Raw genomic sequence first — 115343 nt, forward strand, 5'->3', positions numbered from 1 at the left:
CCTCAGCTCCTCCACCTGTAATGTAGATGACCTCACTCTTATCCCATTTCCGAGCAATGGCCCTGGCTGCGATCTGTCGGCCGAATGATCTTGCATTCAGCTTACTCTTACTCTCCATGCCCTCAGGCAGCGTAAAACTGCTCTTATTGATAAACTGCCGGTCCGTGATCGTGGCAAAGTTAACACTTCCGCTGCCGATATCAATGATCCGGATGGTACCTGCTGCTGGCGCGATCAATAGCCCCGATGCTGCTCCTTCTGGTCCGACTTCGCAACTTTTTATGTGGATGATCTTCCTGCGACCGTTAACTGTTAGATCATGAGTGCCAATGTACATTTTCTTGATGGACTGTTTTTCAGCTTCGGTGTGCGTCTCAATCGGCTGCCCAACCAATATTTGATGATCATTACCGGATCCGTACTGATGTAAAGCAATGAGTGTTCTCAGCTTTGCGTCAAAATGTGCCTTACTGTCGTCCTTCCGACTTTCCACGTATTCCGATTCCCTTAACGCCAGGCTGCCAGCGAATCCTGTGAGCCCTTCAAACTCCCATTCAAAATCAAATTCCCCTGTACTCTTGAGATTTCTGTCTAGGTCATTAATGCCGATCGCTGAGGGGAACATTACAGGCTTTGGTAATCGGGCATCTAAATACTTTGTGTTGCATCCTCCTGGGTCAATCGCACTTATCATGTACACCACGCTCCTGCTGTCTGGTTATATAACTAGATACGTAACCAGGCGCTCAAAACCGATTTGGTTATGTATCTAGTTCTATAACTATGGAAAGTGCTTGGTCATGTTTCACGATTCTTTCACGATTTCACGAATAAATTTTTCATAGATTGTCCATCCTTTTGATAAGAAAGGATGATGAGTAATGTTTAAAAATTTTTTAGGTAAAGATAGATCTCCCTTGGGATCTTTTATTGATCGTAATCATAGATTGAGTCAGGAGTTACTTGCGAAGGAAACAAAATTAAGTCGGAATACGATTTCTGATCTTTGTAAAGGGGACTCTAGAAGACCTCAAATACAGACGCAACAAAAAATTGTATCCGCTCTAAGGAAATTAGGTTACAACGTAAGCGCGAGTGATTTTTGGTGATTTTGTTTGATACATTTTGTATCGAACACTATACTAAAGATGGAAAGCTATCATAAAGGAGAAGAGCCATGTCCAATGTTTCGTTAATTGTATCAATCTTGTTTTTAATTGTATCTCTGCTCTTTCTTGCATTATCAGTCTTATACGTATTAGGACGTAACAAAAAGGCTAAGAAGTCATTTAAGACATTCGCCATAACATTTTTTATCAGTGTGATTGGTTTTGTTATCTTCGGTATTACAGGACCCGACACAAATGTTAGTGGAGAAAATGAAGTTCAAGCATCAATCGAAGAAGTTAATGAAGAATCTGAAGTCAAAAGTGAGGAGTTTCTAGAGGAGTTAACTAATCAGTTGTCAATCAATTTTTCGGGGACTTCTTGGTATAATCACATTAATACTGTACAGATTAAGCACATCAATGAAGGTTCATATGCCGTAACCATTTACACAGAACTATTCCCTAAAGAGAGTAATAAAAAAGTTGCCGAAAATATCGCAGCTGCCATTTATGGACTGACAGAAAGACATATAGTCGAATCTGTGACCGTTTTAGGAGCTAATGACAATATAATCGAAACGGTGTTGAATCCTTTATAGATCTTTAAATTAGAAATTCATCCCCCTAACCTAAAAACCTAGGTAGGGGGAGTTTTTATTTAATCTGAATACAAAGGGGCCCATAACTCAAGACTGAACAACTTTATCTAATTCTAATTTTACCGCATCCAAAATTACCTGATCAGTTACACCGGCTTGTGTCTTTGGTATCTGATCAAGTTTAATCCATGCTTCATGAATCTTTGCCTTTACTTCGTCGGTATGCACACTGATTCCGATTTGGTTCAGTTTTTTAACAGCATAATCAAGAGCGACGGACATTTTTTCATTACCTGCCAAATCGGCAGCCGATGACTCTGCTTTAGCGTAAGCTTCCTGCGCTACACTCCAAAGTGCATTCTGAATTGATTCCATACCCTGCGCTTCAGCTGCAGCTTTTTTGGCATTGATCCATGCTCCTAATGCTCTCCATTGTCTTACGATGAATAGACCGATAGCAGCAATGACAACAGCTAATACACTCAATACGACATTAGTCACAACTGGTTGAAAATACTCAAGAATGCTATTCATATACCCTTACTCCCCTTCGCATTAATATCAGCTGCATGCTTTAAAAAGGCTTCACTTAGTAAACCAGAATTCTTAAGCATTTGTGCCATAGTAGAAAATTCATATCCCTTGTCATTTGACGTGGTGATGAGCTTACGTAACTTCATTTCAGACAGCAAGTCATCAGCCCATTCAGGCATAGCAGCTCTTTTTTTCAGAGCCTTGATATCCTCTTCCTGAGCTTTAAGTTGCGCTTCTGTCGCTTTTTTGAATTCATAAAACTTCTTTTCAAGTTCCACTGACATTCCTTGTGCCTCCTTTTCCTCTAAAGCATTCATTTTAGAAACGGCCTTTAGAATTTGAGTACTAGTCGGACGTTTGCCGGCTCTCAGATCAGCGAGAGACAGACCGAAAGTCATTTCAAAATGTGGATTGTCCTTAAATGACTTCCAGTCTCCGCCCCAAGCAAAACCGAGCGCTTTGGCTTCGGTAACAACTTCTACCCAATCCGCAATACCATCACAGTCCCCATCGTATTTCATGTCGTATCCGCCACGTATTAATACAAAATCAATCGCTAAGCTAAAGTTATGATACGACTGCCCGCCGCGGGCATTGGTTACGATCGGTCCAGTAAAAATGGTCCGGCCCTGAGCATAGAGTGAATTCTGTTCCTCTATGGTTCTTAGACCTTGAGTGATACGTATCTCAACCCCTCGGTTGTAACACCGTTCTACAAGTTTCAAAGCTCCGATCCGTACCGCTTCATTTTCAATACGGCTTATGATCGGTGCAGACTTTGCCTGCACTTCTGTTAATGCCGCCATCTTCACCCTCCCAAAAGAAAAAGGACCTGATTACAGACCCTTCTCAGTTTTCTTATCGAAGATCTTAAGTTTTACAAATAAATCGAATCGCTTGGTGTATGTCAGTACGGCCAGTATGACTAGACCGACCGTTGTACCAGCTTGTGCGATAGTCCATGCGTAGGTTTCAATGGTAATCGCCGTTAGCTCATTTGCATTACCTACTCGCATCCACACTGCTGTCACCATTTTCACGGTATAAGCGCATAAAAAAAAGAGCATCGCCAGCATAAACAAACTGACAGCTCCTTTTGCAAATCGTTCTCTAAAATACGATGCATGAGCAATGATGATGTATAAGGAACATGCGATGGATATCATGTATTCCGTAATAAGTACAATATCAATGACTCTCATAGTCATTGCTCCCCCTTTTCGACCACTAGATAAGGAAAAAAGTGATTATTCTTTATTTCTGCCTGTAATTCACGCGAAGCATTCCGATACCTGGTTATAGTAACTCGCTCGCGTTTGGTTCTTTCGTCCAACTGTTTACTGATCTCGCGCTGCTTTTTAAAAAGTTTGCTCCACACGGCTTATCCTCCTCTGCTCATGTCTTCATCTTTTTTGAGACGACCGAGCAACTCTTTGATGTCCGATAAGCTTTCTTTGCGTTCTTCTTCCATAATTGCTTGCATTCGGTCACGATCTTCTTCTGATCGGTCTAAGTAAAGCTTAGGGACAATCTTACCCGTCATTAACCAGTACAAGAAAGTCAAAACGATGATCAATAAGACTATAGACAAAATCAGCGAAAATCCGTATTTGTCTACAAGTTGCGCCCATTCAGCGACTTCCTGTGAGGTAACTCCCCCAGTTGTTTGCTGCAACAAAATGGACCCTCCCCTTTCTCTATGTCTAAATATTTAATAGCTCTCGGTACCGCTCCCGAAGTGCTATAACGTAATCATTTAGGGATCACCTTCTTTCGAATTAATAAATCCCTTGCATATCGGATTAGCTTTAATTTTCAAGATCATCCTCAGCTTCTTTAAATTCTTCTAAGGATTTCGCATATTCATACCACTGTCTGTGATAATTTGGAGAATTAGCTGCAATGGACGGTTGGAAGTGATATGTTTTCACTTGAATGTATGGCTTTTCCTCCATTCGAGCAGCTTTGTTGGCGTAGAATAAAACCTGTACTTCCAAATTAGAAATATTACCTTTGATGTAATTAGCCCGAATATAATACCAAACCTATTTATCCCGTCAGTCTGTAGATAAATCCCTCTTGCTGTGCCTGAATTGCCGGATATATTTAATTGAGATACTACGGAATCCACGATTCTTCTCCACTGGTAACCACCTTCACGTTTAAGACAAATATAAGGTATTGATTCAGATGAGTTGGTTAATAGTACTGTTTTTCCTTCGAATTGTTCAGATGGATTGGGTAAAGAAGCGAATTTTAAGATATCAGTCGTTGCTCTTGATGGGTAGACAGTAGTTAATCCGGTCAAGGTCGGCAGCTGAGATTCAGAAATGAGTTGTCTGGAAGGGTCATCATTGTCGTTATTCTCTGCGCTCCCTTTTCGATTATATAGCCATGAATTTAATCGGTATTGCGTGTTTGGATTCTGGAATATACCTTCTTCGGTTGCCCAATTGTCAATGTAAGAAAAATAATATTGATTGTCGTTAAGTGCAGTGTAAAGCACTTTGATGCGGTATGTTGATAGGGGCAAAGGATATCTCAGATATAGTTTGAGATTGTAGCTGTGGTCACCATTATCGGTAACGTAAAGTCTCAGCAAATCATTGTAACCGTAACCGCCGTTATTCCCCGTAACCAGAGGTACGATATCCAATGCAAAAAGATTGTTCCCTGAATATATGTTGGCCCTCAATGTAACAAAAGCACTTAGAAATCCAGAATCTGAATTTGCGCTATGAAGCAAGAAATTAGTAATAAATTTCTTCACAACTGGACCTCTCAGCGTGTTCTTCGGATGCTCAGCTAAGTAAGTGTCGAAATAAAGAGTCCGATCGATCAGCAATGTCCACTCGTTAGGGCTTTTAACTTCTTGATTCCTCGTTGTCCGAATATAAAAATCTTCATATTGTAGGTGTGTACCAAACTGCTCGTTGTGATTTCCCTCGTTATAGGTTTCCAACATATCAAATCAACCCTCTCTGGGTGTATTCAATGATCACGGCCTCTCCTGGATACACGGTTTCACCTTCATAATCAAAGTATTGAAATGGTGCATAAACATGCCATATTGCAAATCCTTGAACAAAATGTATCGGCATTATGGTGTCAAAGAAAGCCTGAAATAGCAATGCATGAACATCATAATTTGTAGGACCGGTTGCATGCAGACGAATCAAACCATCTTTTTTACTCATACAACCAAACTCAGTAATGATTACAGGCTTCTTCCATACTTGAAAAGTATCACTAAGCATGCGAACGTAGTTGTAACCTTGAGAGTCCCTATACAGAGCCTTTTCGATATCCTCGACTGGTATATTCACAGATTCCCCAACGTTCTCACATGTTTCCCAGGTGTAACTACCGTAGATATTCGCTCCAATCGCATCCACCAAATCGAAAACAGAAAAGTAATTCCTCACATCATTTCTTTTCTTGGTCATGGATTCTCGCATCTCTTGTCCAGTGCAGGCGATTGTGAGTTTTAAGTTAGGGTACCTGAGTTTTAGTGTGTTCACGATGTCAGCCCATTCTTGATAGTACGGTTCCACTGTTGTAAGTTGGTATTGCTCACAACTGATACATAACCATTCAATTTTGTTGCTTACTGCAATATCAGCAATGAAGAGCAATTCTTCTTTCCATTTGGAAAAGAATGTTGAAGGGTTGGCAGGCTGATAAGTAGCCCGATTAAATCCGTCTCCCCACTCCAGCATAATATGAGGCTTTATCATCTGTAGGGGCACTCCTTTTGATTTAGCGATATTTAAAATTGCTTGGATCTGCTCCTTGGTATGATGAGTAAAGGAATGTCCCGTTGCACTATCAAGGTTATGTGAAGTTACGATGGTCGCACCTAATCCTTGCGCTTTAAGCCGATCAAACACTTTTCCGAACCATTGCAAGTTGTCATATCGTTGTTCCCCGGCAACGGGTACTGTATGAGCAATAGTCACGGAACTGGTTTTTATTTTAAGATTTGTTTCTCCGTACAAGCTGCTAACCGTATCGTCCACTTTCTGCATAGCTCCAGAAAAATCTTCAACGAGCCACGGGTCTGTTCTATCCCACTTAGGTAACTTTAGATTTGGTGTCCGTTCTATGTTAATCGCCCCCTATACCCGAATACGGCAATAAGAATATCTCTGATAATTCTCCACTTTTGTATGTCTCCGCTTCTTCACCGGTCAAACCGTAGTCTTCGATTTCTCCCCATGTTAACCATGTCGGTACAAATTCGTGGTCTAAATAGATAGGCAGCGCCTCATCAGCTGCTGCCTCCATTTCTGCTATGTTTTCCGGGATGCCTCTTTTACTCCATATGGTCGATGAGACTTTAAAATTTGCTCTGTCTTGTTCTACCGTGCAGTCATAAAATTGATTTACAATTCCCTCATACTCCGCTTTGGTCATAAGCTTTGGAGCCATCAATCGCTCCACAACTTTAAGACGACGAGATGATAACGACTGGTCTTTATTAGGGCTTATATGCAACTCTTGTTCCCATAACGTAATTCCTTGTTCTGATGCATTTAAGACCCAGTAGAAGTCATTTATCATCTGTGAGATTAAAGAATCAGTGCGAGACAGCTCTGTTACTTGAGACTGCTGGACCGTTTTAATAATGGTGGATTCCTGCAACATGCCAGGCAAGTAACGCGCCATCGATGCTCTAATGTCACGATCGGTGTGGTATGCATTAGATTTAACCAAGGAGGATGATTGACCATAACCATTTAAGATTTTTACTGCATCAAATACGATTGCCCCAGATCTTACACCTGCCTGTCCGACAGTAACTTTAATTAGGGTTGCTCCACTAACGATCGACTGTGAAGATAGTTCAGATTTAGCTACAGCGTAAAATGCTTTAACAGCAGCAGCACTTACTTCGAACCTACTTACAGATTCTCCGGATAAAATAGCCGACCAAACAGAGTCAGCATGTGTTTGTAACACCACCAATGAATCACCAGCATGATAACTACAACGGATCACACCGGAGGCAGCTGCCGTATAAACACTATTTGATAAACCGGTAGCATCAATTATCATCTATTCCACCTCAATCTAACGAGATTACCAATGATCCTGCTGGAAATCTTGCCTGCTGGCCTGCTCCTGTAATAGGGACATTCGGTGTTACCGTACCTTTAAATAACAATCTGCCAGAAGTTACAGCGTCAAATATACCAAAATGTGTCACTGTGCCCCATGCCGCAGTGGATACTGGTGAAACTACATCCGCAGTATTCGAGCTTGACCCTGTGGTCGCTTTTGTAAATGTCGCTTGGACTCGAGCATAACCGCCCCCACTGACTTCTGTTCCTGTTCCGGCTTCGCCCGGGTCAGTAGTAAACAAGCCGACATACCATGCTGACGGCACAGTAAATGTCTCACCTCTTAAAAGCAGGTTCAATACATTGTTCTCAAAATCATTTGTCATGCTCATTTGATTATCCTCCTATAGATAAATTAAGAACTCCAAGGATCGGAATCTGATCGCCTTGGAGCTCAACATTAGCGGTGCCATTATTTATTTTCAGATCAGTGTAGTCAAGAACATCATCTGCTGACAGAATTGCCTCTCCTGCCTTGGCATACCTCACAATTTGATCAACAAAAGCGATGTCATACAAATACTTGGATAGCGCCTCTTTAGCTTGCAGTCGAGCGTTATCGATGATTCCTCCTGACTTTAATGTCAACGTTGCCGAGACACTAATCATAACTTCAGTTACCCCAACAACAGTGATAACAGGGTCATTAATAGGTGTCATATCGTCAACTCTCTGTTGCACTTCTGCAATTATTGAAGCACTAGGCGTTCTTTTTTCTTCAGAAAGCAGAACTAACTTTGCTGTTCCTGGTCCATTCCATGCCCGAAATATTTTTACATCAGCCACGCCAGGTACTTCCAATGCTATTTTCTTATAGTGAGATGGATTTCCTGTTCCAGGTCGCTTTGGAACCTCGAGATAATAACGATTCTTTAAAGATTCATCTGATTCTTCGTCATATCCTCCACTTGTAGGCTCCGGATTAGTGACAGCTGTAAATCCACTCAGCGTAACAGGGAATAGAGAAATTGAATTAGCATCTACGTTCCCCAAACTGCCCGGGACCAAAGCTTCAATATTGACAAACCCACTGTTCTCAATCTGAACATTATTCACTGCCCTGAATTGGGTTTTATTAGAGGTCTCAAATAAATCACCTATATTTATAGAGCCTGTACCTGTCAAATGAACTCGTCCTGTGGAATAAGCTGCAAGCTTCCTGTTTATTCCATGTTCTGCTGCTCTCAGCGTCAGTTCATCACCAGTCAAGTTCCTAACAAACATTTTGTCTTTGGATTTCTCCAATTCATTGAACAATTCGCTTAGGACGACCGCAAGGGGAGCATTGACATCATAAACAAACGAACCCGCGCTTTTATCGACAGTACCATCTGGAATATTTCCCAGTAGGCGATTTAACATTTCACTAGACATTACACGTAAACCTCCTCTTCAACGCTTCCGTATATACTCTGTACATTAAAAGTGATCAGGAGCCGGGAAGCTGTTTGTTCAAAGTGGAAATTTTCTACGCTTAACAGAGCGTCATTAATAAGCAATGCTTCTTTTATCAATCGTTCGAATTCTGAATATAAATAAACCGGCTTAAGCTTGGTAGCCCCTAACAACTCCATGTGCTCACTACCATAGTCTGTATCCTTGTAAATATAGCTTTTTCCCCATGAGAGCAAAGCCTTCTTAATCCAGATCTTCACGTAATCCAACCCTGTAACTTCTACTATTTTCCCGTCTTTTAGCTTAAAATCTCCGGCATCAAAGTCCCAGTCATAAGTTTTATGGACGGCAGAGCTTGCGGAAGTTGAAGAAGTGTTAGATTCATTTAATTCTAATTGTGTTATCTCAGGCAGAGACAAATGATATACACCACCTTTAAATCACATCAAATACATACCAAATTTTTAGATACTCATCGGGAACAAGTATAAGGCGATCTCCAAGCCTGAGATCTACTTTCCATTCCAGATATTCGTCAATCATTAGACCTTCTGTATCCTGATAACGATTAGGGATTTTGTAACCCGAAGTAAATAGCTTGGGTAAAACAAGCTTGTCTGCAGTTATTACGATTTGTTCCCCCCATTTGACTTTTAAAGGGGCAACTGAAATAACCTCTCCAACTTTCGGGGAGGTGCTAGGGAGGGTTTCTATTTTGATTATGCATTTCAGCAATCTTCTTAGCCAAACGATCTATACTATCATCCATCATTTAACCTCCTCCGGGAGCACAAGTTCTAAATCCATCGTGTGGATCTGATTTGAAACTGTGTGTTTTGCTGTCATAATCATGTATCTGCCTGACATACCAGTGATCGGTTCATTAACATCCAAAAGTCTTCCTGCCTTCACAGCCGAATCACCCATAAGCCTAAGGGTATTCGTTTCCTGTAGTCGCGCAAGACGCCCCAAAAGAATACGAGCTACTTCGCGCGCTTTTGCCGCGTCTTCCGCGTCAATTTTATAGGTATCTTCGAGCAATCCGAATTTTTTGATTAATGAGTCGTTTTGGACGCTTGCTGCAATTTCATACTGAGAATCTTCGCGTTCAATAAGTATCTTTACTCGGTTTCTCATGGACTCAATAGTCCTTGTTCTGTCAGCTTCAAGTGGTACCGACATAACATCTCTATTTCCAAGGTTATCAGCTAATCGGAACGTTCCTTTTACAACAAGGTCCTTAATCTCATCGAAATAGATTTTACCTTTTCTTAGTTCAGCGTTAAAACGTTTACCCGTTCTTCGCTCATGTTTCTGAAGTATATCTTCAATAATCTCGGCCGGTGACTTCTCAAGGTATATTTCATCTATTGGAGTGTTCATTGAAGGTACTTTTCCGATCAACATGCCGAAATCTTTAAGGATTTTAGATATGGCATCCGATGCAGCAATCTTATTAAATTGATACACGCTTTTTGATTTACCCAGGTACCAGGCATAGTCATATACAGTGTAATTGATTGCTGCCCTACCTGATCGACCTTCAGTAACAATAATGCCACGGTACACTTCTTCGTCATCTTCCATTAACATTACAACGTCACCTAAGTCACATGGGTTTTTAGGGAAAAACCTTTCCATATCAACCCAAATGACTTGAAATTCCATAGCGGACATCATCGATAAGTTGGAATCCCATGTGATTGACTCTGTGATAGGTGTTATATCATAGGTTCTGCTTGCATCATTCTTGATAAGAAGGAGCTTAAACACGTAATATCAACTCCTCTTTTTAGTACTTACGAATGGAAATTCTGACATCTGCAATGTATAGTGAATATCTCCATCTTTCTTAATGCCATGAACAAAGTTGTCGATTGTCACTGCTAAATTAACGTTTTTTCTCTTGTTGCTTTCATCCACGATTACAACTCTTATCGGATAACGTCTTTCCCGCCAGCGTTCAATTGCATCCACATATTCCATTCCCCACATTTCACGGCTCTGTAAAAAGGGATAGTCATGACCTTCCGCTGGAAAAAAACTTGTGATCTCAATACTTTGCAAACCACGAGTCCCAATCAAATTTAATGTTTGAGTCAGCCCATCAATTTGTTCGTTCTTCCACGGACTAGGCACTTCATACTCCTCAGGAGGAACAGGTAACTGGATAATTTCTTCGTTATTGTTAATGCTCAAAAATACCTGCAGCATGTTTGTCACCCCAGGATAAAAGATTACGATGTAGACCAGATATGTCTTTCAATTCTCTGTAATAAGGAATCTGCGATATCCATTGCAGTGTTGTTGTTTCCTTTTAGCACAGCTTCTGTATTTTTATTTGTGGCTTTCGTGTTTTTAGTGGTCGCGCCGGTGTTGTTATTTGTCTCAGCTGTGTTTGATGCCAGTGCTGCAGTGTTATTGTTCAGTGCCGTCATTAAGTCTTTTTGCACATTGTCCATTTTTTTGTCGCGTTCTGCTTGAACTTTCCGTGTTTGAGCAGTAATAGCGTCGCTACTAAACTGAGCATTGCTAAAATCCGCTTTTGAGATTGGATTGTATCCGCTGTTCCATTTTGGCTTTTCTACTGCTGCCTTCGCTCCTGAAAAATTAACTCGGCCAAGTCCGCTGAATGACAATTCGGATATCGGACCGATCCCTAACTCTCCAGATATTTTATTCACACCACTAATTAAGCTGTTAACTCCCCCGATAGCCTTCTGGACCATGGATTCAATAAGGCCTATGAAACCGTTCACTCCTGCCTCTCCGGCAGTTAATATACCGTTCCATATGCTCTTCCCTGCAAACTCGATACTATCCCAAGCAAACATGTAAGTGCGAATCATGAAATTAGCATAATCAACGTATTTGTTCACAGCCCATTCTGCAGCACTCACGACTACATTCCAAGTGTTCATCCCAGTGAGTTTGACTTGTTCCCAGTTGTTTATGAGGTATGTCCCGGCCGCTACAGCAAGCCCTATCAGAGTGATCAACCATCCCATGGGATTGGCTCTAATCGCTGCATTGAGTCCTAAGTGTGCAAATGTAAGTAATTTCGTATATACAACATTCGCAAGTGTCCAAACTTTCGTACCTATTAAAATTAGATGATAAGCAGCAAAAGCTGCGACTACTCCGTAAACAATAGGACTGATATAATTCCAGTTGTTTACAATGAAACTTGAGACGGAGAATACCGCATTTGCAACAGACTTCGCCCCGTTATATATACTTACAAGCGCCGTAGAAAAACGGGCCCCCCATGTGGTAACGCCATCACTGGATAAAGTGGACTGAATCCCCTGCAAGTCCTTTTTTATCTCATCAAAAAGCGGCTTAGTTACTCCAGCCAATTGTTGAGTGGCCGTTTCCTTGATGTTAGCTACGGTATATTGAAATGTGTCTGACATTTCATCCATTGCACCGTCAAAACGTTCATTCAAACCTTTCATCAGAAGTGGGATGACTTGGTTGGAGAGGAGTTTCCCCTCTTCAGCAAGTTTCATCAATTGGGCTGGTGTTTTGCCCATTTCTTTAGCAAGTAACTGCCATGCCGGTACTCCTCGTTCTGCTAGTTGGTTCACTTCTTCTGCAGATAATTTCCCTTTAGCTTGAATCTGTCCGATTGCTAATGCAATACCCTTCATCTCTTCTGTACTGCCGCCAACGGCAGCGACAGCATTTCCTAAACTGTAAAGCATAGGTACAACTTGATCGCCAGCGAAACCCATACCCATCATTGTTTTTGCTGCTTCTTGTAATCCTGCAAATTCAAAAGGTGATTTCACGGCTAATTCTTTCAAATCCGCTACCATCTTAGCGGCTGCTGAAGCAGAATTTAAAAGGATACCGAACGATTTTTCAGCAGCTTCTGCGCTTGAATTCGCGCTGATCCCGACACCAATCATGGCGCTTCCTGCCGTAGCCATAACCGCAATAGCTGCTGCAGCTCCACTTTTAATCGAAGCCCATGTCTGAGCGCCTTGGGCTTGAAGTTCCCTCAGTTGATTTTTATATCTTACGGTTCCCTCACCGATTCTCCTTAGTGGGCCCGTGACTCCATCTTTTAGGGTCATTGTTTTGGATATATCTTTTACGCCCACAAATTCCACCCCCATAAAAAAGAGAACCGGCTTAGATCAACCGATTCTCTAACCTCTTGGCTTCTTCTTCATGAAATAATTCCATGGACACAAACATAAACCGTTTGGATAATGAGTCTAATTCAAGTAACTCCGATAGCGAGTGACCCCGCTGGATATAATGATGTATCATATACAGCTCACCATCGGATTTTATTAGTTTTTTAAGTCATCGTTAATTTTCGTTACTGCCTTGCCATTAAATCCGCCTAATTCCATGATGTGACCACTAATTGAAGATATCTCGCTCGGACGAAATATCATTTTCACGATATCTGTCGGCTCCGTGCATCCGAACTCTTTTTGCAAAGTCGGATCCTTAAGATTAGGTTCAATCACACAATGGTAAACAATATGAGGATCGGCCGAATCGCTTCTGGCATCATCCATTGCCATTTCCAAGGTCTCTAACGCGAGTTCTCTCTTAGGCTCTTGGATAACAATTTCAGCTCCAAGAGAATCAACTTTCAACGTTTGAGTTCTCAGTTTTCTTCCTTTTATGTTTTCTTTCTGCTTGATCAATTCCTCAATGGTTAATTTCGGCATTAAAATTCCTCCCTGCTATGCAATGGTATCAATCATTTCGTAGTCACTAAACGCAAATGGGATTTCTTCACTTCCGAGTGTTTTTTGTTCAAATTTCAACAACATAAATTCGTTTATGGTCACATCATGTAACGCAACACGTTCAGCACCAAAAGAACCCGGATCTGCAACTTTACCAACAATCTCAAGACGCGGATAGATGCCATTGCGTACGCTATTGGCCATGGTCCGCTGTACACGAGAATAGATTTTCTTGATCGTCATCGTTCCATCGCCTGTCCATCCGATCTCTTTTTTGTACGTCGCTCCTGAATTAGCGAAGTTCACATCCTCGTAGTTGACTGTAACTTTTGCTTCAAAGCTGTCTACTTCCGCCCAAAGTTCACCACCAACCCAAACACGACCATAAGTACCGTTAATAACGTTTTTAGATTTCATTTGATCACCTCACCTTACACAGAAATTTTGAAATCAAGATCCTCAATGGCATCCAAGAATTTAAGTTTTACATGCGCGAATAGCGAAGATCTGAAAGAGTTCTCTTTTACTTTTTGATCGTCCCATTCACTTGTGTCTGTGCCAATGCTTTCCCATGCGAGTCTCTGAGCTTCGACATCTACACTTGCAGCATTTTCTCCAGCTGCATCTAACACATCCCCCTGAAGGCCACGGAAATATGCATTCACTGATGTCAGAAATAACACCTGATTATCGTAGTTGTTGTTCACTTTACCGGAGTAATTGTCTTTAAATGTGCGGGTTATGTCCTCTTTTACCAGATCATGACTTTCGATGATCTTGATTTTTTTCCAATCCTCGCCTTTGCCCTGTGTAATGGTTGTCAGGCTATTGACTCCTCGAGCGATTTTGAACTTGTCATCGTCTTTAATCAGAATCAATTTACCATCATCCACATCAGAATCAGGGTCAGTGCTTTCAACTATGGCATCCACTTCTGTCAGCTCGTAATTTGTTGAGCTGCTTGTTAAAGGGATTCCTGCGAGAATCCCGGCTATGCGAGAGGTATACTGAGAAGCGCTGTAGGTGGTTTCTCCAACCTTAATCCCCTCCGTAGCGAAATTAATAACGCCTTCATGCTCTCCTGGATGGTTTGGGAGAATAACCTTAAAAGTCTTCTTATTCACATCCCGCCATGTTTTAACCTGCGTGGCTACTGCCGTCACATCTGCTGCGGTAATGCCAGGGATAGCCAGGTAGTTCCAACGTTTGTTCGCGAGTCTCGATAAGGCTGCGCTGTAATTCTCCTCCTCAGAATCAAGCCTCTCCACAATGATCTTCGAAGGCACTCCCATAAAGGCCTTCTGAATTAAATCAAAGTTGGATTCGCTCCAATCTGACTTTTGAATCTCGCTTATATTTTTGTATTCCTTTGTATCAAAAGTTCCAGTATCGTCTTTCATAATCAACGCCACGATCCCGCGCTGACTCCTCTGTATAGCTGATACAGATAACGATGAAAAGGAAATGTTCACCTCAGGCAACCCCATTCGATTCACCCTTTCATAATTTACTCAGCATTCTTTCGAACTCTTTTTCAAGTATGTCGTCCCACTCTGATTCGATTTCATGCGATGCCTTATCAAAAACATGAAACCCTTCTTGAAATCCATGCTCGTTGCCGGCTTTATCGACAATTCGATGCCCATATTCCAAAAGGTGAGCGTGCGGAGCTCGGGAGTATACACGAACTTTTACTCCATCGTCGTCCTTCCACACCTTTCCTCTTTTAATTGATTTGAAATAATTTCCTGTCTTTTTCTTGACCAGCTGCCGAGCCTTTCTGCTGACAATAGTCCTGGCCTTCGCACCAGAACGCGCCATCATTTGTTTCGCCTGTCTCGGATACAACTTCTGCAGATCGTCGATCTCACGCTTTAGCACATCTAAATTCCTTGTATCAATTTCAAAGTCAGTCATTGTAAACCAACTCCTCCATGATATCTCCGTCTTCTGCCACCGCTATAGATTCAACGCAAGAGAACTCAAAGTCATAGTGCAGCACTTTGTCATATACATCCGTTTCAGCATCATCAATTGTTATAACCTGACTTCCTGCTGCAAAATTAAGCCCGAACAATTGTTCAAGTCTGTCTTGCACGTTGTATACCTCTTCCTTGTACTGATTCTCACTCGTAGAAAAAAAACGGATCCTGCAAGTTAAGTCTCGATACAAAAAATGTTGTTCTGATTCTGTCCGGCGAGTTTCAAGGGAAACAAAAAAAGAAGGTCTCAAAAAACCTTCTTCTACATCACTGCTTTGTATGGGTATCCCGGTGAACTCTGCCTTTATCTTGTCATTTATCGCTCTGTTGATTTGAGCCCTAGTCAGCATTAGATCACCGTCCTCTCGGCGGTAATAATCAACGTCTCATGGCGGTTTAACGGATCGTCAATACGCTGAATTTCATACCTATTACCATCAATTTTCAAGAACATGTTTGTGGAGACATTTGGACGATATTTAATCGTAACTTTGATTGTTGAATTCGCTACAATTACATTCTCTACTCCATTATCAATGCTGCCTCCGCCGACATACTCAATATGAGCCGGTAAAGTAAACACTCTCTCAGGTTGTGGGGACATCTCACCCATGCTGTTTTCCACAAACACGTTTTTCCAAATTTCAATCGTATCACGAAGACTTGCCAGGTTTGTTTGGACATCTTCATAGGCTTGACATATCAGTTCAACCGTTTCGTCGTTTCTACTGTATGTTCTAATGATGTTGTAATCCAAACCATTGTGCCTAAGTTTTTGTTCATCTGAATATTCCATAGAACGAATTTCAAAAGACAACTTAGGCCTTAAATCATTCGTGAGGGCTTTATAATATTCGTCCCTATTCACTGTTTTTTTGTTGGTGAAAACGGTCCGACTTGTTTCTGTCAGTTGAAATACATTATCTCCGGAATGGGTTTCCGTAACTGAAATGAGTTCAACAATATCTCTCCACATCATAACAATTCACCCACTGTATATTCTGCTGAGAGTGTAAGGTGGTTTTTAATCATGCCATATGCCGACAGCAAACGCTCATGATCACTGTTGTCATATCCGAAGTGTGCTTTCACGTATACGGTCACAGCTCGTTTAATCAGTGGATCATTGTCATCCTCGGCCTTAATTGGCAGCAGTCCGGAAAGAACTAAGTCCTTCCGAGCTGCTTCAATAAGTCCGTTAATCTCATCGTCAAAATGAGCACTGCTAATTCTTAACGACAGTTTAACTTGATCAATCAGTGGCATTAGCTTCACCGCGTTGCCGCTTGCGTGTAGATATCTGAGCAGTATCTGGCTTTTTATCTTCTGTAATTTCGATCAACTCATGATTCAACAAGTATTTCGCGTGCTCTTTATCCGAACAAGGAAACACTGCTCCTTGTTGCTGCAGTGCTCCCGTCAGAGGATCAACAAATGATTTGATCACTTTATAATCCATGCAAATCACACCCTTTATGATTTCTTCACTCGTAGGAATCCGTTTTTGCGAATAACGTTACCACCTGCATAAACTGAGCCACGGTAAGCAATCTGACCAGACTTGAATTTGAAATCTTCACTGCGTCTAGTATCAATATCAGAGAAAATTGCCAATCCGTAACCGGACAGATTTCCATACGCCATGCTGTAATCACCAGCTGCTGATCCTGCTGCTGACAGTGGTTTACATGCGCTGTTAATAATGAACGGAATACCGTCAATTGTCCCTGTGTTGCCGCTAGTCACGATTTTGTGGATTCGATTGCCGTTACCATCACGAAGTTTTACAAATGCCATTAGATCAATCTTATTAAGAATGAGCACCGCTTCGTCTTCAACATCCTCAGCACCACCGTAACTGAACACAATTTCATCCAAAGTATCTGCCGTTATTGCTGCAAATGACTTGTCGGTAGCTGGATCAATTGCTGTAGCCGCTTCATCAAAAATACCAACAAACTGTTCTGTTTCTCCGCCACCGATAAGGATTTCACGGGACATCTTTGAACGCAGCGCAATTCTAATATTTTTTTGGATTTCCGCATCGTAGTCAAGACTTGGTAATTTGAGGACTCCTTCATCTTCCTCGGTGTAAGCTGTGATTTTGGACTTGTTAATCATTGCGCTGCCAAAGGTCGGATCAGTTGTATTGTAATCAGCATTATCGGCACTGTATCCACCTAGACCATAACCCGCCACATACGGCTGACGAAAACTTTCCCCACCCATACGATTAATCACTCTCACACGATCAATCAAACTCGATACTTTGTTGAAGGTAGGCTCAATCGTGTCTGAATCAATTCTCGGTGCAATAATGCCCGTAGACGTTAGTGTCACAGCGTTTCTTGGAACAATAATATTAGCAGAGTATTTTACTTCACGATTGTTCTTTAGTGCAACAGCTCGCTCTTCAGCTGCTTTAATCGCCTCGTTTGTCGCATTGTTCATCTTCTCTAATTCACCTCCATCAATAGCAGCAACCGGTGCTCCAGCCAAATTGTTAAACCGATCTTTTAACGCGTTTGCGTTGGCCTGATTCTTAGAAGACTCCTCAAACTCATTATCCAAAGAAGTGATTTCTTTTTCTTTAGCTTCATATTCCTCATACTTACCAGCGTTGATCAGCGCTTCTGCTTCATTCAACATGGCTTGTCTTTTTGCAAGATAATCTTTTTTATTCATTCTCAACTGCCCCTCTCAATTTAAGGAAATTTAGTTTAGCTTTATATTTTTGTTCACTCGACGAGTCTTGTATCAACTTTGATGAGTTCAAATGTGTTCTCATTTTTTCCAACACTTCAGCAGGCAACAATCCATAAGTATTTAAACTAGCCGCCAGTTGCTTTTGAGTGTCGAACATAATTTCATCTGCAAAACCTTTTTCCACGGCCAGTTGTGCTGTAAACCATGTTTCTTTATCCATCATGTCAAGCACTTCTTGTTCGTCCAGCCCGGTCTTTAAACGGTATGCGTTTGCTATGGATGCGTTTATGTTTTTTAGGACATCGGACTCGTGCTGTAAATTCCGATAATCACCTGAAGCATTGGTCCATGCATTGTGTATCATCAATTGTCCTGTTGGAGCTATAGCAAGATGACTACAGCCCATCGCTGCAATGCTCGCAGAGCTTCCTGCGATGCCAAGAATTTTCCCATTGGTTTTGCCCGAATATGATTTAAGAAGGCTGTATATTTCTGAACCGGCAAATACCAAACCGCCACCGGAATTAATGTGAACATCAACATCTTCTCCATTGGCTTCTTTTAACTCATCAGCGACTGATTTAGGACTTGTTGCAGATATGTCGAACCAATCATAAATCCACTTCTCATCATCACTGACGATGACGCCCTTCACATTCACGATCTTACGCACCTTTTCCACCTCCCTCCTTAGAGTCTACTGGTGCCATATCCAGCCTCCGTACAGCAACGTCACCGCCCTCAATTGGAGGTAGGTTTAACACCCTCCGCCATTCATTGGCTGTCATTGCACCGCGATCCACCATTTGCATAAGGGCCAACTTGGTGCTCATGCTAGCAAAAGATAGATCAGTGCCGCCAAAAGCTATGCGGTTTCCAAATCCTCGCTCTCTCCTGGTGAATAATTTCCTTGTGTATTCCGAACTCATTTGTTGAGCCACCGGTTCAATTTCCGATTCGTAATATGCGTTCCAATCATCCTCACCGTATTTCGCTTGCACAATTTTATCGTTAACGCCAAAAAAGCTATACAATCGCTGTATAGCCTTCTCTTGCTGAGGTGTGCTTGGCACATATTGTTGGCCTGCTTTTACTTCTTCTACGTCATAACGTGGGTCCTGAGCAACAATTCCTCCAGAAGCATCTGCGGATAAATAGCTATCCACAAATTCCTGAACTTGTAACTCGCGATCCTCTTTTTTGAGTGACGCCTTAAATTTAAGGATCCATCTTACTACTGACGAATTCTTCACTGCATTCACAATCGATTTATCCGAAGCATTTATGATCTCCATAACTTGCTGCAATGCTTCAACTTTTGAAGTACCGAACAGATCATTGTCATTGTAGTCATCACGTAAATGAAGCACATCCACATAAGGAACCGTCATTGTCTTGCCACGTGATAGCCAAAATTTCAGTTGTAAATCATTCTGATCCGATCGGATCGCCTCGACCTGTGCAGCATTGATAGGATACAGCTGCATTGGATATCCATTTTCGTCACGGTATATCAAAGCAAAAGCATTATTGTTGAGAGCAAGTTGAGTCGCCATCTTCTCCCGAAACATCTGCCCACTGGAGTATGGGTTAGGATCTTCTAATAACAACCTCATATATGGCTCTGGATTTATCTTAAGTTCCGGTCCTTCTCTGACATGCAAAGCCGTTAATTTGCCGATCGCCTTTACTTTAGGACGAATAGCAGCGCGTACTATATCAGATTGATATAATTGACCTCCCCATGGAGAGTACCAATCACTATTGTCCGAAATGAGCTTTATACGCCATTGTCCGGAATCCTCACTTGACCCAATTACTTTTTTAAACCAATTCAATTTTTCACCACCTCTCAAGGCTGAAACATCTCAAAATCGTCCAAGCATTTTTTATAAGCAATATAAGCAATTAAAAAAGACACATATCCATCGATACGTGCCCTGCTTTTAGCCTTATCCGGTTGTATATTGTTATTCGCATCGATCTTAGCTGCCGTATTGGTTGTACACCATCTGAACAATCCGTTGTATCTGCTGAAGACAACAATTCCGTCATCAAATAACGACTTCGTTTCCCGCATCGGTCCAGATAATGATTTTGCTCCCATAGCAACTGGAAATGTTACTCCTCGCCCATCCGGGTCTTCTTTGGGGAATCCGTTTGCCTCCATATCATCAACCCAGTCTCCTCCATGCCAACGATCATAACCAATCTTCCAAAATGTCACATCATATTTCTCGGACAACTCTTTGAACCAGGCGGTCACATCCGCTTTACGCACCATGCTTCCTTCACATATCTGCAGCAACTCATTATTCAGTTCATCTTTGGCTCCTGTTCTTGTAAAGCTTTCATAGGCCATTTTATCTTGTTTGCTGTTTTGTTCAATTCTTTGCCTAGCTATAAAATATTTCTGAAACAAATACAATTTGCCTCCAAGAGGGATAATCGCTGAAGCGCAGCACAAATCCGTCGTCTCCGCCATATCCGCTCCACCAACAGCATATTTACCTCTTATCATTTCGTCTGACATGTCTGTGGCGCATTTATCAACACTTAGCAAATCAAAATAAACCACGCTCATGCTGCTTGCGCGGTTCAAGTGTTTGGTTAAGAATGAAGGCATCTGAGCCGGGTCTTCAATCGCCTTCTGATATTCGCCTTCCAGGTAACTCATTGTTGGTCTGCTGCCGAGACCTGGGTTCGCCTTAATCCAACAAGAACGATCAGCTGGATCATCGTCATCATCAATTCGAAAAATCATCGGAAAAAGACGTTCTTTGCTCTCACCTGATAATACTTTCTTACACCGACCTAGCACACTGTCGAAGATACCTTCTCGTACCGAACCGAATGTAGAGATAATGACTCCAAGCGGCTGAGCTCGCGCACCTGTAGCAGAGGAAAAAACATCATATGTGTTCCGATCTTTAACAGCGTGCAATTCATCTATGATATAAGCATGCGGGTTCAGTCCGTCCTGCGATTGGCTATTTTTACTGCCAGCCTTCAAGTAACTACCCGTTGCCGGAAATAGTAGCATTTCACTATTATCCTTATCTCGCTTTGTTCTCCAGTATTTCTTTGGATTATCAGGCGGCGTAAGGATATCACTTGATTGTAAGAATGTTTTTGCGTTCTCGTAAACGATGGAGGCTTGTACTTTTTGTGTAGCCAAGCACCACACTTGAGCAGCTGGTTCGCCATCCACCATAAGCATGTAATCCACGATTGCTCCAACAAAAAATGATTTACCAAACTTCCGCGCAACTAAGAGAACCATTTCGCGGAAGTATCTAACCTCCATTTGTAACTCATCATCGTATATCTTGAATCCAAATACACAAGCAGCAGCGTATTTTTGTTCCATTTCAAGTTCAAAATGGCTGCCCGCCCATCTTCCTTCACGGTGCTTTCCTAATCGACAAAAATCAATAAACGCTTCTACGTCTGTAGAGTCATACCAAACGTCTTCTCGCCGAAGCAAGTCCTCAACAAGTACCTTAAGTGCTTTTATATCACTGCCATGCTTCTCAGGCTCGCGTTCGATGTAATCATGCCACTCCTGTATGTATGAAGGGACATTATTTAACTCGTGCGAGTATTTTTTGGAACGCATCAGGTTCCGGTTTCCCCTTTGGCGTCTGCGGAACATTTGGTATCAAGTCCGCCAGATTACGACACACAGTTGTATAATTCCTGATAACATTGTTGTGTTGCTGAGCAGATGCCCGAACGCGAGTTATAGGCAAAGCATCAGGACCGTTCTGAAAAAGCTCTGTTGACCCATGACAGTTAATGTCTTCTTCTAAATCTTCGAGCTCTATTCGAAGGAAAGCGGCTCGATGAATTAGCCCTTCAGCAGCAGTCAACTTATCTTTCGGTACTTCCTTCAAACTCTTCTTAATTCGAGTCAACTCTTTCTTGATTCGCTTATCTCGAGCTAATTTCAGCGATTCGTCCATAAATATCCCTCCTTTTGGCCCCCTCCCCTCATGCGCGCGACCCGCGAGTAAAATTGAAGCTGGGGAGTGCGGTGATTGGATTTTTCGAACATCCTTATTTTATGGGGGGGGCTATGCAGATTCTTCAAACAGGATCCGTGAACATATGAAGACCAGTACACCTTCCATGCTTAACGTTGTGGCAGCTAGCACATAAATACTGGAGGTTGTCTGGGTTGTATGCAATGTTCCAATCATGTTTGTTGCCATCTGTTAGCTCAATGATATGATCAACCTCTTTGCCTGCTTCTATTTTCCCTTGCTTTGAGCATTCCTCGCAAAGACCATTTGCTTTAGAAATTACAAACTTCCTTACTTCTTTCCATTCCGGAGTTGCATATATATCTGGATGACGCGACACCTAACAACCCCCTTTAGATTTCAGAGGCTTACCGCCCCGACATCAGTTGATGTTTTATGGGAATTTAGTCGAATACTTCTATAAGAAATTCATCCCTGCGATCTTCTCTGACAATCCATATTGATGCATTCGTTTTCGGACGAAAGGGACCTTCACTATCATTCAGTTCATTTAACGGCTTATCGAATGGGAATTCTGAACCATCACCAATTTTAGGAACAATTATTTTCTCACCCATTATCAAATCTCCTCTAAAGAAAATTGATCGAAGTATCCTAGTGTAGCGGCAGAATAAGATTGATGACCGTAGCCGTAAATTCTTCCGTTGTTACTTTGTAAAGACGGTTCAGTATAATTAACAACTTGCGTTCCATTCAATAGAACGGTCAATGTCTGATTCCTTATATGGATAATTATCTGATCTCCATCTTTTGGAGTTGCACTCATGGTGGCTACCGCTGTCACTGTACTGTCCACCCTTTTTGCTATTGCATTGCCATTTATGAACCATTCATTGTTATCATCAACATATCGAAATATGATTCTTTGATTTACTAGATCACCTAATAACGTTGTCTGCATTCTTATATTAGGAGCACTAAACGAGATAAGGCATCGCCCTATTCCTGACATAAGTTTCAGACGGTTACCTGTTATGCCCCATACACTGCCTGATGTAACTACCCATGGTTGCGCTGTCTCAGTCCAACCAGGTGAATTTACATTATCAGCCCTATTGAATGAATCCAAAGCGATCCGCTTGTTGCGGTATGATTTAACCCATACCCCTAGACCAAGCATATCAATGCACCACCCAAATACCAGTTGCGGTTGTGTTGGTCACTCTGATTCGTTTGGCAGGCAGGGGAACGATTTGACCGATTGGCAGCATCACAGCAGGGATAGTCACGATATTGTCATCCAGTTTTACCACTGATACACTTCCTGCTGTTCCGGTTACACAGATACCGATGCACGGTTTGGAAAGATCTGTAGTGTCATTCGGAGTAACCGGTCCGTAGTCGGTCACATTAACTCCTCGCATCCGTATATTTTGGCTGCCGTCATTATTAATTCCATCAGCTTCATTTACAATTGTGCCGTCACTTTTATACATTTCTCCTGTTCTTGTTGCGTAATTCTTCACCATAACACCTCCTAAACAGAATAAAAAAAGAGTGTCCTGCAGCAGGACACTCCATTTGATGCAATATTTAATTATGTAATCAATGCAATTTGTCTCTTACCACTAGATCCGTTAAGGCTCTCCATAGAAAGGAAACAAGCAGTTCATCCTCCTCCGAGGTATATATGTGTACGTTGTCGAAGATAAGAAGCCATCCGGCACGAAAAGTGCGTATCTCAACTAGTTGATGGGTTTGCAACATATCTATAAGATTACCAGAAGTGAACAGTGGCAATGTATCTTCATAATTTATTTTCTCGCCACCGTAATAAACGAGATAGTAATTACCATCAATTAATTCAATATCCTCAATAAGATAAGCTTTGTCTGGCTTTCCCTTTACAAAGAACATGTCGCCTGGCTTCTGATCGTAATAGGTAACATCCAAAACTTTATTTAAGGTTTCCTCATCTGTAGACAATATTTCATCAATGGTTGTCATATCGCGAGCATATTGCATTTCCTCATCTCCTCTAGTTGTTTTAGAAACTCTTCGACAACAGCTAAAGGATTTCCTTTCGTGTGGGCAGCGTGAGTGCTGGAAATTAGTCTTTCTTACACTTTATAAATAGGCATGTTTGCTTTGTTCCTGTCCATTTCCCCCATACACAACCTTTGCATTTCTTTGGTTGCTCATATTTAACGTCATCTTCGTACCATTGCATGTTCAAACTCCTTTCACTCATGCTTCTAACAAAAATAAAAAAGCACCCAATCCTATATTTAAGACTGGATGCGTGCCGTATTGGATGCTTTTGTATTTTTACCGGCATTATTTACGCTGCCGGTGGCGCCCCCGATCTCACTCTTTCACCGTTAGGGTCCGGCGGAGTGTTGATTCATACACTTTCCCACTAGCAGGGAATATCCGTTGTGTAGAATCCGCAAGAGTGGAGTAACAAACAATGATCATGGACTTATTAATTCCCTCTTGGAATCGAACCAAGGCACGCCCATAGGGTACTCTACCATTGAGTTAAGGGAATACAATAAAGCGCACCGCCGTACACCATGTGGCATAGCCAGTACGCTTCTGTTTATTTGATGTGGGTAAGGATTTGCACCTTACATGGTTTGCAATGAACGCTCTCTTTTATCGTCCGAACGTCACCCTACGATACATAGCGTCTACCTATTCCGCCACCACATCATCTATCTACTGTTTAACGGTACAGTCACCGGATTGTTTGTGCCCTAACCCTCGTCAAGCACTGTGCCTCAGCCCCTCCAACAATCATAGGGTAAGGTTCCCATTTTGACCTTGACATGTTCGAAACAAGTCCGTTAACATGAAGGCCATAATAAAATTGCAGTGATCTTACCTGCATTCCCCGCGCAGCACCTTTGACGATCATAACCTAGCTTAACTACACTAGACGTCTACGGTACATTACCTTTAGCACTGCCGAGTCCTACAATGATCGGGTTAGTAGGAGCAACCCAGGCGTTAACCTTATACTCCTACTTTAAATCTGTATTTGTATCATTTTTGTCTCATGTTAGTATCAGTTTAGTATCAAAAAAAGAAGCCACCTATTTAAGATGACTTCTCCTAACAACTATTCAATTTTATTTAAAGCTGAACGGCATTCATTTAATGCGCGCTCCTCTATTTCTAATAATTCCGACCCAAATGCCGCTTTATTATTTTTATAAAACTCTATTTTTTTTTCTAAACTCTCAATGTGAAGGCGTAAAGCTACTTTAACTTGATATAATTCGGGTAGTTCTAATTCTATCGACCTCATTCTTATTCCTCCTCAAATCGTTCTTTTTTCCACAGTGGCCGCCCATCAAATAACGCATCTGGTCTCGGGAATCTCTTCTCCTTGCCGCGATAAGTAGGGTTAAGCATCGCTTTAGCCGTTTTAGTAATGTTTTGCTGAGTGGTTCCGAATAGATCAGCTAACGTTGAAGCTCCTACATATTCGATGGGCGGTGCTACTTTACCAGTGTAATGCCGATTGGATTGTTCCAGTTGCAAGCAGAGGATTCGTCCGTTGTTTCGAAGTCAATGACTTCCCAAGTGATGATGTATCCATTGTTATCTGCATCTGCAGCTGAAGCAGAGTATAAGTTTCCTTCGTCGTTTATGTATGGATTCTGAGTTGTTCTAAGTTCTTTACCTTCCCATTCGATGATTATTGAGTCATTTAGCAAGGCTGTTCCCTCCCTATTGTTTTGAGTTTTGTTATTGTCTTTTGCTGTTAATATAAAAATATCATATTTGGTTATCTCGCACAACCGAACACAACAAGAACGTAATGTAAAACTAAAAAAGAGCGGTTTTATCCGCTCCTATAATACACCTGCAATTTTAAGACTATTAGCTATGGTCTGTATACCAGCGTCTATACGCCTATTGATGGTCGGTATGCTTGTACTGCTCATATACCTTGCTACCGTGTCCTTGTGCTTACCAGCTGTCTTGTAGCGATGTGTGAGGATCTTATATACTTCATCATCCATTATGAGTTCAAATGCTGTATCTATTTCTGGAAGCAGCCTTTTGGCTTTATCCAGTAATTCTTGCTCTTTCGGGCTTAAATTTGGTTTCTGTGAATACACCTTAAGATGCCGTTGCATTAAGCGGTAATCTTCTAGGTGCTTTTTCGTTTGTTTAAAATCCTCACTAACAGCACTCGGGAATAGTTCCATTTGCATTACCGCCTCCATTTCCACCGCTCCTTTGTACTTTTTTACATTGAGTTTCCTAAAAAAGGGTCATAAGTCGATTTTCAAGGCACTTCGCTTGCACTTTTACGCCAAAATATCGAATAAATCCACTTGACCGCCCTTCTCAACCTCACTGGCATCCTGTATTAATCCATCTTCTAACCACTTTTTCGGTGCTTCTGTCCTATAATGAGGCCATATTTCTGTACCTTCTTTAGACCAGTTAGGATTTTTGGATTCAGCTAGTTTAGTCCACGTCCAATATGTTTTGGCTTTTACGGTATTATATGACATATTGACTCACTCCTTACCCTTACTTGCCTTTAACTCTGCCAGTTCAGCTTCCAATCTATCTGCAAGATCTCTATATCTGTCTGCACGTTCTCTGTGCTTGTGTAAGGCTGTACATGCTGCATCATAGGCTTCCGGTGTCGGGTACTTACGGAAAGCTTCTCTACGCCATTTCTCGGCTTCTGCTTCGGCTTTATCAGCTCGTTCTTTCTCTGCTGCATATTGTTGGAGCCAGTAATCAAGTATCAGTACATCTGGTTCAGGTTTACTGAACTCTCCATGCCAAGTTGGTTGAATGCCATTGAGCAGAGCTTGAGTGCGCTTAAAGCTCTCAACACTTTCCATGTCCTTATGCCAGTCTCTACTCATCCTTTACTACCTCCAGATCCTCAGGACTAACGCGGGTTGAGTGTGCCAAAGCTTCAAACTTCACAAAAGCATCAATCCCCTTAACTTCACCCAAACCATATGCAGAGTTGCGTTTGTATCTCACTTTATCTCCCGGATTAATGGTGGGTACTGGATCAAACAGTTCCTTGATCTTCTCAATAGCAATATCCATGCCCTCGATTCTTCCATAAAGACTGTTGATATAATCAGGCTCTGCGCCATCTTCAATTAACTCTTTATTCTCAGTGATTTTGCTTTCTAAATATTCTATTAAATCTGATATAAGCTTCTCTTGTTTAATCATTCCCTGACCCTCCTACCACATGAAATACCCTCGTTCTTTTGCTATTTCCCATTCGTTTTCCGTAACTACTGTACCTCTCGTTTCAACTACGCCGTAACAATTGACAACGACTACAACTTTTAAAAACTTTTTATCAAATTCCTTTGTCCAATCTTCCTCATACGGTTCAACACTGACAATTTCTTTGATGTAATGCTCGAGCAAGTTCATTGGTCTACCTCCCCAGGAAGGTTTATCTCTGCATAGTGGGTGACATCGGGGAGAAACGCTCTTTCACCATCGCCCCATGTGTATCCAACTTCTCTATAATTCGCGTGGATTGCCTTTAATACATAATCACCGTTAGTTACTAGGTATGGAATATGACTCACTGGTTTCCTTGGATCATACTTTTTCCACTGGATCATTGTTCTTCACTCTCCCTAGGAAGGTTTAATAGGTGAGGATGTTCAATCATGCTTCCAATCACAGTCACATAAGGTAGTTGCCTATGAAGCAGAAGACTTCCGCAACAAAGTTCCATTCGATCGTTGTATCCTACCTCGTAATTTCCGTTTATCTTCATTGGTCCTTCAAATGGATGACCTTCGATTCGAACAATATCTCCCTCATATATTTCTGTTCCGTTCTTATCCTCGATTCCCGTACCCCATTGATAAATAGGACCAACTGTTTCAAAATGTTCGCTAAACCGATACCCAAGCATATCGTCAAATTGCTCTATGTTTGCATACAGCATCTTCTCGAGCTGATCGTCCCAAGCTCTTAAACTTCTCATTCCCTTTCATCCTCCCCTTTAGCTGGTTCCTCGTTATACCATCTCAGCGCGCTAGGAAGTTGACCCATGAATTTAGGCTTTAAATCATCTATCTTCTTATTTGCTTCTTCCAGTGCCTTACGTAGTCGATCTATCTCATCCGTGTATTCTGATACATCGACCTTTTGCAAGAACTCTGGAGCAAAGGAACCGCTGAATCCATGAAGGAAAATCGAGTCTTGTTCATACACCCCTTTTCCTCGTGTGAATTGATCCGTCCGACACGTCCATAACTTCCCATGATTTTTTGGATTTCTCGCTTCAACACAAGTGTGCATGACAACAACATCGCCTTCGTTGAGCGGTTCTGTTTCTCTGTATCGCATCCCTGTTATCTCTCCCTTACTTGGATTATGGATCTAAAGGCTCTATACGGCCTCCGGCTGCGCCTAAGTATTGCGGTCGATTCGGAGGCCTTCGGCCAATCAGTCACTTTAGATCTCTACACTTACATGTCCTTGTGCTTCACAGTCCGAGCACTCATAAAAACCGTTATCATCAAAGCTGGTTCTTGATCCGCACCTTGGGCAAAAATTAGGCTGTCCTTCTTTCCACTCTTCCTCTGAGCAGATTTCCTCTACAACAAAAGGTTTTGTTTCAAAAGGCAGATGCTTCTTTGCCTCATTCTCAGACTCTTCATGAGTAGTTGCGACTTTAGGAAACATTGTTATGGTTATGGTTTCGGTTTGCGCCTTCATCCGGTACATTTTCTTTTCTATAGTGGACATATGTTTACCGCTCCTTTGGTTTTTGCGGCAAAGCCGCCTTCAATCGACTGAATAATCCGAGCGAAGCGTGGGCCGTATGATCATTTCGAGGATCTGCTCGGTATGATAGTCGCTCCTTCAGCTTGAACGACCGTCTGTTGTTCTCCCCTCCCTAATACCGTTTTACAATCTTGAAGCTGATTTCTTCTTCCTTAAATTGAGGAGTAACTACACATATCTTCCGACCATCAATGTTTATAAGGATTTCATCTCCGTCTTTTGATTTCCCATCACTAACAAAGTCAGCTAAATACTCGTATATATCAAAATTCTTCAATGTGTTCTCCCCTCCCAGGGAAAGAGGCTGATAGCCTCAATCCTCTTCTTCCTCAGAGTTGATTAATCCTAAATTAGCCAAGTCGTATTCGATTTCAACAGTGAAATTGGTATCACAGACATAACATGTTACATCTTGATCTTCCGGATCAATATCATCACTTGTACATTCCGAAGCGCATACTGGGCAGATAAGTTTGTCAGTATACCAGCAGTCATTTTCCGAGTGCCCTTGTTCCCTCGCCGCTTCAATAGCAGCGTTTTTCCGGGCTTCGTGTTCTCTTGTGTGACAGAAATTACATTGCCACCCACCATGAACTCCCCATGCTGGTTTTTCCTTCAACTCACTCCTGTGAATGCCGCATGTTTCGCAACGATTATGTTCGTCGCACACGATATATGGGAAAGGATCATCTTTCCCAAGGCATTTGGGACAGTCACATACCCAATACCATCCGTCGTCAAAACGCTCTGCATATAATCCATGTTGCGGTGGATCAAGTTTCACTTCTGGCAATCCGTTCCGATAAAAGTGACCGTTCCAGACATTCGTATGTCCTGACCGGGTACGCTGCGTCCATTCTGCAGGTATCTCTGGAATATGAATTTTAACGTCCATTAAACTCAATGTTATCTCTCCTTTAAGGCTGTATAGCCTGTTATACTTCTCAACTTTCAGCAGCAAACGAATCTACGAAACAACCGCAGCCGCCGATATCAAACAAATCTATTTGCATGTCGTCCTCAACCTCGTAATGAAGATCCCTGATCGGGTAAGGTGCTCCGCCTTTTTTCATGAAGCTGTATTGTTGAATAGTCATGTCCGTTGAGCCAGCTGCTGGATGGATATACACCTTTGGTTTCTCAGCTCGATCATAAAAGTAATCCCGGTAGGCATCGTCCAGTTCTTCATACATCATTTGCCGCTCGTCTTCGTCCATTTCCGTATCCTTGATGTAGCGATAAGCTGATACGCATATTTTTAGGTGATGCTCTTGTTCCATGATTTTCTTGAATACATCTGGCATCTGCTCTTTTAACAGCTTGTAGTGCCCCTGTCCGGCTTTTACACAGCGTCCGTTACAGTTGTTATGGCTAAATCCGTAATCGTACAAGACAGGCTGCCTGATGCCGTATTTCTTGAGGATTTCGTCCTTATAGATGTTGTGGTCGATAAGAGGCATTTCCACTTGGAATGGCTGCCAGTTCTTCACTATGGCTCCTTGACGATGCATTTCATCGAATCCAATGCCGAAGTACAATATCGCATCCGTAACGAAATCCTCATCCCTCAGATATTCCTTATTCCGCCATTCCTCATGATCTGGGCGCTTACCCTTTTTTAAGAACTCCCGAGCGACTGTGAGTTGTATTTCACTTTGGCACTAAAAGGGGCTTATTTCGGCGATCTTGTAACGTAATTTTGGCACGATTTGTAACGACTGTTAGCATAAGTCGTTGTTTTCTGTATTAATTCTTGGCATAATCCGTTCCCAAAAGAGTTGTTTACAATGATAATATCTTACCATAGTTTAGCAGGGTACTTATATATTAAACACGCCTTACAACGATACTATTTCTCTCCCCTAAATTCCGAAAGTAACCCCGCTATTCCAGGAGTATAATTAAGGTTATTATAGTGGTCGTTGCTCCCACAGTTTGAAGGATTTATCATTAAAATAGTTCCTTCTTTTAATGAATGATCTAACTCAACTCAGAATCCCAAACTTTTCATAAAAGTGCTTACTCCTTTCTACATGATCCCAATCCACTCCAGAGATCCATCCTGTTACGTATTTAATCGGTAGAGAATATCGCTGAATAATAAGTAACAATACTTTCATTAAAACTGATCCATAGCCATTGTTGATATCGTTGTCTTCCATACGAATGTCCGCTATTTCCATTATTTCAAACTTTTCTTTGTATGTTAGGAACATTTATCGTGTAAGTGAATTAACACCTTCGTTTGAGAAAATAGTACTTTTAAGAATTAATACACATAAGTCACCTTCTATTGGAGAGTGATGGATTAGGATATTCGCCCCAGTTTTAGTGTTTTCGCATAATAAAACTTCTTCTCCTAAAGCTCTGATTTCTCTCTGCCAATACGCTAATTCAAAAACTGTGTCTCCTTCTTTTTGAAGGGGCGTCTTCTTAAACAGTTCTGGAAATAGATCATCGAATATATATTTTTCTCATTGCCCATATATATTTTACTCCCTTAAGATGAATCTCGATTAAAATTACCACTAATATAATTTACAAATTTTCAATATCATCAATTAATCCATAAGACAAGTCACGAGTTCCCTTCCCGTCAAATTTCACAATGATATCTTTATCATTCACAAAATCAGGGTGCCCATTATTAATAATAATTAATTGAATATCTTCTACCAAGGCATTGTCTTTTAATGAATCAAAATATTTAATAATTGAATTAAAGATATCTTCATCTTTAAAATCATCATCAAATTCAGAATCTGCCCCTAAATTTTTTCTCGGAGAATCGATTATAATAAGTCCTAAGTGATTTTTATTTTTAAATAATAGAAGAGCAATAGCTAAGAAATAGGCCATGGTGGTCATTGTGACAGCTCCACCACTTCCTAATTCATCGTATTTCACTCCCCTGACATAAGGTAAATAATTCGACTCTTTAATAAAAGCATTATTAAGTTTAGGGAATGAAAACTCCTCAAGTATATTAAAAAATAATTCAGAAAGGTTATGGATTAAATCAGTTTTAGATACTTTATTTTTTTCAATTGATTCAATTGATATTTTTAATGAATCACGTAATGCTTCCTCTTCGATAATATTTTGAGTGATTTTTGAAAATTGATTTATAACAGATGTGCTTTTTTCTAATTGATCTAAATTACTATACACGTTTCCAATTTTATAATTTGACTGTTGAATTTGCTCAAAGAAGGGACTTAAATAATGATTCTTCAAGTGATCTAATTCGCGTTGTTTTATAAGCAACTCTTCTAGTAGTATGTTTCTTTCGTTTTGGAGATCAGTAATGCCGTTTATTTGTTGTTCAATAAAAATAAGCAAACTATTATATTTTTTTGTTAATCGTCGATTTTCGCTTTTAAAAATCAATATTTCTTGCTCTGAAAGATTTTCAAGCTCACTTCCACACAAATTACATCCTTCTTTAGTAGTTATAGGATTTAAACATGATGGACATGAACTATAATTATAACTATTTAATATTACCGCTCCTTCTACAATGAAATCGATCTTTTGCATTTCTCGTGAATACTGATTTCTAAGAAAAAACAACTTGTCCACATACTTTTCTTTATCAACGATAAGCTTATCTAACTTCGTTACATCTTCTTTTAAAATCATTATTCCGCTTTCTAAGACTAATGTTAAAGACTCATCATAGGTACCGCTTGCTTTCAAGTTTTCGAGCTTACGATTTTCTTCAGACAATATTTCTAAAAGTCGTTGTCTTTCATTCTGGTAACTCTCTTGACTTAACATATTCATTTCTTTCAGAAATTCATATACTCCAAGTCTTTTGTTATATAAAAATTCTATGTAACTTATTTTCTCTTTTAATTGCTGCTTCAAGTCTCCTAATAATTCGTTATATATATTAAATATTATTTCAAAAGTAGGCTTTCTTTTTAAATTAGATCCAGAAGTCTTTTCCATCAATAAGTTTTCAGAATCGATAGTTGACTGTTTTACGTATGAATATTTAAACAAATCCCTAAAACTAAACGCCTGATTGGCAACAGTAATTTTAGGTAGTCCTATATGATTCAACAAGAATGCAGATAATGAATTCTCATTTGCAGGCGAGTCGATCTCAAGCAAGTCGAATTTTTTATCAAATTCTCCTTTTTCCTGATCCCAATTAAATATTTTTACAGGTCTTGTAAATTCAAATAATGGTCGAATAATTCTAAACTTCTCTTCCCCAATCCAAAAATCCAATTCGATTTCCTTACAACTTTTCCCTATCTCTATATAGGCTTTATGCTTTTCGCTTCCAAAAGCATAATTAATCATTTCCGCAATAGATGATTTACCAGTCGACATAGGACCAGAAATGTAATTCAACCCTTTTTTAAAAAACACTTCATAATTTTTCCGGAATCCTACCAATGTCAATTTTTCTAATCGAATTTTTTTACTCATATTGGACACCTTCCAACTTTTCTATAATCATACTCTCAACTTTAGTGTCACTTAAATTAGACAAGGACTGTTTTATATACTTAGAAAGCTTAGCTAATTCTTTATAGTAAGAACTCTGCATTTGCCCCAGAACATCTTTACCATTTTGATTAATATAAAAACTGTATTCATTACTTATTATTCTTTTTTGAACTAGATCTTTACTCAATAAATATCTTAAATAGAGATTATATTCTTCTCTATCTGGCTGCCAATGAAAGTATGAATAACGTTCACTAAAGTCTTTTATTTCTCCTTCTGTTATTTCATTTGATGGTATCATTGTGCGAGGGAATTTCATAAAAAAGTCATAAAGCATAACACGGTTAAGACTCATACTAAAAGACTTCTTGGATTCGAACTCAGAAATAAGTGTTAGTATTCTTATTGAATTAAGAGTCAAGTCACTATTGATCAAATCTAGATCTATAATCACTTCTCCTCATTCCTTTCCGATATGTAGCTCATTAATCTAGCTTTATAGTTTTTAACCCATCCAACTTTGCATTCATCTGATAATTGATGAAGGATGCCCTTTTTAACAAGCAGTGGTATCTCAATACTTGTTTTAAGCGTTGAATTATTTAGATCTTCTACTCTTTCGTAAACCTTAGCTAAAAGTTCATTTCCATCATTCTCTTCTTTATATGGTCGATGCTGTGTTTTCCATATACTCTTTACATTCTCTTTTAACATTGAGAATTCCTTAATTTCAAATAAAAAGCCCCTGCTTGCTATCGAACTGCTTGCTATCTCAGCATTGAAAAACTCTTGTTGGCAATCCTCATGATCAAATATTCCTGCTGATTCAAGCTTCATAATGAACATGGACTCAGAAAAATCCATGCCTTCATCAATTTCATATATCTCATCCATACTGAACTCAGGAATAGGTTCTTCTATTGGAATGTTAAACTTGAGTAGAGCCTCACTAAGTCTTTGTACACTAACCGATCCAATTGAAATGACTCTACCGCTTGTTATGGATTCTGTTAAAATAACACCAACTAAATTCCCCTCCACAAACAAAGGGGCTCCAGAGAGACCGCTAAAATCCACCATATTTCCATCGTAGTTCAAATCAATATCCCAATCGTATGGTCTTGTCATATCATTTGAGACTATTCTCAATACATTATTCTTTGTAAAGTGCCCAACTCCCCATTTAGCCACAGGGTATCCATATGTTTCATATATATTTTCTTTTTGTATTTGATAATTACAAAATGTCAAATACAAATCACAATGTATAGGCTCATTCAACTCTAAAATGGAAATAGGCATTTTGGTATCTTCAAATGCCTTTAAAGGTTCCCCTTTACGTTCAATTACTTGATTATTTAAATTACAAAATTCAAGAATTATTTCTTTACCTTCCAAGTAATATTCATTTATTGCATGTCTGGCCGTCACTGCTCTAGTAGGAGAGATAAGAAACACTGTAGCTCGATCCTTTGCATCATCCCCACAGAGCAACCTTCCTACTGCTTTTTCATATGTAGTCATTCTAACTATCCTTTCTGAATTTCAATTACTTTTATCTGTTGGCCGTTGGAGAAATCAGTTGTAAAACAATAGTTTCTCTTTAAGGCTTCATCAAGTAAGATTTCATTAGATATAGGATAATTAAATACCAGCCTTCTTTTAATACTTTTTCTAGAGATAATTCTGGCAAGTGTCTCCATATTAGGGTGTTCATTTTGTCTCCCATTTGTAGAAAATAGATAGATAGGGGAGTCGATTAAAGAAAGTAATTCAACACTGGTATTTCTGTAACTTCCGTGATGAGATACTTTTATCATGTCAAAAAAAGGATTGCACTCTTGATTACTCACTAATTTTTGTATATTTTCTCGAATTATATTTGGATGAGCATCAGCTAGAAATAATAATTTGTATTGTTTATACTCCAGAATAAAGGATATAGAGGACCCATTAACAACAGAATTGTCAGAACTCAATTTCTTTTTCAAAAGATTATCGAGACTAATTTTTTCCTGTCTACCAGATATATCTTTACTCTCATTAGCCTCATTTTCATCATGTAGTGACAACAAATAATATTCATAAGCATCATCAAATATTTTACTTTCGTTTAGTTTAAAGTCATACTTGCTTTTTCGTAATTCTTTTATCCATGTTTTCTCCAACTTTTTTAATTTTTCTGAATTGGGAGATAACAGATATATATTGATTTCAGAAGTCAGCGAAATATATGCTTTCTCATCACAATTAATAGCAGAACCATCAAATAATCTATTCCAGTTATATTTCCCTCCATAGAGCAATCCAGCTAAAGTAGATCCATCTTTTGCACTAATATCTTTATTGGGCTCATTATTTCGCTCGCTTTTAATAATAGAGGATTGGCTAGTTATTCCGTTAAGGATACTTATCTCGTTTTTATCCAGCTCCTCTTCTTTTTTTTGATTCAGAAAATTCAGGTGCCTGTAGCTGTTATGCCAAACTTCTTTAATAGGAATAACCTTAGGATCATCTGCTGTCCCATTCTCATTAAACAGTTCGATAATACCTTCAATATGATCTTGGTCAACGTGTGTAACGATGACAAGACTTAATTCTTCACCGTTCTTGGCCATTTGTAACAGCCGGGGCTTCAAATAATCATGATATGTTTCAGAGAAGCCACCATCTATTAGAATATTCGTTTTTTTCTGATCGTTCATTCGTATTAAGAAACAATCCCCTTCTAGAGCTGGGTAAACCTCAATTTTAATATCCGACAAAATCATATCTCCTTTTCCTCATTTTATCATAAATCCCCTTCTAATCTTGTTATAATATAGTTCTAATCTCCCCTATTTTTAATTATTGGTTTTGTAATATTTGTCCATTGACTCACTTTAATCTCAATAGTTTTCTGTATTTAAATTAAACTACTATATACGCAATTTCTTCTTCAAGTAGTCTCCTTCAGCAAAGATAATAACCGTTTATGCATATACATTAGCTAGTGGCGCCTATTCAAGCTAAACAAAAATCGATATACTAACTACTACTTTTCTTAAGGATTCACGACAACTATCTTGATAACACCGATGGTGGCAGCCGTGCAGAACATGAAGAAGATTTCGATTAACCTGGATCGTCTCGAAGAGTAGGGTGATCCTTCCGTTTTCCAATCACTCTTTACCTGGACGCCAAAGAAACCTCAGGTCGTTTTAACGACTGAGGTTCTCAATACTCTGAAAAGAGCCACAAATGAATCATTTTTATCTTTAGTACTATGGTTTTTTCACGCCACTCCCTGAATTAGGAGGAACACTGCCGGGTTTTTCTTTCCCCGGCTGATGACCATTATCTGGCTTTGGCTTATTCATATTACACACTCCCGATTTAAGGCTTTTTAACGCTACTTCCACCAGACGGTGGATTACTACTATTGGATGGGGCTTGTCTCGGTTGAAGCCCTTTATTTATAGAGCTTGTAGGTTGTAACCCGTTTTGTTGTTGACCTATATTACTTGCTGGACGCTTTTCCATTGTTTCACCTCCCCCTAAAGGCTTCTAAATTCAATAAATTGTATTTGATCCTTTGAAATCCATATACCTTGCGATCGGTCAAGTAGAGTCCATACATCACCTTCAACACTATATTGCTCCTCTATATAAACATCTCTCTCTTCTGGAACTGACGATGCAAATGATCCTCCCGAATACTTCCCAAAAACTACCCTTCCATCTTTTAAGGTAATTATTACATATGCGCCTTTTACCATTACATAATCCCAAGCAGTAGGAACTGCATGAACTGGATTGAGTCTTAAGTATAGAAATAATTTCCTTAACCAATCTTTTGAAGTTGCAATTCCCAAGAATGCTCCCATAAGGTAAGGTAAGATTATAATCGTAGTTGCTAAAAGCAGAATCCATAATAGAGGATGATGAAGCCAGTATTTCTCCTCCACTTTCTCGTACATATACCAATATGAACATGCGAATGTTAGAAAGCTGAAGGATAAAAATCTCAAGATGGCTGTTTGCTGATCTAATATTCGTTGTGGTACAAAAGTAGAATATGCATTGTTCATAATGAAACCCGGAACTAAAAATAATGCAATATAAAAGAAAGTATCCTTAGTTAGTTGCATGTGCCCTTGCCCCCTATCACTGGATCCCTATAATTTTTTGTAACGTGAGATTCAGATGACTTCTTTCGTTCTTGGTCCCAGCTCAAGTATGGTGGACAGGATGGTGTCGCATGCCGTCAAAGTAGCTGCTTTATAGTTGTTTGACCGCTTGCTATCGTATCGCACAGAAGTGATACCTAACAGATCAGTCGGTGTATGGAAGTCAGTCAGATCTTTCGGTGCCAAAAAGAAGGTCCTTTCCTTACCCAGTTTACCGATAGCCAGACCAAGTTCAAACAAAACATTATCACGCGCCACTGACATTTGCTGGCCTTTCCATATAATCTGGTCATCGGGTGCAAGCAAGAATACGGCGAAATCACTTTTGTCCAATGCAGCAATTAATCCATCTAACGTACTGTTGTTTAATTGAAACGGATAAATATCCCATGGTGTCGGCTCCGTTTCCTCTTCCAGATTTGCATGAATAGCTGTGGTGATTTGTTTTGCTTGGCTCGATGAACCAATGAAGACAGATGGTTTTATGAGACTTATCGACACTTTACCCTCCTTTTCTGGCGGCTGATTGTCTGTTGGATTCATTTCCAAAGAATTTCCAAAAAATATCCGCAGTCGTTCCTTTACCTTTTCTTCTAATTTTCTATGGTCAGTTTCACGGATTCGAAAGTTTTTGTTTCCGTACGTCCCTTCAACGTCAATCATTCCATCTTCCGCCATGTTCCATTGGGCGACGATGAGTTCCTTCCCTCTAACCTCGACATGATAGTGAATTACATCCTCGACCGTTCCTATCTTATACAAGACCTCCTGATCGGTGTACTTATGAAAAAACCGGAGATTTGCCTGGTTAGCAAATACATCTAGATTTTTGACTCGAGGCTTGTTGTAATCCTCCGACAACAGACTACAAATTTCCTTATAAATGGACGAAGTAATCCCGATCCTGACGTAAAATCCTTGGGTATACTTAAACTCCATCTTTTCTTTCTGTTTCTCATTAAATGAGCTGTTACGGATAATTGTTTGAATCTGATGTTCCTCTCGAGCAGTAAACCATGCATACGAAGGAAAATGTCCAGTGATTGATCGTTTGTACTCCTCTAAAAGAAGAATGACCAGATGGGAAGGAAGCAATCGAATCATGGAACGAATCATATTGATTCCGTAATCGTCCCATCCCAACTGCCGGTTCTCATCCGCCTGCGACACATGTCTGTATAAAGCCTTGATATAGCTATTTTCAAGTCCATGAAGGTCATCAAAATAATTCCACAATTTGAGCAGTATTTCGGTATATTTATGATTTTCAAAGCGTTTGATTTCAACTTTCTGAGCATAAGCAATGACTCTTTCCAAAAATAGCTTTGTAAGACCAAATTTATTTAACACATTTAAAATCGTCCAGGGATCAGTCACAAGCAACAACACATTACAGATATGATTGTTTAAGTCCTTGGCAATCGTATCTCCAAGGAGAAGGATAGCTTCGGGATTCCTGTCCTTAGTTTTTCCGAAATACTGAAATAAAGGAACTACGAAATCCTCATCTCCATACTCGATAATTTTTTGTTGCCAGTTACGAACCTTCTCCACATCCTGTTCTGTGTCTTTCCCTGTAAATAAGTTGGAGGGCGGCGAACCAAGTTGCGGTCTCGAATGCAAAGGAACATCGTACAACTGACGAAGAAGCAACTCGTATCCCTCAACGAACCGATCCGAAGAAGACATATCGATATATAGGCGTGATGCAAGAAAAGAAGGCAAATAGGGATCACCCTTTTCATCCTTTTCAAAGACCACAGGTATAAACTTATCTTGTCTGGATTGCCCATGGATAGCTTCTTTCATAATGTCTGCTTCCGCTCCGATACCCCCAACGCCTGCTTCCGCCCTCAATTTGTACTCCTGGTCGCAGATAACCAGCACACTTTGAATTTCTTCTGAATCAACCATACTCCGCATAAATACATTGACATCATCCCCGGTTTTCAATTCCCATATGTCAATTTTCACCTCGATTCCGTCACGTACAAGACTACTCGCAAGTCTTCTGACGTTCTCGATATGTGTACCACTTGACCAACTATAAGATATGTATACAGCTTTATTATGTCCCACTACATAGACTCCTCTTTCTATATTTAGTCTAGTGTTCTATAGATTCCATTTTACGACAAATAATCCAAGAGTAAAAGAATAATCACTCCGTTGATACTAGATAATTACTACAGGTGGTATTTCAAAAACCTGTAGACTGCATCGTGATTTTAATAAGTACGAATTTAATGTATCCAATTTAAAATATTTTGCTTGTAAGAGAAACCGTATACAAATACACGATCAATTAAACTATACGCTTAATTAAAGGATAATTAAGAAACATACGATAAACAGAAAATAAAAATTGTTGTACTAAATCTTTTGAAGTAAAATTGAGATAGATATACATACTAGTAAATTTATTGGGAGGAAATGAAATGGCTACAAATAAAAGAATTTTTGTAAGTTTTGCTATTGAAGAGTAAGCGTCAAATAGCCCCCACACCTTTTCATCATGATGAGGGCTAAGATAGCTGGATTAAGATTTAAATACGCGGCAAGTCAGCGGTAGTGATGTTGACCAAGGCAACAGCTTGTCCAGCGCTTCCGGATTTTTCGGATCTGGAAGCTGCGGAAGTTGCTCGAACAAATACATCAGATATTTGAATGGATTCAACTCGTTTTCTTTCGCCGTTTCCATCATGCTATAGATAATACTGCTTGCCTTTGCACCTCGAGGCGTATTGGCAAACAGCCAGTTCTTTCTTCCAATCACAAAAGGCTTAATCGCTCGTTCACTGCGATTATTATCGATCTCAAGCCGCCCGTCCTCTAAGAACGCGGTTAATTTGTCCCATTGGTTCAAGCTGTAACCGATGGCTTCGCCAAGCTTGCTCCTCGGCAACGTGCGGGATCGTTGCTGACGCAGCCATGCCAAATAAGCATCCAATACAGGGCGGCTTTGCTCCTGGCGAATGGTATATCGATCCTTTGATGCCTTGTCTTTCAGCTCACGCTCAATGGTGAAGAGCCGATTGCAAAATTGCAAGCCCTGCTGGGCGACCGTTTCGGTTTTGTCTTGTCCGGACGGCAGTGCTTTTAGCGCCTCATCGAATTTTCGCCGCGCATGCGCCCAGCATCCAACCAGCTTGACGCCTTGTACCTTGTGGTAGCCGGGATAACCGTCCACATGCAGATAGCCGCTGAATCCTTTCAAAAAATGCCGAGGATGCTCGCCACCGCGCGATGGCCGGTAGTCGTACAAAACGATCGGCGGACCCATACGACCAGTACGATATAGCCACAGATAGGACTGGGATTCTGCCGACTTGCCCGGCTCGCGAAGCACTTGAAGCGTCGTTTCATCGGCATGCAGAATGTCCTGCTTCAGCAAATGCTCATGCATCCGGTCTGTCAGCAGAGATAACCACTGATCTGCCCCGTAGATCATCCAGTTTGCGAGCGTCTGCCGCGAGATCGTCAGACCCAAACGAGCAAACTGCTGCTCTTGTCGGTACAGCGGCTGGCTTTCTACATACTTCTGGCTCATGACATGCGCCATGATGGACGGGGAAGCCAAACTTCCCGGATAGACAGGCATTGGCATCGGGGCCGTTACGATCGGCGTTCGAATTTCTTCGCGCTCACAGCGGCGGCACGCATACACTTGACGCACATGTCGCGTCACCTTCACTTCTGCAGGGATGACCGAGATTTCGTTTCGCGTCTCGGTGCTCATCTCATGAAGGGCACCTCCGCAGCAGGAACAGACTTGCTCCTCCTCAGGCAATACATAAGTGATCGTTTCCACAGGGAAATGATCTAGCTTAGCCTCGCGGCCGCCAGCAGACTTCTTGCGACTGTAGGTAACCGTCTCGATGTCAGGTTCCTGCGAGGCAGGCGTCGCTAGCACTTCAGCTTCATTAAACAGATTCAGCTCCAGTTGATCCGGATTCGTCTTTTCACTCGAGGCACCGAACCGCTTCTGCTGCGCAAGACGGAACTGCTCTTCGTACCACTTAAGTTTGGTCGACAATTCCGCATTTTGTTGCTCCAGCTTGGCTGTTTTCTGTTCTAGTTCTTCTATTGTAAGGGGATTAATGTTCGTTTGTTTTTCCATACGCTATTTATTCGCATTACGAGCTCTGTATCCTGCTGCCAGAGATGGCAAAATGCAAACATTTACTTTAAATCACCGTGTTTGCCTTGACTTGCGGGTGCGCTTGCCGCTGGCTTAGCGAAAGTCCGTCGAGCAGCCAACGAAGCTCGCGGCTAGAGACGGTCACCGGATCGCCGCTGCCGATTGGCCACTGAAACGTACCGCGCTCAAGACGGCGATAAAACAGCCAGAAGCCGTTGTGCTCCCAATAAAGAATCTTAAGCTTGCTTCGTTCGCGATTACAAAACACAAACAGGTACGAAGAGAAGGGATCGAGTCCAAAACCTTCTTGAACGAGTGCAGCTAAGCCGTCGATCGACTTTCGGAGATCGGTGCTGCCGCATGCCAAATACACGCGGTCGATGTTTGACAGCGTCAGCATGGCAGCTCCAATGCCCGTACGATTTCACGAAGCAACTCGGGATGAAAGCCTGCTCTGACTTCAATTTCGGCGTGTCCGACCCGAACCACGAAGGATGATGGTGAGGATGGATCGGCTGACGGGCTGGCAATGGTAAGAGGAAGCCAAGTCGCAGATGAGGATGCAGAGGAAGAGGAATGGTTGCTTTTGCGGAGCCAGTATTTTAATTGATGAATGCTGTGTCCGTGCGCCTCGCACCAGGCAGACATGGTCAAACCGCTGGTTTTCAAGTCTTTGATTCTAGCGGTCCATTCTTGCAAGCGTTGGTGTTTGTCCATGAGATAGCCTCCTTGATTTAGATACGCTCATTTTCTCATGAATGGATTGGACGTTAAAGGTGGGCTGGGTTTGACGCTTACATTGAAGACGTCAGATATAGAGATCTATTAAAGGGGCAATCTCTTCATACTAGGTCACCCTTTGAATATACTGATATGTCCGCGAAGCAACCTTGGGACAATAGCTGGAAGACTAATTGTAGGACAAGAATTAAAGGTTGCGATGGTGTAATAGCTCTTTTAAGCAAAAATACTGCATTGGCTAGTGGGGCTTTGTGGGAAATCAAATGTGCAGTAGATGAAGGAGTTCCTATCATAGGCATGCATATTCAAAAAGACACTGTTTATGCTTTACCGAAAGAATTATCGGGAATAAAAGTCATTGAGTGGTCATGGGAAGAAATTAAAAGATTTATTGATAGACTATAATTTTTGCTGGGGGCTTTAAAATGCGCAAGGCACTTGTCATAGGAATAGATTACTACGAAAAAGTATCTCTGTTGCATGGATGTGTAAATGATGCTTATTCTGTTAAACAAGTTCTTGAGAGACACAGTGACGGCACTAGAAACTTTGCAGTCGCTATGATTGCTGCAACTGGAGAAAGTAGTCCCTTATCGCGAAAACAATTACGTGAGGGAATTGTAGAATTATTTAAAGACGATTCTGAGGTTGCACTTTTATACTATTCGGGCCATGGATTTATTGACAATTTTGGTGGATACCTCGTTACCTCTGATTGCTCAGATGGCGATGATGGACTTTCTATGAACGAAATATTAAAAATTGCAAATGATTCACCTGCTAGAAATAGAATTGTTGTTCTGGATGCATGCCATTCTGGATTATTAGGGGACTTCGATCGTTCAGTTAATGTAGCTACATTAAAAGAGGGAATTACTATCCTTACTTCTTCAAGCAAAGATCAATATTCTGTTGAAACTAACGGTTCAGGAGTGTTCACCAATCTTTTTGTAGACGCACTTAATGGTAGCGCTGCAAATTTAGTAGGTCACATCACTCCTGGTAGTGTTTACGCCCATATTGATCAATCATTAGGACCTTGGCAACAACGACCAATTTTTAAGACTAACGTTAAGAGTTTTGTTGCCTTACGAAAGACACAACCACCCATTGCCCTACAAGAACTTCATGAAATAATCGAACTTTTCCCAGATAAAGGGTACCAATTTCCATTAGACCCTAGCTTTGAACCAGACAGCGACTCACCGATAAAGGGAAACACTCAAAAATTCGCAATATTGCAAAAGTATAATAGAATTAATCTACTAATACCTGTGGACGCTCCTCATATGTATCATGCTGCAATGGAGTCAAAAGCTTGCAAACTTACTGTATTAGGTGAACATTATTGGTCTTTAGTAAAGAATGAATTGCTTTAAAGGGCGACATTATTCCATAAAAGCACCTATAAATATTACTTCTATTTATGACACCTTAAGTGGCGATCAATTCCTATTACTCTCCTGTGAAGAGATCGCCAATTAAAAAAATCCAAATTCCCTATACCAAAGTCACTTATTTAATCCTAAAAAATATTTCTCATTCTATTCAATATCATCTCAATGTCCCCCATACTCTTTATACCAGCAATATTAAAGTAATCGGAGAGAATTACACTCATGGGATTCACAAAGTCAAATAGGATCTTATTTACCATGAGATCAATATAATTCTCGTTTTCACTTTTCCTCTGCAACAAAAAATCATAAAAATTAACACCATGAATATCATAATGAAGCATATTCTTAGATCTCTGCATTCACTAGAGATAATCGTTCTATATGATTCCATAATATTGCCCAGTTCACCACTGCACTTTACTTTCAACTCCGAAAAGTAATTCGGAAGAAACCTCTTTATATTTTCTAGGTTATCCATCACCTAGTCTATTTTCATTGATAACAGTCTTAATAAAATATACCCCGTGTTGTTTAAATCAGGTACAATTACACAAATACAAGTTACTAATTCTTGCTGTATCAATATCAGCCTCGTAATAATACTATCGCTCATCCTATCACCCATATAAAGAGATGTAAGGTGAGTCTCTTTGTTAAAGTATCCACAGTCATCCAATAATATGATTGATTCTGGGATAGTAAAAGGAAGCCTTCCCTGTGAAATACTCGATATGGATCGGCTACAGTAAGTTGGACAGATACTAGTAGAATGAGCAAAACAGACAAGGAGCGAAACTACAATGCCGCAAGGAAGGCGCACGTTTACAGCTGAATTTAAGAGTCAGATGGTTCAACTTTACGAGGGCGGTAAAGCACGAGGCGACATCGTTCGGGAATACGACTTAACTGCATCTGCTCTTGACCGCTGGATTCAACAAAGCGAGCGGTCAGGTTCGTTTTCCGAGAAGCCAATCGTACCCCCGAAGATAACGAACTCCTTGCTTTGCGTAAGGAAAACCAGCGACTGAAAATGCAGAACGACATTTTAAAGCAAGCCGCGCTGATCATGGGACGAAAGTAAATGTGATTCGCAACAATGCCACAAATACTCGGTATCAGCAATGTGCAGCGTCCTACAAATCCCGAGGAGCTCTTATTATTACGAGCCGGAGCTTGCATCCGATAAAGAGGAACAACACGTAGAGGATGCCATTCTCAAGATCTTCAAGGACAGCCTAAACAACTACGGGACACGCAAAATCAAAGTGGAACTAAAGAAAGAATCCATTCAGCTCTCACTGCGAAAAATCGGCCAAGTCATGAAAAAACATGGCCTAGTCTCCACGTACATCATTGCCCAATTCAAGCCGTATAAGACTGACTCCAATGCGTCCACAACGGAAAACCATATACAGCGCCAGTTCACTCAGAACGAGCCTTATGCCGTTGTGGTCAGCGATTTAAAGTACGTGCGTGTTGCCGGCAAATGGCAGCATGTCTGCCTCTTTGTCGATCTGTTTAATCGCGAAATCATAGGCTTTAGTAGTGGCCCTAGAAAGACAGCATGACAATCCACTAGCCATAGTACAGCGTTGTCAGATTCACGATCGCATTTTAAGATCCCCTCAGAAAGATCCCATATCTACCTTGTCATAGAGATTGCTACAAAATCGAATATTCGAGTAAAACTTTCCGAATCACTGGGTTTTGTAACATTGATCTTTTTCTATAACCAAGTTCGAAAGCAATTTCTTCTAGGTTGGGACGTTTACCTTCCGCTCTTATTTCTTCAGCAATCTCAATAACTTTCCTATTTAATATCTCATTTTGGTATTCAATATAATGTTGTTGATGAACCAATCTCTGTTCAGCTAACCAATCTTTAAATTGTGGGAAGTTTAAGTTTATCCATTTTTCAGTCTTACCAAAATCTTTATAAAAAGCACCCATTTTTATTCCAGGCTTAGTCTGTTGTTTCTGAATATACAGTGCAGCATCCATACATAATTTTGGATACAATGCTTCATTTTGCTTAGATTTATAAATTTCTATGAGTCCATTAATATTATAATTACTTAACGCTGAAGGGGATATTTCTAATTCGAAAGCTATTTCTCGAAAGGTAATTGGTCGTTCTTGTTGTTGCGCAAGTGTATTTAACACTTCTTCAATTCTTAATAACCACTTATCCTTCTGATGCGTTTTTCTTTCCCTATTAAACAATAAAAAATCTTGCACATCATTCATTGCAAAATAATAGTAATATTCTTTTTGAGTCCACCCATAAGTTTTCATGGCATTATTAATCATCGTTCCATTTTGTTGGTCTAGATCCATGAATTTATTTAGAATATCTGTTTCTTGTCTACGCGGAATAAAATTCTCATTTATCTCGGCTGGTATTAATCGTTTTTGTGAAAAATACTCAATTTCCTCAACTACTTTGAGGTAATGCACATTTAATTCTTTGCTTATCCTATTTACAGTGTATCCTGACAAAAGTAATGGGAGTATTTTATTATAGCCTAATTCGATATGCCCCATAACATCTCGCCACATATCGTTTTCGTCATATCCAAAGGTGATGTGGCATCCAGAACAATTAAATAAGATTTTGAAGGAGTTTAGCTCCTTCAATTTGCGTTTCCGTGTCATTTGCACTTCATTCATACCTAGAGAAGATTGATAATGATTGCACCACGGGCTTAGGCAACTTTGAGCTAAAAATTTTTTCTTTGGAACAGGTTTTAAACTCTCCATCAAAGAGTTTTTGAACGTATTTGGCACTTCTATATTTAAAAACGTTCTAAGAGAAGTTTGGGGCCTAATTATTTCAAATGTTCTTCTAAGTGTAATAATATTAATTGAATTCCCTTTATTTTTTAAATACACATTCATTCTTGAACCTTCGAATCCATCCAGTGAATTCAAATCCTTGCTATAAATTTCAGGACAACCTTGATTAACATAGAGCAAGGCAATACAGTATTCGAAACCGCTGCCCAATAAAAGTTTTGATTTCTTAGCTTCTCCAGAAATCAGAAACATCCAATCTTCTATAATGATTTGTTGATCGTCAATAAACTTATCATCAAGAATCACCTTATTAAGAATGCATCTCCCTAGATTAATTCCGCAAAAATTGCAATACGATCGACTGATCTCACTATTTAAATAAGGTTGCTTATTACCACAATTGTTACAAGAATCTTCTAAGAGAATTTTATGTACTTCACAAATTTTGATGTCTTTTATCTGCCAAAACAAGCGATGTAAAACACCTATTTTCAAACATTCCGGACAAAACTTTCTACATTCTATAATTATTTGGTTTGAAACCGCTCTATTCATTTTAGCATTATTATCCGCGAATTTAGAAAATGCATCGAACACATTTATGTAGGTCATACACTTTATTTTATTTAAATCCAGACTTGATAATTGACCTAATTTTACTAAATCAAGCAGTTTCTCAGGATAAAGATCTAATAAATGAAATGAATTACTCTCAATATTTTTCCATAATCCTGAGACCCTTTTTATATGCTCATAGGTGAACCTATTTTTAGCAAACAGTCGTTCACAATAACCAGTAAGAGACTCATATTTCTGTATAGAAGGTCTTATCGTAAATTTACCACACATTATTTAACTTTCCTTCCGAACTATGCGTTTTCAAATTTGGATAGAATTAATTCGTAATCATCTTACTCAATTCTTGTTCAGAAACATCCCCTATAATATTTTGATAGGCTTCTTTTAAAACTTTCTTCAAGTTTAAATCTTGAGTATTTTCGTCAAAGTCAAGTTCAAATACATTTAACAAACTATATGCTTCTTGGAGCACTGGCGTTAAATACCCGAGTAAACCATAAGTACCTCGATGTAATGTATCAGCAAGTTGTTTTGCAGATCCTAGAAGTTTTTCTTCATTTGGATTTAAACTCTTAACTTGGGTTTGATTATCATCACATACTTCCATCGAATCTCTCAGTAAGATAAAACCAATTGGATCTTTCGGCTTTATTTGCTCTTCAATAGAGGCTAATAGATCATAAAATCCAAAATCACATTCCACGAACCTCTCTAATATAGTTGGAGGATGTCTTCTAAAGTGCTGAGAATCTAATTTGCGTAATCTTTCAATTTCATGAGTTCCAACGCAAATCACTGACACATTCCCTACATTAGTGATATGCTTTATAGCTCCCATGGCCTGCTCCTCTGACACGAATCTTGTTGTCAGAATGTGATCCATTTCGTCTAGGATAAGCATCTCAACTTTTTGAGCCCTTAATAATGTAAAAACTTGCTCTTTTACATCTCCTATACTTGCCCTACTAGATTGTTGAGGTGCATCTAACGCTCGTATAATACTTCTATAAAGCTCCATAATGGTAAAAGGATCTGGAAGATTAACAAAAACAACAGGCCGAATATCGATTTCGTCGCCTTCTTCATTAATATGAGTATAACCAGCATTTTTGTTCGCATATCTTTTCATCATTTGGGTCTTTCCTACTCCGGATAACCCAACTATGAAACGATGTCTTGGAGAGTTCTCACCTTTTTGAAAATTATTGTGTCTTCTGATTGATTCTAAAACCCCCAAGACTTTTTTTACTTTAGGGTGTGAAATATGTAAATTCGCTACCCTTTGAGCAAAAGAACTTTCTTCATTTATTTGTTCTCGGTTATTGTTTGGATTCATTTAAAGCACCTCTATTCGTTTAATTGATCGAACATATCATTTAGTGACAGTACGGTTCGTGGCTTACTCGGTTTAGGTGGGACTGTTACGTTTATTCCCATTTCCAACCCCATTCTTTCTGCTTGCTGTCTTGCTTTTCTTCTTGTTTTCACCAAGCCTTGGATTCTCTGGAACAGTAACGCCTTTGCTGTTTTTATCATTTCTGAATTAGGAAGTTGTTTAGAAATTAATTCTCCCTTTTCTCTCAATAATTCAATTACTTTTTTAAAGGTAAATCTATTTACACCTTCAATCTCATCAAAAATTCCCTTTTCAGCATTTAATACAATATATTCACCAGTTTCAGGTATTTGGAGATACAACTTTGAAACGTCATCCGAATCGTATTTCACGTTGTATTTGAACTCCCTTGGTCTAACTAATTTATGATGTGTTGTATTTTTATATATGACATTTTCATATCGAACACCATCACGAGTATATGGCTTTGTTATTACAGGGAGTAATTCCATTCTATAAAATTCTTCTTCTTCTCTGTCTATCCACTCCGGGAATCCAACCATTTCTAGGCCCGAATAGTAGCGTGCTGCTGGTGTTGGAAAGCTCAGCGGCAGTCCTTTATGAACTTCATAGTGATAATTCGTAATATAGTACGTTAAAAGCTCACGAATATCATCAAGGGTAAAAGTCGCTTCTTTTTCAGAATCGTAATCTCCTTTTTCTTTTACGCTACCCTTACGAGTCCCATACAAGCGATGAATTAATTCAGAGTTCAATGTGCCAACGTAACGCTCTATCGTACCACCATATCTAGGGGTCTTAACCGGTCTATATTGAACATGAGATTGGAGTGTTTCGTTTATCATTCGTTTAACCGCTGCATTTTTAAATTCAGGTCCATTATCCATGTATATAACACTTGGAATCCCATACACATCCCACTCAAAAAGAGTGTTATACCTTTTTTTTGCATCCTTAAAAAATAATCCATGCATAATAGCTCTTCTGACTTTATCTGCTGAGGGGGGTTCAAATGAAACTTCCATGCACCAAATTTTTCGACTATACACATCAATTCCTAATGTTATATATGGCCGTCCAATAACTAAACCAGTCTTTTCATCAATAACATCTAAATCAAGCTGAGTGTGATCGATTTCAACAATATGTAAAGGATATTTCGCTTCCGTGTTGGAAAACCCGCGTTCTACTTCATCGTATATTTCTGTCCCCGTTTTACCTTGTCTCATTCTTGCACGTATCTCGGGATTTATCCTATTGAGTAATTTATAGATCGTATCGTAACCTGGCGGAATAATTCCTTGAAGAAGACATTTTGCTTCAATTTCATCAAAGATTGCTTTTGCCGAGTCATTTTTCAATGTTAAATATTCATTTTCTATCACTTCTTTAATTATTGAATGACATTCTATAGGTAATCTAATTCGAATTACATCCAAAACTAACTCTTTTTTCTTTGGATGGCATATTTCAAGTAGATAGCAGTCCTTACGAGATAAATTTTGTTTTGATGTCTTTGGAATTAATGCTGTAAGACCTTGATTGGGTAGAGATGTTTCTTCTTTTCTAAAGTCGGCCAATCTTCTGTACACAGTTCTATCGGATACTTGATAAATTGCTGCTATCCGCTTTATTAGCATTTCTTGAGTGATATTTTCTAATCGTTCATTTTTCAAAATTAAATGCTTATAACGATCCAAGAATTTTAATTGAGCTTTTTGATCTCCGATTTTAATTTTTTCTAAAAGTAAGATCGGTTTTATCATTTCGCCTCTCATTGAAACAATAGCTCTTTGTTCTGGAGTTAGTGTATCAAGAGGGGAGACGTGTTTTTTACTATTTTCTTCAACCGTTTTTTTTACAACTGCGTCCAAGGAATAAAAAGTGGGATCATTTATGATCTCAAAATAATCATATTCCTCTTCTTGAGTTCCTCTTCCCTTAATCACATAAACTTTTGGAGGTTCTATTGAAATTACATGATGTCTAACACCTTGCAGATGAAACTCCATGTTCTCTTTTAATTTATTTAGCTTCATTCATTTCCCTCCTGTAAGGAATGAAATTGGTTCAGTTGGCTCATAATACTACCTCTTCTTACATATTGCCTTTCGTTGATGGGCTCATTAATGTTCACCTCAAGATAACCGTTCGCAATCAAGTGATAAACTAGAGGCAAAATAGCATGATAGTCGATATGAGACGTAAAGCTCCTAGCTAAGGTAATTATTGAACACTCTGCAGAATTCTCTACTATTGTAAGTACTTGCTGTAACCATAAGTGATATGTCTTTCTTGGCTTTAAAAATCCAACTAGAAAATTTAAATTTGATTGAACTTTTTCAGGCATCTGTTTAGGATATATAACTTTATAACTCCAGTTCTTCTTCCTAGAGTATGCTTCGCAATTCCTATTACACAAGTCGATTGTCTTTGACTGTTCCTTCGGTGATTCCTTAATTTGAAACAATTGAGGTGCATAGCCTTGTTTGTAAACCAATACATCTGGAACATGATTCCATACATGCTTCTGTCCTTCAGGGTCAAGAGTTTCCATTTCGACTTCTATTGGTTGTACATAGTAACGAATCACTTCTTTATCCAACTCAAGAAGATAATAAAATAATCTCTCATTTAAAGAATGGAACTCAATATCTCTTTTCATTTTGATACTCGGGAATACTCCTATAATGTGTGGTCGATGCCAACTATTCTTATTATCCACGCTTCGTTTAGGATAAAATAGCTCGTCCTCATTCAACCAATCATTCGTACTCCAATCCAAATCAATCCACTCCCTTATTAAATTTTATCAAAACTAAAATAATCCGTTATAAAAAATAAACACTTACGTTATATAAACACGAAAAATAATTTTCGTCAAGCAATTTTACAACATCACATTGGTTTTATATAATAAACCAATTAGTGATAAGAATTAACTAGGAGGTAAACAATATGTCAGGAACTGGATACAGAATAAAGTCTTTTAGGAAAGAACAGAAATGGACTCAGCAAGAATTGGCAAGGCGCCTAAATGTTTCAACTCAAGTGATATCTAACTGGGAGCGTGATTATAGTGTCCCAGTTCATAGTGATTTAACTAAATTAGCCCTTTTATTTCATACCACAACTGATTTTTTGTTAGGAAGAACTGATGATATTTTCAATGACCAATTGGATATGTCGGATCGAATAGATATTTTAAACTCGAATAATATCAGTGAAGACATTTTTCAATTTCCACCAAAAGAACAATTATCATTTGATTTAATAAAATTACTTCGATCATCATATTCAATCACTTTTAAAGATTATTTATTAAACCATAACGAACGTACAATAATAATTAAACAGATTGATTTATTTATGAGTAGCATGAGAGATGCGATTGATAATGTTATATATCAGGCTGAAACTGCAACTGATACTAAATTAATGTGGAGAGGTGATACACTTGAGAAGTATTAAGATTGTATCCAACTTATTTATTTGGAGAATAATATTTATAGGCTATAAGTTTTTAATTTTCAATCGACCGATTTGTCACCGTATATCTAGGCCCATTCGGGCCTTTTTGTATTTGTTCAAAACACAATCATAATCTTGAATATCCGATTAATTCAATGGAATTGATTAATAACCAGTATTTACAAAGGGATTTGACATTTCCTCTATATCATCCTTCCTTGTTCATTTCTAGATATTTTTTATTCCATTCCTTTCTAAAACTATCAATTTTGATGCATAATTGAGGATCAATTTTTTTCAATGTAACTCTACATACCCCCAATCTTACATATATATCTTCTGAGTAAGCGATCCCCTTTGGTAGAGTTACAGACAATTCATCAATAGTTTTGATAATTTTATCTTTTCGCTCTTGATTCAGGAAAATTTGTTGTTCCTTTTTATATTTTCCCACTATTGTAGAATAACCTTTATTATGAATCGAAGTTACACTCAACCCCATCGCTTTGGATACTGCAGATAAAGTAATAATCTGATCGTTACTAGATAACTTCTTACAAATTGTTACTACTTGTGCATGGAGTTCATTAGATCCTTCGTTCACTTTTGTTCCAGAATAATACATTTCACACAAGGCAACTATTGTCTCTGGATGATACCTATGTAAAATGTACTCATCATCATTTATCCAGCATTTCCAGTGTTGAATATTATGAATCGATTCCCCATGCTGAATTGCCTGAATAAATAATTTAGTTTTTCTATCATCTAACTTACAATTTAACAGTATCGTTTGCTGTATAAAGAGATTTCGGGAACTAAAATAAGCTAAAACTCTTCTTATTCTTCCTTTTTTTAAACCCATAATTTTCTCTCTTTCTGGCCAAGTCAATTTAGTGATATCCCTTTTGTTTAGAGTATCATATCCCTTAATAAAGTTAGTTCTTTCAACTACAAAATTATTACTATTTATTGCATACTCGCAACCACATGATTTACATACTAAATTTCTTTTCATTATTTCCCCTCTTACTTTATTACTCTTTGCAAGTGTTGTAATGATCGACTTGTCCTGCATATAGCTACTACACCAAGGTGCAATACAGTAATGACTAGCCTTGATTCTATTGGTATGTGTGACTGATCTAATAAATTTTTCTGGTAAAACCATTTCAAAATATTGATCAACATCCAATTTAGCGTTAAATAATATAGATAAAATGGTTCTTAGATGAACGGTTCCTTTTTTGTTAGTACCTCTTGCATAATGAAGATAATGAAGAAACGTTAATTCAGATATTTTGTCACGTATCGTTTGTTTACATAAATCGATATAAAAATTATTCAAAACATAAAGGAGCCGTAGAGCAATTTCATTAGATCGAAGTGGGTTTGCCGTCGAATAATTAATTAGATACGTCCAATTTCTGTACAACCAAGTCTGTTGATACAATAAAATTGGACATTCCAACACTAAACCTTTACTATTTTGTTTACTTAAATCTTCATTACAGTAGGGACAAATACCAACTTGTAAAATATCTTTATAATAGATATGCTTATTACAATAACAGCAGCTTGTTTGCAATTTTTTTTTATGCTTTACACATATTTCAATATCAAGTACTTCCCAGATTAATTTATTTTGCAGATCATCTTTATAACAATCTGGACAGAAATGCAAATATTCGTTAAACATATCATTTAAGAACTTACTGTTCTCTTTTTTGCTATTACCCTTCAGAGCGCTAAGAACATTATTAAAACTTGCTTGCTCAATATCAAGGAGTGTAGAACTACTTATACCTTTAATTCCTTTCAGCTCTAAAATATTACTTGGACAATAATTAAGCCGATGAACGTCACCCCTATGTAAATTATATTTTTTGTTCTTTTGAACTAGATTAATCAGATTAAAGAAGCCAATCCCATTTGCTTTGGCGCTTCGAAGCAGAAAGCTATGTAATGATTCGCCAACTCTAATTTTCTTTCTAATGGTCAATGATAAGATTGTAATCACCTCAGCAATTTTAGGTACCATATACCGCGGTTTTATCTGAATTTTTTAAAATAAAATATATTTATCGGAACTCCGATTTATGAATTCAATAAAATATTTCATTTTGATTTTTCTTTTTCTGTATTTTATTTGTTTCAAACTTCAATTCTTGTATTCTCGTGTAATACCTCACTAAATCTTCATCTGGGGTAATGTTCTTATGAATGGCCCTGCATACAACAACTTTTTCATTATTTCCAGGTAAAATCATTTCAATTTGATTCTTAATGTTGGAACAAGATACAATTGAAACCTCGGTAATGTTTAATAAATTGATTTTTTCAAACCATTTTTCTTTAATTGCAAAATCGCAAGAATAATAAAGCTCTTCATATAAAATTCCTTTACCAGTAACCTTACCAATCCCTAAAATCTCTTTTTTATTGCTCATCACCCAACCCCCATTCATTCTGATAACATTATTAATATCCGTTTTTCTATATTTTATTCAATATAGAGATTTTGAAACTAGAAACAATTTCTCTTCTATTAGCCAGATAGCTTGAGTAAAGTCGAATTCGTCGAAAAGCTGTGACCGCCTGGCCTGTTCCTCCAAAGTTTCCGCTCTGCTTTATGTACATGCCCCACTTTATCGCTTCTCAAATATCCTGTGTATCGGGTTGATCCCTTTCCTTGTATAATGACCATTATTGACATGATGAAGAGCGGAAAAACGAGCGTAAGTGATGTGTCAGCAAACGCATCCCTTACGCTCGTTACCGGTATTTCCTACTCTGATGCCGTATGTTGAGCAATCAAATAATCAGCCGTGCGAATCGCCAAAGCAACCGTTGTTAAAGTCGGATTCGCCGGGCCGGTAAGACGGACTACGCTGTTGTCCGCCACAAACAAATTGGGAATGCTATGGATTTGACCATTTAAGTTCGTATCCGACGTATCAGGATTGAGTCCCATCCGGCAAGTGCCGGTTGGTTATCTTCCCCCGGCACCAGCAGCCTCGACCCTGCTTCGAATTCAAGTCCCATAGCGGCCACAGCGCTTCGCATAGATAGACACAGAGAAAACCTCTATAATTTCAGATGTAAATTACTTACCGCCTCTATAAAAAATTGCAACATAATACTTTGAATAATCGTTTCAAAAAGGCATTACCGACTTTTTTCATAAGAGATTAACAAAGGTCATTGGGATTATTTAAATAACTAGGAGGGAAATTATTGTTAAAGAGAAAAAGGTTTTCGTACAGTTGTTTTATTTTTATTTATCACAGTGACAATTCTAATCACTAATTGTAACGTGGCGCAAAAAGAAACGGTTGTAGGTTTCGAACAAACAATTGGGGATAGAGATATTCCTGAGGACGAGAGGCTATGGGAGGCTTTCAAAGAATTAGTTGGCTCTTATACAACTGACGGCAGGGGAGCTGGTGAGAGAGCATTACAAGAATTCCCTGATACTCCACAAACAGTTGCAGAGCTATTCTCAGAAGTAGCTAAGATGTATCGAGGAGAAACTCCTTTCACTTATCCAATATTTCTTTCTTTACAGTATTATTCTGAAGAAGAGCCTTTAAAATCCGAACTAAGTACTCTGGGTTCATTACCGATTCCACCAGAATTCTATATGCCTGACAACGAGAGTACTAAATTAAAAGAGATTTCTAATTCCTATAATACATTTAACGAATATGTAGATAAATATATAAGCCTTAAATTTAAATAGCAAAAACTAATTGATTATCACAAAAAAGGAACTTGGTTCCAAACATGAGATTCTCCACCAATACGGGCTCATATTGCTGCCTCATCTCCGAGCTCATGTTATCGTCAAGAGGTTCAAAGTAGCCGCGCTTCGCAAACTCCAAGAAGAGAGAGCCATCTGGAATGAAAATATCCGGTGCTTGACCGCTGGCTACAGCCATCTCATAGGACTGCTTGAAGTTTTCGGACATGGATACCAATTCCACTTCAATGTTGTCCTTGTTTGTATTGTTGAACTCTTCAACCTTCTCCTTGATGTAATCCAAGTCATGCCGGCCGAACGTCCAGAATTTCAATTTCGTCTTCTCCACAGCGGCCGTCGGATCTTTTGTGTTTTCCGGGCTGCTTGTCTCCGTGTTGGCTCAGCCTTGCTCGTTGGCTTAAAGACAGAGGGATTGAAGCTGTGCTTGTTAACCCTCACCTGGTTAAGAAGAACAAAGAAAACCGTGACAATACACGATCCAAAAGTGACAAAAAGGATGCTCTAGTTATCGCAGACATGGTGAAGAACGGCTACTATTCTCCTGTCCGTTTCCATTCCACAGAATACGAAGAATTGCGGGTCCTTATGGCAAACCGAGAAACCGTTGTTAAACGGCTTGTAAGTGCTGTGAATCAGATCCATCGATGGGTCGACATTGTTTTCCCTGAACTTAGACAATTCTTTAAAATCTTAACTTGCAAGGGTGTACTAGCGACGCTTCGACTGTTTCCTCTTCACCCAAGTAAAGTCTTTGCATTGCAGCTTAATAACAACTCACGCAAGTTGGTTTATTCGCAGGATTACAAAGAAAGCACGGAGTATCGGTAGATGTTACGCAAACGGGCTCCGACCCGTTCCGTTAGAAAGACCGACCTCCACCCCTTAGATAGGTGTAACGAAGGAATGAAAGGGCATTTGACCCGTTGAGACATGGGAGTGAAAATCGCTAGGGGTATCGTGGAGAATACGTGCAGCAAGTGGAACAAATTGGGTGGGACTACTCCCTCCTCTATTCCCGCACGCCTTCTGACCGTACATCTTAGCAAACCTGGCTCTCTTCATTCACCAACCAAATCTCAAGGCGAGTGAAATCCTGCGAATACACGAGCTTGCGTGAGTAAATCAAATCATACCGAGGGAGCCATACATGCAGCGCAAGCGCCGCACCACAGATGATGAAAATGGAGTTAATTTTCATGGGAGCGTAATGATTAACGCCAAATCCTTTGTCCTTTTATAACGTCGTAAGTGTCTTTTATATCTTCAATTTGAAAGTGCGAAGGAATATACATGGTTTTCTCCTCCTCGTTTGCTCTTATAACAAAACTGCTTAATGACAGAAGGAGCAACTGCCGCGGCTGCAAATTGCTCCCGGGATCACTGATGAACTAACGTTCGCCAGCTTGATAATTCCAGAGAGATGTTATATGAGTGTTTTGGTCATTATAAAATCTATTTGTACTTCATCACCCATATTGAAAGAATGGGCTCCTGTTTGAACAAACCCCATTTTCTTATAAAAAGCGATAGCATTTTCATTTTTTTCCCATACGCCTAGCCAGATTATCTTTTTATCACGTTCCATCGCAATTTCCATAACTTTATTTAGCAGATATTTGCCAAGCCCATGTTTTTGAAATTTGCTTTTAATATAAATCCTCTCGATTTCAAGTGATTCATGATCCATTTCTTCAGACTGAGCATCATTGGTGTTGACCTTTAAATATCCAGCAACTTCATTATTAAAATAAACAAAAAAGAATTGCGAAAAATTATTGGATAATTCTTTTTCTAATTGTTTTAAGTTAAACGCCCTTTCCAAATAGGCATTCATATTTTCGGGTGAATTCTGATCCTTAAATGTCTCATTAAATGTTTCATAACTAATTTCTTTAAGTTTGCGTGAATCTTCAAGGGTACACTTTTGTATATTTATAGTCATTTAATTATGTCGCTCCTTTTATATAATCAATAATTTCTCTCGTTTCCCTTTTTTACAAATTCCCAGTCTCTTTCTATATTTTTTCTTATTCTTTGAAGAAGATTGAAAATGGTTTTTACTTCTCTTTCGGAAAACCCCTCTAATGCAACGCTATTGGAATAATCATTTTCTCTTTTTATAAAAGGATAAACATTTTTCCCTTTCTCTGTAGGAAAAAGTTTTTTTATTTTTTTGTTATGTGTATCGTCTTTCTTTTCAATAAATCCATTAATTTCAAGTTTTTTAATAGCACGAGCTGCTGTTGTTCTATCTACTTTTATCATCTCAGCTAACTTTTCTTGAATGATTCCTGGGTTTTCACATATTCGCACAAGGTACAAATACTGCCCTTTTGTAAGGTCATATTCTTTAAATTCTATATTACTTATTGAATCTAATGCCCTTGCTATCATTCCAATTTCACGAAGGATTTCCTTCATAATTAGCTCCTTAGTACATATTTTTGTTGCAAATTCAATAAAAGCGGTATAAATTTAATTTAGTATATCTTTGTTGCATTTGCAACAAAAAAATAATGATAAAGAGAATAAAGTGAAATATGTTTTTTATGTATTAGGAATTTTATTATTATCCCTTGGTATTTCTTTCACTATACAATCAGACCTTGGAACTTCACCTTTTGATGCAGTTTTGGTAGGACTGTCCATAAATGTGGGGCTTACTGTAGGAAGTTGGGAAATAATAATAGCTTTAATATTGATATGTTGTAATTCGTTTCTAAGCAGAAAAGGGCCGGAAATATTAGGATTGGTAAGTCACGAATTCAGGTTATTTATAACCATTACTCACAATTACCCATCTGCGTAATGGTTACAATTGAGACTGGAAAGTAATGAAAATGACAGAATATATGGCTACGGATGAGATTTATTTAGGGTTAATTTGATACTTTCCGTAATATTAATGCAAAACAGCGAAGCCTTGGATTGCGCCCCAACTACGACAAAAACACCTTTCTGTTCGCCGGAATAAATCGGGAATGTGATCAAGTTCCTGTCATCGGCTAATGACATGAAAACCGCTGCCAATTTTATTGGCAGCGGCGCTTAATTTGATCTATTATGCTCTCCTCCATCATCCCCGTCACTCGGCTTGCAAAACGGCTGGTAGCCGTTGTTTCTTAGCATCTTTAACCGATAACACGGAGGCCAACAGTGCCTTCGTGTAAGGATTCTGGGCTTCAGCGAGGAGATGCCTGCTGCTGATTATCTCTACAATGCTGCCGCGATGCATCACGGCAATCATGCCGCTGACACGCTGGACTACGGCCAAATCGTGTGAAATGAACAGCGAGGAAATTCCGTTCTCCTTCTGCAAACGGGCAAACAGCTCCAGTATTTGCTGCTGAATGGACACATCAAGCGCTGAAGTGGCCTCGTCATAGATAACGATATCCGGCTTTATTCCAATCACCCTGGCGATTGCCGCCCTTTGCAGCTCCCCGCCGCTGAGCTCATGAGCATATTTGGCCGCAAACGTCAGAGGAAGTCCGACGAGCTCCAGCAGACGCTCGGACTCTTGTACGGCTTCTCTGCGCTTCATAACCTTATAGTTGATCAACGGTTCACGGATGAATGCGCCAATCGTCATACGGGGATTGAAAACGGCAAACGGATCTTGAAAAACCATCTGAATCCGCCTGCGGTTTTGCCGAAGCGCCTCACCCTTCAAGTCGGTTATATCCTCGCCTTGATAGATAATCCGGCCGGAAGTCACCCGCTCCAAATGGGTGATACATTTGGCCAATGTGCTTTTTCCGCTGCCGCTTTGCCCGACAATGCCAAGGCACTCTCCGGCACCTAGCTTCAGACTGACCGCATCAAGCGCAGTCAGTCTGTCCCCGCCGCTCAGTTCGAACTGCTTGGTTACATTTCTCAGCTCAAGGATGGGCTGACCGGACAATGTCTTTCCCCTCCAGTTCCGGGACGTCGGTTAACAGCTTCATGGTATAGTTATGCTTCGGACTGTCGATCATACTTTCGGCATTCCCCCATTCGACGATCTTCCCGTCCTTCATGACACCGATCTTGTCTGCCATATGTGCCGCAACCGCCATATTATGCGTTACCATGATGATGCCCGTTCCAAAGGTATCTCTCAGTTGCAACAGCTGCTTCATGACCTGCGCCTGTGTAATGACATCCAGTGCGCTGGTCGGCTCGTCCGCCAGCAGAAGTTCGGGCTCCATGGCCATGGCCATCGCTATGGAGACCCTCTGCCTCATCCCTCCGCTGAGCTGGCACGGGTAGGCATTCATCACACGATCCGGATCGTCCAGCTTCATGTTTGAGAGCAGCTGGACGGCCCGATTATAAGCCGTCTTTTTCGATAGCTTGAAGTGAGTCCGTATACTCTCGATATATTGGCTGCCCACTTTCCGAATCGGGTTCAGATACGAGCCGCTGTCCTGAAAAATCATCGCCATCCGCTTTCCGCGCACGCGGCGCCATTCCTCCTGGGTGTAATGAAGCAGATGATTGCCCTGAAATACAATATCACCGCTGATATAACGTCCTCCTGCAGGCAGGAGCCCCAGTATGGTGCGAATGAGGGTCGATTTTCCGCTGCCGCTCTCCCCCACGATGCAAACAATCTCCTTTTCCTTCATAGAGAAGACTGCATGCTTCAGCACCGGCATCCCTTTATAAGCGACAGAGAGGTCATTCACGCACAGCAGCTCGGTCATCGTTTTTCAATCCTGATTTGATTGTCCAGCAGATAGAAATCAATGGGGTACATCGTTGCTCCCTTGACGAAGCTCTTGCTTACAATATTGATCGGCGTATATGTCACGAACATATACGCTGCGTCGTTAAGGATGATTTGCTGGGCTTCCGCCGCGAGCTCATACCTCTTCTGAAGATCAAACTCCGCGTTCAGGCGTTCGATTACCGCATCGAGCTTCAGATTGCTGTACCGGCCTGCGTTCCACTCCGCTCCCGTCTTAAAGTAGAAATCGAGAATGTACTGCGGATCTCCCGTAATTCCTGTGTTGATGCTGGAGAGGCACAAATCGAAATCGCCGCTCTTCTGCTTGTCCGTCAGGTCTTCATAAGAAGTGATCTTGATGCTTACGCCGATCTCCTTCAGCTGCGCCTGCATGGCTGCGGCTACAGTGGAGTCGGACTCATAGGCGGAATTCAGAATGAGCCCAAACTCAAGCTTTTTCCCGTTCTTGTCCCGAATCCCGTCTCCATTCGTATCGACATAACCCGCATCGGTCAAAAGCTGGTTGGCTTTCTCCGAATTATAATCGTACGCGGTAATTTGATCGTAGCCGAACGGCAGCGCCGACGTAAAAGGTCCCTTGGCAGCTTTCCCGCCGATTAAAGTCTTCGCGTACGTCTCTCTGTCAATTCCGTATGACAACGCTTTCCGTACCGCAACATCGCTCAGCAGCCCGTTTTTATAGTTCATCCATACGAACTGTGTGCGCAGGCTTGCAATTTCGTCAATGACATAATCCGGATTGTTGTCGAACAGGGAGAGGCTGCTTCTGCCCACATTGCTGGCCACGTCTATTTCACCGGTTTGTAAAGCCAGCGCCCGCGTATTGTCATCCTTAATATACTTGAACGTGATGCCTTCCACGTCTGCGGCGCCTCCCCAGTATCCGTCATACCTGCTCACCTCAATTTCCCTGTCAGAGGTATAAGAGGTCACCATGAATGGGCCTGTAGCAATAGGCTTGCTCACGAATTTGCCCGTATCCGCGGTGGTATCCACAATGACGAAAAGCGGTTCTGCGATGTTTCCGAGAAGAGATGCGTAAGGTTTCGTCGTTTTTATCGTAAGATTCTGTCCTTCCGCAGTCATGGATGCTACCGGCAGCGTAGTCTTGCCTCTTTCGTTAAGGGTCAGCGAACGTTCGATTGAATTTTTGACAGCTTCGGCAGTGACCGGATTTCCGTTATGAAAGGTTACTCCGTCCCGGATGTGAAAAAGCCAGGTCGTGTTATCCGCCCTTTCCCACGAATCGGCAAGCTTGGGCACGAGCTTCATGTTTGCATCAAACTGTACAAGCGTCTCCCCGATGGCAGCCCGTGCAAGGGTCCAGCCGTTCCATCCCTCCGCCGGATCGAGATTGCTGCCGAGCCAGAATAAAGCGACCGTCAAATGCTTGGGCGTTTTGCCAGCCGCGCTATTATCCGCAGCCGCCTTGCCGTTCGCATTCTGTCCGGTATCCGATGCTACGCTGCAGGCTGCCAGCATGAAGCAGAGCAGCAAAAGCGCCGCAAGAAACATTAATTTTTTATTCATCATTTTTTTCGTCCTCCTGAATGTAAGCTGATTTCTTTAGGGTCCAATACATCTCTTACGCTGTCTCCCAGCAAATTAAAGATCAGAACGGTGCAAAATATCGCGAGCCCCGGATAGATCAATAACCATGGCGCCGTTTGCAGGTATTTCCTTCCTTCGTTCAGCATCGCACCCCATTCCGGTGCAGGCGGCTGCGAGCCGAGGCCGAGGAAGGACAAGCCGGATATGGAAATCAGCATGCCGCCGACGTCCAGCATGGCCATGACAACCAACGGGGACAGCATATTGGGCAGCATATAATGAAATACGATTTTCATATACCGGGCTCCTCCGAGAGCAGCAACGGCAATATATTCTTTTTGGCGAATAGATACAATTAGGCTTCGAGTCACACGCGCATATTTCGTCCACCAGATGACGGCAAGAGCTATTACCGTATTCATCAGGCCGGGTCCCAGCGCTCCAACGACCGCAATCGCAAAGATAATACCAGGGAAAGCCATCAGCGTGTCGCACAGCCGCATCAGAACCGTATCGGAGAAACCTCCGAAAAAGCCTGAAACCATGCCGATCGCAACTCCCAGCACGAACACGATGCCGATCATCAAGAAAGTCATGGAAAGCGATGTTCTGGCTCCATACAGGATTCGCGACAGCACACATCTGCCGAGCTGATCGGTGCCAAGCGGGTACTCGGCGCTATGCAGCAGCAGTACATGGGCAAAGTCGGTTGCCAGCGGATCATGGGGCGCGATCAGCGGTGCGATGAGGATGAATGCAATCCACAGCAGGGCAAGAGCAAGCAAAGCCGAAAATAACCGGTGATGCTTCATGGCGGATTTTAGCTTGTTCATTTTATACGTCCAGACCCAATCGGATGCGGGGATCCTGAATATGCGTCCAAATATCGACTACAAGATTAATCGTCACATAAATAAAGGTCATCCAAATGACGTAGCCTTGTATAAGCGGATAGTCCCGGGTGAAAATCGCTTCCACGGCCATTTTCCCGACCCCCGGCCATACGAATATACTTTCAACAATCGCTGCCCCGCCCAGCAGCCAGCCGGCAGACAGGCCCAGCAGCGTCACGATGGGAAGCATGGAATTGGGCAGAATATGTTTGAACATAATGGCGCTTTCCTTCACTCCTCTGGCCCTCGCACCTGTGATATAATTCTGCGAAAGCTCTTCCAGAATGATGACCCTGATTTGCCTGACATATTTGGAGATCATGGGCACAGCCAATGTGCATGCGGGTAAAATAATACTTTTGAAGCCCTTGCTGCCCATGACAGGCAGAAGCTGTAGCTTCACACCGAATATATACATCAGGAGGATTCCGAGCCAGAAATTCGGCATCGATATGCCTGCAAACGAAATGAAGCGGATCAGATAATCGGCAAAACGGTTTCTATAAAGTGCAGAACCAATCCCAAGCGGAAGAGAAATAAGGACAACCATAAGCATCGTAGTTCCCGTCAGCTTAAGGGTCGCCGGAAGCCGGGACACGATTGCATCCAGCACCGGCCGGTCGTATTTATAAGAGATGCCGAAATCTCCAACAAGCACATGTCCCAGCCATTTCCCGTAACGAAGCAGAAAGGGCTGATCCAGTCCCAGTTCATGGCGCACTTGGCTTACAAGCTCGTCGGACGGAGCCACTCCCGTCGACATCAGCATAAGCCGGGCAGGGTCTCCCGGGGACAGATAAGTTAGAAGGAAGGTAAGAAACGAAATGCCAAACAAAACAACAATTAGTTGGAGGAATCTTTTATAAACATAGATTTTCATTAACTATCAGACGCCCTTTCACGGATCCTTCCCCCCAAATCAAAAAAGCGTCATTATCCATAAAAGCTGGATAAGGACGCTTTAAACAGACATGATTTAACACCGTTTCCGCTGCCCGCTCCAATGACTCCAAGTTTTAGTTTTTTGGGGTGGTTCCCTGAAAAGTAACTCATACTTTGACAAGAATATAGATTCCTAATCCAATACTGTAGACTGCAGCAAGACTGCCAAATAAACGGTAAATCGATAAGCGAACTCTCGCCTTCATAAATCCGATTACCGCAAGCAAGGCAATTAAGGAGGTCGAAAAAATTAGTCCAAGAACAAAAGAAAGCACCACTGATCCACCCAACAATATCGTCCCCATCCCCGACGCTGTGCTGAGCAATAATATTTGAGTGGGCGTTTCCGCACCGAAACCGTGTATAACCCCGACGATGAAAGCGCCTGTTTTACCGACAATTTTTTCACCCGATGCTGCGTATTTTATATCCTTCTTCAGCAATTTTGCCGAAATTGCATATTTCAATCGGCGAAGCGCTTCGAACGCGATACTCCACTTGCTTTGAAGTACAAATCCGTTCCATCGTCGAATTAATGTAACACCCATCCAACTCCCCAATAAAATAAGAGTAGCGGCAACTGCTTTTTCCATAACGGAGTCCAGCCAACCTGGAACTTCCTTGCCTATTTGAACGGCGGCAAGACCGAGAACCAAGATTACGAAGCCGTGTCCAAACGAATACATCGTTGCCAGGAACATACCTTGTTTCGCTTTTGTTTCAAAACCGACCAGATCGGTTATCGCCGCAATATGATCCCAATCCACTCCATGACGAAAACCAAGAAGCAACGAAGAAAACATAACAAGCAAAATCTCAGTTGCCATCCCTGCTTACCTCCCGAAAATGATAGTATGGAGCGAAATAATAGATCATACTGTCAAATGTTTTCGTATCACCTGATCGTTTAATTCACTTATATCGCCCTCCGAAACAATAGTCCCTTTTTCCATAACATAGAAATAGTCGCCGATGTCTTTGACGAAATCCAGACTTTGTTCCACTAATAAAATCGCCATTTGGCCATCTCTTTTAATGGTACGGATAACTTCTCGGATATCTTCAACGATCGACGGTTGAATACCTTCCGTCGGTTCGTCAAGCAGCAACAACCGGGGCTTCGAGGCCAACGCCCGAGCAAATGCAAGTTGTTGCTGCTGTCCGCCACTCAAATCTCCGCCACGCCTCTCATACATTTCTTTCAAAACAGGGAAATTGATTACCGCTTCCGGCGGAATGGATGATGGCCTGGTTTTTTCCCGGCTCGCTTCCAAGCCCAGCAAGATATTATCGTAAACGCTAAGTTGGGGAAACACTTCGCGTCCTTGCGGCACATATCCGATTCCGCTGCGAGCCCGCTCGCTCGGCAATTTACGCGTTAGGTCAACTTCATTAAACCTGATGGAGCCCTTGGCCGTCTTTAACAAACCTATAATGCTTTTCATAAGGGTGGTTTTGCCGACGCCATTTCTTCCCAACAGACAGACTACTTGTCCGGGTTGGACACGAATCGAAACATTCCGCAAGATAATGCTTTCTCCGTACCCCGCCTCAACTTGTTGCACCGACAACATCCGTATCCCACCTTTTTCCGAGATATACTTCAGCAACCCGTTCATTGCTTTGTACGTCTTCCATCGTTCCTTCGCACAGCAGCTTCCCTTCATGCATAACCGTCACCTTGCTGGCAAAACTGCGCACGAATTCCATGTCGTGCTCGACGACAATGATCGTACGCTCGCCGGCGATCTTCTTGAGCAACTGGCCCGTTTTCTCCGTTTCATTATCCGTCATGCCCGCTACCGGTTCGTCGAGCAGCAAAATTTGCGGCTCCTGTATTAGCATCATGCCGATTTCCAACCACTGCTTTTCGCCGTGAGACAAGCTTCCGGCTCGCAAACGTCGTTTATCCCACAATCCGATCAAATCCAATTGGCCGTCGATGGTCGAACGCGTTTCCTTTGTCATGGCAGCGCGTATGGTAGCGAATACGCCGCGATTTTGTCGCATGGATATTTCCAAATTTTCTTCCACTGTCAAACTATGAAAAATCGAAGGTGTCTGGAATTTCCTTCCAATACCGAGTTCGGCGATCCGATGTTCTTTCAATCGGGAAATATCGGTCTTTCCGTTTAACAGCACTTTACCTGCAGACAGCTTCACTTTGCCACAAATGACGTCCAGCATCGTCGTTTTTCCTGCCCCGTTAGGTCCGATAAGAAAGCGCAGCTCTCCATGCTCCAAATGCAGGTTCATTTCTTGTAGCGCCTTAAATCCGTCAAATTCCACAGTTAATTTCTCGCAAGAAAGAATAACATCCGCCAACCTCTCACTCATGATCACCGATCCTCCTTTTGGCGATTTTTCCTCCCCATTGCTTCAACATCCCCACTACGCCTTCAGGCATGAATATCGTAACAGATACGAAAAGGATACCGAGGAAATACAGCCAAATATCGGGATAGCTTTCGCTGAACGCAGATTTGGCGGAATTCATAAGAATGGCTCCTAACACCGCCCCGATCAATGAGCTCCTGCTTCCGACGGCTACCCAAAGCACCATTTCGATAGAAGGGATAATGCCCATCATGGAAGGGGAAATGATCCCGACATGCAATACAAACAACATACCTGCCATTCCCGCCAATGCGGCAGAAAGAGAAAAGACGAACATTTGGTACTTGGCTGTATTATATCCAATGAATCGAGCGCGGTTCTCGCCGTCGCGGATGGCGCGCAGCACTTTGCCAAACCGGCTTTTTACTAAAACCAAGCATATCAAATATGATCCTATCAAGACGCCCGCGGTAACGTAATACAATCCTTTCCTTGTTTCGGGACTAGATAAGAAATGACCGAAAATCGTAGTATAGCCCGTTACGCCGTTAGTGCCCCCAGTGTACGCTTGCTGACCGATAAACAACGTTGTGGTAATGATGACTAGCGCCTGGGTCAAGATTGTAAAATAAACGCCGCGAATCCGATTGCGGAAAGTAAAAAAACCGAGGAAAAGAGCTAGTACCGCAGGCACCAGAACACCGAGGGCGACCGCAATGCCAAAATAGCGAAACGGTTGCCAGAACACAGGAAGACTCGTCAGACCGCTCCATTCCATAAAATCAGGAAGACTGCCGTCGCTGGCCTCCAGTTTTAAATACATGCCCATCGCATAAGCTCCGAGACTGAAAAATACACCGTGTCCGAGACTGAGAATGCCAGTATATCCCCAAGTGAGACTGAGACCAAGCGCTGCTATGGAAAAGGCCAAAAATTTAGCTAACAAATTCAACCGGAAATCGCTTAATCCGAGCGGTGCCACGAGGAGTATCACGAGAGCTGCCAAATATCCAATCGACGACCAAGTGCGGTTAAAGGCCCCTTTCCGATTCAGCATATATAAATCCACCTTTCATTAGTTGGTTGCCATTCAATCAATCGACCGTGTACGCATCGCAAATAGCCCTGTCGGCTTCCATTGAAGGAATGCCACAATACATACAAATACCAGCACTTTGCCAAGAGAGGCGGTTGTCCACCATTCGAACAGTGTGTTGAAAACGCCAATGCCCAGTGCTCCGGAAACCGTACCGACCAGTTTCCCGACGCCGCCGAGAACGACGACCATAAACGCGTCAACGATGTAATTTGTCCCAATCGTCGGCCCGACCGGGCCTACAAGCGTTAAGGCGCATCCGGCAATTCCGGCGATGCCGGAGCCGATGGCGAACGTCATCGCATCGACGCGGCGTGTCGACACGCCCAGACATGCGGCCATGTCGCGATTTTGCATAACCGCCCGCATGCGCCGACCCGCATGGCTGTGGTAAATGTAAACATACATTCCTGCAAGACATACAATAACCAGTACGATAATAAATAGCCTTTTATATGGAAACGTTACGCCTTCCATCAGATTCCAGCCGCCGTTCAGCCATTCGGGGCTTATTATCGCGAGGTTCGGGGCACCAAAAATCGAACGAGCCAGTTGCTGCAAGAAGATGCCGACACCCCAAGTGGCAAGCAGACTGTCCAAAGGCCGCCCGTACAAGTATCGGATAAGAGTTACCTCCAGCAAATATCCGAACAAACACGTAATCAGGAAACTGACTGGAATTGCCATTGCAAAATACCAGCCGAACGCGGCTTTAGGCATCAGCGAGCTGAACATTTCCTGCATTATATAGGTCGAATAAGACCCGATCATTATAAACTCCCCATGCGCCATGTTAATGATCTTCATCAATCCGAAAGTGATTGACAGACCAAGCGCAATCAGGAGCAGAATCGAACTGACGCTCAGACTGTTGAACAGTTGCAACAAGAATACGTCCATGATGAACCTCTTTTCTGAACCGTTTGTATTGTAAACCATTTACGCTTGAGACTTGTTTGCATGCAGCCAGCGAACTACTTCCTCAGAATTGACTTCAGACGATGATTGCAAATACCGGATCGCAGCGATGGAAGCCCAATGGGCCTCCATACTCGAACCGCCGGCTGCGTCGGAAATAATTTTTACGAAATAGTCATGTTGATGTGCGTCTGCAGCCGTATAATGCACACATACGTCCGTAAGAAATCCGGCAATGATCAACGAATTGATTTTGAGCCCTCTTAGCAAAATATCCAAATCTGTGCCAAAAAAACTGCTGTATCTCCTTTTTTGAATCAAAAATTCGCCATCAATCGGTTTCAACGGATCTACAATTTCAATTTCATTCGTGTTCTCCAAACAATGGATCGGTTCGTTGCCGTCAAGTTCCCGGCCGAAGTCAACTATCTGCTTCCGGTGTATCTCCTGGGTATGAATGATCGCAATACCTGTAGAGCGAGCGGCGTTCAGCACAGTGTGAATATTCTTGACCACCTGCTCGCCGCCATTTACAAGCGGCGACCTGCCATTTATCGCTTCCAGGAACCCCTGTTGCGCGTCAATAATCAAAAGAGCTACATTTCCTTTAACATCCATTTTTTATATTCCTTCCTTTTTAAAACGAAATATTCCTGATATATCTTATTTTGCGTGATATTTGGTAGCCCAGTCATAACTCTGCAAATAGGGGTCCGGTTTTACAGGTTCGTCAGACGACCAGATTTCCTCAAATTGGCCTTCACTCTTAATTTTGCCAATTCTAGCAGTCTTGTAAATGTGCTGATTGTCGCCGTCGATTTTGACCTTGCCGCCCGGAGCGTCAAACTCGATACCCTTGGCCGCATTGCGCACGGCGTTTACGTCCGTCGTTCCAGCCTTTTCGACAGCTTTGGCCCACAAATATACAGCGGTATATCCTGCTTCGATCGGATCAGAAGTCGTTCGATTGCTGCCATAACGTTGCTGGTAATTTCCGATGAATTTTTTATTCTCAGGCGTATCGATAGATTGGAAGTAATTCCAGGCAGCCAAATGCCCGGCCATGTACTGGGGCCCTATGCTGCGGATTTCCTCTTCTCCGACGCTGACCGAAAGAATCGTCGTTACATCCGGAGTCACGCCTGCGTCCTTCAATTGCTTAAACAAAGCGACATTGCTGTCTCCATTCACCGTATTGAAAATAAAATCCGGTTTGAGATCCTTGATCTTGCTAATGATTGTGCTATATTCCGTATGCCCGTAAGGCGTATACTCTTCACCTAGCAGCTCCGCTCCCTCAGCTTTCAGCTGTTCTTTCACAATGCCGTTGGCTGTTCGCGCAAACACGTTGTCCGAGCCTAGCAGGTAGGCTCTCTTGCCTTTATTTTTCAGTAGCCAGTCGATTGCGGGAACGATTTGCTGGTCAGCTGTCGCTCCTATATAAAATACGTTGGGCGATTTTTCCAAACCTTCATATTGAACCGGATACCAAAGCAGTCCATTTTGAGCCTGCAGTACGGGCAGCATCGCCTTGCGCGCGGGCGATATCCAGGCGCCGAATATGGTAGCTACCTTATCGGATGCCAGCAGCTTCTGCGTCTTCTCGGCGAATACGGAAGGATCGGACGCTCCGTCTTCCAATTTCGGCTCAATTTGTTTGCCGAGAACTCCACCGGCTTTGTTGATTTCATCGATCGCCATTAGAATGGCATCTTTAACCGGCACTTCACTGGCAGCCATGGTACCGCTTAATGAATTCAGAATGCCGACCTTGATCGTATCGCCGGTCGGTTTCGCAGCGTTATTGTTTACTTTTGTAGACAGACTGGAACTTCCGGAGGAACACGCGCTCACCGTAAGAATAATTGCAACCATCAAAGCTACAAAACAACTCATTTTTCTCATTTCTCAAACCCCCATTTTATCCGTGTTGGTTAATATAATCAGCCGCCAAAGTTTGAATTCGGCTCTGAATCTCATCTTCTTTCAGCAGCTTTCGTTCTACGAGCGTCCGCTCAAAGGCGTTGAGCCAGTGCAAATAGTAGTCTTCCGAAATGTCAGCAGCCCCGGATTTGCACTCCGCTGCACCGATTTCAGCGATTAGAAGCTCGTTAAACCATTTCCATTTTATTGTTTCCTCTTTCGCCATAATCGTCGCCATGGCGAATACCCTACCCTCCCAAGGAGCCCGAAACACCTGATCTTCACTATCCATCGGGATTTGAGAAACCTCTTTGTTCACGCCGTATTGTCCGAAATCATTCAAGTTTATCACTCCCGTCAATTATGCGTATTGTATTTAAGCCAATAGCTTGGATACTCCAATCATAGAATCGCGCGTAATCAATGCCGCCAATTGCTCTTCGGACCAATTCTCCGTTCCGGCAGGACGTTCGGGAAGAATCAAATACCGTATTTCAGCGGTGCTGTCCACTACGCGTATTTCCACGGAATTGTCCAGTTCCAATCCGAATTCCTGTAGTACTTCTCTTGGATCTTTAACCATCCGAGAGCGGTAAGCCGTACTTTTATACCAAACTGGCGGCAAGCCAAGAACAGCCCAAGGATAGCATGAGCACAACGTGCATACGACAACGTGGTGAATTTCGGGAGTATTTTCCAGCACCACGATGCACTCCCCATGCAGCCCTTTAATTCCCAATTCGGAAATCGCTTCTGTACCGTTTTCCAGCAATCGTTTTTTATACTCGGGGTCCACCCAAGCTTTGGACACGACTTTGGCGCCTATCATTGGCCCGATCTTGTGCTTATAAGTGTCGACAACAGTATCAAGCGCATCTGAAGCGAGCAATCCCTTTTCGATCAACAGCGCCTCCAGCGCTTTAGTGCGGAGTTCTACTTCGCTCGGCGGTTTACGGTGAATATGGCCTGGTACATGTTTCGCATTCATGTTGGTCGCCCTCCTCAAATTCATTCAAATTTTTTCGAAATAGTCTTCCCACAACTCAATATAGAGCGTGTCCTGCGCAGGAGCCTCCTCTCCCCATAAATCCTGGGCCTCAAAAGCAACCAAATAGACTCCGCTTCGTTTCGGCGCAACTCCGTGCGTTGTATTGGAATCCGGCAGTACGAAAGTTCCGAAGTATCGATCAACCGTTCCGATTTTGTCGCGGACATAGCGAGGAACTCGCGTATGTCCTTTGGGATGCATATTCTTCACCTTGACTTTATCGCCCGGACAATGCCTCATTTCAGCATAATCCTGTTGGTATGTTGAATTTCCCCGATAGATGAGATCAACGGAACGGCGAGTGAGATCCTGGTCAAGGCGCTCAAGAGCTCCTGCAGTTTCGGAACGTTCCAATGCCGCTATCTTCTCAAGATACTCTTCCCGGTTTATATAACCTTTCTCAACCATCAAGACCTCCATTGCAAGAAGCCAATGCTCGTAGTAGCTGGAGTCCAGATAATACACCGGTTCCATGTGCTCAATGTGGTAACGAAATTCGTCAAGGTTGTAGCAATCTTGTCCCAAAAGCACCATGTACATAGCGAACACTTTTTCTTCCCAATTCTCAATGAAAACCGGCTCCTCCCGTACATAAGGGATTGGCCCAAAGCCGTCGACACCGCCCAAATCGTGTACACTATTCAACTGTCCTACTACCTCCTTTCATAAACCCCAATGCATTCATGCTAATCTCGCCAAAACCGAATGGGACAAGGTCTGTTCAACGCTTAACTGTTACAAGATTTGTTATGTTACCTCACCTCAATTTCTTTAATTGATATGATAATAAACCTTTTTGCTACACAAGAGTCAACAACATGGTATAATATTTAACATAGATCACTAGCGTTGCATAAAACGTCGGAAATCAAAAAAAAAGAATATTCAGAAAACTTTTTATTCAGGTGAAATGAAAAAGAGCGGACAGCCCTTAAAGGTAGTGTATCCATTTGGTTGATTTATATAATTCTGTTCACTTTTTCAAATATGTCGTCCTTATCTGTCAGGCTTCGGTTCGTTTCCGTTTTCGTCCTCTTGACGGTCGACTAGGCTTTTTCTTGTGCTGCATCACCCACTGACCAAACGGTTGCCATAAGAGCTTCGTCAGCCAGCACGTGAGCTGCAACAAGCTGTGTTTGACCTTCGTTTCCAGCTTAACCAGCACGAGCGAGCAGCATGCAATAAGGGCGATCCAGATCTGATTGTGTACGGCGTGGTGCTCGTACCGTAGAGATGCTTGATCTGCAAATACTGCTTCATCCACTTGAAAAAGGTCTCGATCGCCTAGCGGCTGCGGTACATCTCACTGATTTCTTCACAAGTCAGGTCGAATCGGTTCGTCACCAGAAAGAGCAGATTGCCTTGTGAATCTTCCGTCTGAATCATCCGCAAGGTAAGCTTCATTTTCTTCTGCTCGGAGCGTTTCGGACGAGGACATCAGCGGCAACAGGGCTGTTTTCCGGGATATCCAGCTCCTGCAGAGGCTCGATGTGCGTATTGCTTTTCAGACGTGTCACGAAGAAAATACCATCCAGGTAATAGCGATCAAATACGGAATAGTCGATGTAGCCGCGATCAAAGACATACGTCACGCCCGGTTCATGGACGAGTTTGTTCATCTGGGTACGGTCATTTTTCTTGGCCACGGTTATCGTCGCCTTCTCCGGAATGGCCTCTTGTTCGCCGAGAAAGGCCAGACGCAAATGTACTTTGATGCCTGCCTTCGTCTTGCAGAACTCGGCCCACTTGAATTTCTTTAGACACAATGTGACCGTTGTCGAGTCGATGATTTTGATCTTGCTACGATGAGCTTGGGAGCCTTGACGCGATAACACCCGTTTGGCCAAATGCTCGAATATGTGTCGCAGCAGTTCGGGATCAACCTGCTTGTGTTTGCGGCTGAGTTGATATCAATTCTATTTGGAAAAATAGTATTACAAGGGATGTAGTGGTATGAGAGAAAAACTCACAATTGGGGAAATGGCTAATCTGCGGCAAATGACTACGGAGACTCTTCGTCACTATGATCGTGTCGGTCTATTCAAACCGAACTATATTGACGCCAAGACCGGCTATCGATATTACTCGATTCACCAATTTGAAGTTTTAGGAACGATTAAAGAACTCCGTCAACTTGATATGAGCATTGAAGAAATCAAAAACTACTTTGAAAAACGAAATGCCAGAAATTCACTCCAGATTTTGGAGAAGAAGCACCAAGAGCTGAAGGATAAACTGCGCGAGTTGCATGATATCAAATCAGGGCTCGGCGAGAAAGTTGCATTTCTTAAGAAGTTGACCTCAATGAAATCCAAGGATGATATTGAGGTCCTTTACTTTCCAGAAAGAAAACTGCTAACCAGCCAACAGACAGTAAGCAATGCAATCGAATGGGGCTATGCTGTCATCGAGTTGGAAAATATGCTTACGTTTGAGCGGGCCCCCCATTGTGGCAACCAACAGGCTGGGTGCTCTAATTCAACAGGAAGATTTGATTCGTAAGCGGTTCGATGCGCCTGCAATCGTTTTTTCGATTGCCAAAAAGGGAGTTAAGATATCGCAAAACAGTTTGGTAACGATTTCAGAAGGAAGATTTGTTTATTGCCGATATCATGGGGATGTATGGAACCGTAGCGCGTATTTGAATAAGATGCTGCGCTTTATTGATGTGAACGGATTTGTGATCAGCGGATTCACCCTGCAAATATCACAAGTGGATCTGTCCATAACATCCGACCCAAATGAAGAAATGTGGGAGTTTCAGATTCCAATATTTGTTTAGATGAAACATACAGGGAAACAAACACTTGACCTTTATACTTAGTATCAGTAGCTTTGCATTAAAACTACTCAAAGAAGTCAAGTCCATGGTACGAAGGAGTTTTTGGATAATGTCACTTTTTTGAACCAGCTCATGATTTGACCCCCACCTGCTTTAAGGACCGCCCACGAAGGCGGTCCTGTCTTTGTTCGTCATTATATTACATTATAGGGATTTATAATAATCGTCCACATCTTTGCGCGGAATTATCCTTTGACCGCGTCGATCGCGATCCCCTTCACGAAATACTTCTAGAAGGATACGCGACAAGGATCAGAAGGATTCCCACGAACGCGATCGCCATACGTACGGTTTCGCTTGGAAGCTCCATCGCGTTGGAACTGGCTCCGTACACGCTGCTCGAAGTTTTGATCACTTCGATCTTCTGCATCATCTGATTTAACAGGTTTTGAATGCTGTATAACTGAGGATCCGTCAAATAGATGAGGCCGTTGTTCCAATCGTTCCAGTATGCAATCCCGCTAAACAAGCCGATGGTGGCCATATGATCACGAGCCCGAACATCGGCAATATTGATCACTAAATAGATTAAGCCCGGTAGCACTATTAAAAAAATGGGTAGGTAAGGTTTGAATTGATTGCTTTTGGTTTTCTTGATGGGTAATGGTCCCGTCGATAACCTAAAAATAGCTTGCTTGGTTTCCATCATTCTGCTCCTTCCGTTTGACTGAGATATTTCAGTTAATCTGTTCTTTTATCTTAATGAAACGGCTGTCGTGCCACCACCGAGCTTTCGACCTTCCAACAACATAATTTCGACTCATTTCTTCGTAGGGATTGCTGATGGGATAAAAAAAGCCCGAGCCGTAAGGCATCGGGTAGTAAGTCATTGGCTTGGTCTCTTAACTCACTCTATGGAGAATTATTTTACTCTTAAATGCTCACGTTTTCTTAAGATTTTGACCAAATTACTTCTTCGCAAAATACAAGGGTCAAGTCCATATTTATGAGTAAATTCTCATCCGCGTTATCTGAAATGATGCTAACGAGTTTTACACTATTCGTGGTATGCAGACATATCCATGAATTTGCGGTTAGACTCCTAGTGTGCTTCAATCTCTATCAGCACAGAGCCGATCATGTGCACAAAGGCTTCACGGTTCGGGAAGATACGAATGACGCGCTAATGTCGACGAATCTCGCCGTTCACACGTTCAATACCGTTGGAAGTGCGTAGTCGGACACGGTACTCCTCTGGATAGACAAGTATAGCTGTAGCATCGTCAAAGCCATTTTCGCGCGTATCCATCGCCTTTGGAGCTTTGTCCTGAAAAGCATCTAATGTGTCCTTCAAGCATTTTCTGGCGATGTCTACGTTCGGTGCTTCAAAGACGGAGCGAACCATACCTTTAACGCTCGCCTGCAGTGACTTCGGTGCAGCATCCAGTATATTTCGAATAAAATGCGTCTGGCACCGTTGCCATGTTACACCTTGAAAGTGTTGACGAATCACCTTGACCAAACCACCATGCGTGTCACTCTTGATACAATCGACGCCATGCAGGCCACGCTCCTTTAACTGGTTAAAAAAAGCTCCCCAGCTTGCTTCTAATTCCGTATCGCCTACCGCAAGCCCAAGGATCTCCCGATTGCCGTCTGTGTTCACACCATAGCCAATAAAGACACCTAGAACGTATACGGCCATCTTCGCGGACTTTCACATACATGGCATCTACCGTAACAAATGGGTAAGCAACTTCGGGCAGAGAGCGATTATTCCACCCCTGAACGATCGGATCGAGTTGTTTGCATAAATCACTAACCGTCGATTTGGAAAACTCCCTTCCGCAGAGTTCTTCCGTGACACGGGCTACTTTACGGGTAGAGACCCCATTGATCACAAGTTCCATCAGTGTGAGCACAAGTGCCTGTTCACTACGCTGGTAACATTTGAAGAGTTCTGTCGAAAACTTGCCATCCCTGAATCTTGGGATTTGTAAAGTGATACTGCCTACACGCGTCGTTAGGCCCCGAGAGTAGCTCCCATTCCTTTGTCCTTGCCTTTCGGGTGTGCGCTCATATTCCGAAGCAACTAATTGTTCAGTCGCTTGTGCCTTCAACACTTGGTTCAAGACGGTCTCGAGAAAAGCAGCTACTCCTGCGTCACGAGATTCTCCGATAAACAATTGGTTTAATAATTGGTGATCTAGTGCAACCTGATATTGAGCCACGAATAAATACTCTCCTCTGGAATGGTCTGGATAACTTTTTCCAGATGAGTATTTGCTTCATGGCTTACTTTTTATGAAGTTCATCATTTTACACAATTATATGGACTCAGCTCGGTTTCAAGAGTTTTCCCTTATACAGGAATACTAATGTTTTAATGAAGATAAAAGTAATGACAATTGTTAAAAAAACAAGAATAAGGGCAGCTATTGTTTTTAATGGCCAACCTCCGTAATAATCAGCATATTTAAGGGCCGCATTACTAAGTGCTGCCATTGGAAAACTTACTGCCCACCAGGCAACACTGAAAGGAAGCCTTTTTCTAAAAATTTGACCAGCTAAGATAATGAAAATGAACAATCCAAAATAAAATAAAATTGAAGCTACAAAATCAATATGACCGATAATTTCTGTATAGCTCAAGAACCCAACCGCAAAAGGCGCTACTAGAATCATCTTTGTAGGAGTAAGTCGTTCAGACATGGGATCGAAGTGTATTAGTCGAGAAAATATTATGGTTAAGAAAAACAAAGCAAGCACTGATCCAATTGCAAAAGTAAACAGATTGATCTCACGACCCCAAGTAAAAGGCATTGATCCTCCAGCTATAGCTACATCTAATGTTCCCACTCCTGGAATTAACCAACTGGGGGTAGCATGCATCTGATCCTGTTTCCTTATCATCAGACGTTGTACAATGATATAAGCCATAGTAATTGTCGAGAGAGAACCACCAATCCAAAGTGTATATGAAAGGAACTTACTGATTGGTTCAAGCACGATGGAAAGTAGTAAGAATGCAATGGTAATGGTCCCAAAGAAGTTTCCAGTGATCGGATGATTAAATTCCTCTGACACTTTATCAGTAAATCTATATAGTTTAATAATATATAAAATTGAAAGTGTTATAAAAATAATAGCAGAGATTATTCCAATTATTTCACCGATTATCGCAGGTGTACCGAAAACCTTACTGGCTAACTTCCAAGCCAAAGATAACCCTGCAATTCCCATAACGGATCCAAATAAATTTACAGGCAAGTACTCAACAGCGTTGCTCCATCTTTTCACCACTTTTTCATTCGTAATAATATCATCAATCCCCTTCGTTACAGTGTTCATTTTAACTATATCTTTTGATTCAGACTTCCCAATCTTATAGTTCTTTGACCATGTTCATAAACGTATTTTCTATTAATGGAAATTGCAATCGATCCGCTTCATCAATCAATTCTTGTGGAATTTGTGACCAGAAACGCCCTAATTTAATCCCCAAGCCGGATGATTTTCTTTCACAAAGTTTTTGCAATAATTCAATCGCTTTTCCTGGACAATCTTTTATGAGAAATGCGGTAGTGAACAACATCTCGCCAGGTCTAATCCAATCTGCGATATCCGGGCAATCCATCATAGTAATAGATCTCAAAATACGTGCCCCTCCCTCTACCGGTTATTAACTTGCCTTCTGAAAAAGGGTAAATTGTTAGTGCCTCAGCGACAGTAAGTTGCATCAAGGATAAATCCGACACAACGTATCCCCCTTATACTGATTTTTTGCAATACTTCGAGCGATTAAAGGCATCCCATATGCTTTGCATATCCTGTTATAATATGGAATGCACCAAAATATTTAATTACTTGAGTGTTGTGAAAAATATCGCTGTCGACTAAAGCCGGTTAAGGGCAGCAATTTAGAAGCTTCGTCGGATGAATAGACAGAAGAAGGACATCGCCCTTGGATAGAGAAATGGTCGGATACCACGCCTACAATTCCCAAGAAAAGGAGATGTCCGAAACGACTTGTGTTTCTCATCGTCGACGACACGTGCTGCAAGAAAGACAAGTCGACCAAGAAAATGGAGGGGCTCAGCTTGCAGTATTCGAATGAGGACGGCAAGTCCGTCTGGTATCACAACCTTGTCACCGCTCATGTCGTCAGCGAAGGGGGATCTTATGCATGGGATTTCAGTCCGTACTATCAGAAGGATTACTGTGCAGCACAGCAGCTCGCCTTCAAGAGCAAAAAAGATCTGGCTGTGGAAATAATTGAAGCTTTCCCAGCAATGGATGACGAGCGTGTATATGTCCTGATGGACAGTTGGTACACGAGCGAGTAACCTCAAGGGATTTCATATTATTGGTGCGGTAAGAACAAATCGTCTTATCTGTCCATCAGGTATTCCCATTGCCATTAGCGATTTCACTGAAATTTACATTCGCAAGGCTGCTCTCCACTCGGTTACCGTGACGGTCAGGGCGTATACTGGGTGAATCCTTACGAAGGACCAGTCAGCGAAATCGAGAACGTCAAGCTGTTGCTATCCTGGAAAGACGAAGACGACTGCATCGCTTCGAGCAAACTGCAAGTTTGTCTTCTGTGTACAGATGTATCGCTGAATCTCGTTACAATTCAGAGGTATTATCACGTACGCTGGAACATCGAGACGGGTTATCGGTATTTCAAGGATTTGCTAGGGTTTGTCCAATACCAATGCTATCCTTTAACGGCATTCAGCAGTTTTGGGCGATCCAATTCCTAACGCAGAACTTCCTCGAAACTCAGCGGCAGGAAGGGATGAAGATTTCAGCAGACTTGACACTTGGTGAGATGGTACGTCATATCCGAGAAGAGTTCTTCGGGCAGATCATCGTCTACGTCTATCAACAAGCCCTAGAGAGGAAGCCTCTTTTCGACAACCTAAAGCATCTCAAGCTGTCAGCCCAATCCACTTTTTTCACTGATAACGCTAGAGGTCTGCCCATTTCGGCCATCTTGGCCATGAATTCGCAACACTCAAGTAAATGAGAAACACTTCATTATACCTAGAGTGTCAAATACTTTTTAATCATATCAAGTGAGGTATCAATTGATTTTCCTGATTTTACAATTTCACCTTTTTCCATAATATAAAATCGATCGGCAATTTTGAATGCAAAATCAAGATTCTGCTCGACAATAAATAACGTTAACGCTTTCTCCCTTTGAATCCTGTTGAGAGTAGTCGCAATCTCAGCAACTATATTAGGCTGAATGCCCTCCGACGGTTCATCCAGAAAGAGAATTTTCGGTTTTGACATCAAAGCCCGACCGATAGCTAATTGCTGCTGTTGCCCACCTGACAAAACGCCACCCTTTCTTCCTAAATGCTCCTTCAACGCCGGAAAGTATTCCAGCACTTCTTCAAGCAGTTTTCCCGTCTCTTTGCGATGATGTGACAACGCACCCAACTCTATGTTTTCCCGTACAGTCAGCATAGGAATAATCTCGCGACCCTGTGGTACATATGCGAGCCCCATTCTTGATCGTTGATACGGTCTGGTATTAGTGATCTCTTTTTCTTCCCAACGAATAAAACCTTCACGGGTAGGCAATAGTCCGATTAGGCTTTTCATCAAAGTAGTTTTACCTACTCCATTTCTACCCATTAGACAGACTTTATCATTTTTTTCCACATTAAAGCTCACGTTATTGACGACACGACTTTTTCCGTAGGATACCTGTAGTTCGACTACTTTAAGCATGGGCACCCTCCTTTAAATACACTTCTTGAACCTTAGTGTTATTTTCAATTTCTTCCAAAGTGCCTTCCGCTAATAATCTCCCTTGATGCAGAACGGTTACGTATTGGGCCACTTGCCGAACAAAAGCCATATCATGTTCCACCACGATAACCGAACGATCTTTAAACAAGTTTTGGATGAGTTCTCCTGTTTGATAAGTTTCTTCCGCTGTCATTCCCGCAGTCGGCTCATCCAAAATAATCAATTCCGGATCTTGAACGAGCAACATCCCCATTTCCAACCATTGTTTCTCACCATGGGATAAGTTCCCAGCAATATCACGATATTTTATTTTAAGATTAATTTTATCTAACACATAATTAATTCTATCTTTCATTTCCGAGTTTTTTTTGAAGAACAACGCTTTAAGCACACTATGATTTCCTTTAAAAGCTACTTCAATATTCTCAATTACAGTCATATTGTCAAATATGTTTGGACCTTGAAATTTACGACCTACCCCGAGCTTTGAAATATCAAACGGTTCCATACCTGTAATATCGTTACCATTAAACATAATATTTCCTGATTTGGGTTTCGTTTTTCCTGTGATTAAATCCATTAGTGTTGTTTTACCAGCTCCGTTCGGACCTAATACAACCCGAAGTTCTCCTCGGTTCAAAGAAAAATGAAGATCCGAAATCGCACTGAATCCACTGAATTCTACCGTCAATCCATTCGTTTCCAAAATTTTACTCATCTCCTGTAACCTCCTTCATACCATCTTTTGGAAACAAATATTTCTTTATTATTGGATCCCCATCATGTTTTAATTTTTTTGTTGTAAAGCGATTCCTCCACCAATTCTCGATTGATCCATAAATACCTGCAGGTAGGAATAATACGATTACTACAATAATGATTCCGATAAACAATTGCCATAGTGCAGGGTATTGTTCGGACAAAAAATTGGACAACCAATTAATGGTTAAAACACCAAACACCCCGCCCATCAACGTTCCTCTTCCTCCTATAGCTAACCATACAATTAGTAGCGTAGACATGTTTACCCCAACATCCTGTGGTGAAAAATAACCATTAATAGGAACGTAAAGCATCCCCGCCAATCCGGACAAGAATCCGGAAACTGTAAAAATAAATATCTTATAACTAGAAGGATTGTAACTGAAAAAACGAATTCGGCTTTCGTTCTCACGAATGGATTTTAAAACTTTTCCAAAATGTGAATTTGTTAACCACCGAGTAAAAAAGTAAGCTATTACCGTAACCGTTAAAACAAGATAATAATAGGAGGTAAGCCCTAACGGCTGTCCGAATATTGGAAATCGTGGGAGACCCATCAATCCATTATAACCACCGGTATATGCTTGTAAATTAACAACTAGCATCTCAAACAATTTAGCGAGCACCAAAGTGATAATTGAAAAATAAACTCCGTTAACTTTACTTTTAAAGATAAAAAAACCGATTATAGCAGCCAACAATGATGGAAACACTAGCCCTAGAATAAAAGAAACGGGGATATTTTCGAGTGGCTTCATCAATACCGGAATCTCAGTAATATTAAATCGAGTCATAAAATCGGGAATCCCATTTTGAAACGAATAGGACAAAGCTAGCATGTAACCACCAAGACCGAAAAAAACCGCATGTCCCAAGCTCAACATCCCCGTATAACCCCAGATCAGATCAAGAGCGAAAGTAAACAAAATAAATACGACAAACTTGCCCATCAGTTCAATCCGAAAGTCAGAAGCGAATAATGGGAAAAAACTTAAAAAAACTAGAGTAATAATGCCAAATGTTCGGTTTATTCCTAATTTATTGAGCAGCAACATGGCTACCTCCTTTCCTTTTTGAACAATCCTTCAGGACGATAACGAATGATGAAAATAACAAATAGAAATAGCAGAATTTTGGCTCCGATTTCACCCATAAAGGTTGTCATCAACTGATTGGTTTCCCCTATTACAGCCGAACCAAGTGTTGTCCCAGCCAATGAACCAACTCCACCAAGAACGACAACCATAAAGGAATCTAAAAGATAATCCAGTCCCATTGTAGGAGAAACCGTTTTTAACGGGGAGAGCACCGCACCTGCCACTCCAGCCAATCCTGCTCCGAAAGCAAAAGTATAAGCATCGATTTTTGATGTATTAATCCCGAGACATTCACTCATGTCACGGTTTTGCGAAACTGTTCGCAACTGAATACCAAAATTCGTACGAAAAATCATGTAGGCAGTAGCGAGCAACATACAAGCTGTAACCAAAATGATAAATAAACGAAAATGAGGAATTATGACTTCCCCCACCGAAATAGCTCCCGATAATGGGTTTTCCACAGATTTAGCTACTGGTCCAAATATCATTCGGATTAACTGCTGCAAAAGAAGCGAAACTCCAAATGTTGCAAGTAGCGTTTCCTGTTGACGACCATATAAACGTTTAATGATCAGAAGCTCCATTACTAAACCGACAAGAGCAGAAACTATGAAAGCTACAATCATCCCTAAATAAAAGGGCAAATGTCCCAATGAACAGACAACATAAGTGGAATAGGCACCGATCATAATCAGCTCTCCATGAGCCATGTTGATGACCTTCATAACCCCAAAGGTAATACCAAGTCCAAGCGCAATAATGATCAATATTGCAGTAACGCTGAGACCATCAGCAAATTGTTGCATTATCCCCATAAATACACCTTCCATAAAACAGATTAGGAAAAAAAGAGAGGAGAAGATTACTTTCTCCTCATATTAAGTAAGAAGCCTTATTTTCCCTTCCATGGTTCATCATGATTCGGAAACAGTATCTTAGACCATGGTTCTGGATGAATCGATTCATTAGACACTTGTATGATATCAAACTGTCCGTCACTTCCAACTTTACCAATCCGGTTGTATAACCAAGTGTGATTGTTTTCTGAATCGACTTTTATTTTTCCTTGCGGAGCTTGAAGTTCCAAACCTGCAAATGCCTTTATCAATTTGTCGGCATTATATGGATCGCTTACTTTTTCAAGAGCCTGAGCTAATAAATGAGTCGAGTTGTATGCGGCCTCCATAACCTGAGTGATCACTTCATTTTGACCGTATTTCGTATGGTACGCCTTAACAAACTTCTTGTTTTCTGGGGAATCAATAGATTGGAAGTATGCAGATGAAGAAATGTGACCTTTTGCCACATCAGCCCCCATTGATATGATCTCCGTTTCTGCAGTAACTGGACTTGCAATTGGCATTTTCTCCGAGTCAAGGCCATAGCTCTTATACTGCTTATAAAACGCGGCTACACTGTCTCCGACCAGATCAGAAAAAATAAAATCCGCGCCCGAATTTTTAATCTTATTAATTACCGAGGCAAATTCCGAATGACCAAATGGCACATATTGTTCACCGACAACATCACCGCCACTCATTTGAAGAAGTGCCTTCACCTGCTTATTCGTTTCAACAGCATAAACGCTATCCGATCCGATAAAGTAAATTTTTTTACCTACATTTTTAACCAGCCAAGGAATGAAATCTTGAAGCTGTTGATTTGGTGTTGCACCGGTATAAATAATATTTTTGGAGTATTCTTCACCTTCAAAAAAGGTTGGGTAAACTAGGACTCCGTTATTTTGTTCCACTATGGGGAGCATCGCTTGACGACTTGCAGATGTAAATCCACCGATGATTGCTGTAACTTTATCTTGAAGTATAAGCTTTTTAGTTTTAATAACTGCAACGGAAGGCTCTGATGCAGGATCTTCTTGAACAGGAATTAACTTTTTACCATTCACCCCTCCTTTATTATTGATTTCATCAATAGCCAATAAAGTTGCGTTAGCCATCCCTTTCTCCGTCACTGCAAGCGAACCACTGAGTGAAAATAGCACCCCTACCTTGATCCCATCTCCGTTACTTTGAGTTGATGGTTTGGAGCTGCATCCCATTAGCAATATTGATAATGAAAGAACCATAATCGCAAATATTACAAATTGCTTTTTCAATAAAAAACACCCCTTTATATAATTGGTCTTGCAAAATTCCATAATATTAGGTTTTTCTTTTTACCAGTTATTTATCTGTAGATTTATTTATAAATAATTCCGCAACGCCGCAAATCTCTAAAAGAGTAAAAATAGTAATGCCAAAAGGAGTCTTCTAAAGAAGGCACAGCAATTGCACATAAATCTTAAAATTCTGTGTTGGCTTGCCTCCTGGAGCAACATTCCCTGTGATAGAACAAATTTTACGTACAGGTGCAGACTCAGAGCATAATGCTGCTGCTTCAACTTATCAAAAACTTAATGGGTGCCGGACTTTATTTATCCCAAATAAGAATTCGAATTGGAGTTGGGTTATAACCATTAGCGGGATTATTCAATTGCGGGCAGTTGCTGATTAATACTTCAGTGTGGCACATAGACAGCATTTCCACATAATAGCCGGGAGCGGAAATGCCATCACAATACTCCAAGCCCCCATCGGATGATACAGGGACATTCATAAAAAAGTTAACATTTGGTACCAAATCCCTTTTTGTATATTTACCGTTTTGCTTTGACATTAGCAGCATGAAAGTATCACGACAATTGTGCATAGATAGCTTATCATGTGAATAGCGTACTGTATTGCTTTGTGCAGAACAGCAACCTCCGCCTAAAGTATCGTGACGTCCGCATGTATCGGCAATGATTTTTAACAGTTCCTTGCCTGATTCAGATCGTAATATCGAACCTGTTGTAAGGTAGATGTTGCTTTGACCTGCTATGGATGCAACTGCACTGTAATGGTCTTCTGGATTTTCCGCATCATAGAATAAAGTATCAACTGCTTGATTTCCTTCTAAATCTACTATTCTAAGTACTTGTCCCGGAAACAATTCATGCATCCAACCATTTCCTGCAAGGATTACTTCGTCATATATTGCATCCTCTATCCTACGGGAACTCTCAACTCTATTAAATACAGCCATGGTGGATCCTCCTCTATAATAGATAGCCTTTCAGTACTTACCAATTCAGTTGGGATACTCTTTGCTTTTGAAACATATCCCAATCCCAATACTCCGAGAAGTTATAAATTACATTTATTTTTCAAGTAGCACATTGTATTCCCAGGTGTTTTCAAATGCCCGGCGATTCTCAGGCCAATTGTTAACACAGTTATCAAGAGAATCTACAGGTGATGCGGGAAGAACTTCGATTTTTACAGGAACTGATGGATATGATGTTCTAGGATCAAGCGGATTGGGTGTATTCGATAAAACTAAAAGGATATCCATTTCTGTACGCATCGTTATTGTTGCACCACTAACGCAATGGTCTGTAATAAAATGTAAATCACCATTTTCATCACAATCCACTTTTGAAAAAAGATTGACTACTGGTCCTAAGTCACGTATGCCTAATCCGTTTCTAAAAAGTTCCATAGCTAAGTTCTCTTGACCGCTTCGCAACCATTCATTTTTCATTTCTTGATAATTTGTTGCTCCATATTTTGCGTCTGTTGTTGAGCGAGTAGTGTAGCCACAAAATGTGTCATGCCAACCGAGACTATCACTTACTATGCTAGCTAATACACGACCGTTATCGCTCATTAGAACATTTCCTTTTGTAAGATATGACGTGTGTTGGGCTTTAAGTGTATCGGGCATGTTGTAGCGCTCCAACAAATCTCTTGCGTTATACAACAGCATTGAGATATTAGCACCCTCATTTAACGCAGTAAAACGAAGTAACTTCCCTCGACCGATAGTTCCTGACCATTTCCCACCAGAAGGAATTTTTTTGCTCCAGATGCTATTCATAATATTTGCCTCCCTCAAAAAATGAAAATCATATTCACTAGCGTAAATGTTATGTTTATTAACATTAACCCTTGAATAAATTCGATTAAAAAAGCTCAATTTCATATAAATAATTGGTTGTGTAACATTTTATTACATGAAATGAAAAAAAGTGAATTCAGTTTTTCAGAAAACAAATTAGAAAGTTTAATTTTATTAAATGTCTATTCATGAATTAGATAATGTTAGATTTATTAACGTATTAATCCTTAATAGTGAACTACCTTTAACCCATAGAATCTCTCCCCTTCCGGATACGATGGCAATTTTAAATTAAATCAATTCCAAGAATACTGACATCTTCTTCTCTCTCCCATCTTGAATTTGTTTAAATCATGATATGTAATATATCACTTAATGTGATATGTAATATATCACACTATACAAAGAGGGGTCAACTTCAACGTTATATACATGTTATATATTTTTAAATAATGTCACATCTTCTGTGAATTTTCTCTTTGTTTCCTTAAATGCTGACGGGAAAAGCTATGGTTTATAGCGAAAATAATCATAAAAAAACGGAATGATGTCCAGTTTGGTGACACGAGTCACCATTAGGTGGATAATCATACCGTTTATTAGAAGAGTAATAGTCTGTTCAAACTGGCGATTTACTGTCAATTTAGATTTGCTTTTCTCGAAGACGATCCAAGGTATTTTTCCAGTTGGCTTTTAAAGATTCTTTTGCTTTCTGGAGATCTTTATTTCGTATGGAGTTAATAATCTGATTATGCTCCGCATAAGAGGGTTGCAAGAATTCTTTCTGACTAAAGTAGTGTGATTCAATTCTTCGTATCTTTAACTTTAGGCTTACAAGTAACTTTTGCAACTCTTCATTTCTGGACATGCGAATGATTGTACCATGAAAAGCGTAATCTATTTCCAGCGCGGATTTTCGATCTCCGTTTTGCATCGAAACATTGAGGTTCTCATTGAGGTTCTCAAGCTCACGAATATCATTGTCAGAGAAACTCGTGAAAGCAAGCTCCATAGCCAAACACTCCAGCGTAGATACAATAGCATAAGTCTCTTCAGCTTTGTTTAAATCAATGGAAGACACTAAGGTCCACCTATTTGCTTTCGTTTCAACGAGTCCATCATTCTCTAACATAAGTAATGCTTCCCGAATCGGTGTGCGGCTAATTCCCAACGTTACAGATAAATCTTGGTCCCTCAGCTTTGTACCCGGAGCCAATTCCCCAGCTATTATCCATCTCCGAAGCGTTTGATATGCCTCATCTTTCATAAATGTACGTTTTATTTTCGTCCCATTTTGATTAGCAGCCAATTGCTCACCCCAATTTATTTTCAAATTTCGTATGTAGTATACCACATTTCAATTTGCTTTACAGCTAGACCATGTGATTCCGCAGTTATGTTCATCAAAGAGAAGCGTTCCGAAAAACACACGACCACTGTTTTGGTCGAAAAGTTTACGCAGAAGACTCTAAACTATTTAAAGATTGAATCCTACTGGTTGCAATGATGAGAGGACGAGCGACTACACTTGACTGATTTGCCGATCTAATATTCCACGCCGGTCAAATATTACGAAACCATTAATAATATCTTTATAGACGACGCTAATCATGTTCGATGGGACATCTTCTGGGCCGCCACGAGCTTTTCGGCTTTGATTGTTTACTATGGCCTTTTGAGAACTCCGGGAATGACGTATTAATCTGTTCCACGGTTTTTTACTGGTTGCACTCAGGTGCGAATCTTTCTCTTCATCAAAAAAATTCATGCCCCAGCAAAAAACTCCTTAAATTAGGACTTAAACCTTTCCCCTTTCCCCAAAGAAGCCAGTTCAAATTAGCCCTGGGAAAGGAAATTAAAGTGTCAGCAGATGGTTTGCATATATTTTTTCAATCTCACTAAGACGCCCTTGCGAGATGTAATTGCCTTAGAAAATTTAACTTATGTAATTTCCTAATGTGCTTCACACGTTCACCGATATTGCCCATTTCTAAGTCTCCAAAAGGAAAAGCCCCAAACAAGCACATTCGGGGCAATCTTCTGCAGATTGCAAGGTCATTTATCATACGCCATAGAAGTCCTCCAATTGATATTATTCCATCGACTAACGAGGGGTAATCAGCCTTTAATGCCTCGAGGGAGTCATAATTCTCGGTTTCGAACAACAACTTTGCCGGCGCTTTATCAGTCCGTTTTTTGTATATGGCCGTAGTACCAACAGAGGTTTGAGAAAAACACCATCATCTATCCTGGCTCATCTCGAAGAGCAGAACGGGATCGAAAGCTGAAATAAAAAACACCTAGGGAATAGTGAATTATCAGGCTCAAATTGCGAGCCATCATTTGAAACGATCATATATACTAGTTCTCCCGGATCCATAATAGACCCAAATGAGGATTTTGACAATCACGATTACGCAGGCCAACTTCAATTCTTTCTGATAATTTTGGGCTCCATCGCTACGTCTTGTTTAGTTCAAATTGTGCCATAAGCGGTGTACAACCAGTTGATATTTTGTTGACGTTCGGAAGTTTGTCAGTTCGTATGTTTGAGCATTCTCAACATATCCAGCTTTTCAGCCGCACGGCATATCCATTGGCATACCTCTCCAAGGGGATGGCTTCAGCCTCCGTTCTGCCGAATCTACCTATTAATCTCCTGCTTTTCACGCTATTAAGCGCTTATAGCAGAACTTGTCGTACTTCCTCTTTAGTACAAACAAGATACGTTTTTAAAACCAAGCTTTATTGAGAATTTTAATACCTTCACGAATTCTGTTTTCATCTAAACCAGCAAATCCAAGTAGTACTTTAGGGAATTCTTGTGATGGTGGTATCTCATAAAATGGTGATACAGGATAAATAACTACCCCCATTTCTTTGGCTGAAGCAATAAGTTGGTTCTCTGACATGCCATTGTTTACTTCTAAAAGTAGATGTAAACCTGAACCAGAACCAATAATTCTAACTCGATCTTTCATATTCATTTGGATCGCTTCTAATAATTCATGATGTCTTTTTCTGTAGATATTCCGTACTCTGTTCAGATGTTTTAACCAATCGCCGCTCTCTATAAAGAGATTTAGAGTATGTTGATGTATTCTTGAAACAGTCTGTTTATAGCCCCAAAACTTTTCCTTATATATTGACAGTAACTTACTTGGAAGAACCAGGTAAGTTATCCGCAATGAGGGGATAAGGGATTTTGCAAATGTCCCTAAATAAATAACATTTCCATAACAGTCGAGACTTTGAAGAGAAGGAATAGGCTTACTCTCATATCTGAACTCGCTATCATAATCATCTTCGATTATATATCCATCTGTTTCTCTTGCCCAATTGATTAAATCTAGACGACGCGATACTGGCATAATTGTTCCGGTAGGATACTGATGAGATGGGGTTACATAAACGGCCTTTACATCACTCCTTATTAATTCGGACACATTTAAACCCTGATTATCTAGCGGTATAGGTGCTACTCTTTTCCCGTAATCCTTCAGTATCAGACGAGCGCGATCATAACCTGGTTCCTCAATGCCGTAAACGAAATTCCTTCCGATCATATTACATAGCAGACCTATAAGGTACTGAGTACCGGCCCCGATGACGATTTGCTCTTCCGAACATTCCACTCCTCTAGATTGAAACAAATACCTGGAAATGTGTTTCCGAAGTTCTATCTCTCCTTGCGGGTCCCCATACAATAACAGTGAGGCCTGTTCGACATTTAGAGCTTTCATATTTATTTGACGCCATACCTTGAATGGAAAATGAACTAGATCAATATCGCCATACTTAAAGTCGTATATCTCCTGTTCGGGAGTTTTCTCTTCTTCCTGATTCTGATTCATCAAAATGTTGCTTCTATTTGAATCAATCTTAGGAAAGCCTGAAAGAAGGAGGTCATTTTTAATTTCAACAACGAAAATACCTCGTCTCGCTTCACTTCGAATATAACCTTCGGAAATGAGCTGCTGGTATGCGGCATCTACTGTATTACGACTCACGTTAAGATTGTTGGCTAATTTCCTTTGAGACGGCAATTTACTGTTTGGAGCAATATGATTGCTCTGAATTTCACTTTTAAGAAAGTTATACAGTTGTATAAATAAAGGCTCTTTACTCTCCGCATCTAAGGCTGGCGTGATGGGTAACATTTTTGAGCTCCTTCTGCAATTGATGAAAAAAATGCTCTTCAATAACCAGTTCATATCTGGCACCTTTAATTTTATCAAAACTGGTTCTTTTTATCACGCCAATACATTCTTATAATCTGTATAAACTCTGAAGGAGGTTGTTTCCGATGTATATCCCGTCACATTTCAAAATGGAAAATGACGAAACTATGTATGACGTCATTCAAAAGTACGGATTTGCCACGTTATTCTCGATTCATGAAGGAACACCGTTTGCAACTCACATACCACTAATGCTTGATGAGAACCAGCAGTACTTGTACGGCCATGTTGCTCGTACTAACCCCCAATGGAAGGACATTCAAGACCAAACTGTCATGGCTATCTTTCAAGGGCCTCACTGTTACATTTCTTCCTCTTGGTACGAATCCAATCGTGCTGTACCAACCTGGAACTACATTTCCGTTCATGTGTATGGAAAAGTTGAACAAATTGATGGCGAAGAATTAAAGAAGTCACTAAGCGAATTAGTTAACAAATATGAAGATCCGGATAGTATCTATCAGCTCAACGAAGTTGATGAAACGTTTTTGGAGGGAATGACAAAAGGCGTTGTTGGCTTTAAAGTCAAAATTGAAAAAATGGAAGGAAAAGCGAAATTAAGTCAGAACCATTCCATTGACAGAAGAAAGTTAGTCATACAAGAACTCGAAAAATCGAAAGAAGACAATGAGCAAAACATTGCTGCTTACATGAGGATTCAAATGAAAAAAACTTAAAAAATGAGGCGTATCTAAGATGGAACAACGAGAACATCAACTTGCATCATTTCAAAACAAGACAAGAATAACCCAGGGATGGTTTCTTATTTTGGGTATCTTATTTGTATCAATGACCCAGCGAGCGCCACACATCAGTTGGCCCACTCGTTAGTCAAATCAGTGACTCGGTCAGATTATCTCATACGGCGGCTGGCATGCTGACGACCATTCCTCTGCTCGCCTTTGCTTTTATGTCCCCTCTAGTATCCAGGCTGGCTCGCCATTATGGATTAGAGCATGTGGTGTTCGCAGCCCTCATCTGCCTTTTTTTCGGCATCGTTTGTCGTTCTCTGCCAAGTACTGGAACATTATTTACAGGCATTCTCCTGATTGGATTAGCAATTGCAGTTTGCAATGTCTTAATTCCCAGTCTGGTTAAACGGGATTTAGTACAAAAATTGGTCTGATGACGGGCCTTTGTACTGTATCGATGAATTTTTTCTCTGCTTCTGGTTCATCATCCCAACAGACATTTCTGTCCATATAGCGAGCATTGTACTTTAGCCAGTAAAAGAAGGGTTCCAAGTTGTTAAGTATGTAATTACAGTGCTCTCATTAATCCTCTTAACCTGATCGTGGTAATACTCAGTTAGTGGAAGGAATGCCTCCTTCGAGCCATCAAATACAATAAGCCTGTATTTACTATTCACCCCATCTGGGCGGTATACGTGAAAGTATGACGCCAGTTTTAATCCCCCCCAATAGCCTTTTTTCTTATAAAAAATGTGGACCTCTCCGCTCCATTAAACGGATGTCCACATAAGATGTATGACACTATATAAAAGTATAGTAGAATCACTGGTGAGGAAAAATAATGTTGTTTATTGTGAGTCCAGTAAAATCAACGTATTTTGAACACAAAATTGAAAGCAAAAAAATTAAAGTTCTTTAATGTAATCATTGCCCCTCAGCTACGGTTCAAAATTTGTGAAAATAAAGTTATTTAATTAGAGGACAGCAAAGATCCCGGAACGAAAATAAAGTTGTTTAATGGGATAATGGAACTGGATTGAATAGGCCACAAATTCCAACTTTTATACATAAGTTAAAAATTAGACTCCTATTCGTTCCCTATATTTCATGTTTTATTTTTTTGTGATTAGATTAGTCCAGTCCTATAACTACAATATATGCAAGACTCCGCTAATATTCATCGCTTGGGAAGCACTGCTGTCGGAAATCATTTCTTCCACGCGGTCACTGCCGCCAATAATAACTTCCTCGGTTCCGCTCTCAGCCGGCAAAACAAGGGAAATCTGCCGTTCAACAACAAAAGATAAAATAATCGTATTAATTTTAACATTTCTAGAACAGGGCTGCCGAGTAGCGGCCCTAAGTTTATTTACGTTTGCCTCGAGTCCTCTTATATTCTAGGAAGAATTTCCATAATTCAATGCAGCTTTGCAAACATATCCTCCAATGTAAACCTTGGATCTACGAAATGGTATACACGGATCATACGTTCGTTCTGATCATGGACATAATACATGTCCTGCGTTATTCTTGGAGCCGGCTTCAACTCATAGCTATGCTCATGGTCGTCCAGCAGCAAGCTGACAGCGGGCGAATCGCCGAGCGACCACATCTCGCCCTTCGGAAACGAATCAAACTTCACCGAATTGTTAAAATCTATGAGTTGCTCATATAGGTATTCTCCGATCTTTCCGTACGGCTTCACCTTGTACATCAGTTCGGCCAAGCTCACCCGCATGGTGCTATATACATTACTCGGCACCTGCCACAGCTCTATCGGCGATTCGAATACAACATTCGCCGCATGAATATCATTGAACAGATTGTGTTCCCAGCCTCCATTCGGATATGGCCCACCGCCGATCCAGACCACCTTCACCTTATCCGCAATGCTTGGCTCCATCAAATAAGCGGAAGCCAGATCTGTTAACGGTCCAAGGAAGATCACATAGAAGGGTGAAGGATCATCGGCCAGCGCTTCCCGGACAATCGCGACCGCCCCATCAGAGGGCTCCGGCGTCATTTCGTCGCTGAGTGGTTTCTCTGCGCCGGCATAGACCGGCACCTCGCCCTCCAGACCCATCAGCGAGAGCACCTTCTCGATCTCTTCATAGCTCTTCTGCATGGTATTTTCTCGGCCCGTCAGCCTACCGGAATTCTCGAATTGCGCTGCAATAATCCCTTTGACTTTAAACCTCGGCGTCAGCAGCGCATGTACAATAGCATACTGGTCATCCGCTTCATTCTTCGCATCCGTGTTAATCATTAGTCGTATTTTTCTCCATTCCGGCACGTCAAAGGGCAGTTGCATGAAATCTCATCTCCATCCTGTAAGAGGAGTCACGGTGAATGCCTTTTAACAAGGTGGAGCGATTCCCACCGCTCTCAAGAAGTTTAAATTCAACTTTGCGCTTAACAAAGGGTTACTGCTGGTATCTTGTTCAACGAAATAATAGTTCACCCCCGCCATAATAGCCACGTTATAAATCGCCTTTAAGTCTAATACACCGCGTTCAAATTCGGTGAAATTACCTTCCCTGTCTATCGTCTTGATATGAAGCAAGGCGAGCCTATCCTTTAACAAAGGTAAATAAGTAACGGGATTCACTCCTGCTTTTGCCATCCAACCGATATCAATTTCCAACTTCAGTAAATCAGGGCTTATTGCGCTCGTTAACCTTTCCAATATAAATTGGCCATTTATCTTTTCAAATTCTTGCGAATGGTTATGGTATGCCAACTGAAGGCCATGCCGCTTCAGCTCCGTCCCGACCCATGTTAGATTCGTAACGAGACGCTGAAATTGTTCATGATCAGTGAACTGCTCCTTGGGAACGGTTGGGACTACGATATAGGAGGCTCCGACTATCAAACTGTATTCGATAAACTTATAAAGATCAGACAACAATTGATCGAGAAAAATTTGGCTTGATATCGCTTTGAGTCCGGTTTCAGTCAGTATTGTCTTCATTTCAAGCGCCGGGATATCGTAGTAGCCGAAAAATTCAACCGTCTTATATCCCATATTCGCAATCATTTGCATCGTACCTTTAAAATCTTTGTTGAGCTCTTCACGAACGCTAAACAGCTGCAAGCCTGGGGGAATTTGATGCATGAGTCAAACCTCCTGAGTCCCGATTCAAGCTTTTGTTTGGATGATAATGTAACGATCCGATAGATAGTGTTACGTCGTCTTACGAATATCTTCTCGTCATATAATCTGCCGTACGAATAGCCAAGGCAATCGTCGTTAACGTTGGGTTTGCTGCCGGCAATGTGGGCAGTACGCTGTTATCCGCTACAAATAATCCGTTTACGCCGAATACTTCACCGTATGGATTTGTCACCGATTGAGATGGATCGACACCCATCCTGCAAGTTCCCGACTGATGGTTATCAGATCCCGGCGGAGCTAACGTTATTTGTTTTTGCGGATCATTTTGAGGAAGAAGTCTCATTCCGGCGGTACCAGCAGCATGCATCAACTTCTGTGCCATTTGATTAATGACGGCATAGTCTCTCTCACTATAATTAAAATGAATTTGCAGCTTCGGAATCCCATACTCATCATGGACATTCGGATCAAGGCTAACCCGGTTTTCGAATTTGGGCTCAACGACTCCATATGCATTTATTGAAGAAATAAGGTTATTTTGCAGCGGCTGTACTTCAAATTGATACGCACTATATGGACCCGGACCAATCAAATGCAATTGAAAAGGATTTCCACGCGATTGAGGGATTAGAATGGAGAGTACACCTAAGTCTTCCGGAAACTGGGATCGATCAAATACTCCCGTTGCACCAACAGAAGAATGACTTACAAGATAATGACCTATGCTGCCAGAGAGCCCAGAGTTCAATAATATGCGAGGTGATTCGAAGGCGCCTGCCGATAATACAACGGTCTTTGCTCGAATGAAATAGGCTTTTTTGTCTGGACCTTTTACCTCGACCCCAACGGTTTTACCCTGATTGAATACAACTTTAGCGGCATGTGCCTTAATGGCGATATCAATACTTCTAACATTTAAGGAAGCAGCCAGAAAGTTAATCGAGCTGAAAAATACAGTCGAATTTAAAAGTCCATCATGGCTTGCTTGCAAATTAGTTGCAAAGGGTATACGTTCCGCTTCAATAAACCCGTATCCGCGAAGCCTCTTTAATACAATGTCGGTAAAATAGGAGCCTTCAGAGTATTCTTGATTTACTTGCATGAATTCTTCGGCAATATTATAGTAACCATTCATTTCACTTATAGATATTGGCCATTTCTCAAGATCAGGGGTAAACATTCGGGGTGCAAAAGCGGCCCATAACAGCGTTTTTCCACCGACTGCGTTTAGTTTCTTTGCGCCAGGCATACCGGATGGTTGGATTCCAACTGGTTGAACGTATTTTGTATTATTATAGATTTGGAACATTTTCCCCATATTCCCTATAGTGGGTACATTCAAGGCGTGAGTAGGCAAAAAAAGTCCTCCTGCCTCCACGACGCCAATCCGTTTTTCGTTTGCCCCCCATTGCTCGCACAACCGCCAAAGTACAGCGCCGCCGCCTGCACCTGTACCAATAATCAGCACATCATATTCCGTTTGTTCCATTTTCTCTAACGAAACCAATGGAATCCACGGATATGATCCATCATCATCAATACCAGTCCCCGGCATGTTATCCCACCTTACGGAAAAATTCGGATCTGTTCCTTCCACCTTTTAACCTTGTAAGTATCTTATTTTGAAAATATCCCAAATATACCGCGGCAATCGTTTCTTTTAGCATATTTCCCCTATATCTTTGATTCTGCCATGAAGCGAAATACAATTTTAAGAATTATGTACTTTTGCATAAAAGACCCGATCATACCTGATCGAGTCTTAAAATTTATATAGGATTCTTCTTCAAAACACGCCATTATCCCCAGTTATTTCTTTTAGAACTCCCTGTCCTTAGCAATGGAAACATAATCTTTAAGAAGCGTTTCGGGAACCTGCTCCATGAGTTCGCTCACGGACCAAGCTTCATCCGTCTTTTTGATTTCTTTGACAATCTTGGGATCCGAGTAAAGCGAGACGCGGCCACCGCCAGTAACGGTGAACACTGCCCCATTCACGTATTGAGCATGTTCTGTGCAAAGGTACACGAGAAACGGAGCGACATTTTCGGCCGGACCATGTTCCTTTTCGGATTCTTCGACTCGTTTATCGTTTGGATCGATCTTTATTCCGTTTTCCGCCATCATCGTTTTCAGCGTTGCGCCGAAACTTACATGGCCGGGAGAAGCCGCCTGCGGACAATACGCGTTAACGGTAATGCCGAATCGATCGAGTTCTTTTGCTGTCGACTTGGTCAGTCCGACGATGCCGGCGTTCGCGGCGCTATAGGCGCTGAGGTTCGCAATGCCCGTCCAGGCATCAGAAGCGCAGTTGAGGATCCGGCCGTATCCTTGTTTGATCATGTAAGGGACGGCATGTGACATTAAATTATAAGCTCCTTTAAGTTTAGAGACGGTTTGATAGTCCCAATCGGACTCTTTCGTCTGTACAAATGGGCCGAACCCTAAACCTGCGGCGTTATTGACGACGATGTCAATTCGGCCGTATTGCTCGATGGCGGTCTGTACCAATTGGCCGGCGGTTTCATAATCCGAGACGTCTCCGTAAAAAGGAGTTGCTTTACCCCCGTTCATCCTAATTTCCTGAGCGGTACTCTCCGCGTCGCCCCTCAATGCGAGAATCTTCTTTATATCCTCCGCGTCAAATTCCGGTGTACGTTTAACGCCAATTGGCTTGAATGATTCGGTTACGGCGACGGTTTCGTTCCGCTTGGGAGCACGATTATTCGTGATGACGATGGCGCCTTCCCTCGCCATTCCGATCGCGATGCCTCGCCCGACTCCCTGACCTGAACCCGTAACGATCGCGACTCTACCCTTCAGCATGTTTCCCATTGTTTTATTCCTCCCTTTTATGAATGAACGGAAGGCCGGACTTTAGTCCGGCCCGTTTTACATAACGCCCTAACGGACCCCTACACGCGCGCGGCCAAGGTTTTGAACCCTCGCGTAAGCCATGCTCGCCTCCCCTTCGCGCTGGACTGTCACTCGAATCGCCGGGTAATAATTGCCTGGCGTTGAAAATGTGTACGTCGTGGTTACCTCTACCGTCTGTCCAGGTGTATTAAAGGCGGCTTCCGTGAAATTTCCGTTCCCCTCGAAATCCCATTCGAGGCTTACGACCTCGCCTTGCTTCGGCGGCACCTTGATTCGCGCCGTGAAGGTGACGGCTTCGCCGGCAGCGATCTCGATTCGGACGTCGCCATTGACGGTCAGTCCGATAACAGGCTGTATGCCGCGGCAAACTTCAACCTTCTCCGGCAGCCTAATTTGACTATCGACAACCTCGTAACAAGTCGACTGCGCAGGCTCTACCCCCTTTTCTACCCAAACGCTCAAATCGCGAAGAGCCCGCTCATAAATGCCATCATATTGTACAAGTATATGGTTACGAGGACCGTATTGGATATGATCCGCATGGTCGTTGTACCAAAGCCGGAAGTTGTCATCGTAATGCTCGCCAAGGTTCTCCTTCACTTTTGCGCTGTACCAGTCTGCATGCCACGGGTAAGCGTCAGCATCGAGCAGGTTGGCGACTAGGATGACTTTTCCTTGAATCTGCCCGCTATGCGTTCCGCCGCCGGTTACATTGCGTGATATGATTGGACCGATTTCCAACGGCCGCTGAGGGTAGATCGGTGATCCGTCTGCCAACTTGAGATGATCCCAGCCGTAATGACCGGCTTGGTTCGGCACCTGATGACGGTGATAGGAAAGAAGCGCTAACGACCAACAATTATCGATTCGAATAGTGGCACCTGCTTCAACGGAGTTCAGTATTTTGTCAGGGGTCCCGTTTGCGATCTTAAAGATCCTTGTTACGGGATCCAATGAACCCGCCAGCGTCCCGATCTCCGACGTTCCGTCGGCGGCATAAAGGACGTAATCCGCACCGGTTTGCACCGGAACCGTCGGTACGCTGGCAAGGGTTAGGCTTGTCGGCTCGCCTTGTTCATTCCGACTCACTTGTGTAATGGTGGCCACATGGTCGACCCTGGCATGGCGGAACAAATCGCCGAGTTCCGACTGTTCCGTCCCGATATACCCTGGCTTGCTCCAGAAGTCTTCGACGTACGTGGGATCCATCCCCCTAACCATGCCTCCAAAATCTAGGAGTCCCTGGGGATTGTTTAAACCAAGCAAATACGGATAGTCTTCCCACGCCCGTAGCGGAATGCCTAATTTTGTTACTTCGAGCAGCACCTCTCGCTCGACATCATTAAGCGCCGAATAGGGGGCGCCGCTACCGCCCGGGCTGACCGCGTCCGCTATCTGTTGCGCCTTGACCCCCAGCACAAATCCCGCAAAAGCACGGATGAAAAAGTTATTCGGGATAGAGGTCGGTATGGCAGGGATGAACGGAACGGCGCCATCCCATACTCCTGTGGTACACTCAATCGCACCGAGCGTCTGAAGAGATCCGCCGCTGCCGCCATACACGTAGCCATAAATCCGCTCGGAGGTCTCGTAGTATTCTGCTGCGACCTTCCTGGAAAACTGTGCCACTGCCGCATCAACCCGGTAACCGCCGCCCCCGTTTGTCTGGACCGTATACGCCCCGCTTTCAACACCGAATTCGACAGTACGATCAGAGGCGTTTTCATCTTGAAGGGGGTATAACTGTTGGTAAAATCGTCCACCCCATTGACTTTTTAACGGAAAATAGAAGGTGAACTTTTTATCCGTGCCCTCAAAATGTCCCGACACCTTACGATGCGGCACCGGGGACGTTATGTCGGTCTGGCTGTCTATGACCGGTCGGTTGTAGAGAGGATCTTCCATTCCATCGTACAACTTTTTCTCGCTTTCATGCACCGCCATGATCTTTTCCTCCTATTAATCTTCACATTTCAATGTGTTGCCGTTCCGTATAGCCGCGAGTTCTCTCGCGATCTGCGCCTGCTTCTCCTCTGTCAAGTCAAACCAGACGATGCAGATAGAGATCGCGCCGAACACCGCGGGTAGGATGCCGACTAACACCCGAAGCCCGAAGAGTGTATCATAGCTTTGCTCGATACCCGGCACGTACCCAATCAAGCTCAACGCGCCGGCCGCGATCGCGCCGGACAAAGCGGTCGCGAACGTCTGTATGAAACCGTTGAATGAGCTCATGAAAGCATTCAGATTGAGGCCCGTCTTCCACTCGGTGTAATCGATGGCGGCCGGCATGAGTGCACCCTGTGCCGGGCTTCCCAAGCCGCCGATCAAACAGGTGAGAACGGTGACGGCGATATGGATGAGCAGCCCTGTCTGATCGTCCGGAATGAATAAGTAGACGGGACACGTCGCCAAGTTCGCGATGACGCCGGCCAGGATGACGCGTTTTAACCCGAATCGTCTCACGATCGGTTGACTGAAAGCGACCCCGATGAGCGTCGGAATTAAGCCAACAATCCCCATGAGAACCATTAAGCTTTCATTATCAAAAAAGTATTTGTAGAAATGAATCTGAACCCCCGACCTTACTCCTGAAGATAATGCGCTTGCAAACAGATAGACGTAGATGATAACAGCGGCTTTGTTCGTAAATGTCGCTGCGATCATCTGCTTGAAAGTAGGCCGGTCGTCGTCCTTGCGGGTTTCGACCAGATACCGCTCCTTCACCTTCCTCCATTGGAAGATAGAAATCGAGATCGTGAACACGGCGGCCACCGCCATGAGCAGCGAGAACCCTCTAGCGTCATTCCCCCCGCCTAAAGCTTTATATAGCGGAACTGTGCCGATCTGAACGACCAAGGCGCCTAGAATGACGAAGAGAAATCCAAACTGTCCGACCGACAATCGCTCGTCCACTCGCTTGGTCACGGCCGGAATCACTGCGTTGCTGGGAATTGTGGCGATGGACGCGAAGATGCTGTAAACGGTATAAGTAACGACAGCATAGACGACCTTCCCTGTCTCGCTTAAATCCGGCACGGTAAACGTCAGCCAACCGAAGATTCCGAAAGGAATCCCCAGAAGGATGAACCACGGTGTGTACTTCCCCCACGGCGTTCGGAGTCGGTCTACCAAAGCGCCAAAGAACGGAGCGGCAAACGCATCAATGATTCGAACCGCCAGGAATAACGCCGCAATAAAAGCCGGATGCAGTTTCATGAAATCCGTGTAGAAAAACAGCAAATACATCTGGATAATTTGGTAGTGAAACGTATTCGGCGCGTTCCCGATCACGAGCGCAAGCTTCTCGCCAAACTTCAATCTCGGATGATTTTCCATCGCTTCCCCTCCGGGATACTCAAGTTGAAAGCATTTACATATTACATTATGACATACATGTCGCCTATCTTATGGTACAATATAAAAAAAAATTGTATGAAATCGAGTTGATCTCTGTGTTCGTTATGGACAATGCTCCTGACTTATCATATCTCTGCAAGTTACTTCATGAGACGCTGCAGCTTCCGGTTTATTACAAGAAGGAAGCGGACGTTCCGGAGGAATCATTCTGGAGCGTCGGCATGCCTGCGCATCCCTCCTACTCCGATTCGTATGACCTTTTCCGTGCGGTGATCCTAGCAGGAGAAGATCTACTTGCTCCCGTCGTACAAGAAACCGATCGCTTGGAACAGTTCGCCGTCATACCGGTGAAGCGAAATGGCCGACGCGCCGCAGTAGTCATTCTCGGCCCGTCGTCAAGACAGAAGCCGAGCGAGGCGCTGTACGCCAAGCTTTTAGACGATCACGGCATCCCGACTTGGGAACGGAACGAATGGATCTCATATTGGCGCGGCCTTCAGAACGTGGACAGTCTCCGCCTCCTCCACATCTGCCTGTCGGCCAACTGGATGCTGAACATGGAAGCACTGGACGTCATGGATGTGTTTCAAACCAGCTTTCAATCCGACTCCTTCATGCGGCGGAAGGAGAAAGAGCGGGAGATCGCGGATCGGCGGGAGTTTTCACTTTTCCAAGAGACGTACGGATCCGTGGACCAGATGTTGGAGCTCATCCGGAAGGGGAAGACAACCGAGTTAATGAAGCAACTGGCCAAAGCGACGAGCGGACAAGCCCCCGTCGGCGCGATGTCAAGCCGGGGGCATCTGCGCAATGTGAAGAATCTCGCTATCGGCGGCATCACGATAAGCAGCCGCGCCGCGGCCGAAGGTGGACTGAACGAGGAATTGGCCTCTGCGTTGTGCGAATTGCATATTCGACATATCGAGGAGATGAACGACCTTTCGAAGGTCGAGGCCGCCGTCATCGGTGCGATCGTCGACTTCGCCGATCGCGTTGCCCTGAGCCGCAAGACGAACGTCTCGAAGCAGGTCCGCGACAGCATGGACTACATTTACAAGCATCTGTTCAAAGAGATTACGTTCAAGCAACTCGCGGTTGTATCTGGACTCAACCCCCACTATTTATCGAAGCTGTTCAAAAAAGATACCGGATTCACGCTGGCGAACTATATTCAGAAGGAACGCATCGAGGAAGCAAAGCAGCTTCTCGACCATTCCAACGACCCGATCTCGAGCATCGGAGAGCGACTCACCTTCTACGATCAGGCTCATTTCGTGAAGGTGTTCAAGAAATACGCGGGCGTCACGCCGAAACAGTACCGAAACCGTGCCAGGTAACCCCGTCGACAAAACGCAAGCAACAGGAACTCTTCTGTCCAAACAAGAAGGCGTATACAAAAAAGACGATCGGATCATTCCATCGTCTCTTCTTCTTAATGGTTCATCGCTCAGGCAACTTCTTCGTTAGATCGATTCGTACCGCTCTCTAGGATCTTACCGTATTGTTCCATTACGTCGTTATACGTGTTGCAATTACAGCAGTGCCTTCCTTACCCGGTAACTTCACTTTCATTTTCCCGCTTGCCCTCTGGCTCGGAGCCTCGCATTAAGAGTGAATCTCATACCGCCAAACGCCAAATTCTTGAGGCATGAAGCGTATCCTGTATTCGCCGTTACCGAAGGGCATCTGGTTGTTTTATTGTTCCTTCGAAGGAGAGTAGTAAAAATAATCGAAACAGGCGGGAACCGTGCAAGATCGTCCATTCCCTGTGGCATAAAGACCAAAGTATACGCCTGTGTATCCTCCTGCAACTTCGGTGGAAAGTAAAGCGCACTCCCCGAGGCCGAAAAGTTTTCGGATTCCATTTGATTCATAAAAAAAGGAATAGTTCGATTCATTGGCTTCCACCCCCAGAACGATCTCCATGCCGGTAAAGCTTTCCTGTAATTCGACCTTCCACAAGGAACCCACTCGGCGGCGAAGAAACACGTTTCGGCCGTTCTGTGGGTCTAGGGTGAGCCCGATTTCATAATGGTGCCGTTCGTCCATATATACGGTAAGTCCCGCTTCCTCTCCTTCGCGGGTCGGTTCGAAATGGAGCAAGGTTGAAACGGTGCAATGGAAATGCTGTTGCCGCCTGCCTACAAACGCGGGGGAACCCATATCGTTCAAAGATATCGAAGAACCACGGAGCGTCAGCCAGCCTCGCCGTTCCTCAAGCGACCAACTGTTGGGGTCCGGATTCCTTATAAAGTTCCAACAGGGTTGCAGATATGTTTCATTAAAATGATCTATCTCTAGCCACTTCGTCTCGCCTTCAAGTCGAAGCGTACCGACGTCCATCTTCTCCGGCACGGTTCCTCCATCGCCGATTGTCGGCCACCCATCGGAAGACCAAGCAACAGGCGCTAGAAACGTCTCTCGACCTAAATGATGGTGTCGACCTCTAAAAGGAACGGACACCGGACGGATCCCTAAGAAAACGGCCCACCAACGGCCATCCCCCGCTTGAACGAGATCCGCGTGGCCAGTAGCTTGGATCGGATACCCCGTGCTACGGTGCGTCAGAATCGGGTTCTTCGGATTGCTTTCGAACGGCCCGTAAGGCGATTCGCCGCGCGCGATCGTAACCATATGTCCGTATTCAGTTCCGCCCTCTGCTATTAATAGGTAGTATTTACCCTGAATGCAGTAGAGATGCGGTCCTTCGGGTGCAACACTGCCGGTCCCCTCCCAAATCAATCGGCGTGGTGATAAGAGACTTCCGGTTTCGATATCAAGCTCTGCCTGATAGATCCCCGGAGTCTCCGCCTTTTCAAAACTGTTGGTACCAGAAATGTAGACGCGGCCATCATCGTCAAAAAATAGTGATGGATCGATTCCCGGCCAATCCAACCAAATTGGATCGGACCAAGGTCCCTCGGGTTTTTCTGCCCATACGAAGAAGTTACGTAAGTTCTTCATATTCGTGGTAACCATGTAGAACCGGCCCTGATGAAACCTTAGAGTCGGTGCGTAAATCCCCATAGAGCTTTTACATTGATCCAAATCCAGTTGGCTCTTTCGGGTTAAACAGTGCCCGATCTGCTTCCAGTGGACAAGATCGCGGCTATGAAAAATTGGCACCCCGGGGAAATATTGAAACGAACTGGTGACGACATAATAATCCGAACCCACCCTGCAGATGCTGGGGTCCGGATGAAAACCAGAAATCACGGGGTTGATAACCTTCGCAGAGGTTGACATGAAATATACATCTCCTTTATCCCTTAAGTGGTCCAATTCCATTGCGACCGTAGCCGCACATTATCTTATGTTAACGGCAGCTGACCTTGTGGTGAACTGCACCTCAACGGAAGGTGCAGACTTATTAAGCGGACTGTGCTGTCGTTCCCCAGCTCAATGCAATCGCGATGTACCCAGTTGTAGTACGCCGTCAATCGCCTGCCTCCGGGCAGCAGCCACTTTTAATGGCTGCCCGGTCAGCAGTTTAGTTGGATGCTCCAGTTCTGAGCCGTTTTATATTGAAGACTCGTCTCAACGATCAAGCCTGCTGAATGTGAACGCAAGCTCGCCAGCGGTCGCTTAGCTGTTTTGCTCATTGCGTTAGCTGCTTTTCCCATTGCGCACGTTGCAAGTTAAAACGATCTGCGATAATAAACCAGCAGATACTGCAGTGCGTCAGCCCCCAGCTGTTTGGCGTCCTAGATCCACAATCATCCCAGTATTGCCTCCCTGTCCTTCGCAAAAGGAAAAATCCCCCCTTTTCCGCCGAACCACAAGATGATCATGCAAATGTAAACCGGTAGCTCCCGGAACCGATCACAAGCGAAAGGCCTTCGCCGGCTGCTTCAACGCGGATCAGACCGGATATCTGATCCAGTTGCTTCCCGTTCTCTGCAATCCGGTTACGATCACTCACCGGAACTACAACCTCGGCTGTCGTATTCGGCGGAATCGTCACGTTCATCTCCAACGTACCGCTTTGCTCCCGCTTCCACGATACCGCAATAGTTCCATGTATTGATTCGTAAGAAGTGTCAGCCCAAGTAAAATGTTCGCCGAATTCTGGCTGAATCCGTATTTTTTTATAGCCCGGCTCCGTTAGTTCGATCCCGCCGACGACACGGTACAACCAGTCTCCAATTGCGCCATATGCGTAATGGTTGTAGGAGTTCATATTGTCACTCCAAAACGTTCCGTCCTGCTTGATGCCGTCCCAATGCTCCCAGATCGTCGTAGCGCCCTGAACAACGGAGAACAGCCACGAAGGATATTCCTGCTGCAGAAGGAGGCGGTAAGCGAGGTCGGTATAACCGAACCGTGAGAGCACTAGGTTCAGGTATGGTGTGCCTACAAAACCGGTCGTAAGGTGCGTCCCGCTCTCTTCAATGTGTTCTTCAAGCATTCTCGCCGCGCGAGGCCGGTCTTTCTCCTCCAGCAAATCGAACATCAAGGCGAGCACGTACGCGGTCTGAGTCGGGGAAGCAACCCTACCGCTCGGGGTCACGAACTCTGTCCGGAATGCCGATACAATTTTCTCATGCAAAGCGCGGTACTCTTCGGCATCTTTGGCTTTGCCGATTACAGCGGCCGCCTTCGCCAGCAGATCGGTCGAATACGCATAGAAAGCGGTGGCGATCAAATCCTTCGGCGTCGCGCCGGTGTAGCTGTTTTCTTTCGCGTCCAGACCAAGCCAGTCGCCGAAATGGAATCCGGTGTTCCACAAATATTCGTTATCACCTTGCGCCCGCATATACTCCACCCAGGCCTGCATGCTAGGATATTGGGTTTTCAGCACACGGATATCTCCATAGCACTCATACAGCGTCCATGGACAAATGACGGCCGCATCTCCCCATGCGGAGGAGCCGTAACCAGCGGCGGGGATATCGGGAATGACATGCGGTACTCTGCCGTCTTGTTCTTGGTCCGCCGCCAAATCCTTCAGCCACTTCTCGAAGAACGGGACGACGTTCATGTTAAAGGCCGCAGTCCGTATGAAAACTTGAGCATCTCCGGTCCAACCCAATCGCTCGTCGCGCTGTGGACAGTCTGTCGGGATGTCGAGGAAATTCCCTCTTTGCCCCCAAACGATATTCTTCTGGAGCTTGTTGACAAGCTCATCCGAACACGCGAAGCTACCGGTTGGTTCCAAATCCGTATGAATGACGCAGCCAACGAACCGTTCCATGAGCTGCTCTTTCGGGACTCCTGTCACTTTAACATAGCGGAAACCTTGAAAGGAGAAATACGGTTCGTACGTTTCCTCTCCGCCGCCACGGCAAATATAGGTGATCGTCTGCTTCGCGGAACGAAGATTTCCGGTATAGAAATTCCCGTCCCGGTCCAGCACTTCTGCGTGCTGCAACGTGATAACAGTCCCGGCTTCAGCATTCACGGCGAATCTTACCCATCCGACCATGTTTTGGCCCATGTCGAGCACCTTGTCGCCTTGAAGTGTTGTGATCACCGTCGCAGGCTTTAGCACCTCGGTCACCTTAGAAGGTTCATTCTCTTGAGCAACAAGCGTGGAGCTAGGAGCCTGATGGATGGCCGCATTCGGCCATGCTTGATCATCGAATCCGGGCGAAGACCAACCATCGATCGCAATTCTGGCATCATATGTCTCCCCATGATAGAGCTCCGAGCTGAGTAGTGGACCGCTCGACGCATGCCACTTTCCATCCGACACGATGATTTGTTCCGATCCGTCGGACAATGTCACATGCAGCTGAATCAGAGCGGCGCGGCTTGCCCCGAAAAACTCCTTCTGGCCTTCCCAGGCCAAGTATCCTTTGTACCATCCGTTTCCCAACATAAAGCCAATCGTGTTTACTCCCTGGGAGATTAACGCGGTTACATCGTAGGTTTGATATTGAAGGCGTTTCGTATAGCTTGTAAAACCGGGGTTAAACAGCGTATCATCGGCAATCACACCGTTCACGAACAGCCTGTACAGCCCAAGTGAAGTTGCATACACCCGTGCGGAAACGATCTGACCCTCTATCGTGAAGTCCGAGCGCAAGTAGTCACAGGCATCGTGATCTGTATCATCGGCCGACGAAGGCGCCGTAATCCAGCTTGCCTGCCACTCCTCCGAGGCTAACAATGCCGTCTCCCAGTACGAGGGTTCGCTCCATGCCGATACCATCCCTTGATTGTCCCATACGCGAATCCTAAAATAATAACGCGTGCGGGATTTCAGGTTAGGACCGGCATATTCGATGTGAACATTACGGTCCGAATCAATCTTTCCGGAATCCCACACCAATGCCGGTAAGAAATCGTCTTCATGAGCTACCTCGATTTGATAGGCGGATTGGACAAAGCCTCTCCTTTCCGAGGTCAACTCCCAGCTTAGCCGGGGACGAGCATCGTCTATTCCCAATGGATTCTTTCTGTAGTTCACTCGAAGGTTGGATACTGTAAAATAGGTCATCCCGATTGTCGCTCCTTTAGGTCATTGTAACTTATATTAGAACAGTCAAAATAGGCGGAGACCGTGCAAGGTCTACCATTCCACGTTGCATATATCCCGATATACACGTCTGTGAAATCGCTAGCCACTTCGGCGGACAGCAAAAAGCAGTTGTCGGAGCCAAAGGCTCTTATCTCCCCATTTGGTTCATCTCCCGCTAGATCCAGCTGCTTCTCTCGTCAGGAAATGGTTTCCAATGAGCAACAAGATCTCGACTACGGAAAATCGGAACGCTGGGAAAGTTAAAAAAGGAACTGATATTTTTAAAAAGAGTTGGTCCCTACTTTGCATAGGGCTCGGATGTGGAAAAAAAACCGGTATGACGGGATTGAATTTCACCTCTACTCCGGCAGATATTTTGGCTCTATCTCCTTTCCTCATTAGCGAATGGATATCAAGAATGAAGAGAAATCCACAACCGAATGCGATTGTGGATCAGCCGTTTAAAAAGTAGAATGCTGGGATTTCGCTCCCCTCATTTCTATGAAACAGGTCGTTCCAACCATGATGCACTGATACACGTTGTAAGGAACCTTCCACACGTCATCTTCTTAATAAAGATGACGTGTGCCGCAGAATATAATGTTCTACAGGTTAAATTGCGGTAGCCATTCGTAAAAGTGGTCAAGAGACTCACGGACTAAAGGGCAAGTTTGTAGGAAGTCCGGTAAAAATCAGAAAGTAATCCGCGTTTACATCGGATTACTTTCTGTATTGCGAAATGTCTACCAGGTCATATCGGTCGGATAACACATCGGAAACATCTCTGCCGTTCATCCTACGATGCTATATGCAGAGCTCCGTTTTTATTCCTTTGACCTTTTAGCGAACAACTCCAGTTTAGCGTACATATCTTCCAACGTAAATCGGACATCTACATTGCGGTAAACCCGGATCAACCGTTCCGTTTGATGGTGAACATAATGCATGTCGGCGGTAATTCGCGGCGCGGGAACGGTAACGAAACCGTCCGAGTACTCAAGATCGTCTAATATAAGACTTACGACCGGAGAATCTCCCAAGCCCCAACACTCACCTCTTGGCCACCCGTGCGCATTATCGTTATTAAATTGAATGAGTTGCTCGAAAAGGTACTTCCCGATTTCGCCGTGCGGCTTCACCCTGGATTCCAGTTCCGCCAGGCTGACCCGCATTGTGCTATATACGTTTTGCGGTACTTGCCAGAGTGGAATACTCGAGCCCATAACCACGTTAGCCGCGTGGATATCATTACTCAGGTTGAATTCCAATCTTCCGTTAGGGTAAGGTCCTCCACCGATCCAAATTGCCGTCAATCGGTCTGCAATGCGAGGCTCCATGAGGTATGCAGATGCCAAGTCGGTCAATGGCCCAAGGAAAACGACGAAGAGCCGGTGGGAATCATCAGAGAGCGCTTCGCGGATGATCGCCTCCGCGCCTCCCGAGACAACGGGCGTTTGCTCATCCTGCATTGCCTGAGGAGCCCCTTTGTAAACCGGAACCTCTCCTACATCCCCCATCAGGTTTAGAACACGCTTCACTTCGGCATAACTTTCTTCCATCGAATCCGTTGTCCGCCAAGTACCGAAATGTGCCGCAATGATTCCTTTGTTGATGAACATAGGCGTGAGCAAAGCATGTACGATAGCGTATTGGTCGTCCGCCTCATTCTTAGCATCCGTGTTCATGAGAACTCTTACCCGCTTCGGGTCTGGCACTTGAAAATTCATACTCATCCTACTCATCCTACTTCCGTTCTACATATTCAAACCAATCAAAATCAGCATGCTTATCCTTGCCGCTCATATCCTGACAGCAAATGCCCACGAAAGCACCAGTAAAGGCCATTTCATTATTAAACTCATCTGAAAGGGTACTCGCGTCAAGGACGGGACCTATTGGGACCCACGTTTCTTCATCCCTCGAATAATAAAATTGTAATTGATCGTAGTCTACCGTCACTTCGAGATAGACCCGGTCCCAGCCCTCTATCGAAACATCATGCACAGGCTGGCTGAATGCGATATTTTGGGCAGCAACGATTCCAATGCACTTGCCTAGCTTCTCATCATTACTGATTCTAAGATAGTAGAAATTACGTCTGTCGTACAAGCAGATCAGTCCAGCCATTTGTTGAAAGTTTCCCGGCTCAAATTCAACACAGGTTGATGCCGAATATTGAAACGACTGCTGCCTTCTGGCAATCAAGCTTTGCTTATGCGTGGAAATTAACGATTCCTTACCCTTTAGTCTCAGATAACCGGGTCTTTCCTTTAAGGACAGCATATCCTCGCCTAACGGAATTCGGAGTGATGCGAAATGGATGTTTAATCGGTCGGAATTAAAATCGTCTCTGGTCGGTTCCGGTTCCCATTTATATTCAGGAAGATTCGGCGCCTCTACCTCAACGAGGGGATTATTGCCTCCGTGAGCCAATCTGAACCATCCATCTTCCGTCCACATCATTTTTTGGATAGCGGTTTCTCTTCCCAGGCTGCATCTCCCCGTTGTAGATATAGGTCTAGCGCAAAGATGTGCCATATACCATTCTCCATTAGGCATGTCCACGATGCACCCATGCCCCGCTTTCTGCAATACCAGCGTGGTGTCAGGTCTGGATGTTAATATGGGATTGGCGGGGTCGATCTCATACGGTCCCTCAATTGATTTTGAACGAGCCATCGTTACCGCATGGTGAATACCGGTGCCGCCTTCTGCCGTCATCAGATAATAGTAACCGTTATGCTTATAAAGATGAGGACCTTCGGTGATACCGATACTAGATCCTTTAAAGATGTTGACTGGCTCGCCTATGAGCCTCTTCTCTTCAAGCGAGAACTCCTGGAGCAGGATTCCCCCAAAGAGGTTCTTTACATTATTGCCCATCCGATAGTCCCACAGCATGCTTACGAGCCACTTTCTTCCGTCATTATCATGGAATAAAGACGGGTCAAACCCGCTGCTGTTCAGATAAATCGGCTCAGACCACTCACCATGAATATCAGTGGCCGTGACGAGATAATTATGCGTGTCCTTAAATCCCCATCCATCTACCGCTACTGCATTGGTATAGATGAGATAGAACACACCGTCGCTATAACTCAGGCATGGGGCCCAAACTCCCCCGGAGCATGGCACTCCTTTTAGATCCAGCTGAGATACTCGGTTTAGCGGATGCGAAATAAGCTTCCAATTAACCAAGTCCTTTGAATGGTGGATCGCCACGCCGGGGAACCATTGAAAGGTTGAAGTCGCAATATAAAAATCCTCGCCTAATCGAAGAATGGATGGGTCTGGATTAAATCCTGACAATACTGGATTGGAAATCGTTTTCACGCTTTACTCCTCATAAGCTATTTTTTTGAAAAACTTGCATCATTGCTGCTCCAAAATGAATACGCCATACGGTTCCATTCGAACCTCATTGACCAAGGTCATTCCGGATAACAGCTCCTTAAACGCCTTCTTAAACCGAACGTTGACCGGTCTTTCGGAGTAATTCAGTAAGAAGGCATACTTCATTTCATCCAAGGCTCGAACGCCGAATTCGACTTCTGGCGGGGCATCCCACCAATCGGCGGAAGGCGATGTAAGTCCCAACTCGTCAATTAGCGCATCGACGACCGGTTCGTGGAATGCAGCTCCATAATACCAAACTTCACCTTGACCGAACGGCCGCTTCGTCATAGCCGGTTTACCCGCATAATACTCGGTAGCGTACTCAGCAACGATTTGAACCTGCGGATCCGCTGGGCGTAATATCTCGTTAAAACCAACAGTTCGCGTTCCCGCAGGTAAGCTTCTTTCGCCGATCCAACGAATCTCCGCCGGTGGTACCGTGCCCTTAATCAGCGTATAATCCTCGATTGTGATTCCACAAAGCTTGGCAACCGCCCCCGGGAAAGGCCTCATATAACAATGTCCGTTCAAATTTTTATAACCGGTGCGCGCGCCGAACAGAAGCCTTCCTCCTTGCTCGGCATACGCTGCTAGAAGCAATGCGGTTTGGTCAGACATGATCGCCGGATGCGAATAAATAATAAGCTCGTATTTCAACAAATCCTCTAAAGCGATTGTCTGGCGCAATGTTATAATGTCTACGGGGATATGCCGATATTGCAGCTGCTTGTACCAAGATCGCACGCTTTGTCCATGAAGGGGGCCGTGCCATTCGTCAAGCTCCCCGTCCCAAGAGTTGTCGTAATCCTGCATAATGGCGACATCCGCCCGATACGTCGTCCCGGAGACAAGAGCTCCGATCCGCTGGAGCTCCTCGCCTACCTGGGCGACCTCCTGACCCCGCCTGTTCGGCTCATTGTGGTAGTCGTTGATGCCGTGCCAGTAAATTTCGGTGCCGAATGTCGCCGTCCGCCAACGGAAGTAGACGAGCAAGTCAGCGCCGTGCAGGATGGATTGGTACGACCATAACCGGATCTGTCCAGGCCTCGGCGTCCCCATGCCAAATCGGTTCGTCCATCCGCCCGGACCGGCCTGCTGTTCCATGATGCAGAAATTTGGCGACATCGAACGGACGTTGGACAGTCCCATGCCGGAACCGCGGTCCATGAGCGGATTGTGATCCGTATCCGGAAAGATAGTGGAAAACTGTGGATAAGAATCGTGTGAAAAGAAGTCGAGCACGTCCTCGGTCAGCTGATGGTTGTCCAAGTGCCCGAAAGTCCCGTTCGTCGTTATCCAATGATGCGGTGCCAGTTCCCGGATAATATCCGATTGAAGCTTGGCGAATGATATCGCAATATCCGAGATAAATCTTTTCTCGTCTAAAGCCAAATGCGGATTCGGCGATCCGGAAACGGTCGGCTGCGTCAGGCGAACCTGTTCCCAATCGGTATAGGTCTGACTCCAGAATATGGTCCCCCAGGCCTTGTTCATTTGCTCAAGCGTTTCGTAACGGCTCTTCACCCATTCCCGGAATGCGATTTGATCGGATTCCGAATAGAAAACATTGACCTCGCAATTCAGTTCATTATCGATCTGCCAGCCAATGACAGCAGGATGATCACGATAGGCTTCCGCCATTTTACGCACGATCTTCGCGCAAACCTCCCTGTACTTCGGGCTGCTGTAGTTGTAATGACGGCGTGCGCCGTGCCGATATAACACGCCTTCTACGTTAGCATTCAAGACTTCCGGATAGCGCTGAGTCAGCCAGGCCGGAGGAGTGGCCGTCGGCGTTCCGAGAATGACCTTTAAACCATGGTCATGAGCCAAGTCCAACACTCGAAGAAAGAAGCTGAAATCATATCGCCCTTCTTCCGGCTCAAATATGGCCCAAGCGAACTCGGCCACCCGGATAACTGAAATATTCATCTCCCGCATGCGCCGAAAATCGTCAGCCCACAGCTCCTCAGGCCAATGCTCCGGGTAATAACAGACGCCAAGCTGCAAGCTGTGCATGCTTATGGATTTCATGAGCCGATTCTTCCTCCCTTATTGCATAGACAAATGCATTACGAATGAATGATGGCATTTGCATAAAACCCTCTTGTTCTTCCGTCAATGAACAAATCGGAGCAAATCCGGAAAGAGCCTTTGACCCGGATGTCATGGGAAGAAGCCCCAATCATAGCTTCGATTTCGCCAGCCTCGATTTTCCACGTCATATTGGTATCCAGGAAAGCAAATTGACTCGGATCCATAATGAATTGGATCGTTCTCGTCTCGTCCGGTCTCAATGGAACTCTTACGAAACCTGCCAATTCTTGAACGGGACGCACCACGCTTGCATATTTGTCACGAATGTAGAGCTGAACGACTTCCTCACCAAATACCTCTCCTGTATTTGTTACATCGATCGTTACGATGACTTGGTCCGTGGGCTCATATGCCTCCATGCTGATCGTCATGTTCGAATAACGGAAGGTCGTATACGAAAGACCATGTCCAAAGTAATACCGGGGCTCTCGAGGGCAATCTAAATAACTCGTATATTCGTTTATTGTGCCGACATGATAGCTCGACCCATGATCGTGATTATAGAAAAGAGGAACTTGTCCGGCGTTGTAAGCTACCGAAACCGGCAATCTTCCCGCCGGATTATAATCACCGAATAAAATATCCGCCATGGCTTTCGCACCGTATTGTCCCGGATTCCAAGCTTCGAGAATAGCGTCGAGGTGTTGGTCAGCCATGTCGCTCGATATCGGTCTGCCGTCAAAATGAACCGCTACTGTCGGCTTCTTCAATGCCGCAAGTTTGCGGATGAAGCTTTCCTGACATTCAGGAAGCCCAATACTCGTCGAATCGATTCCTTCACCCGTTGTACAGAACATGCCCCATCCATGTTTTCCACCTAAAGTAAGGATGACCACATCGGCTTCGAATGCTACCGCCAGTGCCTCATCGTGCATGGATGTATCGTCCCCTGCATAGGCGTAACCATAAGCATAGGTTACTTCAGCATTCGGGCATTCCAGAATGATCTGCTCCAGTAGATGATTACACGTCGGATAATGCTTTCTTACGAGCTCCTCCGTTTTTGCGCTTTCGACCTGCACGATACTTCCGGGATACGTGTAGAGATTCTTATCCACGCCGAACTCGCTCGCGCTCAGATTAGAAATTTTTTCGAAGTCCACACCTGCCATTGTGTTTCCGACATTCAGCATGGCATCGAACAAACTCGTATACGAATATCCTCCGAATAATGATCTCGTGGATGCCGCATGATGGCCGATTACGGCGATTTTCTTCTGAGCAGTCCTTTTTAGGGGAAGCAGACCCTTATTTTTCAGCAGCACGATCGATTCACGCGCTGCTTTCAAGCTGGTTTCTCTATTGTTAGGATCTGCATATATACGTTCTATCTCATCGCTCGACATCGGATAAGGATTCTCGAACAATCCCAACTCAAACTTCGCGATTAATACGTGACGGACAGCCCGGTCGAGAATCTCGATCTCAACCTCACCGTCCTGAATACGCTTCATTAAATCATCGTTATAGCAGTCCTTGGAAGGTAATTCTACGTCCATACCGGCCTTCAAGGACAATTCACCGGCATCCGTCCTGGTCTCAGAAACCATATGCCTTGTATGAAGCTCCGAGATGGAGGTGTAGTCGGATACGACCAAGCCGTCAAAACCCATTTCCTCCCGCAGAAATTCGGTAAGATACCTTCGGGAACCAACGACGGGTTCGCCATCGATGGAACTGTACGTATTCATGATCGATTTCATGTTTGCAAGGGTTATGGCAGCCTGGAAAGGCTTCGCATATACCTCTCGGAGCATTCTTGGAGGAATCGGCGTTGTGGCAGCATGAATGCCTCCCTGGGTCATATGGTAGCCGACAAAATGTTTGGCGCATGCCAGTACCCCTTCTTTGAGGTCCCCATCGTTTTGCAAACCCGATACATAAGCTGTTCCCATCGCGGCCGCCAACGCAGGGTCTTCCCCATACGTTTCGCCTTGACGTCCGAAGCGAGGATCGCGGGAAATATCCAACACCGGGGCGAACGCATGCGAAACGCCGACAGCCCGAGCTTGATTGCGAATAATCTTGGCCAGTTCCTTCTGAAGCGCGGGATTCCAGGTGGAGGCTTGCCCGATTCCCGGAGGGAAGCTTGTTGCTTCGGGAAGCAACGCACCCGCTAATGTTTCTAGATGAAAAATAGCGGGAATGCGGTGATCGCTTAATTCCATAATTTTATCCTGGATGCGTGTTACCTTTTCAACAACAGACTCCTTACTGTCCAATTCGCCCGCGAAAAGCATAACGACTTCCCCAGCGCCCTGGGGATAGTCCTTCTCAAGCTTTTCAATAGACCCTTTGTCCGGCATATAGCCGACAATTTGCCCCATTTTTTCTTCGATACTCATGCGCTGCAATAAATCATCCGCGCGCTCTTGAGCAGACAGGGAAGTATCTAAATAGTTGCGCGCTCTTCTATCCATGCGTTTCCTCCACTCCAGCATTAGCAAGTCATGATTACTCGTAGTCCTCTATTTTCCATTCTTCCTTCCAATCCAGGTAAGCCATGTTCCCATCGAACCGGACCGGAAGCCATACATAATCAGAATTGCAAGTATCGAAATCGAGCGATACGGGCAGTTTGTCTTCAACTTTCAGCACATAGTCGATTTCCGGATCGAAGATCGACTTATAAATGTCGGCTGCGATGTGGGATTGCGTTCCATCCGCATAACGATCCCCTACAAGCTCCGGAAGATTCGGTATCCATCGATCCGCGAGCGCTATATACAGGTCTTTCTTGAACGGGTGCTTAAACACGGACGTAATCTGCGAATTATAAGACGTTCGCGACCGGTCGTCCGGATGCGGATCTCCCAGAACATCCCACGGACCATGGAAGGTTTTCGCGCAAGCGACTTCCGAAGGGTTCGGATGATAGCCTGTTGTTCCGGACGTAAATAAATAGTGCAGTCCTTTTCGGTTGAAATAAGCAGGCGCTTCGCGCACGTAAGGAGGCTGGATATTTGGAAAATGCGTAGAATAATAGCCAGTTACGTCCGTATAATCGTCCGTCAAGTCGGCGCATATAAGTTCGGAATGGACTCTTTCAAAGTAATAATAAGCCTTGCCTTCCGGAGCGACGACCAAGTCGAAATCGCCGGCGCCCATATTTAAAGGACGGATATCTTTGTTAACGACCGTGTAGGGACCCAGGATATGGTCAGCGGTCAGGATCGTGGATTTTTGCCCCTCTTGCCTCATGACCTTCACCCAACAAACAAATTTCTGCGTCGACTGGTTAAAGATAATATGCGGCCTGTCCATATATTGAGCAGGATGCAGCGGGGAATCAGCGTCGTCAACGTCGGGAGGGATGATCACGCCTTTGTCTTCCCAGTTGTATAAGTCTTTGGAGGCGTAGCATCTTACTCCCCAGTGCCAAATTCCGCTGCCGACTTTCGTCTTTTCTTTGTTTTCCCCGTACCAATAGAACGTATCGCCTACGGTAATAATAGATCCGCCGTGAG

The 115343-nt window shown here is 42.7% G+C and carries 123 protein-coding genes and 7 pseudogenes (2 of these 130 running past the window's edge); 20 read left to right on the forward strand and 110 right to left on the reverse strand.

The annotated features are described in order from the left end of the window. On the reverse strand, window positions 1–694 hold the 5' portion of the coding sequence (locus BK126_RS04350; RefSeq protein WP_076311448.1) for a ParM/StbA family protein. 116 nt of this gene lie to the left of the window's left edge; the window shows 694 of its 810 coding nt (coding positions 1–694); the start codon lies at window positions 692–694; the stop codon falls past the left edge of the window. A gap of 187 nt (window positions 695–881) precedes the next feature. Here BK126_RS04350 and BK126_RS04355 point away from each other — a divergent pair, with 187 nt between their 5' ends. After that, complete coding sequence (locus BK126_RS04355) at window positions 882–1109, forward strand: helix-turn-helix domain-containing protein (RefSeq protein ID WP_076311449.1); 228 nt, start codon at window positions 882–884, stop codon at window positions 1107–1109. A gap of 68 nt (window positions 1110–1177) precedes the next feature. Continuing rightward, complete coding sequence (locus BK126_RS04360; protein WP_076311450.1) at window positions 1178–1708, forward strand: hypothetical protein; 531 nt, start codon at window positions 1178–1180, stop codon at window positions 1706–1708. A gap of 87 nt (window positions 1709–1795) precedes the next feature. Here BK126_RS04360 and BK126_RS04365 read toward each other — a convergent pair whose 3' ends face one another. The 56 genes from BK126_RS04365 to tnpA form a co-directional block, all read right to left on the reverse strand. Beyond that, the gene (locus BK126_RS04365) at window positions 1796–2242 is read right to left on the reverse strand and encodes a phage holin, LLH family (protein WP_076311451.1); all 447 of its coding nucleotides are present in this window, start codon (window positions 2240–2242) and stop codon (window positions 1796–1798) included. Further along, on the reverse strand, window positions 2239–3048 hold the full coding sequence (locus BK126_RS30085) for a M15 family metallopeptidase (RefSeq protein WP_076311452.1): 810 nt from the start codon (window positions 3046–3048) through the stop codon (window positions 2239–2241). The genes BK126_RS04365 and BK126_RS30085 overlap by 4 nt, the downstream gene beginning before the upstream one ends. A gap of 30 nt (window positions 3049–3078) precedes the next feature. Then, window positions 3079–3444, reverse strand: coding sequence for a hypothetical protein (locus BK126_RS04375; RefSeq protein WP_076311453.1), 366 nt, complete (start codon window positions 3442–3444; stop codon window positions 3079–3081). 179 nt (window positions 3445–3623) lie between these two features. Continuing rightward, the gene (locus BK126_RS04380; protein WP_076311454.1) at window positions 3624–3920 is read right to left on the reverse strand and encodes a hypothetical protein; all 297 of its coding nucleotides are present in this window, start codon (window positions 3918–3920) and stop codon (window positions 3624–3626) included. A 249-nt stretch (window positions 3921–4169) separates the two neighbouring features. Further along, entirely contained in the window at window positions 4170–5207 is a 1038-nt protein-coding gene (locus BK126_RS04385) for a hypothetical protein (protein WP_076311455.1), read from the reverse strand. 1 nt (window position 5208) lies between these two features. Next, window positions 5209–6261: a glycoside hydrolase family 113 gene (locus BK126_RS04390; RefSeq protein WP_076311456.1), complete on the reverse strand. Its 1053-nt coding sequence runs from the start codon at window positions 6259–6261 to the stop codon at window positions 5209–5211. A gap of 88 nt (window positions 6262–6349) precedes the next feature. Beyond that, window positions 6350–7300: a putative phage tail protein gene (locus BK126_RS04395; protein ID WP_076311457.1), complete on the reverse strand. Its 951-nt coding sequence runs from the start codon at window positions 7298–7300 to the stop codon at window positions 6350–6352. Window positions 7301–7310: 10 nt separating this feature from the next. Further along, on the reverse strand, window positions 7311–7697 hold the full coding sequence (locus tag BK126_RS04400; protein ID WP_076311458.1) for a phage tail fiber protein: 387 nt from the start codon (window positions 7695–7697) through the stop codon (window positions 7311–7313). Window positions 7698–7701: 4 nt separating this feature from the next. After that, complete coding sequence (locus BK126_RS04405) at window positions 7702–8739, reverse strand: baseplate J/gp47 family protein (RefSeq protein WP_076311459.1); 1038 nt, start codon at window positions 8737–8739, stop codon at window positions 7702–7704. After that, entirely contained in the window at window positions 8739–9179 is a 441-nt protein-coding gene (locus BK126_RS04410; RefSeq protein WP_076311460.1) for a DUF2634 domain-containing protein, read from the reverse strand. Before BK126_RS04410 ends, BK126_RS04405 begins: the two co-directional genes overlap by 1 nt. Window positions 9180–9195: 16 nt before the next feature. Beyond that, window positions 9196–9495, reverse strand: a complete 300-nt coding sequence (locus BK126_RS30175; protein WP_076311461.1) for a DUF2577 family protein — start codon at window positions 9493–9495, stop codon at window positions 9196–9198. Window positions 9496–9528: 33 nt separating this feature from the next. Further along, window positions 9529–10533: an XkdQ/YqbQ family protein gene (locus BK126_RS04420; protein WP_076311462.1), complete on the reverse strand. Its 1005-nt coding sequence runs from the start codon at window positions 10531–10533 to the stop codon at window positions 9529–9531. Window positions 10534–10539: 6 nt separating this feature from the next. Next, window positions 10540–10974, reverse strand: a complete 435-nt coding sequence (locus tag BK126_RS04425; RefSeq protein ID WP_076311463.1) for a hypothetical protein — start codon at window positions 10972–10974, stop codon at window positions 10540–10542. A gap of 23 nt (window positions 10975–10997) precedes the next feature. Beyond that, on the reverse strand, window positions 10998–12869 hold the full coding sequence (locus tag BK126_RS04430; protein WP_179085506.1) for a tape measure protein: 1872 nt from the start codon (window positions 12867–12869) through the stop codon (window positions 10998–11000). Between the two features lie 195 nt (window positions 12870–13064). Further along, window positions 13065–13454, reverse strand: coding sequence for a phage tail assembly chaperone (locus BK126_RS04435; protein WP_076311465.1), 390 nt, complete (start codon window positions 13452–13454; stop codon window positions 13065–13067). 15 nt (window positions 13455–13469) lie between these two features. Further along, window positions 13470–13892 carry a phage tail tube protein gene (locus BK126_RS04440; RefSeq protein ID WP_076311466.1) on the reverse strand — a complete coding sequence of 141 codons (423 nt, stop codon included), beginning with the start codon at window positions 13890–13892 and terminating at the stop codon, window positions 13470–13472. Between the two features lie 14 nt (window positions 13893–13906). After that, window positions 13907–14887 (reverse strand): phage tail sheath C-terminal domain-containing protein, encoded by a 981-nt coding sequence (locus tag BK126_RS04445; protein ID WP_256702695.1) that lies wholly within the window; start codon window positions 14885–14887, stop codon window positions 13907–13909. Between the two features lie 88 nt (window positions 14888–14975). Next, the gene (locus BK126_RS04450; RefSeq protein ID WP_076311468.1) at window positions 14976–15392 is read right to left on the reverse strand and encodes an HK97 gp10 family phage protein; all 417 of its coding nucleotides are present in this window, start codon (window positions 15390–15392) and stop codon (window positions 14976–14978) included. After that, window positions 15385–15807 carry a phage tail terminator family protein gene (locus BK126_RS30180; protein WP_076311469.1) on the reverse strand — a complete coding sequence of 141 codons (423 nt, stop codon included), beginning with the start codon at window positions 15805–15807 and terminating at the stop codon, window positions 15385–15387. Before BK126_RS30180 ends, BK126_RS04450 begins: the two co-directional genes overlap by 8 nt. Then, window positions 15807–16436: a phage head closure protein gene (locus tag BK126_RS04460; RefSeq protein ID WP_076311470.1), complete on the reverse strand. Its 630-nt coding sequence runs from the start codon at window positions 16434–16436 to the stop codon at window positions 15807–15809. Before BK126_RS04460 ends, BK126_RS30180 begins: the two co-directional genes overlap by 1 nt. Continuing rightward, window positions 16433–16723, reverse strand: a complete 291-nt coding sequence (locus BK126_RS04465) for a head-tail connector protein (RefSeq protein ID WP_076311471.1) — start codon at window positions 16721–16723, stop codon at window positions 16433–16435. Before BK126_RS04465 ends, BK126_RS04460 begins: the two co-directional genes overlap by 4 nt. Further along, entirely contained in the window at window positions 16710–16916 is a 207-nt protein-coding gene (locus tag BK126_RS04470) for a hypothetical protein (RefSeq protein WP_076311472.1), read from the reverse strand. The genes BK126_RS04465 and BK126_RS04470 overlap by 14 nt, the downstream gene beginning before the upstream one ends. Window positions 16917–16930: 14 nt before the next feature. Further along, window positions 16931–18142 (reverse strand): phage major capsid protein, encoded by a 1212-nt coding sequence (locus BK126_RS04475; RefSeq protein WP_076311473.1) that lies wholly within the window; start codon window positions 18140–18142, stop codon window positions 16931–16933. After that, the gene (locus BK126_RS04480) at window positions 18135–18836 is read right to left on the reverse strand and encodes a head maturation protease, ClpP-related (protein WP_076311474.1); all 702 of its coding nucleotides are present in this window, start codon (window positions 18834–18836) and stop codon (window positions 18135–18137) included. Before BK126_RS04480 ends, BK126_RS04475 begins: the two co-directional genes overlap by 8 nt. Next, window positions 18829–20001 (reverse strand): phage portal protein, encoded by a 1173-nt coding sequence (locus BK126_RS04485; RefSeq protein ID WP_076311475.1) that lies wholly within the window; start codon window positions 19999–20001, stop codon window positions 18829–18831. The genes BK126_RS04480 and BK126_RS04485 overlap by 8 nt, the downstream gene beginning before the upstream one ends. Window positions 20002–20015: 14 nt before the next feature. Continuing rightward, on the reverse strand, window positions 20016–21782 hold the full coding sequence (locus BK126_RS04490; protein WP_076311476.1) for a terminase large subunit: 1767 nt from the start codon (window positions 21780–21782) through the stop codon (window positions 20016–20018). Then, window positions 21748–22128 carry a hypothetical protein gene (locus tag BK126_RS04495; protein WP_076311477.1) on the reverse strand — a complete coding sequence of 127 codons (381 nt, stop codon included), beginning with the start codon at window positions 22126–22128 and terminating at the stop codon, window positions 21748–21750. The genes BK126_RS04490 and BK126_RS04495 overlap by 35 nt, the downstream gene beginning before the upstream one ends. A 124-nt stretch (window positions 22129–22252) precedes the next feature. Continuing rightward, window positions 22253–22528, reverse strand: coding sequence for an HNH endonuclease (locus tag BK126_RS04500; RefSeq protein ID WP_076311478.1), 276 nt, complete (start codon window positions 22526–22528; stop codon window positions 22253–22255). Between the two features lie 64 nt (window positions 22529–22592). Continuing rightward, the gene (locus BK126_RS29285; protein WP_179085507.1) at window positions 22593–22766 is read right to left on the reverse strand and encodes a hypothetical protein; all 174 of its coding nucleotides are present in this window, start codon (window positions 22764–22766) and stop codon (window positions 22593–22595) included. A 2-nt stretch (window positions 22767–22768) separates the two neighbouring features. Next, the gene (locus tag BK126_RS04505) at window positions 22769–23329 is read right to left on the reverse strand and encodes a hypothetical protein (protein ID WP_076311479.1); all 561 of its coding nucleotides are present in this window, start codon (window positions 23327–23329) and stop codon (window positions 22769–22771) included. A gap of 1 nt (window position 23330) precedes the next feature. Next, on the reverse strand, window positions 23331–23678 hold the full coding sequence (locus BK126_RS04510) for a spike base protein, RCAP_Rcc01079 family (RefSeq protein WP_076311480.1): 348 nt from the start codon (window positions 23676–23678) through the stop codon (window positions 23331–23333). A 76-nt stretch (window positions 23679–23754) separates the two neighbouring features. Then, window positions 23755–24174: a hypothetical protein gene (locus BK126_RS04515; RefSeq protein ID WP_076311481.1), complete on the reverse strand. Its 420-nt coding sequence runs from the start codon at window positions 24172–24174 to the stop codon at window positions 23755–23757. Window positions 24175–25273: 1099 nt separating this feature from the next. Then, window positions 25274–25462: a hypothetical protein gene (locus BK126_RS04520; RefSeq protein ID WP_076311482.1), complete on the reverse strand. Its 189-nt coding sequence runs from the start codon at window positions 25460–25462 to the stop codon at window positions 25274–25276. Between the two features lie 2 nt (window positions 25463–25464). Beyond that, window positions 25465–25698, reverse strand: coding sequence for a hypothetical protein (locus BK126_RS29290; protein ID WP_179085508.1), 234 nt, complete (start codon window positions 25696–25698; stop codon window positions 25465–25467). After that, a complete protein-coding gene (locus BK126_RS04525; protein WP_076311483.1) occupies window positions 25656–25874 on the reverse strand; it encodes a hypothetical protein in 219 nt (72 codons plus the stop codon). The genes BK126_RS29290 and BK126_RS04525 overlap by 43 nt, the downstream gene beginning before the upstream one ends. Before the next feature lie 138 nt (window positions 25875–26012). Next, window positions 26013–26390: a hypothetical protein gene (locus BK126_RS04530; RefSeq protein ID WP_076311484.1), complete on the reverse strand. Its 378-nt coding sequence runs from the start codon at window positions 26388–26390 to the stop codon at window positions 26013–26015. A gap of 84 nt (window positions 26391–26474) precedes the next feature. Next, on the reverse strand, window positions 26475–26684 hold the full coding sequence (locus BK126_RS04535; RefSeq protein WP_076311485.1) for a hypothetical protein: 210 nt from the start codon (window positions 26682–26684) through the stop codon (window positions 26475–26477). A gap of 6 nt (window positions 26685–26690) precedes the next feature. Beyond that, complete coding sequence (locus BK126_RS04540) at window positions 26691–27050, reverse strand: hypothetical protein (protein WP_076311486.1); 360 nt, start codon at window positions 27048–27050, stop codon at window positions 26691–26693. After that, window positions 27043–27375, reverse strand: a complete 333-nt coding sequence (locus BK126_RS04545; RefSeq protein WP_076311487.1) for a hypothetical protein — start codon at window positions 27373–27375, stop codon at window positions 27043–27045. Before BK126_RS04545 ends, BK126_RS04540 begins: the two co-directional genes overlap by 8 nt. Window positions 27376–27387: 12 nt before the next feature. Further along, window positions 27388–27585: a hypothetical protein gene (locus tag BK126_RS04550; RefSeq protein ID WP_076311488.1), complete on the reverse strand. Its 198-nt coding sequence runs from the start codon at window positions 27583–27585 to the stop codon at window positions 27388–27390. Beyond that, window positions 27582–27782: a hypothetical protein gene (locus BK126_RS04555; protein WP_076311489.1), complete on the reverse strand. Its 201-nt coding sequence runs from the start codon at window positions 27780–27782 to the stop codon at window positions 27582–27584. Before BK126_RS04555 ends, BK126_RS04550 begins: the two co-directional genes overlap by 4 nt. Next, on the reverse strand, window positions 27779–28153 hold the full coding sequence (locus tag BK126_RS04560) for a YopX family protein (protein WP_076311490.1): 375 nt from the start codon (window positions 28151–28153) through the stop codon (window positions 27779–27781). Before BK126_RS04560 ends, BK126_RS04555 begins: the two co-directional genes overlap by 4 nt. Next, on the reverse strand, window positions 28150–28518 hold the full coding sequence (locus BK126_RS29705; protein WP_076311491.1) for a hypothetical protein: 369 nt from the start codon (window positions 28516–28518) through the stop codon (window positions 28150–28152). Before BK126_RS29705 ends, BK126_RS04560 begins: the two co-directional genes overlap by 4 nt. Before the next feature lie 108 nt (window positions 28519–28626). Further along, window positions 28627–28920, reverse strand: a complete 294-nt coding sequence (locus BK126_RS04570; protein WP_076311492.1) for a hypothetical protein — start codon at window positions 28918–28920, stop codon at window positions 28627–28629. A gap of 151 nt (window positions 28921–29071) precedes the next feature. Next, a complete protein-coding gene (locus BK126_RS29295) occupies window positions 29072–29236 on the reverse strand; it encodes a hypothetical protein (protein WP_179085509.1) in 165 nt (54 codons plus the stop codon). 36 nt (window positions 29237–29272) lie between these two features. Further along, window positions 29273–29863, reverse strand: coding sequence for a hypothetical protein (locus BK126_RS04575; protein ID WP_083655711.1), 591 nt, complete (start codon window positions 29861–29863; stop codon window positions 29273–29275). A gap of 40 nt (window positions 29864–29903) precedes the next feature. After that, the gene (locus BK126_RS04580) at window positions 29904–30449 is read right to left on the reverse strand and encodes a hypothetical protein (protein ID WP_179085510.1); all 546 of its coding nucleotides are present in this window, start codon (window positions 30447–30449) and stop codon (window positions 29904–29906) included. Window positions 30450–31497: 1048 nt separating this feature from the next. Continuing rightward, complete coding sequence (locus tag BK126_RS04590) at window positions 31498–33402, reverse strand: AAA family ATPase (protein ID WP_076311494.1); 1905 nt, start codon at window positions 33400–33402, stop codon at window positions 31498–31500. Next, complete coding sequence (locus BK126_RS04595) at window positions 33395–33877, reverse strand: ABC-three component system middle component 2 (RefSeq protein ID WP_076311495.1); 483 nt, start codon at window positions 33875–33877, stop codon at window positions 33395–33397. Before BK126_RS04595 ends, BK126_RS04590 begins: the two co-directional genes overlap by 8 nt. Next, window positions 33874–34947: a hypothetical protein gene (locus BK126_RS28700; RefSeq protein WP_083655712.1), complete on the reverse strand. Its 1074-nt coding sequence runs from the start codon at window positions 34945–34947 to the stop codon at window positions 33874–33876. Before BK126_RS28700 ends, BK126_RS04595 begins: the two co-directional genes overlap by 4 nt. 5 nt (window positions 34948–34952) lie before the next feature. Beyond that, on the reverse strand, window positions 34953–36188 hold the full coding sequence (gene avs1a, locus BK126_RS04605) for an AVAST type 1 anti-phage system MBL fold metallo-hydrolase Avs1a (protein WP_076311496.1): 1236 nt from the start codon (window positions 36186–36188) through the stop codon (window positions 34953–34955). A 771-nt stretch (window positions 36189–36959) separates the two neighbouring features. After that, a complete protein-coding gene (locus BK126_RS04610) occupies window positions 36960–37553 on the reverse strand; it encodes a DUF6338 family protein (protein WP_076311497.1) in 594 nt (197 codons plus the stop codon). A gap of 51 nt (window positions 37554–37604) precedes the next feature. Then, window positions 37605–39671, reverse strand: coding sequence for a TIR domain-containing protein (locus BK126_RS04615; RefSeq protein WP_076311498.1), 2067 nt, complete (start codon window positions 39669–39671; stop codon window positions 37605–37607). Window positions 39672–40131: 460 nt separating this feature from the next. Beyond that, window positions 40132–41712, reverse strand: coding sequence for an IS66 family transposase (gene tnpC, locus BK126_RS04620; RefSeq protein ID WP_076311499.1), 1581 nt, complete (start codon window positions 41710–41712; stop codon window positions 40132–40134). 67 nt (window positions 41713–41779) lie between these two features. Continuing rightward, window positions 41780–42133 carry an IS66 family insertion sequence element accessory protein TnpB gene (gene tnpB, locus BK126_RS04625; protein WP_076311500.1) on the reverse strand — a complete coding sequence of 118 codons (354 nt, stop codon included), beginning with the start codon at window positions 42131–42133 and terminating at the stop codon, window positions 41780–41782. Next, window positions 42127–42450 (reverse strand): IS66 family insertion sequence element accessory protein TnpA, encoded by a 324-nt coding sequence (gene tnpA / locus BK126_RS04630; protein WP_076311501.1) that lies wholly within the window; start codon window positions 42448–42450, stop codon window positions 42127–42129. Before tnpA ends, tnpB begins: the two co-directional genes overlap by 7 nt. Before the next feature lie 81 nt (window positions 42451–42531). On the opposite strand from tnpA, the gene BK126_RS04635 reads away from it, so the two are divergent. The 5 genes and pseudogenes from BK126_RS04635 to BK126_RS30335 all read left to right on the forward strand — a co-directional run. Next, a complete protein-coding gene (locus tag BK126_RS04635) occupies window positions 42532–42879 on the forward strand; it encodes a TIR domain-containing protein (RefSeq protein ID WP_076311502.1) in 348 nt (115 codons plus the stop codon). Window positions 42880–42899: 20 nt separating this feature from the next. Further along, entirely contained in the window at window positions 42900–43853 is a 954-nt protein-coding gene (locus BK126_RS04640; RefSeq protein ID WP_076311503.1) for a caspase family protein, read from the forward strand. Window positions 43854–44674: 821 nt separating this feature from the next. Further along, window positions 44675–45041, forward strand: a pseudogene (locus BK126_RS30325) (transposase); the annotation flags it as partial. After that, window positions 45014–45208 (forward strand): annotated as a pseudogene (locus BK126_RS30330) (IS3 family transposase); the annotation flags it as partial. The pseudogenes BK126_RS30325 and BK126_RS30330, both read left to right, overlap by 28 nt. Before the next feature lie 117 nt (window positions 45209–45325). Continuing rightward, window positions 45326–45439: pseudogene (locus tag BK126_RS30335) on the forward strand (IS3-like element IS655 family transposase); the annotation flags it as partial. Window positions 45440–45536: 97 nt separating this feature from the next. On the opposite strand, the gene BK126_RS04660 reads toward BK126_RS30335, so the two are convergent. The 4 genes from BK126_RS04660 to BK126_RS04675 are packed head-to-tail and all read right to left on the reverse strand — an operon-like array spanning window position 45537 to window position 51391. Further along, complete coding sequence (locus tag BK126_RS04660; protein ID WP_076311506.1) at window positions 45537–47519, reverse strand: TniQ family protein; 1983 nt, start codon at window positions 47517–47519, stop codon at window positions 45537–45539. Between the two features lie 46 nt (window positions 47520–47565). Further along, the gene (locus BK126_RS04665) at window positions 47566–48585 is read right to left on the reverse strand and encodes a TniB family NTP-binding protein (RefSeq protein WP_076311507.1); all 1020 of its coding nucleotides are present in this window, start codon (window positions 48583–48585) and stop codon (window positions 47566–47568) included. Between the two features lie 11 nt (window positions 48586–48596). Further along, complete coding sequence (locus BK126_RS04670) at window positions 48597–50645, reverse strand: integrase catalytic domain-containing protein (protein ID WP_076311508.1); 2049 nt, start codon at window positions 50643–50645, stop codon at window positions 48597–48599. Further along, window positions 50642–51391 (reverse strand): PDDEXK family nuclease, encoded by a 750-nt coding sequence (locus BK126_RS04675; RefSeq protein ID WP_076311509.1) that lies wholly within the window; start codon window positions 51389–51391, stop codon window positions 50642–50644. The genes BK126_RS04670 and BK126_RS04675 overlap by 4 nt, the downstream gene beginning before the upstream one ends. A 173-nt stretch (window positions 51392–51564) precedes the next feature. On the opposite strand from BK126_RS04675, the gene BK126_RS04680 reads away from it, so the two are divergent. Continuing rightward, window positions 51565–52077 carry a helix-turn-helix domain-containing protein gene (locus BK126_RS04680; protein ID WP_076311510.1) on the forward strand — a complete coding sequence of 171 codons (513 nt, stop codon included), beginning with the start codon at window positions 51565–51567 and terminating at the stop codon, window positions 52075–52077. Between the two features lie 208 nt (window positions 52078–52285). Here BK126_RS04680 and BK126_RS04685 read toward each other — a convergent pair whose 3' ends face one another. The 3 genes and pseudogenes from BK126_RS04685 to BK126_RS04695 form a co-directional block, all read right to left on the reverse strand. Further along, complete coding sequence (locus tag BK126_RS04685) at window positions 52286–54079, reverse strand: TniQ family protein (protein ID WP_076311511.1); 1794 nt, start codon at window positions 54077–54079, stop codon at window positions 52286–52288. Window positions 54080–54182: 103 nt separating this feature from the next. Next, a complete protein-coding gene (locus tag BK126_RS04690; protein ID WP_076311512.1) occupies window positions 54183–54527 on the reverse strand; it encodes a hypothetical protein in 345 nt (114 codons plus the stop codon). Between the two features lie 338 nt (window positions 54528–54865). Then, a pseudogene (locus tag BK126_RS04695) lies at window positions 54866–55057 on the reverse strand (GMC oxidoreductase); the annotation flags it as partial. Window positions 55058–55393: 336 nt separating this feature from the next. Here BK126_RS04695 and BK126_RS04700 point away from each other — a divergent pair. After that, window positions 55394–55819 carry a hypothetical protein gene (locus tag BK126_RS04700; RefSeq protein ID WP_143757671.1) on the forward strand — a complete coding sequence of 142 codons (426 nt, stop codon included), beginning with the start codon at window positions 55394–55396 and terminating at the stop codon, window positions 55817–55819. Here BK126_RS04700 and BK126_RS04705 read toward each other — a convergent pair. Further along, on the reverse strand, window positions 55812–56153 hold the full coding sequence (locus BK126_RS04705; protein ID WP_076311515.1) for an extracellular solute-binding protein: 342 nt from the start codon (window positions 56151–56153) through the stop codon (window positions 55812–55814). The two genes, BK126_RS04700 and BK126_RS04705, sit on opposite strands and share 8 nt — an antisense overlap. Before the next feature lie 62 nt (window positions 56154–56215). Here BK126_RS04705 and BK126_RS04710 point away from each other — a divergent pair. Continuing rightward, window positions 56216–56575: pseudogene (locus BK126_RS04710) on the forward strand (IS110 family transposase); the annotation flags it as partial. 688 nt (window positions 56576–57263) lie between these two features. On the opposite strand, the gene paiA reads toward BK126_RS04710, so the two are convergent. Next, complete coding sequence (paiA, locus tag BK126_RS04715) at window positions 57264–57782, reverse strand: spermidine/spermine N(1)-acetyltransferase (protein ID WP_076311516.1); 519 nt, start codon at window positions 57780–57782, stop codon at window positions 57264–57266. Between the two features lie 26 nt (window positions 57783–57808). Continuing rightward, the gene (locus BK126_RS04720) at window positions 57809–58261 is read right to left on the reverse strand and encodes a MarR family winged helix-turn-helix transcriptional regulator (protein ID WP_076311517.1); all 453 of its coding nucleotides are present in this window, start codon (window positions 58259–58261) and stop codon (window positions 57809–57811) included. Between the two features lie 112 nt (window positions 58262–58373). Between BK126_RS04720 and BK126_RS29710 the strand changes: the two are divergent. After that, window positions 58374–58598 (forward strand): annotated as a pseudogene (locus BK126_RS29710) (DUF6198 family protein); the annotation flags it as partial. Window positions 58599–58925: 327 nt separating this feature from the next. Here BK126_RS29710 and BK126_RS04730 read toward each other — a convergent pair. The 16 genes from BK126_RS04730 to BK126_RS28705 form a co-directional block, all read right to left on the reverse strand. Further along, window positions 58926–59744: an ATP-binding cassette domain-containing protein gene (locus BK126_RS04730; protein WP_076311518.1), complete on the reverse strand. Its 819-nt coding sequence runs from the start codon at window positions 59742–59744 to the stop codon at window positions 58926–58928. Continuing rightward, a complete protein-coding gene (locus tag BK126_RS04735; protein WP_083655716.1) occupies window positions 59722–60528 on the reverse strand; it encodes an ABC transporter ATP-binding protein in 807 nt (268 codons plus the stop codon). The genes BK126_RS04730 and BK126_RS04735 overlap by 23 nt, the downstream gene beginning before the upstream one ends. Beyond that, window positions 60525–62105, reverse strand: a complete 1581-nt coding sequence (locus BK126_RS04740; protein ID WP_083655717.1) for an ABC transporter substrate-binding protein — start codon at window positions 62103–62105, stop codon at window positions 60525–60527. Before BK126_RS04740 ends, BK126_RS04735 begins: the two co-directional genes overlap by 4 nt. After that, entirely contained in the window at window positions 62102–62956 is an 855-nt protein-coding gene (gene nikC / locus BK126_RS04745; RefSeq protein WP_076311519.1) for a nickel transporter permease, read from the reverse strand. The genes BK126_RS04740 and nikC overlap by 4 nt, the downstream gene beginning before the upstream one ends. A gap of 1 nt (window position 62957) precedes the next feature. Next, window positions 62958–63896: a nickel ABC transporter permease gene (gene nikB / locus BK126_RS04750; RefSeq protein WP_076311520.1), complete on the reverse strand. Its 939-nt coding sequence runs from the start codon at window positions 63894–63896 to the stop codon at window positions 62958–62960. Window positions 63897–64065: 169 nt separating this feature from the next. Then, window positions 64066–64785: a HoxN/HupN/NixA family nickel/cobalt transporter gene (locus BK126_RS04755; RefSeq protein WP_076311521.1), complete on the reverse strand. Its 720-nt coding sequence runs from the start codon at window positions 64783–64785 to the stop codon at window positions 64066–64068. A gap of 45 nt (window positions 64786–64830) precedes the next feature. After that, the gene (urtE, locus tag BK126_RS04760; RefSeq protein ID WP_076311522.1) at window positions 64831–65532 is read right to left on the reverse strand and encodes an urea ABC transporter ATP-binding subunit UrtE; all 702 of its coding nucleotides are present in this window, start codon (window positions 65530–65532) and stop codon (window positions 64831–64833) included. Continuing rightward, window positions 65510–66295 carry an urea ABC transporter ATP-binding protein UrtD gene (gene urtD / locus BK126_RS04765; RefSeq protein ID WP_076311523.1) on the reverse strand — a complete coding sequence of 262 codons (786 nt, stop codon included), beginning with the start codon at window positions 66293–66295 and terminating at the stop codon, window positions 65510–65512. Before urtD (BK126_RS04765) ends, urtE (BK126_RS04760) begins: the two co-directional genes overlap by 23 nt. After that, complete coding sequence (gene urtC, locus BK126_RS04770; RefSeq protein ID WP_076311524.1) at window positions 66288–67352, reverse strand: urea ABC transporter permease subunit UrtC; 1065 nt, start codon at window positions 67350–67352, stop codon at window positions 66288–66290. Before urtC (BK126_RS04770) ends, urtD (BK126_RS04765) begins: the two co-directional genes overlap by 8 nt. Before the next feature lie 33 nt (window positions 67353–67385). Continuing rightward, window positions 67386–68291 carry an urea ABC transporter permease subunit UrtB gene (gene urtB, locus BK126_RS04775; RefSeq protein WP_076311525.1) on the reverse strand — a complete coding sequence of 302 codons (906 nt, stop codon included), beginning with the start codon at window positions 68289–68291 and terminating at the stop codon, window positions 67386–67388. Between the two features lie 39 nt (window positions 68292–68330). Further along, window positions 68331–68927: a cysteine hydrolase family protein gene (locus tag BK126_RS04780; protein ID WP_076311526.1), complete on the reverse strand. Its 597-nt coding sequence runs from the start codon at window positions 68925–68927 to the stop codon at window positions 68331–68333. A gap of 45 nt (window positions 68928–68972) precedes the next feature. Beyond that, window positions 68973–70214: an urea ABC transporter substrate-binding protein gene (gene urtA / locus BK126_RS04785; protein ID WP_076311527.1), complete on the reverse strand. Its 1242-nt coding sequence runs from the start codon at window positions 70212–70214 to the stop codon at window positions 68973–68975. A 16-nt stretch (window positions 70215–70230) separates the two neighbouring features. Beyond that, a complete protein-coding gene (locus BK126_RS04790) occupies window positions 70231–70575 on the reverse strand; it encodes a nitrile hydratase accessory protein (protein ID WP_076311528.1) in 345 nt (114 codons plus the stop codon). Between the two features lie 33 nt (window positions 70576–70608). Beyond that, the gene (gene nthA / locus BK126_RS04795) at window positions 70609–71244 is read right to left on the reverse strand and encodes a nitrile hydratase subunit alpha (protein ID WP_256702698.1); all 636 of its coding nucleotides are present in this window, start codon (window positions 71242–71244) and stop codon (window positions 70609–70611) included. Then, complete coding sequence (gene nthB, locus BK126_RS04800; protein ID WP_076311530.1) at window positions 71245–71925, reverse strand: nitrile hydratase subunit beta; 681 nt, start codon at window positions 71923–71925, stop codon at window positions 71245–71247. It lies immediately after the preceding gene. A 755-nt stretch (window positions 71926–72680) separates the two neighbouring features. Next, window positions 72681–73115, reverse strand: coding sequence for a transposase (locus tag BK126_RS28705; protein ID WP_179085511.1), 435 nt, complete (start codon window positions 73113–73115; stop codon window positions 72681–72683). A gap of 118 nt (window positions 73116–73233) precedes the next feature. Between BK126_RS28705 and BK126_RS04810 the strand changes: the two genes are divergently transcribed. Beyond that, window positions 73234–73782 carry a MerR family transcriptional regulator gene (locus tag BK126_RS04810; RefSeq protein ID WP_076311531.1) on the forward strand — a complete coding sequence of 183 codons (549 nt, stop codon included), beginning with the start codon at window positions 73234–73236 and terminating at the stop codon, window positions 73780–73782. Continuing rightward, window positions 73730–74062, forward strand: coding sequence for a hypothetical protein (locus tag BK126_RS04815; protein ID WP_143757672.1), 333 nt, complete (start codon window positions 73730–73732; stop codon window positions 74060–74062). Before BK126_RS04810 ends, BK126_RS04815 begins: the two co-directional genes overlap by 53 nt. A gap of 277 nt (window positions 74063–74339) precedes the next feature. Here the strand turns inward: BK126_RS04815 and BK126_RS04820 are convergent, their stop codons facing one another. The 4 genes and pseudogenes from BK126_RS04820 to BK126_RS04835 all read right to left on the reverse strand — a co-directional run bounded on the left by BK126_RS04820 (window position 74340) and on the right by BK126_RS04835 (window position 77717). Continuing rightward, on the reverse strand, window positions 74340–74642 hold the full coding sequence (locus tag BK126_RS04820) for an ABC transporter permease family protein (RefSeq protein ID WP_143757673.1): 303 nt from the start codon (window positions 74640–74642) through the stop codon (window positions 74340–74342). Window positions 74643–75164: 522 nt separating this feature from the next. Continuing rightward, window positions 75165–76293 (reverse strand): annotated as a pseudogene (locus BK126_RS29715) (IS256 family transposase). Window positions 76294–76399: 106 nt separating this feature from the next. Beyond that, entirely contained in the window at window positions 76400–77413 is a 1014-nt protein-coding gene (locus BK126_RS04830; protein WP_076311534.1) for an SLAC1 anion channel family protein, read from the reverse strand. 34 nt (window positions 77414–77447) lie between these two features. Further along, the gene (locus BK126_RS04835; RefSeq protein WP_076311535.1) at window positions 77448–77717 is read right to left on the reverse strand and encodes a PucR family transcriptional regulator ligand-binding domain-containing protein; all 270 of its coding nucleotides are present in this window, start codon (window positions 77715–77717) and stop codon (window positions 77448–77450) included. A 376-nt stretch (window positions 77718–78093) separates the two neighbouring features. Here BK126_RS04835 and BK126_RS04840 point away from each other — a divergent pair, with 376 nt between their 5' ends. Both BK126_RS04840 and BK126_RS04845 read left to right on the forward strand, forming a co-directional pair. Then, on the forward strand, window positions 78094–78408 hold the full coding sequence (locus tag BK126_RS04840; protein WP_076311536.1) for a transposase: 315 nt from the start codon (window positions 78094–78096) through the stop codon (window positions 78406–78408). Between the two features lie 374 nt (window positions 78409–78782). Then, window positions 78783–79097 (forward strand): hypothetical protein, encoded by a 315-nt coding sequence (locus BK126_RS04845; protein ID WP_076311537.1) that lies wholly within the window; start codon window positions 78783–78785, stop codon window positions 79095–79097. 17 nt (window positions 79098–79114) lie between these two features. Here BK126_RS04845 and urtE (BK126_RS04850) read toward each other — a convergent pair whose 3' ends face one another. The 9 genes from urtE (BK126_RS04850) to pdxR form a co-directional block, all read right to left on the reverse strand. Next, on the reverse strand, window positions 79115–79813 hold the full coding sequence (urtE, locus tag BK126_RS04850; RefSeq protein ID WP_083655720.1) for an urea ABC transporter ATP-binding subunit UrtE: 699 nt from the start codon (window positions 79811–79813) through the stop codon (window positions 79115–79117). Beyond that, window positions 79806–80552, reverse strand: a complete 747-nt coding sequence (urtD, locus tag BK126_RS04855; RefSeq protein WP_076311539.1) for an urea ABC transporter ATP-binding protein UrtD — start codon at window positions 80550–80552, stop codon at window positions 79806–79808. Before urtD (BK126_RS04855) ends, urtE (BK126_RS04850) begins: the two co-directional genes overlap by 8 nt. Then, a complete protein-coding gene (gene urtC, locus BK126_RS04860) occupies window positions 80545–81651 on the reverse strand; it encodes an urea ABC transporter permease subunit UrtC (protein WP_076311540.1) in 1107 nt (368 codons plus the stop codon). Before urtC (BK126_RS04860) ends, urtD (BK126_RS04855) begins: the two co-directional genes overlap by 8 nt. A 2-nt stretch (window positions 81652–81653) precedes the next feature. Further along, window positions 81654–82511, reverse strand: coding sequence for an urea ABC transporter permease subunit UrtB (gene urtB, locus BK126_RS04865; protein ID WP_256702699.1), 858 nt, complete (start codon window positions 82509–82511; stop codon window positions 81654–81656). A gap of 77 nt (window positions 82512–82588) precedes the next feature. After that, window positions 82589–83812 (reverse strand): transporter substrate-binding domain-containing protein, encoded by a 1224-nt coding sequence (locus tag BK126_RS04870; RefSeq protein ID WP_179085513.1) that lies wholly within the window; start codon window positions 83810–83812, stop codon window positions 82589–82591. Window positions 83813–84126: 314 nt separating this feature from the next. After that, on the reverse strand, window positions 84127–84780 hold the full coding sequence (locus BK126_RS04875; RefSeq protein ID WP_076311542.1) for an urea amidolyase associated protein UAAP2: 654 nt from the start codon (window positions 84778–84780) through the stop codon (window positions 84127–84129). 114 nt (window positions 84781–84894) lie between these two features. Continuing rightward, on the reverse strand, window positions 84895–85614 hold the full coding sequence (locus BK126_RS04880; protein WP_076311543.1) for an urea amidolyase associated protein UAAP1: 720 nt from the start codon (window positions 85612–85614) through the stop codon (window positions 84895–84897). A 664-nt stretch (window positions 85615–86278) separates the two neighbouring features. Beyond that, window positions 86279–86902, reverse strand: coding sequence for a GntR family transcriptional regulator (locus BK126_RS04885; RefSeq protein WP_076312543.1), 624 nt, complete (start codon window positions 86900–86902; stop codon window positions 86279–86281). Window positions 86903–88367: 1465 nt separating this feature from the next. After that, window positions 88368–89795, reverse strand: a complete 1428-nt coding sequence (pdxR, locus tag BK126_RS04895; RefSeq protein WP_076311545.1) for a MocR-like pyridoxine biosynthesis transcription factor PdxR — start codon at window positions 89793–89795, stop codon at window positions 88368–88370. Window positions 89796–89941: 146 nt separating this feature from the next. Here pdxR and BK126_RS04900 point away from each other — a divergent pair, with 146 nt between their 5' ends. After that, window positions 89942–90553 (forward strand): FMN-binding negative transcriptional regulator, encoded by a 612-nt coding sequence (locus BK126_RS04900; RefSeq protein WP_076311546.1) that lies wholly within the window; start codon window positions 89942–89944, stop codon window positions 90551–90553. A 158-nt stretch (window positions 90554–90711) separates the two neighbouring features. After that, on the forward strand, window positions 90712–91002 hold the full coding sequence (locus tag BK126_RS30185; RefSeq protein ID WP_341180751.1) for an MFS transporter: 291 nt from the start codon (window positions 90712–90714) through the stop codon (window positions 91000–91002). A gap of 983 nt (window positions 91003–91985) precedes the next feature. On the opposite strand, the gene BK126_RS04905 is transcribed toward BK126_RS30185, so the two are convergent. The 6 genes from BK126_RS04905 to BK126_RS04930 form a co-directional block, all read right to left on the reverse strand. Then, a complete protein-coding gene (locus tag BK126_RS04905) occupies window positions 91986–92879 on the reverse strand; it encodes a nucleoside hydrolase (RefSeq protein WP_076311547.1) in 894 nt (297 codons plus the stop codon). A gap of 45 nt (window positions 92880–92924) precedes the next feature. Then, complete coding sequence (locus BK126_RS04910) at window positions 92925–93683, reverse strand: sugar phosphate isomerase/epimerase family protein (RefSeq protein ID WP_076311548.1); 759 nt, start codon at window positions 93681–93683, stop codon at window positions 92925–92927. Between the two features lie 79 nt (window positions 93684–93762). Further along, the gene (locus BK126_RS04915) at window positions 93763–95238 is read right to left on the reverse strand and encodes a GMC oxidoreductase (RefSeq protein ID WP_076311549.1); all 1476 of its coding nucleotides are present in this window, start codon (window positions 95236–95238) and stop codon (window positions 93763–93765) included. Window positions 95239–95501: 263 nt separating this feature from the next. Then, complete coding sequence (locus BK126_RS04920) at window positions 95502–96518, reverse strand: SDR family NAD(P)-dependent oxidoreductase (RefSeq protein WP_076311550.1); 1017 nt, start codon at window positions 96516–96518, stop codon at window positions 95502–95504. A gap of 69 nt (window positions 96519–96587) precedes the next feature. After that, complete coding sequence (locus BK126_RS29720) at window positions 96588–97769, reverse strand: PKD domain-containing protein (protein WP_256702701.1); 1182 nt, start codon at window positions 97767–97769, stop codon at window positions 96588–96590. A 750-nt stretch (window positions 97770–98519) separates the two neighbouring features. Then, a complete protein-coding gene (locus BK126_RS04930; RefSeq protein ID WP_076311551.1) occupies window positions 98520–99899 on the reverse strand; it encodes an MFS transporter in 1380 nt (459 codons plus the stop codon). A 71-nt stretch (window positions 99900–99970) separates the two neighbouring features. Here BK126_RS04930 and BK126_RS04935 point away from each other — a divergent pair, with 71 nt between their 5' ends. Further along, entirely contained in the window at window positions 99971–101257 is a 1287-nt protein-coding gene (locus tag BK126_RS04935) for a helix-turn-helix domain-containing protein (RefSeq protein WP_076311552.1), read from the forward strand. 268 nt (window positions 101258–101525) lie between these two features. Here the strand turns inward: BK126_RS04935 and BK126_RS30190 are convergent, their stop codons facing one another. Then, window positions 101526–101606: a DUF5060 domain-containing protein gene (locus BK126_RS30190; protein ID WP_076311553.1), complete on the reverse strand. Its 81-nt coding sequence runs from the start codon at window positions 101604–101606 to the stop codon at window positions 101526–101528. A gap of 9 nt (window positions 101607–101615) precedes the next feature. Further along, the gene (locus BK126_RS04945) at window positions 101616–103166 is read right to left on the reverse strand and encodes a glycoside hydrolase family 43 protein (RefSeq protein ID WP_076311554.1); all 1551 of its coding nucleotides are present in this window, start codon (window positions 103164–103166) and stop codon (window positions 101616–101618) included. On the opposite strand from BK126_RS04945, the gene BK126_RS29005 reads away from it, so the two are divergent. Then, complete coding sequence (locus tag BK126_RS29005; protein ID WP_143757676.1) at window positions 103165–103509, forward strand: hypothetical protein; 345 nt, start codon at window positions 103165–103167, stop codon at window positions 103507–103509. The two genes, BK126_RS04945 and BK126_RS29005, sit on opposite strands and share 2 nt — an antisense overlap. 198 nt (window positions 103510–103707) lie before the next feature. Here the strand turns inward: BK126_RS29005 and BK126_RS04950 are convergent, their stop codons facing one another. Beyond that, window positions 103708–106362 carry a glycoside hydrolase family 78 protein gene (locus BK126_RS04950; protein WP_076311555.1) on the reverse strand — a complete coding sequence of 885 codons (2655 nt, stop codon included), beginning with the start codon at window positions 106360–106362 and terminating at the stop codon, window positions 103708–103710. 235 nt (window positions 106363–106597) lie between these two features. Here BK126_RS04950 and BK126_RS04955 point away from each other — a divergent pair, with 235 nt between their 5' ends. Next, entirely contained in the window at window positions 106598–106855 is a 258-nt protein-coding gene (locus BK126_RS04955; RefSeq protein ID WP_076311556.1) for a hypothetical protein, read from the forward strand. Between the two features lie 352 nt (window positions 106856–107207). On the opposite strand, the gene BK126_RS04960 is transcribed toward BK126_RS04955, so the two are convergent. The 5 genes in view from BK126_RS04960 to BK126_RS04980 are tightly spaced (at most 39 nt apart) and all read right to left on the reverse strand, a layout consistent with a single transcriptional unit that may run on beyond the window. Beyond that, a complete protein-coding gene (locus tag BK126_RS04960) occupies window positions 107208–108116 on the reverse strand; it encodes a nucleoside hydrolase (RefSeq protein ID WP_256702702.1) in 909 nt (302 codons plus the stop codon). Between the two features lie 10 nt (window positions 108117–108126). Next, window positions 108127–109716 carry a glycoside hydrolase family 43 protein gene (locus BK126_RS04965; protein WP_076311557.1) on the reverse strand — a complete coding sequence of 530 codons (1590 nt, stop codon included), beginning with the start codon at window positions 109714–109716 and terminating at the stop codon, window positions 108127–108129. Between the two features lie 39 nt (window positions 109717–109755). Then, complete coding sequence (locus BK126_RS04970; protein ID WP_076311558.1) at window positions 109756–111813, reverse strand: beta-galactosidase; 2058 nt, start codon at window positions 111811–111813, stop codon at window positions 109756–109758. A 38-nt stretch (window positions 111814–111851) separates the two neighbouring features. Beyond that, window positions 111852–114296, reverse strand: coding sequence for a glycoside hydrolase family 3 N-terminal domain-containing protein (locus tag BK126_RS04975; RefSeq protein WP_076311559.1), 2445 nt, complete (start codon window positions 114294–114296; stop codon window positions 111852–111854). Between the two features lie 34 nt (window positions 114297–114330). Then, window positions 114331–115343, reverse strand: the 3' portion of a protein-coding gene (locus BK126_RS04980; protein WP_076311560.1) for a family 43 glycosylhydrolase. The gene runs 64 nt beyond the window's last position; the window shows 1013 of its 1077 coding nt (coding positions 65–1077); its start codon lies beyond the right edge, outside the window; its stop codon occupies window positions 114331–114333.

Origin of the sequence: Paenibacillus sp. FSL H7-0326 (assembly GCF_001955535.1) — a bacterium.
In the GTDB taxonomy this organism is placed as follows: domain Bacteria; phylum Bacillota; class Bacilli; order Paenibacillales; family Paenibacillaceae; genus Paenibacillus; species Paenibacillus shunpengii.

What these genes read in the sequence shown, in the direction of transcription:
- BK126_RS04355 (WP_076311449.1), top strand. Translation starts at nt 882, where the DNA reads ATGTTTAAAAATTTTTTAGGTAAAGATAGATCTCCCTTGGGATCTTTT.
- BK126_RS04360 (WP_076311450.1), top strand. Translation starts at nt 1,178, where the DNA reads ATGTCCAATGTTTCGTTAATTGTATCAATCTTGTTTTTAATTGTATCT.
- BK126_RS04365 (WP_076311451.1), bottom strand. Translation starts at nt 2,242, where the DNA reads ATGAATAGCATTCTTGAGTATTTTCAACCAGTTGTGACTAATGTCGTA.
- BK126_RS30085 (WP_076311452.1), bottom strand. Translation starts at nt 3,048, where the DNA reads ATGGCGGCATTAACAGAAGTGCAGGCAAAGTCTGCACCGATCATAAGC.
- BK126_RS04375 (WP_076311453.1), bottom strand. Translation starts at nt 3,444, where the DNA reads ATGAGAGTCATTGATATTGTACTTATTACGGAATACATGATATCCATC.
- BK126_RS04385 (WP_076311455.1), bottom strand. Translation starts at nt 5,207, where the DNA reads ATGTTGGAAACCTATAACGAGGGAAATCACAACGAGCAGTTTGGTACA.
- BK126_RS04395 (WP_076311457.1), bottom strand. Translation starts at nt 7,300, where the DNA reads ATGATAATTGATGCTACCGGTTTATCAAATAGTGTTTATACGGCAGCT.
- BK126_RS04400 (WP_076311458.1), bottom strand. Translation starts at nt 7,697, where the DNA reads ATGAGCATGACAAATGATTTTGAGAACAATGTATTGAACCTGCTTTTA.
- BK126_RS04405 (WP_076311459.1), bottom strand. Translation starts at nt 8,739, where the DNA reads ATGTCTAGTGAAATGTTAAATCGCCTACTGGGAAATATTCCAGATGGT.
- BK126_RS04425 (WP_076311463.1), bottom strand. Translation starts at nt 10,974, where the DNA reads ATGCTGCAGGTATTTTTGAGCATTAACAATAACGAAGAAATTATCCAG.
- BK126_RS04435 (WP_076311465.1), bottom strand. Translation starts at nt 13,454, where the DNA reads ATGCCGAAATTAACCATTGAGGAATTGATCAAGCAGAAAGAAAACATA.
- BK126_RS04440 (WP_076311466.1), bottom strand. Translation starts at nt 13,892, where the DNA reads ATGAAATCTAAAAACGTTATTAACGGTACTTATGGTCGTGTTTGGGTT.
- BK126_RS04450 (WP_076311468.1), bottom strand. Translation starts at nt 15,392, where the DNA reads ATGACTGACTTTGAAATTGATACAAGGAATTTAGATGTGCTAAAGCGT.
- BK126_RS30180 (WP_076311469.1), bottom strand. Translation starts at nt 15,807, where the DNA reads ATGCTGACTAGGGCTCAAATCAACAGAGCGATAAATGACAAGATAAAG.
- BK126_RS04460 (WP_076311470.1), bottom strand. Translation starts at nt 16,436, where the DNA reads ATGATGTGGAGAGATATTGTTGAACTCATTTCAGTTACGGAAACCCAT.
- BK126_RS04465 (WP_076311471.1), bottom strand. Translation starts at nt 16,723, where the DNA reads ATGCCACTGATTGATCAAGTTAAACTGTCGTTAAGAATTAGCAGTGCT.
- BK126_RS04470 (WP_076311472.1), bottom strand. Translation starts at nt 16,916, where the DNA reads ATGGATTATAAAGTGATCAAATCATTTGTTGATCCTCTGACGGGAGCA.
- BK126_RS04475 (WP_076311473.1), bottom strand. Translation starts at nt 18,142, where the DNA reads ATGAATAAAAAAGATTATCTTGCAAAAAGACAAGCCATGTTGAATGAA.
- BK126_RS04490 (WP_076311476.1), bottom strand. Translation starts at nt 21,782, where the DNA reads ATGCGTTCCAAAAAATACTCGCACGAGTTAAATAATGTCCCTTCATAC.
- BK126_RS04495 (WP_076311477.1), bottom strand. Translation starts at nt 22,128, where the DNA reads ATGGACGAATCGCTGAAATTAGCTCGAGATAAGCGAATCAAGAAAGAG.
- BK126_RS29285 (WP_179085507.1), bottom strand. Translation starts at nt 22,766, where the DNA reads ATGGGTGAGAAAATAATTGTTCCTAAAATTGGTGATGGTTCAGAATTC.
- BK126_RS04505 (WP_076311479.1), bottom strand. Translation starts at nt 23,329, where the DNA reads ATGCTTGGTCTAGGGGTATGGGTTAAATCATACCGCAACAAGCGGATC.
- BK126_RS04510 (WP_076311480.1), bottom strand. Translation starts at nt 23,678, where the DNA reads ATGGTGAAGAATTACGCAACAAGAACAGGAGAAATGTATAAAAGTGAC.
- BK126_RS04515 (WP_076311481.1), bottom strand. Translation starts at nt 24,174, where the DNA reads ATGCAATATGCTCGCGATATGACAACCATTGATGAAATATTGTCTACA.
- BK126_RS04520 (WP_076311482.1), bottom strand. Translation starts at nt 25,462, where the DNA reads ATGAGGTCGATAGAATTAGAACTACCCGAATTATATCAAGTTAAAGTA.
- BK126_RS04530 (WP_076311484.1), bottom strand. Translation starts at nt 26,390, where the DNA reads ATGGAGGCGGTAATGCAAATGGAACTATTCCCGAGTGCTGTTAGTGAG.
- BK126_RS04535 (WP_076311485.1), bottom strand. Translation starts at nt 26,684, where the DNA reads ATGTCATATAATACCGTAAAAGCCAAAACATATTGGACGTGGACTAAA.
- BK126_RS04540 (WP_076311486.1), bottom strand. Translation starts at nt 27,050, where the DNA reads ATGAGTAGAGACTGGCATAAGGACATGGAAAGTGTTGAGAGCTTTAAG.
- BK126_RS04545 (WP_076311487.1), bottom strand. Translation starts at nt 27,375, where the DNA reads ATGATTAAACAAGAGAAGCTTATATCAGATTTAATAGAATATTTAGAA.
- BK126_RS04550 (WP_076311488.1), bottom strand. Translation starts at nt 27,585, where the DNA reads ATGAACTTGCTCGAGCATTACATCAAAGAAATTGTCAGTGTTGAACCG.
- BK126_RS04555 (WP_076311489.1), bottom strand. Translation starts at nt 27,782, where the DNA reads ATGATCCAGTGGAAAAAGTATGATCCAAGGAAACCAGTGAGTCATATT.
- BK126_RS04560 (WP_076311490.1), bottom strand. Translation starts at nt 28,153, where the DNA reads ATGAGAAGTTTAAGAGCTTGGGACGATCAGCTCGAGAAGATGCTGTAT.
- BK126_RS29705 (WP_076311491.1), bottom strand. Translation starts at nt 28,518, where the DNA reads ATGCGATACAGAGAAACAGAACCGCTCAACGAAGGCGATGTTGTTGTC.
- BK126_RS04570 (WP_076311492.1), bottom strand. Translation starts at nt 28,920, where the DNA reads ATGTCCACTATAGAAAAGAAAATGTACCGGATGAAGGCGCAAACCGAA.
- BK126_RS04590 (WP_076311494.1), bottom strand. Translation starts at nt 33,402, where the DNA reads ATGAGTAAAAAAATTCGATTAGAAAAATTGACATTGGTAGGATTCCGG.
- BK126_RS28700 (WP_083655712.1), bottom strand. Translation starts at nt 34,947, where the DNA reads ATGACTACATATGAAAAAGCAGTAGGAAGGTTGCTCTGTGGGGATGAT.
- BK126_RS04610 (WP_076311497.1), bottom strand. Translation starts at nt 37,553, where the DNA reads ATGCAACTAACTAAGGATACTTTCTTTTATATTGCATTATTTTTAGTT.
- tnpC (WP_076311499.1), bottom strand. Translation starts at nt 41,712, where the DNA reads ATGGAAAAACAAACGAACATTAATCCCCTTACAATAGAAGAACTAGAA.
- tnpB (WP_076311500.1), bottom strand. Translation starts at nt 42,133, where the DNA reads ATGCTGACGCTGTCAAACATCGACCGCGTGTATTTGGCATGCGGCAGC.
- tnpA (WP_076311501.1), bottom strand. Translation starts at nt 42,450, where the DNA reads ATGGACAAACACCAACGCTTGCAAGAATGGACCGCTAGAATCAAAGAC.
- BK126_RS04640 (WP_076311503.1), top strand. Translation starts at nt 42,900, where the DNA reads ATGCGCAAGGCACTTGTCATAGGAATAGATTACTACGAAAAAGTATCT.
- BK126_RS04660 (WP_076311506.1), bottom strand. Translation starts at nt 47,519, where the DNA reads ATGTGTGGTAAATTTACGATAAGACCTTCTATACAGAAATATGAGTCT.
- BK126_RS04665 (WP_076311507.1), bottom strand. Translation starts at nt 48,585, where the DNA reads ATGAATCCAAACAATAACCGAGAACAAATAAATGAAGAAAGTTCTTTT.
- BK126_RS04670 (WP_076311508.1), bottom strand. Translation starts at nt 50,645, where the DNA reads ATGAAGCTAAATAAATTAAAAGAGAACATGGAGTTTCATCTGCAAGGT.
- BK126_RS04680 (WP_076311510.1), top strand. Translation starts at nt 51,565, where the DNA reads ATGTCAGGAACTGGATACAGAATAAAGTCTTTTAGGAAAGAACAGAAA.
- BK126_RS04690 (WP_076311512.1), bottom strand. Translation starts at nt 54,527, where the DNA reads ATGAGCAATAAAAAAGAGATTTTAGGGATTGGTAAGGTTACTGGTAAA.
- paiA (WP_076311516.1), bottom strand. Translation starts at nt 57,782, where the DNA reads ATGACTATAAATATACAAAAGTGTACCCTTGAAGATTCACGCAAACTT.
- BK126_RS04720 (WP_076311517.1), bottom strand. Translation starts at nt 58,261, where the DNA reads ATGAAGGAAATCCTTCGTGAAATTGGAATGATAGCAAGGGCATTAGAT.
- BK126_RS04735 (WP_083655716.1), bottom strand. Translation starts at nt 60,528, where the DNA reads ATGACCGAGCTGCTGTGCGTGAATGACCTCTCTGTCGCTTATAAAGGG.
- BK126_RS04740 (WP_083655717.1), bottom strand. Translation starts at nt 62,105, where the DNA reads ATGATGAATAAAAAATTAATGTTTCTTGCGGCGCTTTTGCTGCTCTGC.
- nikC (WP_076311519.1), bottom strand. Translation starts at nt 62,956, where the DNA reads ATGAACAAGCTAAAATCCGCCATGAAGCATCACCGGTTATTTTCGGCT.
- nikB (WP_076311520.1), bottom strand. Translation starts at nt 63,896, where the DNA reads ATGAAAATCTATGTTTATAAAAGATTCCTCCAACTAATTGTTGTTTTG.
- BK126_RS04755 (WP_076311521.1), bottom strand. Translation starts at nt 64,785, where the DNA reads ATGGCAACTGAGATTTTGCTTGTTATGTTTTCTTCGTTGCTTCTTGGT.
- urtE (WP_076311522.1), bottom strand. Translation starts at nt 65,532, where the DNA reads ATGTTGTCGGTGCAACAAGTTGAGGCGGGGTACGGAGAAAGCATTATC.
- urtD (WP_076311523.1), bottom strand. Translation starts at nt 66,295, where the DNA reads ATGAGTGAGAGGTTGGCGGATGTTATTCTTTCTTGCGAGAAATTAACT.
- urtC (WP_076311524.1), bottom strand. Translation starts at nt 67,352, where the DNA reads ATGCTGAATCGGAAAGGGGCCTTTAACCGCACTTGGTCGTCGATTGGA.
- urtB (WP_076311525.1), bottom strand. Translation starts at nt 68,291, where the DNA reads ATGGACGTATTCTTGTTGCAACTGTTCAACAGTCTGAGCGTCAGTTCG.
- BK126_RS04780 (WP_076311526.1), bottom strand. Translation starts at nt 68,927, where the DNA reads ATGGATGTTAAAGGAAATGTAGCTCTTTTGATTATTGACGCGCAACAG.
- urtA (WP_076311527.1), bottom strand. Translation starts at nt 70,214, where the DNA reads ATGAGAAAAATGAGTTGTTTTGTAGCTTTGATGGTTGCAATTATTCTT.
- nthA (WP_256702698.1), bottom strand. Translation starts at nt 71,244, where the DNA reads ATGAATTTGAGGAGGGCGACCAACATGAATGCGAAACATGTACCAGGC.
- BK126_RS04810 (WP_076311531.1), top strand. Translation starts at nt 73,234, where the DNA reads ATGAGAGAAAAACTCACAATTGGGGAAATGGCTAATCTGCGGCAAATG.
- BK126_RS04830 (WP_076311534.1), bottom strand. Translation starts at nt 77,413, where the DNA reads ATGAACACTGTAACGAAGGGGATTGATGATATTATTACGAATGAAAAA.
- BK126_RS04845 (WP_076311537.1), top strand. Translation starts at nt 78,783, where the DNA reads ATGCTATCCTTTAACGGCATTCAGCAGTTTTGGGCGATCCAATTCCTA.
- urtE (WP_083655720.1), bottom strand. Translation starts at nt 79,813, where the DNA reads ATGCTTAAAGTAGTCGAACTACAGGTATCCTACGGAAAAAGTCGTGTC.
- urtD (WP_076311539.1), bottom strand. Translation starts at nt 80,552, where the DNA reads ATGAGTAAAATTTTGGAAACGAATGGATTGACGGTAGAATTCAGTGGA.
- urtC (WP_076311540.1), bottom strand. Translation starts at nt 81,651, where the DNA reads ATGTTGCTGCTCAATAAATTAGGAATAAACCGAACATTTGGCATTATT.
- urtB (WP_256702699.1), bottom strand. Translation starts at nt 82,511, where the DNA reads ATGGGGATAATGCAACAATTTGCTGATGGTCTCAGCGTTACTGCAATA.
- BK126_RS04875 (WP_076311542.1), bottom strand. Translation starts at nt 84,780, where the DNA reads ATGGCTGTATTTAATAGAGTTGAGAGTTCCCGTAGGATAGAGGATGCA.
- BK126_RS04880 (WP_076311543.1), bottom strand. Translation starts at nt 85,614, where the DNA reads ATGAATAGCATCTGGAGCAAAAAAATTCCTTCTGGTGGGAAATGGTCA.
- BK126_RS04885 (WP_076312543.1), bottom strand. Translation starts at nt 86,902, where the DNA reads ATGAAAGATGAGGCATATCAAACGCTTCGGAGATGGATAATAGCTGGG.
- pdxR (WP_076311545.1), bottom strand. Translation starts at nt 89,795, where the DNA reads ATGTTACCCATCACGCCAGCCTTAGATGCGGAGAGTAAAGAGCCTTTA.
- BK126_RS04900 (WP_076311546.1), top strand. Translation starts at nt 89,942, where the DNA reads ATGTATATCCCGTCACATTTCAAAATGGAAAATGACGAAACTATGTAT.
- BK126_RS04905 (WP_076311547.1), bottom strand. Translation starts at nt 92,879, where the DNA reads ATGCAACTGCCCTTTGACGTGCCGGAATGGAGAAAAATACGACTAATG.
- BK126_RS04910 (WP_076311548.1), bottom strand. Translation starts at nt 93,683, where the DNA reads ATGCATCAAATTCCCCCAGGCTTGCAGCTGTTTAGCGTTCGTGAAGAG.
- BK126_RS04915 (WP_076311549.1), bottom strand. Translation starts at nt 95,238, where the DNA reads ATGCCGGGGACTGGTATTGATGATGATGGATCATATCCGTGGATTCCA.
- BK126_RS04920 (WP_076311550.1), bottom strand. Translation starts at nt 96,518, where the DNA reads ATGGGAAACATGCTGAAGGGTAGAGTCGCGATCGTTACGGGTTCAGGT.
- BK126_RS29720 (WP_256702701.1), bottom strand. Translation starts at nt 97,769, where the DNA reads ATGGATCCCACGTACGTCGAAGACTTCTGGAGCAAGCCAGGGTATATC.
- BK126_RS04930 (WP_076311551.1), bottom strand. Translation starts at nt 99,899, where the DNA reads ATGGAAAATCATCCGAGATTGAAGTTTGGCGAGAAGCTTGCGCTCGTG.
- BK126_RS04935 (WP_076311552.1), top strand. Translation starts at nt 99,971, where the DNA reads ATGGTACAATATAAAAAAAAATTGTATGAAATCGAGTTGATCTCTGTG.
- BK126_RS30190 (WP_076311553.1), bottom strand. Translation starts at nt 101,606, where the DNA reads ATGCCCTTCGGTAACGGCGAATACAGGATACGCTTCATGCCTCAAGAA.
- BK126_RS29005 (WP_143757676.1), top strand. Translation starts at nt 103,165, where the DNA reads ATGAAATATACATCTCCTTTATCCCTTAAGTGGTCCAATTCCATTGCG.
- BK126_RS04945 (WP_076311554.1), bottom strand. Translation starts at nt 103,166, where the DNA reads ATGTCAACCTCTGCGAAGGTTATCAACCCCGTGATTTCTGGTTTTCAT.
- BK126_RS04950 (WP_076311555.1), bottom strand. Translation starts at nt 106,362, where the DNA reads ATGACCTATTTTACAGTATCCAACCTTCGAGTGAACTACAGAAAGAAT.
- BK126_RS04955 (WP_076311556.1), top strand. Translation starts at nt 106,598, where the DNA reads ATGAGCAACAAGATCTCGACTACGGAAAATCGGAACGCTGGGAAAGTT.
- BK126_RS04960 (WP_256702702.1), bottom strand. Translation starts at nt 108,116, where the DNA reads ATGAGTATGAATTTTCAAGTGCCAGACCCGAAGCGGGTAAGAGTTCTC.
- BK126_RS04970 (WP_076311558.1), bottom strand. Translation starts at nt 111,813, where the DNA reads ATGAAATCCATAAGCATGCACAGCTTGCAGCTTGGCGTCTGTTATTAC.
- BK126_RS04975 (WP_076311559.1), bottom strand. Translation starts at nt 114,296, where the DNA reads ATGGATAGAAGAGCGCGCAACTATTTAGATACTTCCCTGTCTGCTCAA.